Source organism: Undibacterium sp. Xuan67W, assembly GCF_049340165.1.
Lineage (GTDB): Bacteria > Pseudomonadota > Gammaproteobacteria > Burkholderiales > Burkholderiaceae_D > Undibacterium.
Genome location: NZ_JBMPPN010000004.1, coordinates 1 through 115,343 on the forward strand (window position 1 = coordinate 1; position 115,343 = coordinate 115,343).

The following is a 115,343-nucleotide window of genomic DNA, read 5'->3' on the forward strand; positions in this document are numbered from 1 at the left end:
GGCCACGTTCAGTGACTTGTTTAATCGCTTCTGCTTTGAATTCTTCAGTGAATCGACTCTTTCTCATGATGTACTTCCTTCTCAGTTTTTGACATTATTAAATGTCTACTGAATTAGGGGAAGTCCATACCGTTTATTTTTGAGAGTGTAGAAAATCAAGCAATACAAAAATATCAGGAAACCGGTTGGTTAATCCATAAGGATGGCTTGCGTAGAACGCGTTTGAAGAACGCCAAAACACTTCAATGTCTTCTAGAAGATCAAGTATGGTGTCTATTTTTCCGACTTGGCTATGAAACATTGAGCAGTGAAAATTTCAAAATTGGGATTGAAGATCTTAGCCACAATCAGATTGAAAAGGAAATTTCTGTTCTAGCCAAGGACGATGAAACAGTAGTAGTTGCAATTTGTCGTTCAAAGGAATCAAGAGGAAGAAAATCCTTAAGTAAAGAATTGAATGAATTTGCCAATCATCAAAAGGCAATAGCAAATTCAATCAAGAAATCATTCGAAGCAAATTTTCGTCCAAAAATTATTTGGATGATTGTTACTCAAAATATCATATGGTCAGAAGCGGATGTCCAAACGGCGAACGAAAAACACATCCGTATCGTTACTGAAAATGAACTGCAATACTTCGATGCATTTGCCAAACATTTAGGTCCTGCAGGGCGCTTTCAATTTCTCGCCGAGTTTCTAGAAGGACAGGAAATTCCGGAGCTTAAAGGCATAAAAGTACCTGCAACAAGAGGTACTCTTGGCAATCACGCATTTTATAGCTTTGTAACAACCCCTCGAGACCTCTTAAAGATTTCTTTTGTTAATCATCAGGCGCTCAATCATCCCGCTGGTCGCCCGACCTACCAGAGAATGATTAGTCAGTCACGCATAAAAGAAATCGGTGAGTTCATTAAAAAGGGAGGATATTTCCCGACCAATTTATTAATAAATTTCGTAGATAAGTGTAAGTTTGACTATCTGTCAAACAAGGAAAATGCCAATTCCGATATTAAATTTGGATGGCTACATCTGCCAAGTAAATATAAATCTGCATGGATCATAGATGGTCAACATAGACTTTATGGATACTCCCATTTAGAAGATCGTTTTCTTGATCAAAGTTTAGTGGTTATAGCCTTTGAACGAATGGATACGAAAACAGAAGCTGATCTATTCGTCACGATTAATCAAAAACAGAAAAGTGTTCAGAAAAGCGTAATCGTGTCACTTCAATCGGACCTTAAATGGGGCTCTACAGATGCAAAGGAAAGAGGCGCAGCACTTGCCTCCAGATTAGCAAAAACTATTTCTGCAGATCCGACGAGTCCCTTTTTTCAAAGATTCACAATCCAAGGGGTTGTGGGAAAAGAAAATCAAAGCCTCACAATTCCTGAGTTTGTCAACGGAATCAGTCGTTCTGGATTGTTAGGTAAAAACGTTCAAAAAACATGGATTCCTGGGCCATTAGCCGCTAGCACAGACGATAAAACTATTGATCGAGCAAGAAAATTTTTAAATTTGTATTTCTCTAGAATTCAAGAAGCAAATACGGAAAGATGGGAGCAAGCAAAAAGTGGATTTATTGCGACAAACCCGGGCGTACGTGGCCATATGTTAATGTTGGCAGACCTAATCAAACATATTGAGACTATGGACGACATTGAATCTCAAACTTTGGATGTTGCGTCACTTTTCGAGAAAATTTCAGAATTTTTACAACCAGTTGAAAACTTTATTACCCATGGAAAACAAACTGAGATCCAAGAGAAGTTCGGTCGTAAATTTGGAGAAGGTGGTGTTAAAGAATACGCAGATAATTTGTGTGAATTAATTCATTTAAAGTTTTCCAATTTCGGTTCTGCTGAGTTCTTAATCAGATTAGAAGAGAAGTCTGAAGAAAGAGTTCGTGATGCGAACCAAGACACTGTTGAGATTAGTCAGAAAATTTCAGACGTTGTAATTTCAAAACTCAAAGAAAGATTTGGTACAAAAGATACTAAATCAGGGGAAAAAGCATATTGGGACCTTGGTATTCAAAAACCGAAAATTAAGACAGATGCATATGACCGTCAACAACAAGACAGTTTGGAAAAACGAGGGCCAAAAGAAAATTACCTTAACATTCTAGATTTTAAAGAAATTGTAAAGTCAAATTGGGACATATTTAGCTCTATTTTCAATATCAAGATGGCTTCTGAACAAAAGGGAAAAACATATTATTTAGATTGGATGGACCGCTTCAATGAATTAAGAAGAATTGCTGCTCATCCAAGCTCTACTCGTGGCTATGCCGATGAGGATTTAGAGTTCTTGGATTTTATTAAAGAAGAATTCTATTCTCGACTTAAAACAATAAATATGGCCGCATGATTTATTTGAAGAGTTAAACGGAAATCTAAAAATTAAAATATAAGAATCTAATGGCCGATCAAACAATAAGTAAAATGAAGGAAATAAAGCCGTTCCTGAAATGGGCTGGAGGGAAGCGATGGCTAGCATCCAAGTTTCCAGAATTTTTCCCCGATACATTTAATAAATATTTGGAACCGTTCCTTGGAAGTGGGTCAATATATTTCCATTTGAAGCCGGAAATAGCAATATTGTCGGATCTTAACTCTGAACTAATTGAAACATACTCCGCAATCAAAAATGATTGGCAAAAAGTATTCGATCATTTAGTCATTCACCAACGTAACCACTGCAAAGATTATTATTACGAAGTGAGGGGGAAAAATTACGAATCAGAATTTACACGAGCAGCAAAACTAATTTATCTAAATAGAACCTGTTGGAATGGCTTATATCGAGTGAACCTGAAAGGTGAGTTCAATGTTCCAATTGGTACAAAAAATAAAGTTATTAATGCTGAGGAGAGTTTCTTTGAGATCGCGAATTTGCTACAAAACGCTGAGCTAATTAATGAGGACTTTGAAAGTATCGTTGACCGAGCTATAACAGGTGATTTTCTATTTGTAGACCCACCTTATACTGTCAAACATAACTATAATGGATTCGTCAAATACAATGAAAATCTTTTTGCTTGGGACGATCAAATTAGGCTAAGAGATGCCCTAATTCGTGCGGCAAGTCGAAACGTTAAAATTCTACTGACAAACGCTTGTCATGAATCCGTTATTCAATTGTATGAGGATTTTTTTCAAATTAACATTGTTGAACGAGCTAGTGTCATTTCTGGATCAAATGTTGGTCGTGGTAGCTATGAAGAAATTATTGTCCAAAATTTATAGGTTAATTCTGCCATTTTTAGAATTAATCTCGTAATCATTTTAGCATCAACAAATATATAGATATAAAAAATACAACTTAAAACATTAAGTATTAAATTTGAGAGATAAAAGAGCCGCTTCGGTTCTTTTTAGGTTAAACGTTGCCAAATGTTAAACCAACTTGTAATTCCTGTGTGGCCTGCGGACCAACATTACACATGAGCCACGCAAGGATTGCCCCTTCAATTTCAGTTACTTCAAAACCTCAATCCCACAACCAATCACATAAGCAAAAGTCCTATCCAAACACTTCGGTAGGCGCATCGCGTCTGATACATTACCATTCGGCACAAAAATCACCATACCTTGTCAGTAATACGAGTAAGCATTTTCCAAGGAGCGTAGTTCTCATTTTCACCACAAGCCATAACAATCTGGCATCTACAGCAAGCATTATTGATGTACATTTACATACGACTTTTTCGTTTGCACAATCCCATCTGAAAGGATTCTGGTATGCGTTATGTTCTTGGTAGCTGTTTTTTTCTGCTGGCTCTGGCGGGTGGTGAGGCCGGTGCAATTACTCAGTCGCTTGGGATTGCTGCACCTAAGCAGGGTGGGTCGATCGCGAATGATATGAACGCGGCTGGTCAGGTTGCGGTGGTGATCGAGGATGAAAAAGGTGTGCCGCATGCGGCTTTTTTTGATAAGGGCAAGCTGATCGTGCTGGATTCGCTGGGCGGCACAGAGAGCGAAGCGAAGCGCATCAATGACAAGGGCGAGCTTGTCGGTTCGTCGAACAAGAAGGACGGTAGCTGGACAGCGTTCCTCTACAACCGCGCAAATGGTATGCAAGAGCTGGGCACGCTGGGTGGTATCAATAGTCATGGCATGGCGCTGAATAACGCCGGTGCTGCGGTGGGCTTTGCTGATACGGCGAATGGCGACTGGCATGCGTTCTTGTATCAACCCGGGCAACCGCTTAAAGACCTGGGCACCTTCGGTGGCAAAATCAGCTACGCCAGTGGCATCAATAATATGGGACAAGTGGTTGGTACTGCGACGACGCCAGACGGCTCGCGTCATGCTTTCTTTTATGATGCTGAGCGCGGCATGATTGATCTTGGTACGTTGGGTGGCCGCTTCAGTACGGCGACCGCGATCAATGACCTGGGGATCGTCGTCGGTGCATCGGAGATGAAAGACCGTACCTGGCATGCCTTTGTCTACGACGGTACACGTATGACCGATCTGGGCGCGATCATTGGCCGCGGCGACAGCTTCGCTACCGGCATCAACAATGCGGGCCATGTCGTGGGGACGGTACAACTGACTAACGAGCGTTTTGGCGACCGTCGTCTTTCCTTCGTCTGGCGGGATAATAAAATGCTGCTCCACCCAAGCGGTAAGGGGCTGTACCTGACGAATGCCATCAACAACGCAGGCCACGTGATTGGTGCGACCTATGACCGCGGTCTGAATGCTGCCACCATGCAGTCCAACGCCGTGCCTTTTGTTGACCTTGGCGGGACTAAAATTCTCGGTTTTAATTTGGTGATGTTGTTACTGGCGGGGACCGTCGTGATTTTTCGTAAGCGCTTCCGAGGATTGTTTTTCGGGAATTATGCGCACTGAAAAGTATACAAGGAAATTCCTCATAAATGCCCCTGTTTTGATATCCCAGCAGCCCCTGCGCTGCTGGACACAGAAACTACCTCAGACATAGTCTGTTCAGCCCTAAATCATTCAACGATCGTATTAGCAAGTGGCTTGGCTTTTTTGAAGGGATTGCGTTCCGGTGCGTCTTCATGCTCGATACCAAGCAATAGACGTTTCATCAGTTTATTCAATACTGGTTGGCGATGACGTACAAAAATGCCGAATGTCTGCGGCTTGGCACCAAGCGAGGCCTTTGGCTCAAGCGCCGTGCGTCCGTAAGAAATCTGCTTGCATCCCATCGCGATAGCATCAGTAATACCAGCATGCAGCAGACGTAAATAGATCGGCAAATCGCCTGCGGCAAGGCGGTCAAACCCAATATGATAAGCAATCGCTGTATCACCGTCCGCAACAGAAATCAAAAAACCAAGCATGACATGATCGCGCTTGATCACACTACAGCGAAAGCGTTCGCCGGCTACTTTTTGTAGTGCAGAAAAGTATTCCGGCAAGAGCTCAAACGGTCTGAAATCGGCATTTATTTGTACCGCCTTATAGAGGGCAAAAATCTGTTCTTGCACCGTCGATAAATCCTTCAAAAGCTCTACGGTGCAGCCAGCTTCTTCCATCGGTTTCAACACGCCATTTTTGATATTGGCACGATATTTTGACGCCAGGCTTGCTAGGTAATCATCATAATTTTTCCAGCCGGCATCCAGTGTCAGGACCATATTGGGCTCGGTCTCGACATAGCGATAACTGAGATTGTCCAAGTGTGCCGCCTGTTCAATATAAGGCTCGTGTAAATCCTTGATCATGACAAAATGTGTTTTACCGGCCAGTTTTTCGGCTTGTCGGACCCGATACAAAACCTCTACCACGCCATGCCAGGCGAGTTTGGTATCAACATCGTGAGCGAAGGCGATGCCGTGCTGTCCGTAAGTGAGCAGATTGCCGCAAACCAGCACACGTTGCCTTGCGCGCTGCGCCAGTTGATCAATGGAGTTAACCCATTTTCTGTCGGTGGCGGTTTCTTTTTCTGGTCTGACCTGCGCCAGACTAATGTCGGCAATCTGCATGTACACCGCGGCGACCAGCTCTCTATCTTCACCGCGACCATGAAAGATCAGGGCATAGCGTGCCGAAAGATTGACCGGCAAAACTTGTTCTAGTGCGGCCAGATAGTTGATCGACATAAAAAACCCCGATTGTGCCGTCAGGTCTTGCCATGCACCGGCATCTAGCATATCGATGGAATCTGCGATTGCATAGTACAACTCTGCCGGACCTCGTAAACGCTTACGCTCTTTTTTGCGCTCAGCGAGAGAGGTTTTGATCGAAAGCAATGTGGCGGGTATCTTCATAAAATTAATTTTTTTAAAACCGGAATGGGGGAACAACATCATTCTTCCGAGTGTAACTTGTCAGTACAGCAAAGTCATGTTGTTGAAAAAGTGCAAGTGTCCGCCGCTGAAAACCAGCGCCTCTATACACACTCACATTTACCTGCAATGATCATTCATAGGCATGCCGACTTGATTGCTCTAGAATGCTGGACTTTGGATGTCACAATTATTTTTTCTGGAGGGTGCCCGGCATCCCATCTGTTATCGTATCCAACATCGCAGGCATTGAACTGCACCAGATCCCTGCCTTGATGTACGTATTTTTATGAACAAAAGCCACTTACCCCACGCTGTATCACGTCTTCGCTCTGCCCGTCTGGAAAAGAGTACGCGGCCTTTTCTTGCGCGTGGCGGACCACATGGCGAGCGTTGCGGGGGCTGTCGTCTGATCCTGAGCCATTGTCTGTGCGCCTTGCGTCCGGTGGTGCCTATGCGAGCTGGAGTGTGTCTGCTGATGGCCGAGCATGAGACGCTAAAACCCAGCAACACGGGCTGGCTGATTGCGGACGTGGTGCCGGATACGATGGCATTTGGCTGGGCGCGGACTGAGGTAGATCCCGCGCTGCTGGCGGTGCTGGCCGATCCGCAGTGGCAGCCGTATGTGGTGTTCCCCGGGGAATTCGTCGCGCCGGAGCGGGTGGTCACGGAATTGCTGACGGTACAGGAAGAAGACCACGCTGGCAGCAAGCGTCCTCTGTTTATTTTGCTAGATGCGACCTGGCCCGAGGCGCGCAAAATTTTTAAGAAAAGCCCTTACCTCGCTCACCTGCCCGTGCTGAGCCTGATGCCGGAGCAATTGTCACGCTACCGCCTGCGCCGCTCCAAGCGCGAAGAAAATCTGTGCACCTCCGAAGTTACGGCGTTGTGCTTGCAACTAGCTGGTGACACTCTGGCCGCGCAAACCTTAGAGGCTTATCTGGATGTCTTCACCGAACACTATATGCGCGCTAAGTTACAGAAAAAGCTTGACTGGGACGATGCCTTACACCAGCGCCTGCGCGACTTGCGCTTACTTACGTCTCCAAGCGCCGGCCTGACAAAACCCTAAGCAAATGAAAGCAAACTAAAGCAAACGGGTCAGCATCGATAATCGATACTGACCCGTTTTTTTATTCTATTTTGTACTGTATTTTGTCTTGATGAAAATCGTAATATGGCGAGTCTACACGCTACTGGTGGCGCAAAAGACTAGCGATAAAACGCTTCGACCTTGCCTTTGACTTTAATCATTAGCGGCTTGCCTTTACGATCCAGGGCTTTGCCAGCGGCGACTTTGATCCAGCCTTCGCTGATGCAATACTCTTCGACGTCGAGACGTTCTTTGTCGTTGAATTTGATACCGACTTCGTGTTCAAACACGGCGGCAATGTGATAAGGGCTGCGAGGATCTATAGAGAGGCGATCGGGCAGGCTTGGAGGTTTCGTAGTATCGTTCATGGATCAGAATTATCCACTAGAAAGCCGATCAGTACAATTGCCTGTTTTTGGTCTACTGTCTTGCTTGTCGATGAATTCGCTTACCCAGATTACGCATTGATGACGTATTTTGAGGTACGCACAACTAGAAAGTCCAATGAATATGCGGTTTCTGGCGGCTTTTATGCTGCAAACCCGCATGGATAGTGCGGGATCGTGTCTGAAAACTTACAAAAAACTCCACATCGAGAAATCGCATAGGCACGAGTAGGCCATTCCATGGAATAGTGACTAACGCTTTTTAGAAGTTCCCATCCTAAGCTGCTCACTCGCCAAACTTAGGCTCGCTGACTTTGCCGGATAAGGAAATATCGGCATGCTCGCGGCTCGAAGGTGTTTGCAAATCAATAGCGAAGCGGCCGCTGAGTCCAGCGTTGGCATCAACCCAAGTGTAGCCAGTAGCAGTAACGAGTCCGGCGCTCATGCGGATGTCTCGTACCTGAATGCGGTTGGCTGAATAGGTGAAGTTACCGCTCATATCGTTGAAGTTGGAACGGCCACCCATCTGCGCGTTTTTAAATGCGTTCATGATGTCGACGCCGATAACTTCGCCGCTACCGAGATTGAAGCTGCCATCGATACGTGATCCGGCAAAAAGTTTATTGCTGGTTTTGGCCTGCATGTTGTAACGGCCTTTAGCGCGTAATTTGCCGCTACCAAACAGGCGCGGAGCGATGCCCGGGAGGTTGACTTCGATGGCGTTGAAACTACCGGTAAAACTCCAGCGCGTGTCCCATTTCACCGTACCGCTACCGCTGATGACGCCGTCGTACAGGCCTCCACCAAACTCTTTAATATCGAGACGGTCTTCGTACATCATACCGATGCTGTGAAACTGCTTCATTGTGACACCTGCGCCAAACGGTACGGCAAACGCATCTGCGTTGATGTCGAACTTGACACCAGTGCCGGCGGGGATCAAGGCTGCATGAAATTGGTGTTCACTCGAATCGAGAACCATCTTGGTCCAGTGTCCGTTGTGATCAAATTCGGCATGTCCGTCTAATGGCGCCATCGAAAAATTTGATGACACCAGTTTAAGATTTTCTACATAGACGGGACCGAATTGCTCGTGCGCCTGCGTACGCGACTGAAATAGGAGCCAGCCTGCCGCCTGTTCGGTCACTTGCGGATCACTGATATCGATGCGCCCCAATGCGATCTTGTCGTCGAAAAGTGTAGTGAGGTCGATCGCGACAGATATTTCTTGTACCTGAATTTGCTGTTTATCTCCGATGGTGACACCTTCGGCACGCCAATGCGGACGCGGCAAGAGCGAGAAATAGACGCCATTCATCGTTACGGGTTGTCCGGTCGCACTGGTGATCGCCCGTTGAAATATGAGCGCCTGACGATCGAACGAGGTGAAATGCATCATGACCATCACGACGACGAAGCTGGCCACTACAATGACGCTGAGTTTCTTAATCAGTGTGTCAACGATGCTGTTGACAATCGTATCTCTGGCACGGGCAAATCTGACTGACCATTTTCTGGCAGCTTCGGCTTTTTTCTCCGCGCGAGCCTCTGCCCGCATTTGCTTGGCGAGCCTGCGCGCTTCGACCTGCGCGTGCATTTCTTCCAGCTCACTGGCTTTGCGGATCGCGGCCTCTTCTGCCTCGACTTTCAGGCGCGCTTCTTCGGCTTCCCGCGCAATGCGGTCTTGCTCTTGCAGCTCGCGCTCCAGCTCTTCTTGTTTTGCCAGTGCAGCAATACCGCTGAGCACATCCTGGTCTTTTTCTTTACGGGCACGCTCGGCCTCGGCTTCTTTGGCCAAGGTCAATTGATGTGCCTGTTCGCGATGTCTTTCCTGCTCGGCTTGTTCTAAACACTGGCGCTCGCTGGCCTCATTGATGGCGCGTTCTTCCGCCGATTGACGTAACAATGCTTCTTGCCTCTGGTGCTCTTCTGCCGCGATCCGCGCCTGCTCTTGTTCCAGCTTAACGAGTCGTGCATGCTCTGCTGCTTCGCGCTCTTGTTGTTCTCTGGCGTCAGCGTCAAGACGAGCTTGCTGTTCACGTGCCAGACGTTCTGCTTCTGCTTTGGCCTCAGCATCTATGCGGGCTTTCAGTTCTTTTGCCCGGCGCTCTTCCTCAGCTTTGGCCTGCTCAGACTCTAGAGCCTCTTGTCGCGCTCTGGCTTCTGCTTCCTGCCGCACCTGTTCTTCTTGCACGCGTCTGGCTTGATCGGCTGCCTGGCGTTGTAATTCCTGCTGTTCTTGTGCGTATCTTTCTTTTTCCTCGGCCTCAAGACGGATCTGCTCCTCGCGCGCGAGACGAGCTTCTTCTGCCATGGCACGCTCTAAAGCTTCTTGCTCGGCGTTGGCTGCTGCTGCGAGGCGTTCCTGTTCTTTTTGTTGTTCTTGCTGTGCTTGCCATTGTTGCTGAAGCCGCTCTTGCTCTGCTTTTTCTCTGTCGAGCGCTTCTTGTTGTGCTCTTGCTTTAGCTTCTGCCTCAGCGTCAATGCGAGCTTGCTCCTGTGCGATTCTTGCCTGTTCAGCGGCTTCTTTTTCTCGCTGTTCTCTGGCCTCGTTCTCCAGCCGGATCTGTGCTTCGCGTACCTGACGTTCTTCTTCTGCTTTGGCTTCTGCAGCTATTTTTGCCGCCATTTCGGCTTCAATACGGGCTTGCTCTTTTCTGGCCTGGCGTTCCTCCTCTGCTTTGGCTTGTTCTAATGCTTTTTGTTTTGCTTTAGCGTCTGCTTCCTGACGGAGTTTTTCTGCACGTGCTAAACGCTCCTCTTCGGCCTTCGCTTGTTTCAATTCTTCTTGTCGGGCTTTGGCTTCTTCCTCCTGACGCTGCATCTCTTCGAGCGCCAGTCGTTCTTGTTCTGCCTTTGCTAGCGCCTGGGCCTCTTGCCTGGCTTTAGCTTCTGCTTTGATACGGGCTTGTTGCTCTCTGAACTGTCGCTCTTCTGCGGCCTTGGTACGTTGCAGCGCTTCTTTTTTCGCTTTCGCTTCGGCGGCGATACGTGCCTGCTGTTCTTCTGCAAGCTTGGCTCGCTCGGCGGCTTCTGCGGCTAAGCGAGTCTGCTCTTGCTCGCGGGCGATCTGTTCTGCTTTGGCGATCCCGGCAATACGCAAGGCCTCTGACTCGCGCTGCTGTTGCTCCTCGGCCTGACGTGCGGTCTCGGCTGCGACCTTGGATGCGACCTCAGTTGCGACTTTAGCTGCAAGCTCGGCTTCTTGTCGGGCTACGAGCTCGCGTTGAGTTTGCTGCTCTTTTTCCAGGGCGAGACGTGCTGATTCTGCAGCTGCCTGCTCAGTCGCTCGCTGAGCATGTTCTCCGGCGAGCTGCCGGGCTTCTTTATCGGCATGTTCGCGGGCTTTTCTTGTTTCTTCTTCGCGCAGAATTTTCTTTTCTGCTTCCATACGGGCACGTGCCTGTGCGACCTTGCGCTGTAGTTCTTCGGCGACGTGCCGGGCCAGTTGTTCTGCCTCTTTTGGCGAATGCTCTTCTGCCTTGGAACGAGCGTCTTTATGGATTTGCTCGAGTGCTTTGATTTGTTCTTGCGTCTGTTGTATCTGTTTCAGTGCCAGCTCTTCGGCCTCACGCTGCTTTTTTTTCTGGGCGGCTTTTTCTGCTTGTTGCAGCGCCTGAGCCTGAGCGTCTTTTTTAGCTTTGTATTCTGCTTCTTTTTGAATTTGTTGTTGCGCTAGTTTTTGCGCGGACTCTTTTGCTTCTTTTTCCTCAGCGGCCTTTTTTTTCGCTAAAGTTTCGGCCTGTAATTTTGCTTGTGCCTGCGCTTCCAGATCGGCACGGATTTTGGCTTTTTTTACCTCAAGTTCTTGTGCTGCACGGGCTGCTTGCGCCTGTTCTTCTTGTAGTGCTTGTAGCTTGGCAAGACGCGCCTCTTCAGCTTTTTTGCGGGCTTTTTCTTTGGCGTCTTGCTTGGCGCGTGCCTCGATCTCCATGCGTCCGACGAACTCAGCAAGCTCTTGAATATTCGGATCAATATCGGCGATCGCTTTTGGCAAGCGACTTAGCACAGCAGGATCCAATTTGGCGGGTGGTGCTTCTTTCGCAACAGGTGCGGCCGCCGGGATATCCGCAGCGGCACTGGGGTTACCCTTGCTGTCGATCGCATCGGCAGCGTTCTGCGCCTCCACGGCATTGTAAAATGCGCTCATCGTGAGCTGGAGTAGCGACTCTTGGAAGGTGCCTATCGTCGAAAAATCAATGTCGTCTGGTGTTGGCACCTTGCTGGCAATTTTCGCGGGCACATCCGTCAGCGGACGGCGCGGCGTGTCGAAAATGCGGATGTAATTGTCTTTGAGAAGTTGCGCCAGCGCCTTCTCTAGTTTTTTGTCAGACAAATGATCGAGATTGACCTGAATCGCGCCTACCGACGCGTTACCATCAATCTCCCTCAGCAACATACGTAGGCCGCGGGACAGCAGCTTGGTTTTACCAATGGCTTCTGTTAGTCCTTTTGCGGTCTTTGTGTAAACGATGTGCTTATCCATACCAGTCAGTCCAAACGCTCCCTGTATTTACAACAAATTTCGTTTCAAATTTACACAACACGACCAGACATATCGTTGTCTGCCTAAAATATAAGCGTCAATATTGCATTTAATGCAAAGGATAACGCAAACTACAGCAGGTAATCGACTGTTAATTTGTAAAACTGTTTTACCAAACCGCAACGCTGATGCGGGCTACTGAGTCAATTTGGCTGCAAACCCGCATGGAGATTGCGGTTGTTGTTTTTTACCCATGACAATACCGTTATACAATCTAAGCAATCTGAGCGACGTTAGTCATCTGAACGGTGCAAGGAAAAATCCGGTCTCTGTCCGATGTTTATTCGCTACCTAGCCAGCAAACATCATAATCCAGGAATAAGTTTTTCTACGATGAAAACACACGCTACTGATGATTCGTCCATGCAATCAAGAACTGCGACCGCACTTACGATACGCTTCATCTGGATCATGCTGACTTCGCTGGTCTATGCTTTGCCGGTCGGGCTGGCACAAGCGAATGGTCAGACAGATCAGACATTTCCGGTCAAGCTCCCCCTGAATGAGCGACTCTTGCTGGAGCAGGTGGTCTGTGTCAAAAAATATCAGGTCGGTGTGGCAGACATTGACGCACGATCATTTGAGCCACGCGCAGCGAATGCGAATTTTGCCGATGTGAAATGTCTACCGCATGCCCAGCTTAAAGGACAGTCCTTGTACTACGTTGCCCAATGCGTGCGCGATCAGGGGCAGTGGAGTTGTAGCCGTGCCGAACTGGAAACCACGGTGCCACTGCAAGAGAGAGCGCTGATGATGCGACCCGGTACGGTAGAGCCCGGACTCGCCTACGAGACCATACAAAAAATAAGTCGCTATGGCTATTTTCAGGGGAACTTGCTGGATGCTGCGCTGGAATCAACCTGCAATATGGGAATGGGCGACGCGCCGGATCTGATAGAAATTTCTTGCCGCCGCTGGTCGATCACGGTGTCATTTTGGTGCCCTCAGAAAAACGATAAAGCGCCATGCCCGCGCGTGATTTATATGACCAAGCGATCTGGATGATACAAAACCTGAGATAACCCGACAATCACCAACGTAAAAAAACTAAAGCTCCCGAGGGAGCTTTAGTTTTTTTTCCGGGCTTTGTCGAGAACGGATCTGGATTGTATGATTTATTACCCTTTAGTTACCCTTTACGACGACGTGCTGCAAGGATTGCCAACGCGCTTCCTACTAATAAAATACTGGCCGGTTCCGGAATAGGATTGCCGCCGTTTTGCTGTAAAAAACTAAATGTATTCAATGCATAGATACCGTTGTTATTGAGCGGAGCGTAGCTGGCGCCGCAGAGTGGCTGACCGCATAAATTGGTCGTCGCAATCATGTCAATGTCGGCAATGATAAACAGGGATCCGGAGCCCGGTGCATATTCACCTGCATGCCAGAACGCTGATGTCACCTGGTTCTCAACGTTGCGACCGCCTACATGACCATTGTGCGCCAATATGGCGGACTCGTCTAATTGACCGACTGCATAAAACTGCTGGACATTGGTCGCATTACCGAATGGGCCGTTAAACAACGGTGCGCCGCCATTAGAGACGGAGCCGGTACTGCCAGTCGTGCTCATCCCTAAAGTGGTCCCCAAAATGTCATGATTGGAATCATCCTGCAACAGGAACAGATCGCCGCCGCCGAGGAAATAATTCATGATCGCTGCAGAAAAACTGGAGCCTTCGCTATCGGCAATCCAGGTTCCGACAAACATATCGACGCCCGCCAGCGTGCTGCTATTGATTGCAGTGAGGTCGGTTGTGGTAATCGTACGATTGACGATACCGGCAGGACCAAAGTTGGCAGCGTTCTCTAATGCACCACGAAAGCCAGTCATGTAGGACCCGTTCCAGGCCCAGTTACCGCTACTGGGAATAAGGGAGCTGGCAGCACCACCGACGACGTAGGCGTTGGCCGAAAGACAGGTGATCGCCAGCGCCAGGCCGGCAAATAATTTTGATATTGCGTTGGACATAGTATCTCCATTGGGAATTAAAAGGATCTACGCCTGTCAAAACGGCGGGCGCTCAACACGCATTGCATAATTTATACCAGTTTTACTAAGTGCTTGATTTTGCTAAGATATTTTAATTCCTATTTGCTAACAACATAGTACCTTGTAAGAATGTTCGACGTTACAAGTTGCCGGTAGAACTCAGTTCTCTCACAGCAAGCTGATTTATTTTTATTTTTTTCAGCTCGGCTGAGGTACGCGGTTTGATGTGAACGGTTTCATCCGGACGGAGGTTCGCTTGTCAATACTCCAATAGAAAACCAAGGTTAAATCCATGTCCTGCTTCTTGTGATTTTTAGGGCTTTATGACAATGTGCACTACCTCAAATTGTTGCCCCTTTCTGCCGTTCTTTTTTGTTGCTGCTTGTTTTTTGAAATCAATTAATGCCTGTTGTTAATCTATGCCGGTAATTTTTTATTTATTCTGCTCTACTGCGATGGCGTGGTTTTGCTTACCTGGCCCACGCGTATGGATGGGCATGTTTGTGCTGACAATAGCGTGGGCGGTTGTTGCATCATATATCACGCTGTTCGGTTTGTTGTTCATCATGGTGATGAGCGCCGTTGGATGTGCCGCACTGCAAACCACTGGAGCAAGACGTCAGCTCCTGATGATGCTAACTGGTTTGATCGGATTATTGCTGGCAATGCATAAACTGCCAGGTTTTACTGATATCGCTTTACCCGAATTGAGTGTATTCACAGGCACTGAATCCAAGCCATTTTATTTGCATCTGGATAAAGCAATCGCGGGCTTAGTCATGCTAGCAGTATTTTGTCGAGACGATGCGAGCCGGCGCGGTGCGATCTGGCGCAATCCCGGCCTGTGGCGCCTGATATTAACAAGCTTGACCGGGGTATTTATCATTGCTGTGGGAATTGGCCTGACGCTGCCGCAGTGGAAGTGGTCAGCGAGCGCGTGGGCTTTTTTAGGCGTGAATTTGTTCTTCACCTGCCTGGCGGAGGAGGCGTTTTTTCGCGGCGGCGTGCAACAGGGATTGCTCTCACTGCTGCCAAAACATCGCTGGTTCTGCATCGGCATCGCCGCGTTGCTCTTTGGTCTGGCGCATGCGTGGGGGGGCTGGCGACTGATCGTGGTCGCGACGTTGGCAGGTGTCGGATATGGCCGGATATATGAACGCTCAGGTGCCATAGCGATGGCAATCATTTTGCATTTTCTGGTCAACGCTATTCATTTTGTGGGCTTTGTGTATCCGGCGATTTCTTATTAAAAATTTCCGAGGGCAATGACACCGGCGGCGATACACAAGGCACCGATAATACGTTGCACACGATCTCCTTCACCGAGCAAATGTCCGCCGATCAGAGCGGCGAATAGCATCGATACCTCACGCGCCGGTGCCACGTGACTGAGTGGCGCATTCTGCATCGCATACAGCACTAGCATGTACGACACCGGACTGATCACACCGACGATCAGTGCGTATTTCCATTCGCGATTCCATGATGCCTGGGGCGCCTGACGATCGCGTAGCAAAGCAGGTGTAAGTAAAGCAACGCGGATAAAATTGCCCACATAATCGATCAGAATTGGCGATATCAGGATAACCTTGACGGCATATCCGTCGAGTACGGTATAAGCCGCAATGAACAAACCCGTCAGCAGGCCGTAGACAATGCCTTTTTGCACTCGGGCATGCTGGGCGTGATCGCTGACTGAGCGAAACAGTTTAGGTCCCCCCGCAATCAGAAATACGCCGCCAACCACGGCCATGATTCCAAGACCACCGGTCAGGGATACTTTTTCTCCCAGGAGCAGAATCGCTGCTGTCGACGACAGCAGCGGACCAAATCCGCGTGCCAGCGGATAAACCACGGTCAGCTCCGCTTTGCGATAACCGCGTAGTAGTGTGATGAAATACAGCACATGAAGGATACCACTGGCAGTCACAAAGCCCCATTCAAGCCAACCCCAGGTGGGCACGACATTCCAGCCCGCATAGATGCCGACAGGTGCCCACACCAGCATCATGATGAGACTGGTGAATCCGGCAAAGCGCACATCACCGCCCGCTTTTTTGGCGGCGATATTCCAGAGTGCATGTATGAGTCCAGCGAGAATGACGAGAAAAAATGCGGTATAGGACACGTAGATAGAGAAGTGATAAACAGGTGAATCGGCATCACAGTGTAACAAACGACATCAGGAAATGAACTGCACAGAACGATAAAAAATCAGGGAGTACAGTGCAGGATGTGACGGTGCAGAAATGCTCTTGGCATCTGCATTATCCTGCATCGTCCTCCATATCGTGAATCAAACCTGCTGTTTTTTTTCAGCACGTCTTTTTCGTCAATTTATGTGAAGTTAACGTCAATTTGCATGATGTACTCGTATTTTCAAATGATTTTTCCTGCTATGTTTGGACAAAACTTCGCTATATACTTATTTCACGTTGTTTGATTTATAAGGGCACGTCTGCAACTCTGTCCCGGCATGCAGCACCAGAAGCAAGATCCTGCAATAGCTCAGTATTGCAGTCCTTTGCAACGAAGTGATGCACTCAGATACAGGCTTGAAGATGTTCTCGTAAGGTCCGGCGGGACTACCACATGAGGCGCCGTCCGGCGTCCGTTATTAAAATCTCAGGGAGAGTAATAGCATGCGGCATCATTCACGTTCTACTTTAGCGTCACTCATTTTCCTCGCCTATTCTGGCATCGCAGTTGCTGGCAGCAGCGCAGTCACTGATAATCTCACCGTCTTCTCAGGTACCAAAGCCAGCTCGGCACAGGATGTATTACGTCAGGTCGCAACGCAATATGGTTTGCCAGCGACACTCGACAATCTGGTGCTGACCAAGGTGCAGGATTCTCTAGTTGGCAAGCATTATTACTATCAGCAAATGCTGCGTGGCCTGCCGGTTGATCGCGCCGAAATTATTGTGTCCATTGGTCGTAATGGCGAACTGCTGAAAATTTTCAATGAGACTAAACACATCACCGATAAGATGGATGCCAATGCCGTCAATCAGATGTATGTGCAGGCCAGACTGACAACCGATCAGGCAATGGATAAAGCGTGGACGAATATGAAAGTCCAGCATCCGCTGGTCGCCACACCAAGTAGTAATCTGGTCTGGGTTCCGACAAAAGACGGTGTACAGCTCGCCCATAAAGTAGAAATCGCCGCGCAAATGCCCACCGGTGGTTTTATCCAGTACATCCATGCGCAAAACGGTGTACTGCTGGATTCCCGCTCCACATCTTTACCGCGTATCGGTAAAAACGGAGATCGCTCAATAGCGGCACGTGCAGAGCTGGCAGGACCAACGCTGGATCGTCAATCAGCGATGCAAGCGATGAACGCAAAAGGTGGCGCAACACTGACCGCTGTTTCTGCAACGACTGCAACACTGGCAACAGCCGCCTCTGGCATTAACGGCAGCGGTCTGGTATTCGACCCTGATCCGCGCACGGTTTTGAATACAGATTCTCTGACGGATACGTCACCGGCATCGGCATTTGATGCCGCCTATTCGACTAAGACTTTGCGTGATCTGACCGTGACTGGCGGTGTGTATAAATTATCCGGCCCTTACGTCAACATCACCAATATCGAAGCGCCAAATACCGCACCAAGCACGACCAGCAATGGCGTATGGACAGCTAAGCGAGGTAACAACGCATTTGATGACACGAATGTGTATTTCCATCTCGATCAAAATCAACGTTATATCCAGTCACTCGGTTTTACCGGTACCAAATCGATCATCAATCGTCCGCTGAATGTTGATACCGACGGAGTAAATGGTGACGATAATTCTCACTACAGCGGTGGTTCCAGCGACTATCTGGCATTTGGTCATGGCTGCGTGAATGACACGGAAGATGCCGACGTTATTTTGCATGAATACGGTCACGGCATTCAGGCCAATATCAACTCAGGCTGGAGTGGCGGCGATACTGGCGGAATGGGCGAAGGCTTTGGTGATTACTGGGCAGCCTCGTATTCGTACAGCACTCCGAATGGCAAAATCTATCATCCTGAATGGGCGTTTAGCTGGGATGGCCATGGCGCATGCTGGGCTGGCCGCATGCTCAATCGTACCGATGCCAAGTACAACAGCGCAAAAAGCTATGACGCCCACGTCTCGGTCACTGAAGACGGTGTGACTTTCCAGTCAGATGAATTGTGGTCCACACCTTTATTCCAGGCGATGGTGTCACTGATCGCTGCCGGCAAGCCACGTGCGAATATCGACCAGATTATTCTGGAAGCACATTTTGGTCTTGGGTCGAATATCAAGATGCCAGCGATGGCGACAGCGATTGTGAATGCTGCACATAATCTGTTCCCGACTGATGCAACTTACGAGAACACCTTCAAGGCAAAATTCCAGGCACAAAATATTTTATCAACCACCACCACGGGTCCTACCATCAACGAAACAGAAAGCAATAACACGACTGCCACGGCGAATGTGATTAGTACAGCGAACACAACCGTCAATGGCACCATGAGCGCAAGTACCGATGTGGATTACTATCAAGTCAGCTTGCCTGCAGGGAAAACTCTCACCGTAAAACTGACGCCAAACGCGACGTCTGACTATGATCTTGAGCTATACAGCAGTACGGGAACTAAGCTGACATCAAGTACTGCAGGAACTGGTGCTGTCGATACCGTCACCAACAGCAATACTGGCACCACTACCAAAGTACTGTATGCGAAAGTGATTTACTACGCTGGCGGTACTGGAGCAACTAGCGGCAAATACACCTTAGTCGCTGGCTGGTAATAGTTTGTAAGGGTTCGTAATGGCGGACAATGCCTGCTGAATTACTTTAGAAGTATCTTTACAGGTAAATAAAAAAACGCCGCATATCGTTTGATATGCGGCGTTTTTTACTTACAGCAAGATAAATTATTTAGCTGGTACGGCTTTTACTGCGTCTGCTTTTGCTTCAACTTTCGGTTCACCTTTTGGCTCTGCTTTAGCTACTTTTTTTGCCTTGGCATGCTTTGCATGTTTCGCTTTTTTTTCAGTAACAGGTGTCACTGTCGTAGCGGGCTTTGTTTCTGTTTTAGCTTCCGCTTTAGTTTCTGCTTTAGCCTCTGGCTTAGCGTCAGCAATCGGAGCAATCGCCGTTGGCATCGATGATTTTGTGCCCGCAACTGCCGTCGTTGCAGATGTTTTTACCGCACTGGCTGCCGATGCGGCCTGCGCTGCTACAGATGCAGCCGCTGGCACAACGGGTTTAGCCGGTGTAGCTGGAGTTTGTGCGAACGCTGTACCCATGGCGAAGGTAGCAGCAACGAGGGAGGCGGCGATCAGCTTGTTCATGATTAATCCTGTTCTATATTTAGTTTGTGTTACGTAGTTAATCTACGTATGCCAAGAACGCGCCCCGATGACGATGTGTTGACAAACAATGTGTTGCGAATTGTTACGTCGCATTGATACCGAATACCTCGCTGCATCTACGTGACATACCAAACTGCGAGTATCAACCTACAATATCAATATAAAACGACATTCCAAATTCTCACTAACGAACATAGTTATACGATCATGAACTCTGAAAAAAAACTGGCGATACTTTTTGTCTGCATGGGAAACATCTGCCGTTCGCCAACGGCTGAGGGTGTATTTCGCGCTCGCTCCGATGCCGCAGGTTTAGGTCATCAATTACAGCTAGATTCCGCCGGCACGCATGCGTATCACATTGGTGAACAACCGGATCTGCGATCTCAGGAATTCGCAATGAAGCGCGGAATCGATTTATCCAGTCAACGAGCGCGTAAAGTCGTTGCAGATGACTTCGACAAATTCGATTTAATCATCGCAATGGATAAACATAATCTCGCCGTGCTAGAAAAAATCTGCCCGGTAGCATATCAACACAAACTTAGTTTGATGATGAGCTATGCCACTCGTAGTGATGCAGACGAAGTACCTGACCCCTACTACGGCGGCGCTCGCGGTTTTGATCAGGTACTGGATTACATCGAGGATGCGTCTGATGGTTTGATTGAGGTGCTGAAGATCAGGGGCCATGTTCAATAATGACCGCTTAAGACAAAAATCCCTCTTGCGTTGCCCCTAAGAGTCACAGACCGCCAATATGTTCTGTGTCCCCTTTTAACGCTATACATTATTTTTAAGATCACGAATCCGTCGGGCTAACGACATTCCGGCATACGCATAAAAGAGAAAAATAATTACTGTGAACACAGCAAAAAAGATTTGACTTATCGACGACGTCCTGTGTATCACATCATGAATACCGGGATTTAGCATTAATGCAAATAATGGCAATATGGCGAAGCCAAGTACGTATAAAGCTCGCTTATATTTTTGAATCTTCGACGCTGCATCCGTAAATATCTCTGGGATGCGACTACTGGTAATAGGCTTTCTCCAGTACTGCCAGCCAGTGATTTCTAACACATGCTCCCAACCTGCATCACGAAACAAATCGAAGTAGGCTTCATCCCTTTTGATGCCAGTAACGAAATCCAGTTTATAACTAACTTCCTCGGGTGAACCAAGCACAAAGGTGTAGATACAAAAGATATTCACGCTTTGTAAATGCAGCCCTTGACTGGCCATTTCCTGCAACCATTGTTCTAGCTTGTCGTCCTGCCATAGCCAGTGAAATTTGAATTTTTTGACGATCGCCTTATGCATCTGAAACTCCCCGTTGAAGATAGCTTAAAACTGCTTGTCCGTTTTTCACCATGATTTCCATGCGACGGATATGTTCTGCCAGAACTTGTTGCCCTGTGTCAGTGAGCGCGTAGGATTTGCGGCGGTCTTCTTCTTTAACTTTGATGATGAGGCCCTGTTTTTCCAGGGTTGAAAACGCACCATATAAAGTCCCCGGTCCAATGACGACATTACCTTCGCTGATCGCTTCCACTTTTTGCATAATGGCGTAACCGTGGAGAGGCTCGCTTAGTGCGACCATGACGTAAAAAGTGGCCTCCGATAGTGGGAGATACCTGGAATAGTTAAGATCAGACATATTTCCTTTATATCGATGTTCGTTATATCGATAATTGCTATATCGAATATCGATATAATAGCACTGCAAATTTGCCTGTCAACTTTTTGTTGTTATTTTTGAAGTGACGACTTGGGGAGAATGGAATAGGGTAAGCGGCCGTAGCAGCTGAGGAAAAAGTAGCTGATCAATTAAAAATTCAAACCGCTGTATTTATGCGGCTTCTGGCACGATATTGGCTCGAGAGGCTTATATTACTTAGGCATTACAAAATGAAATCTCTTCTGTTCTTTTCTTTACAGCACAGGCGCGCAGCTTAGAGTAGCATCGCCTGTTAATCGTCAATGATGAAAGCGTTGCCAGTATATGGAAGAAGCACAATTACACTCGTTGTTAGAAGCGCTCATGCCAACACCAGCTTATATCGCCGGTGCGATCTTATTCGGCATTATTGGTTTTGCTGCCTATCGGTATGGGAAAAAGACTGAGCGCAGCAAAGCCAAATGGACAGGTATCGCTCTGATGTTTTATCCCTACCTGACCGGTAGCGATACTCGGTTACTCTATGCAGTTGGCGCCGCTTTATGCGCCGTGCTGTATTTTTATCGCGACTGATCTGGTCTGCGGCTTTAGCTCGTTTTGCCTGCTGTTCAGGTCAGGATTTTTTCCATTTCTTCGAATTGCAGATTTTCAACCAGCATCATTTCTTTGCCGTTATCAGAGGGAAAAGGCTTGAAACGACCGGTACGGGCGTAGCCTCTGCGCTCATAGTAGGCAATCAACTCTTGCCGGACGCTGATCACGGTCATCCAGATTTTGTCTATACCCCAGCGTTGCTGTGCACTAGCCTCAGCAATCTGCATGAACTGCTTGCCAATGCCATTGCCTTGCAAAGTCGGCTGCACGACAAACATTCCCAGATAAGCGGCACCATCGGTTTTTTGTAAATGGACACAACCGATCGTGATCCCGCTCTGCACACAAAGCAAGATAAAAGACGCCTCGGCCAGAATAAGCTCACGGACCTCCGCTGCATGTATTCTAGCGCCCTGTAACAGATCCGCTTCGGTCGTCCAGCCCTGGCGACTGCTATCACCGCGATAAGCACTGTTGACCAGCACTGCAATCTGCTCGGCATCGCTGATCACCGCATCACGGAACTGGATGTCACCCTGGGAAAACGAAATATCTAGGCTCATAGCTACTCGATTATTTTTTGTAAAAACACAGGATAGTACAAGAGCGGGCATCTCACCAAGAGCTGATCCGATCCAGGATTTCACAGGAAGCATCGCGGGTCTGAGGCCGGAACGCATCTTTTCAAGAGCCTGGCTTTGCATTTCATGTCGTCAAAACCGCATTTCATCCCACAAAAACTGCAATTCGAAACTTATGCGGTTGAAGCTAGTCTGATACAGGCCGATACTGCGCCATCTGGTTAAGCTAGCCAATTTCCCCTCATTCACCTGCACAGGGATTCATCATGTTACGTAAAACACTACTCGTCCTCGCCATTGCGTCTGCCCTGGCCGCCTGCAGTAAAGAAAATAAAGATGCCGATAAAGCGAGTGCCAGCGCCGCTGCAAGCGGAACTGCCAGCGCCAGCGCAACGGGAGACAAAAAATCCGCGGCACCTGTCCCCAAACTGACCATCGCACCAGAAGACGTCATGACCGTGCAAAGCAATGCGCTGGCGTCGGGGCCGGTCATTACCGGATCAGTCCAGCCAGAGCGCAAAGCTGATCTGCGCGCGGAAGTTTCTGCGGTCGTATTACAGGTCCTGAAAGAAAATGGCGACGTAGTAAAACGTGGCGATATTCTGGTCAAGATCGATGAAACATCGATCCGCGACAATCTCAGCTCCGCCGAAGACAATGCCCGCAATGCTGCCTCCGCACTGGATCAGGCAGATCGCGCCCTGCAAAGGCTCAAGACCTTACGTGCGTCCGGCATGACTTCAATGCAGGCGCTCGATGATGCCGAGGTTCGCCGTAACAGTGCACAGAGCGAGCTATCCGCGTCTAAAGCCCGCGCCGTTGTGGCACGTCAGCAATTGCAACGCACAGTGGTACGCGCTCCGTTTGACGGCGTCGTCAGCGAACGCAAGGTATCTGCCGGTGATACCGCCTCTATCGGCAAAGAATTGGTGAAAGTGATTGATCCGACCAGCATGCGTTTTGCAGGCCGGGTTTCGACAGACAAAATTGCGATGGTCAAGGTCGGTCAGCCTGTCAGCTTCCGCATCAATGGCTATGCAGGACAAGAATTCCGCGGCAAGGTCACTCGCGTTGATCCAGCGGCGAATGACGTGACACGTCAGGTCGAGGTGCTGGTCAGTTTTGCTGACACCAACCAGCCGCGCGTCTCTGGCCTGTATGCCGAAGGGAATATCGAAGCCGCAACCGTCAGCGCTCTGATGGTGCCAGAAGCCGCCTTAGTCAAGGCAGGTGACAAATCCTATGCATGGAAGGTCAATGGCAAAACCCTGAGCCGTGTCGATCTGCAAATCGGCAAACGCGATCAGCGCACCGGCAATTATGAAATCCGTAGCGGTCTGAGCGCTGGCGACATCATCATGCGCAGCCCTAGCTCCAGCTTTAAGGATGGACAGACCATAGAAATGGCTGCCGCTAAAGTCACACTCGCCGCCGCCACTTCAGCGCAAGGGAAATAATCATGTTCTTATCCGATTTCAGTATTAAAAGGCCGACCGCGACCATCGTCCTGATCGTCGCCCTGATGGCGCTGGGACTGCTGGCACTGACCAAATTGCGCGTCAACCAGAATCCTGATGTGGAAGTACCAGGCTTGTCCGTCATCATCGCTTATCCCGGCGCGTCGCCAGACACCGTCGAACGCGAAATCATCAACCGTATCGAAAAATCTCTGCAAAGCGTCTCCGGCGCAACCGAAGTCTATGCCAGCGCCAGTGAAGGTACGGCACAATTTGACGTGATGTTTTCGTTCAAGAAAAACATGATCGAAGCAACGGATGAAGTACGCAATGTCATCTCCAGCGTGCGCTACAAGTTGCCGAGCGAGATGCGTGAACCCATCATCCAGCGCTGGGATCCGTCCGCGCAGCCAATCATTAATATGGCACTGTCATCGGGCAAGCAAACGCATGCCGAGATTTCGCGTCTGGCAGAGGACAAACTCGCCGACCGCTTGCGCGGCATCAGCGGTGTTGCCACGGTCATCGTCAACGGCTCATTGAAACGCGAATTATCCGTCTTGTTACGTGCAGAAAAATTACGCGAGTTCAATGTCTCCGTCAGCGACGTAGTCGGCGCATTGCGCGCACAAAATACCAATGCACCGGTCGGTAAAGTACGCGGCACGCTGGATGAAGAAAGCATACGTCTGGTGGGTCGGATCGAGTCGCCGGAAGAATTTCAGGGTATCGTCGTCAAACGCAATGGCGATCAGATTGTGCGCCTGGCACAAGTAGCAACCATTGAAGATGGCTTTGCCGATGTGAACGGCTTAAGTATCCGTAGCGGTAAACCGAATGTCGGGATTCAGATTACACGTTCCCGCGATGCCAGCACAGTCAGCGTCGCCAAGTCAGTACGCGAGGCGGTGAAAGAGATCAACAAGGATCTGGAAAAAGAACAACTTGGTACGAAGCTCGAAATTACCCGTGACGGCGGTAAGGACGCGCAGAATAGCCTGAACAACGTCATCGAATCCCTGATTCTCGGCGCAGGTTTAACGATTTTTGTGGTGTATGCGTTCCTGAATTCCTGGCGCTCTACTTTGATTACGGCACTGAGTTTGCCGACTTCCGTGATCGCTGCCTTCATCGCCGTCTGGCTATGCGGTTTTACGCTGAACTTTATGACCTTGCTGGGCTTGTCACTCGCAATTGGCGTACTGATCGATGACGCGATTGTCGTCAGGGAAAACATCGTACGTCATATGCAACGTGGCTCTGACCGTCGAACGGCAGCGCTTGAAGGGACAGCAGAAATAGGTCTGGCGGTAGCAGCAACCACCTTTTCTATCATTGCTGTCTTTATTCCGGTCGCGTTTATGCCAGGTATGCCCGGTGAATGGTTCCGCCCTTTCGCACTGACGGTGACTTGCTCTGTGCTGGTCAGTCTGGGAATTTCATTCACGCTCGATCCTATGTTATCCGCTTACTGGGGTGATCCTGCCGATCATCACACCGCGCCGAAAAAAGGTATCAGTAAAATTCTCGCCCGCTTCAATGACTGGTTTGATCATCAGTCAGACCGCTACGGTCATGTGATTGCATGGGCCTTACATCATCGCCGCTGGATGGGCGCGATTGCCCTGATCAGTCTGATCGGTGCGCTGGGATTGCAAGTGAAGTGGGGCGGTACCAGCTTCTTGCCAACGGCAGACTCGGGCAACATGATGATCGAGGTACGCACTCCGGCGTCGTCTTCACTGGAATATGCTCGCCTGAAAATGGAACGTGCTGCTGCGATTGCCCGCACACTGCCAGAGACCAAGGATACCAATAGCAACATCAATCCTGCCGGTGGCCGTATCTATGTCGATATCGGCAAGCGGACCGAGCGCAAACGTACCGCCAAAGAAATTGCCGTCGAATTACGCGAAAAAGTAAGAACGCTGGTCGGTGCAGAATATGTCGTTCTTGACGATTTGAATAACGGTGCACGCAAGCCGGTCCAGATTGATTTCACCGGTCCTGATTCGCGCAAGTTATTAGAAATCACCAGTGCCTACATGGACAAATTAAGGCAAGTACCGGGAGCTGTGGACATCGGTTTGTCTGAACAAGATCCGAAAAAAGAACTGAAGATCGAACTCAACCGCGGCCTCGCCAATTCCATGGGTATTTCGTCCAATGATGCAGCACAGGCTTTGCGGGTTGCTTTCGCCGGTATTGAAGTCGGTGACTGGGTCGACCCTACCGGTGAAACCCGTGACGTTGCTGTACGTCTGCATCCGGATGACCGGGTCAGTAAAGAAAACATCGAACGCTTACCGATCGCTGCGACAGGTACCAACCAAATGATCCCGCTCGACCAGATTGCCACCATCAGTATGGGCAAGGGACCATCCGGTATTGAGCATGCCAACGGCAAGCGTACGATTACTGTCTCCGCAAACGCACAGGGGCGCTCCAACGGCGAAGTCATTGAAGACGCAATGAAGCTAGCTAAATCCTTTAACTACCCGCCAGGTTATGGCTTGTCACTGGGTGGTTCGGGTCAGGATCAGGAAGAAGTATTCGGCGCCATGCTGATTGCACTGTTGTCTGGTATCGGCTTGATGTACCTGATTCTGGTCATTCAGTTCGGCTCTTTTACTGCACCTCTGGGCGTCATGCTATCCCTGCCTTTGTCATTAATCGGCGTGGTACTGGCGCTGCTGGTAACAGGCAGTACACTGAACCTGATGAGCTTCATCGGCATCATCATGCTGATGGGGCTGGTTGCGAAAAATGCGATTCTGTTACTCGATGCAGCACGTAAGAATGAGTCTGAAGGGATGAACCGTGAAGATGCGTTAATGCAGGCAGGCCGTGTACGTTTGCGCCCTATCTTGATGACAACCTTTGCGCTGATTGCCGGGATGATGCCTGTTGCTTTAGGCCTCGGCGAAGGCGGCGAATTCTACCGTCCGCTAGCTATCGCGATTATCGGTGGCACGATCACCTCAACAATTCTGACGCTGCTGATCGTACCCACTTTTTATGACAGCATCGAGATCGCCCGCGACCGTATGATGATCAAGATGCGTGCACGGATGGAACGCTACAACGCTGTATTAGGGTTCACAATGACCATGCTGGAAGCGCTGTTTACACTGACATTCTTGCGCCTGATCTACCGTAGCCTGAAAAAATTAGTATCGCTGCTGAAGGGTCGTCGTCGCAAACCAACACAGCCGATCACAGATACGATGAGGGCTGATCACGTATAGATTTTCCTCCCTGTGCTGGGGTTGGATCATGTGACCAAAATCAGCATTTTTTAGCCTGCGTAGTGCTGACTATGCAGGCTTTTTTATTACCAGAATTAATTGAGTAATTGAATTCAGGACTTTTATTAAAAACAGTCCTCAGGGCAACCAAAACATCGAAACAAAAAAGTGCCAAATCAGAACAACTGACTCAGCACTTTTTCACAATCAACGGGCTGCCACAACATTGGCACAGAAGGTATATTAAACAGCATACAAACAGCTGGTCTCAACTCTTACAAATCCACTTGGGTTAGGTAGTAACAGCACAAATTAAAACAAACAAATCAACTACCAGACCCGCACACGGTCTTTCGGTGCCAGATACTGTTTTTGTCCCGGCTGCACATTGAATGCCGGATACCAAGCATCGAGATTTCTGACCGTTAACAAGCGGAATTGTTCGGGTGCATGTTCGTTAGTGACGATAATACTGCGTAGCGTTTCATCACGCATTTTGCCGCGGTAGGTCCTGGCGAAGGACAGAAAAAATTCCTGGTCTGTTTCTTTAGTAACGACTTGTCCTTTTTGTTTCATCGCACTGCGATAGGCGTCAAAAGCAGCCATCAGACCGGCAAGATCAGCAATATTTTCACCCAAGGTTTGCTGCCCGTTGACCGCCAGGTCAGGAAAAGGTTTGTATGCGGAGAATTGCGCTACCAGTGCCTTGGAGGATTGATTAAAGTGCGCTAGATCAGACTTGCTCCACCAGTTACGCAGCTCCCCTTTTGAATCGAACATCGCACCGGAATTGTCAAAACTATGGCTAATTTCGTGACCGATTGTTGCACCGATGGCGCCATAATTCGCAGCATCACTGGCTCGTAAATCAAAGTTCGGCGACTGCAAAAATGCCGCAGGGAAGTTGATGGCATTTTGTAGCGGCATATTCACTGCATTGACCAATTGCGGGTTCATGCACCACTCAGTGACATCAACCGGTTTGCCGAGTTTTGCTAATGCCTCCTGATAAAAAAACGCACTGGTTCTTTCCATGTTGCCAAAGGCATCAGCTGCACTGACTTGTAAGCCGCTGTAGTCACGCCATTTATCCGGATATCCGACGCCGACGTAGGTATGTTTAATTTTTTCCAGCGCCTCCGCTTTGGTCTTTGGCGACATCCAGGTCAATGCGGTTACACGCGCACTAAACGCATCCAGTAAGTTGGTGACCATGGACCGAATCCGTTGCTTTGCCTCGGCAGAAAAATTTTGTTCAACATAAAGTTTGCCCACATCTTCGCCTAATGCATAATTCGTCGCATCAACCGCATCACGCCAGCGCGGCAAAGGTTTTTTCGCTCCGGTGAATGCACTGCGCAGAGCAAACTGCTGGTCCGCAAATGCTTGTGGTAACACACCAGTCCGCTGATTAATAGCGTGAAAACGCAGATACTCTTTCCAGGTATCCAGCGGCGTGCTAGCGACCAGCGCTGCACTGCCTTTCAGTGCGCCCGGATGCCAGACGATGAAAGATGATTGCGCTTGCAATCCGGCGGCAGAAAAATAGGCGCTCCAGTCAAGTCCGCGTGCTTTCTTCACAAAATCAGCCTGACTCCAGGTGTTATCCGCCTTCAGCACATCTGAGGTTGCTTCACGTGTTGCATGACTTTGAGCGATTCTGGTTTCCAGAGCAAAAATACGCTTCGCCGCATTGTCAGGATCGGGAGTATTCGCGAGTTTCAGGATAGAGGCAATATGAGCGAGATACTTGCTTCGTAACTCCACCATTTTGGGATTTTTAGAGACATAGTATTCACGATCCGACAGACCCAGACCGCCTTGCAACAGGTAAGCGGTATACGTCGTGTGATCATGAAATCCCTGCGATACCCAGAGACCAAATAAATTCTCAGTATGCACATGTGTTGCATTGATCGGATCGACATCGGCTCGCAGGTGTTGTCCCAGATACGTTGCGAGTGCTGTCTTATCAGTCAAAGCCGCAATATGATCAAGCTGACTTTGTAATGGTGATAAACCGAGCTGATTGATGTGCTCGATATTTAGATAGGCCTGATAAAAGTCACCGATCTTGCGTGCAGCAGTGCCGGGTGCAGCCTTGGTGGTTGCTTCGATCAATTTAGCAACCGTGATATCCGTGTCTTCGATCAAGGTATCAAACACACCAACGCTCATTTTATCGACGGGAATTGTCGCTGTTTTTTCCCAGTTACCGTTCGCGTAGCGGTTGAAATCGTCACCCGGCAATACCGATTTATCCATCCCGGCGTCAATCGTCGCACTCGGACTGGCTGTACTATTTAACGCGATAGACTTGGCATCATCTGTATGCGCTTGCGCTGTCATCGATGTGTAGAGAGGCAATGCCAGGACCATGTGTAAGCAGGCGAGAGCCAGTGGCTTGAGGCGTAATTGAGTTTTGCTGAATGTCATCGTATTTTTCCGTTCATGTAAATATGTTCTCGTGGATTACTCGCTATCGCTATTGCCGGAACTTAGCAAACGGGTCGTCTTTTTTCCAGAGCGGCATCGTCGCAGCGTTGGCAATTTCTCGTCCTAGATTTAAGGTAAATTGCGCCTGCTGCACCATACCGGATAAGTCCCAGGTTGGATCATATTCATCACTCACCTGGTGATAACGTTTGCTGTAAGCACGGGCTTTTTCGGCAGACGCTTGCGGGTCATGTAAATAATCACGACCACTCCCGACCGAAAAAGCAGGGACACCCGCTTTGGCAAAATTAAAATGATCACTGCGGAAATAACCGCCAGCCGTATCAATTCTGGTCGGCGCGATCTGTAGCGACATCTCTTTGGCGACTTTCGTCGCGATTGCCACCAGCTCCGTGCGCTCGCTACCCTGAGCGCCGATGTCTCTGGTGGGACCTACAAAATTCAATGTATCGAGATTCAGGTTCGCCGCAGTTTTTGCCAACGGCCAGAGGGGATTCGCTGCATATGCGGCACTGCCCAGCAAGCCCTGCTCTTCGGCAGCGACCCACAAAAACATCTGGCTACGACTGGCAGGTTTTGTGACACTCGCTTTTGCCATTGCCAATAACGCCGCAGTGCCAGAACCATTATCAATCGCGCCGTTATAAATCACATCGCCGCTGCCCTCTTGTTTGCCGAGATGATCCCAATGTGCGCTGTAAATTACGAGTTCATTTTTTAACACCGGGTCAGTGCCAGGGATGATGCCTGCCACGTTAAATTGTACTAACTGGCGTACGGTCGATTTTGCTTCTCCCCTGACGAAAGCGGGTAAAACGACAGGGACGAAATCAGGACGCTCAGCCGCTGCACGCAGGCTGTCCAGATCCTTGCCAGTTACCGCAAATAAGGTACGCGCCGATGTCTCGGTGATCCAGCCTTGCAGACCGGTGCCACCTTCGCTCGATGCTAGTTGAAAGTGTTCGCTCACGCCTCCGTTTTTTACGACGGACCAGCCGTAGCCTGCCGAGGCATCTGTGTGTATCAGTAAGACACCAGCAGCACCGCGCCGCTTGGCTTCTTCATATTTGTAAGTCCAGCGTCCGTAATAAGTCAGCGCCTTACCACCAAAGCGCTCCGGCTGTTCGGCGGTGGGTTGCGGATCATTGACCATCATCACGAGGATTTTGTCTTTGACATCTACCCCTTTGTAATCGTCCCATTGTTCTTCCGGTGCCGTGATGCCATAACCGACAAAAACCAGTGGATGATCGAATTGCCGCTGCGCCTTGCCATCTCCCGCGTTCCAGATCCAGTCATCACCAAATGTCAGATTGAGTGATCGGCCATTGACGTTGATATGTAATGTGCTCAGCAGTGGCTGTGCCTTGACCCCGGCGATCTTGACTGCCTGCTTAAAATCCTTGCCATTCGCGGCTTGCAGCCCCAGCGCTTTTGCCTGAGTCTCAAGGTATGCGACCGTCAGATCGCCACCGCGCTGCCCTGTGCCACGACCTTCAAACAGATCAGAAGATAACATGGCCAGATGCGCCCGCAATGGCGCCTCTTCGACCAGTGGATTGGCAGTATCAGCATGTGCAGGCAAACACGCGGCGAGCAAGCAACTGAAAGCGAGAGTGTTAAGGAGAGGAAAAGTGCGTTTTTTCATGGATGTATGATGGATCTATAAGGAACGGTTAAGGCAACGCTTTGCTGAGATCTGATGGGATGACATTCATCAGATGCAGATAGTTGATTAAGATGACGTATTTAATCAAAGTCAGTCTTGGCAATACCATCCACAATGTGAATATGATCAAGTCGTACCGTCGTTACGCCGTCCAGCGACAGCCAATCGGCACCGGATTTCGCGAAAACATCGGTGATTACCGATTCCGCGCTGTGCAGGCTGCCGTCATCTGTTCGGTACTGGACAACGATGCGTTTTCGTCTGGTCGCGAGAGATTCTAATACGTCATGGAATTCACAATTGACTGGCTGGTAATCGCTCATCGATTTCGTCCTTTCAAAAATGAACCAAGTCCTGTCGTGCAATACGCTTTGACAGGACTTGCGCCTTAGTTACTAAGATTACTTGCTAAACTTCATTGCTAAACCGGCTTTATCTAATCACTGCACCGACTTACTCAAGATTGCGCCGACTATGATTTAGCGGCCTCTTTCACGACTTCTTTGCCTGATTCTTTAGCGGTGTCTTTCGCGACCTCTTTAGGAGGATCTTGCGGCATAGGCTTGCGTGGCAATAAGTCATTGCGGTTTGCTGTATGCGCGACGAAGCTTGCCATAATCAGAGATGCTTGCATCAGATCACCCTTCTGGACTTTATCGTAGACATCCATATTTGTATGATGCGTCCGTGTCATATAGTCCATTTCATCTTGGATAAACTGAAAACCCGGCACACCCACCGTATCGAAACTCACGTGATCCGTGCTGCCCGTTTTACGCAAGGTCGTGGTAGTCGCACCCAAGTCATGAAACGGCGCTAGCCAGGCATCAAAAATCGGTTTGACCGCAGCATTATTTTCGCCATACACACCGCGTATCTTGCCACCGCCATTATCAAGATTGAAGTAGGCTGAAATTTTTCCGTGCATCGGTTTAATGTTCAATGGTCCGGTTGGTTTGCGTAAAAAAGAAGGCATCTCTTTCTCTTTGGGATCCGTCGGTTCAGGACGTGCCGCGATCCACTGACTGACATAGGCTCGCGACCCCAGCAGCCCTTGTTCTTCACCACCCCATAAAGCGATACGGATCGTCCGGCGCGGCTTGAAACCGATCGCCTTCAACATCCGTACGGCCTCCATTGCCACCGCAACGCCGGCGGCATTGTCTGTTGCACCGGTTGCGCCATGCCATGAATCAAGATGCCCGCCTAGCATCACAATTTCATCTTTCTTGTCGGTGCCAGGGATTTCAGCCAATACGCTAATGGCTGCGGCCGGATCTTCCTCGGTGAAACTGACCTTGACATCAACCTCCAGCTCGACATCTTTTTTCTTCTCTACCAGACGATATAGCCGGTTATAACTCTCCGCCATCACCACCAGATTGGCAGGGCCGGTGACTTCATCCTTTTTGTACGAACCGCCGCCCTGAACAAAGATCGTACCGTCCTCGCCACGCGACCAGTTCAGGGTCGCCAGCACTTTTTCTTCCATCAGGAAAGGCATGAGTTTTTTTCGAAATTCCAACTGCTTGACGATCATCGCGATGTCGCCACGTCGTGACGGCTCCGCATTCAAATCAATTTTAACCAATTCATCCAATTGTTCATCTGTATAACGAGTCGCATCGCCCTTGATATGCGGCTTGCTCGCCTGCGGCTCGTCCAACATGACGATTGCGCCTGCCAGCTTACCCTTCCATTTGACCAGATCTTCTTCTGCCGCAAGTTTGGCGTATACCAGTTTGCCCTTATGCGTGCCTTCGGTACCGGGCGTCCAAGCTTTGGGAATCGCCACGATATCGAGCTTATCCGGTGCCACCATACGCAAAGTTGCATGTTCTAAAGTCCAGCTGCGGCCAAACGGTGCAAAGCTCTCGGTATGCACATTCTGCAATCCCCAGTCCGACAGCCGGGTCTTCGCCCAGTCGCCTGCTTTTTTTAACCCTGGCGATCCGGTCAGGCGCGACCCAAGTTCATCGGTCAGCACGCCCAGCGTCTCCATGACCTTAGATCGGCTCATCTCTTCATCGCGTAATTTTGTGACCAGATCGAGGTCGGCACGCTCCTCCGCAGCCTGAGCTGCGTGGGCTACATGAGCTGGCAAGGTGGAGGCAATCAATAGTGAACCCATTACTACGCATAGCAATCGCATCGGAAAATTCCTTTAAACAGGATAAATAAGATGGTGGGATAAGGCTGTTGAATTTTTATGTTGGTGTTTTATGTTGGATTCTGAATTTTGATTCTTGCTTTGACTTCTTCAGAACGTATCTTCCGCCAGTGCGATTTGTGATGATTATTCGCTCGCATCTTGGCGTAACGCGGTTAGACGCGCCTTATCTGATTTTGTTCCTTGCTTATGAGAAATTTGTTGGAGACGTCAAGCCATATCAAGGTGATCGCTCAGTTTTTTTAAAAACTACCTCCGCCAACACACACTGTTTATGCGCCTCTCCAGCCGCTATGCTCTAAGAGCCGCGGAATGAATGGGCGCTGGGCCTGCCTGTTTTACAGTTTGAACCACAACGTGGAGGTCGCGGTATCCCCGGTTGTTCAGCCTGATCGCCTCCCGCTGGTCTATTGCCACACGGAAGGCGTGTTGACGATGCCTATTTCGCCGGTGGGGCGGCAGGGCTTGCCAGCGGCTGACCTTTTTCAACGACGTACACACCAGTCAGCTTGGCTGTTACCGTGCCAGCATTTCTGGCGTTGTGAGGGACACCGGCGGGTATCACAAAGCCTTCACCCGCTTTGACGACGCGGGTAGCCTGACCGGCGACCATCAGTTCGGTCTCGCCCTCATTGACGTAGCTGATCTCGTCGCCGGGGTGGGTATGCCAACCAGAAACGCCACCCGGTGCAACCTCAACCCTGGCGATCACCGCTTCTCGCCCGGGAACAGAGATGTCGGCCTTAGTGACCAAAGTGCGGGTCAGACCAGTGCTTTGCGCTGAGACGGCAGTAGCGAAACACAAACCCAATGCGGCAAACGCGCTTAGCAAAACCTGTTTTTTTACTTGATTCATCTTGTCTCCTTGGTTGAAAAAATTCTGTATTGAACGCCGGCTTATCAGCACGTCTGCCTCTGCGTTTTTTATTCAACGATTTACTGAGTTTTTACTCATCTGCTTGTTGTTGACATTATTGTTGATATTGCTCAAACAAACCTCAATAACTTCATGATCTGACTCTCAATCCTAATCTGTGTCAAGCCGCATCGACTGATCATGGCAGCCTACACAACAAAGCTAAGAGGCATACCGCACAGACCAGCATGAGACGCAAGCGCAGGATGAATTTTCCTTCATTCTTACATGGAAGCTGATCATGAAATCGGATACGCAATTGCAACAAGACATCCTCGCAGAGCTCGACTGGGAACCCTCCGTTGATGCCGCGCAAATCGGTGTAGAGGTCAATGACGGCGTAGTAACGCTGGCAGGCCATGTCAGCAGCTTTGCAGAAAAGTGGGATGCAGAACGAGCAGCGCAGCGTGTCAACGGGGTCAAAGCTCTTGCGGTAGAAATCGATGTAAAGTTACCCGGCGACAGCAAGCGTAATGATAGCGACATCGCCCGTACTGCGGAAAACGCCCTCGACTGGATGACCTACATCCCCAGTGAATCCGTCAAAGTCATGGTGGAAGGTGGCTACATCACACTCAGCGGAGAAGTTGATTGGGAATACCAGCGTGAAGCGGTGACTGGCCGGGTACGGCATCTGATGGGCGTCACGGGTGTCAGCGATCACATTGTGGTTAAACCTAAAGTTTCATTACGCGCTGTGAAGTCCGATATCGAAGCCGCACTGCGACGTCGCGCCCATGCCGACGCAGGACAAATTGCCGTTGGCGTCAATGGGAGTGAAGTCACCCTCACTGGCACTGTACACACTTGGGCGGAGCGAGATCTAGCCAAACATGCGGCTTGGGGAACACCGGGAGTAAATAAGGTCGTCGACAACATCGCCATCTCTTTCTAAATTTTTCACCGTTCGTCCATGCGCCGAAACATACGTGGCACATGGTGAATGGCACATCGCCTGTCCCCCAGCAAAGGAATAGTTATGTCAAACGATCACGCACCCCTTTATATTTTCAATACCCATGTCGAAGCCGAAGAGGCTATCGAACAGCTCGCCCGTTCGGGATTTGATGTCAAAAAACTGTCCTTGGTGGGCAAGGGCTACCACAGCGAAGAACATCCCCTTGGGTTTTATACCATGGGTGACCGGGTCAAGGCCTGGGGCGGAACGGGGGCATTTTGGGGTGGTATCTGGGGACTATTGATGGCACCAGCGGTGTTCTTCTTACCGGGACTGGGCGTGGTTGCCATGGCGGGTCCCTTCGTCGCTGCACTGGTTGGTGCGCTTGAAGGTGCTGTGGTGGTAGGCGGCATTTCTGCGCTTGGAGCAGCACTCATGGAAGTGGGTGCAAATAAGGATCAGGTCATAAAATATGAAACGGCATTGAAGGTGGACAAGTATGTTTTGATTGTTCATGGCAATACCGAAGATGCCGCGAAAGCGCATGAAGTGCTTTTGAATTCAAAAGCATGGAAGGACGAATAAATTACGACAGGTGTTGAATCCGGCAAAGACAGGCGGGTGATAACTACGACCCGTCATTTCTCTGTCTCGGTCTGAATCTGATTAAATCTGAAATTAGAAAGTCTTATATGCAAATCGGAATGATCGGCCTTGGGAGAATGGGGAGCAACATGGCTTTACGCCTGATGCAACATCGCCATACCTGCGTGGTCTATGACATCCATGCAGAGCTAGTAGATGACCTCGTGCAACAGGGTGCAAGTGGAGCGCACTCACTGACGGCTCTGATTGATCAATTAGCCCAGCCAAGAATTATCTGGCTCATGCTGCCGTCAGGCATTGTCGAAAACGAATTAACAGAACTCATGCTCTTGCTCGACATCGGCGACATTATCATCGATGGCGGCAACTCCTATTACAGGGACGACATCCGCCGCAGCATTGCGCTGAAATCACGAGGCATTCATTATGTGGATGTAGGTACCAGCGGTGGCGTATTTGGACTGGAACGAGGTTATTGCCTGATGATCGGTGGTGAGCTTGGTATCGTGCAGCAACTTGATCCCATTTTTCTTGCACTGGCACCTGGAGATCAGGCTGCGTCAATTTCTCAACAGCGGGCACAGCGGGATGCGGCTGGCAATTCTGCTGAACAGGGTTATCTGCATTGCGGTGTCAACGGTGCCGGACACTTTGTCAAAATGGTTCACAACGGCATCGAATACGGCTTGATGGCGGCATATGCCGAGGGTTTTAATATTCTGCGACATGCCAATATTGGCGGCAGAAACCCTGGAGAGAGTCACGATATCATCAACCATACCTTGAGTGATCCCAAAAGCGCTGAGGTTACACCACTACGTAACCCTGAGTTCTACCAATACGATTTCAATTTGCCCGACATTGCTGAGGTCTGGCGGCGAGGTAGTGTCATCGGATCCTGGCTACTCGACCTGACCGCTGAAGCACTGCACACAGATCCGGCGTTGTCCAGTTATGGCGGTATCGTGTCAGATTCAGGCGAGGGGCGCTGGGCGGTCATGGCCGCTATTGAGGAAGCAATTCCTACTCCGGTACTAAGTGCTGCACTATACGAACGGTTTAGTTCACGTGGCGAGGCAGACTTTGCGAACCGCGTACTGTCGGCTATGCGACATCAGTTTGGCGGTCATCAGGAAGCGCCAAAAAATCCATCGAGCGAGGGCGCTCATGGCACTTCCTCCTAAGTTGGTTTTCTTATTAGATGTGGATAATACCTTGCTCGATAATGACCGCCTGCGCTCTGACCTGATGTGCCATCTCGCACAAGAGTTTGGCATAGAAAATCAAGATCGCTATCGCACAATACTGGAAGACTTGCGTGAAGAATTGGGCTATGTCGACTATTTGGGAGCAATGCAACGATATCGACTGACAGATCAAACAAATCCTCACCTATATCAGATGGCAGATTTTTTACTGGATTATCCATTGATGGACTTAGTCTACCCGGGTGCGTTTGCGCTGATCGAACATCTTGGACAATGGGGTACCACCGTCATACTGACAGACGGCGATGTGATTTTTCAACCGCATAAAATCAAGCACTCAGGTTTATGGCAAGCCGTTGATGGTCGTGTTCTGATCTATATCCACAAAGAGCAGATGCTGGAGGCGATCAGCACACAATATCCCGCTGATCATTACGTGATGGTCGACGACAAGTTACGCATATTAACGGCTATGAAGGCGGGCTGGCAGGAACGGGTAACAACAGTTTTTCCCAAGCAAGGACATTACGCTCTGGATCCCGCAAACCTAGGGAAATACGATATGCCCGATATCACGATAGATCATATTGCCGACCTGATCAGGCATGATTTTTCTTCCGTGGCAGTCACATGACTGACGCAAAAAAACACCGCACACTTATTCTCCAACATTTCATCGATTTAAAACACTCTCACATGTAATCCGGCTCGATCTTATTCAGCAAAACTACCAAAAGGACTACCATGCAAGATGCACCTGACCTCGATCAACTTTGCATCAATACGCTAAGAACCTTATCGATGGATGCAGTTCAAAAAGCCCAATCGGGTCATCCGGGTACGCCAATGGGGTCGGCACCGACCGTATATTGTTTGTGGCAAGAATTTTTACGGTTTGATCCAGTCGACGCAAGTTGGCCCAACCGGGATAGGTTTGTGTTGTCTGCGGGTCATGCCTGTGCCTTGTTGTACAGTCTGATTTATCTTAGCGGAATCAAGGCGCAAGGCTATGCCTATCCCGTAGGCGATCATCTGGCGGTGACTATGGATGATTTAATGAATTTTCGTCAGGCCGGTAGTCATTGTACGGGCCATCCTGAGCATGGCTGGACTACCGGTGTGGAGACAACAACTGGCCCGTTAGGGCAGGGACTTGCAACCAGCGTTGGTATGGCGATGGCAGAACGATGGCTGGCAGCGACCTATAACCGTCCTGAACTGCCCTTATTTGATCACAACACTTATGCGCTCTGTGGCGATGGTGACATGATGGAAGGTGTCAGCAGCGAAGCAGCCTCTTTGGCCGGGCATTTGCAGCTATCCCATCTGTGCTGGATCTATGACAGTAACCATATCAGTATCGAAGGCTCAACTGAGTTGAGCTTTACCGAAAATGTGGCTGCGCGTTTTATCGCTTATGGCTGGCACGTAATTTGTGTCGATGACGTCAACGATACGATGTCGTTACGCGCCGCGTATCAAGAGTTCCTGGATACTGACCATAAGCCGACACTCATGATTACGCATAGTCACATTGGTTATGGCGCGCCGCATAAGCAGGATACCCGAGAGGCGCATGGTGAACCACTTGGTGAGGAAGAGCTACGCCTGGCGAAGCAATTTTTTGGATGCGATCCGGATAAAAATTTCGATGTGCCCAGAGGCGTGGTTGCTCACTTTGCTGCGCAATTCGGCAAGCGGGGCAAACAAGCGCATACGGTTTGGATCAATCTGTTCAACAGCTATCAGCAACAATATCCGGACTTAGCAATTCAGATTCACGAAATGCTGGAACGATCCCTGCCAAACGGGTGGGATGATGATCTGAGTGTTTTCCCAGCGGATGCAAAGGGTTTATCCACCCGAGACGCGTCGGGTAAAGTATTAAATCAGATTGCCCAGCACGTACCATGGTTGCTGGGTGGAGCGGCCGATTTAGCGCCATCCACAAAGACAGAGTTGCAATTCGAGTTCGCTGGTGAGTTTCAGGCACCATCCTCCGAATCCATTGAACCGTCTGAAACGTCATCCAGTTATCTGGGGCGCAATATTCACTTCGGTGTACGGGAACATGCGATGGTGGCGATCGGGAACGGCTTGAGTCTATCCGGGCCGCGTCCATATGTTGCTAGTTTCTTGGTATTCTCTGACTATTGCCGTGCAGCGCTCTGGTTGAGCGCAATGATGGAATTACCGCTGATTGCAATTTTTACCCATGACTCGATCAGCATGGGTGAAGACGGCCCAACCCACCAACCAGTGGAACATCTGGCGTCGTTGCGTGCCATGCCTGGTATGCTGGTACTACGTCCCGCTGACGCGAATGAAGTCACTGAAGCTTGGCGTGTCATCATGCAATCCAAAAACAAGGCGGTCTGCCTGATCCTAAGTAGACAGGCACTCCCCGTACTTGATCGCACGATCTATGCGAGTGCCGCGGGTATTGCACGCGGCGCATACATACTCGCTGGCTCAGAAGATATACCCGACGTGATTTTGCTCGCGACAGGCAGTGAAATCGCTCTGTGCGTTACGGCTTATGAGCAATTATGTGCGGAAGGGATCAAAGCCCGTGTAGTCAGTATGCCGAGCTGGGAATTATTTGAGTCGCAGGATGCTGCATACCGTGATCAAATTTTGCCGCCACACGTTTTGGCGCGTGTCTCGGTCGAACAAGCGTCCATGTTCGGCTGGGAGCGCTATACGGGCTCTTTTGGCAGCATGCTTGGTATGCATAGCTTCGGCCTATCTGCTCCCGGTACAGTGGTAAGCCATTTCTTCGGGTTCGAAGCTAGCCATATTGTTAACGCTGCAAAAACGCAAATAGCAAAGCACCTGGCTTCAAAAGCGACATCGGAATCGACAACAGTTCAGACAACACAAACGAACACACCATGACAGCCATCAGCCCACTCGCAGGCAAACTGGCTCCGCCGGAAATGCTACTGGACATTGCCAGTCTGATGGCGGCTTATTACAGCGAGACGCCTGACCCCTTAAACCCAGCACAAAGCGTTCAGTTTGGTACCTCGGGGCACCGCGGTACATCGTTTGATAAAAGTTTTAACGAATCGCATGTCCTGGCGATTACTCAGGCGATATGCCAGTATCGGCAACGACGTTGGATTGATGGCCCCCTCTATCTCGGAATAGATACACACGCTTTATCGCAAGCTGCGTACACCAGTGTTTTGGAGGTACTTGCGGCAAACGGCGTCGACGTTATGGTCGCAGGAAATGGAGCGTTTACCCCAACACCTGCGGTGTCGCTGGCAATTCTTAACTACAATCGTGGCAAAGAACGGGGACTAGCGGACGGCATCATCATAACGCCTTCACATAATCCGCCTGAATATGGGGGGATCAAGTACAACACACCAAACGGCGGGCCAGCAGATACCGAGGTGACACAATGGATAGAACAACGCGCGAACGCCTACCTGCAATCGAATCTAAGTGGCGTGCAGCGCGTTCCGTTTGAAACCGCTTTGCGCGCAACGACAACGCATTGTTTTGACTTTATGTCAGCCTATGTGAATGACCTGATTACCGTCATTGACATGGAGAGTATCCGTAGCGCCCACCTGCATATTGGCGTCGACCCGTTAGGTGGCGCGGGAGTCGAATACTGGACAGCAATTGCGGAGCGCTACAAGCTCAATATTACCGTTGTCAACAAGACCGTAGACGCAAGTTTTCGTTTTGTTCCGGTCGATAGTGGCGGTAAAATCCGCATGGACCCATCCTCGCCCTTTGCCATGCAAGTACTGGCGAGTCGTCGTAATGATTTCGATATCGCCGTCGCCTGCGACCCTTATCATGACCGGCATGGGATCGTCACACGTTCAGTAGGCCTGATGCCACCGAACCACTATCTGTGTGCGATGATCGACTATCTGTTTCAACACCGTCCCTATTGGGAAAAATCGGCCGGCATTGGTAAAACCATCGTTTCCAGCGATATGATCAGCCGTATCGCCGTAGAGTTAGGGCAGCCCGTGCTGGACATGCCGGCTGGATTCAAATGGTTCACACCCGGACTGCTGCAAGGAGCGCTCAATTTTGCGGGAGAAGAAAGTGCCGGCGCCTGTTTTGCTCGACGCGATGGTTCAGTATGGACCACAGATAAGGATGGCATCACAGCGGCACTGCTAGCAGCGGAAATCACTGCGCAAACTGGGCATGATCCTGGGTTTCATTACCGCAACCTGAGCCATCGCTATGGCGACCCTGTGGAAACACGTCTTCAGGTGAACGCGACTAGTGCTGAGAAAGCCAAAATCAGCCGGATTACTTCCTCGCAAATTACATCAGCGCAACTGGCAGGTGAGCCTATCATCAGCATATTGGCTCGGGCACCAGGCAATGAGGCCGCAATCGGCGGTGTCAAGGTGATCACCGAGCATGGCTGGTTCGCGGCAAGGCCATCAGGAACAGAAGATCTCTATAAAATTTATGCAGAGAGTTTTCGCGGTGAAGAACATCTGGAACGCATTCTGGAGGATGCGCAACAGATAGTCGATCAGGCACTAAAAAGTTCCTGATTTCTGGCGCTACTTGCTATTTACAAGGTCCATGTCCAGTCCCGGATCTCAGGCATGTCTTCCCCATGTTCGCAGATATATCTTTCGTGCTCCGCCAGTTTTTCCTGAATAAAGCGATGCGTCGCAGACAAATCGCGGTTCATTGGAGATATGCGCTCAAGCGCAGCACCCATCAGATGAAAACGGTCTAAGTCGTTGAGTACCACCATATCAAACGGCGTCGTCGTCGTGCCCTCTTCCTTAAATCCGCGAACATGCAGATTCTGATGATTGGTGCGACGATAGGTCAGTCTGTGTATCAGGGTGGGGTAGCCATGGTAAGCAAAGATGATGGGCTTGTCTTTCGTAAACAAGGCATCAAATTCGACGTCACTTAATCCATGCGGATGTTCACTTTCCGGCTGTAGTTTCATCAGATCGACGACATTCACTACTCGTATTTTTAACTCTGGATGATGTTCACGCAGTAACTGCACTGCGGCCAAAGTCTCTAAGGTTGGCACATCACCGGCACAAGCCATCACCAGATCTGGCTCTGCACCGGCATCATTACTCGCCCAATCCCAGACGCCAATACCCGCATTGCAGTGAGTAATCGCCGCATCCATTGTGAGCCATTGCGCTTCAGGCTGTTTGCCCGCGACGATCACGTTCACGTAGTTGCGGCTACGCAGGCAATGATCCGTAACTGACAACAAGGTATTCGCATCCGGAGGTAAATACACCCGAATCACCTCGGCTTTTTTATTGATGACATGGTCAATAAAACCGGGATCCTGGTGACTGGCACCGTTATGATCCTGACGCCAGACATGGGAAGAAAGAAGATAATTCAGAGAAGCGACGGGCGCACGCCAGGGAATGCGATTTGCTGCCTTGAGCCATTTAGCGTGCTGGTTAAACATCGAATCGATAATATGGATGAATGCTTCGTAACACGAAAAAAATCCATGGCGTCCGGTCAGCAGGTAGCCTTCCAGCCAGCCTTCACATTGATGTTCACTGAGTACTTCCATCACCCTGCCATCAGGTGCTATATGGTCATCAATGGCAATATGCTCTGCCGTTGAGCATCGATTCGTCACTTCAAACACGGCTCCCCAGCGGTTCGATGAAGTTTCGTCAGGGCTGAATACACGAAAGTTGTGCGGGTTTCGCGCGATGATGTCACGGATAAACTGAGCCTGTACACCGGTTGATTCGAGACTCACCGCTCCCGGATGCGGTACCGTCACAGCATAATCACGATAGTCCGGCATAATCAAGTCCTGCAATAACAAGCCTCCATTTGCGTGAGGATTGGCGCCCATACGACGCGACCCGCTCGGTGCCAGCGCAGCCAGATCAGCACGTAATTTGCCGTGCTGGTCAAATAGTTCCTGAGGACGGTAACTTTGCATCCATGCCTCTAAGATGCCTACATGTCCGGGATGGGTCATGTCACCCATCGGCACCTGATGCGAGCGAAATGTACCTTCTACAGGTTTGCCGTCAACAAATTTTGGTCCTGTCCAGCCTTTAGGTGAACGCAGAATAATCATAGGCCAGGAAGGTCGTTGCCTGAATCCATGTTGGCGGGCGTCGGTCTGGATAGACTTGATCTCGTCGACGATATGATCGAGGGTCGCAGCCATCCTTTGATGCATGTCGGCAGGATCATCTCCCTCAACATAATACGGCGTATAGCCATAGCCACGGAATAAGGCGTCGAGCTCGTCGTGTGGAATCCGCGCCAAAATTGTGGGGCCGGCAATTTTATAACCGTTCAAATGCAGAATCGGAAGTACCGCGCCGTCACAGACAGGATTTAGAAATTTATTCGAATGCCAGCTCGTCGCCAGCGGTCCTGTCTCCGCTTCGCCATCACCCACCACACAAGTCACTAATAAATCAGGGTTATCAAATACGGCACCGAAGGCATGGGACAAAGAGTAGCCCAGCTCTCCTCCCTCATGGACTGACCCAGGCGTCTCAGGGGCGACGTGACTGGGTATGCCGCCCGGGAAAGAAAATTGTTTGAAGAGGCGCTTCATCCCCTCTTCATTTTGCGTAATTTCCGGATAGACCTCGCTATAGGTTCCCTCCAGGTAGGTATTTGCTACCAGACCAGGGCCTCCATGCCCGGGACCGGTTACATACAGGATATTCAGATCACGCTCTTTGATCAGGCGATTCAGGTGAACATAAATAAAGTTCAATCCCGGTGTTGTTCCCCAGTGACCAAGCAATCTTGGCTTAATGTGTTCCAGAGTTAGCGGCTGCTTCAGAAGGGGATTATCGTAGAGATAAATCTGGCCAACTGACAAGTAATTTGCGGCTTGCCAGTAGGCGTGCATTTTAGCCAGCAGATCCGAGGACAGACTGATCTCGGTGAGCGTGCTCGTATGATGTTTCATCAGAATAATTCCCTCAATGAATAATGACGCCGTTGATCAAAAATGACTCGCGTCTGATCAAGGATAATCAATAGTGTGTATCCACTCTGTTCGATGCCGTACGCTTTTTGTAAGTGTATTTTGTAGATCGTACGGCGGTGATCAAGGCTTTCACTGATCTCGCTCATGCTGCAGGCATGACGCATATCAAAGTACAGCTAAATACCATTGAACGCTGCGACAAAATCGTTTGGATGACGACATTTAGGTAACATTTAGTAGGAATGAAACGAAGGACATGCTCATTCACTTGTGCATATCCCCGATTACTATAACTAAGCAATGCAGCTAAGAATCCCCACCAAAGAAGTATTTTCAGGCATGGCGAATTAATTGCTTTTATTTTAACATTCTGGTAATTTATCATTTTGCATTTATCTGGGTAGACGTATATGTCCACTACCACCGTAGTACTGACTCCCCCATTATTTTCCTCAAGTGTTTTGTGCTCGTCAGAATAAAAAATGACCAGGCATCAGCCATAAAACCTTAACTTGTTCCAAGAAGTAATATCCGCCTAAATTGAATCAAGTACACATCAGGAGACTTTGATGAAACGTAAGTGTTTATCCAGATTATTGCTGGCATCTTCCATTGCCCTCACCCTCCCTGCTCAGTTCAGCTTTGCGGCGGATGTCGTCGCAAGCGCCAGCGGCAAAGCCGCGCCCAGTCAGGTACATATCGGTAAGCTTGAACAGGATCTGGGGCTGGTCACACAAATTGGTACGCAAGTCACCGGACCGCGTGATTGGAGCGTGCGGCGCGACAGCAATATGCTGGTACTCGATGCACCTGAAGCCGATACCCACGTAGCGCTGATTGATCTGGAGGCGGAGAATGCTGCGGCCGCCGTCAAGGCGGCTTGGCTGCAATACAAACCTGGCGAGAAACATCCGGTTAACCTAGTCACCAACCGGGCCGCCAAAGATGGCTGGGAAGAACGCAAAGTCAGTGACTACGAAACATCACCTAATGAGCGTATCGTGATCGAGGCAATCGCGCATCGTCGCGGCAAACAATGGAGCGTCGTGCTGCTGGACGGGTCAGAGCAGACTTTTGAAAAACGCGGCGCAGCAATTTCGCTGATTGTCCAGAGCGTACGTCCTGCTGGTTATACCCGAGAGTCGTTTGCCGGTCGCACGCCACATCATATGGATGCATCACGAGTTGCCTTGTTACGCAGTTTTCTCAGTGATTCCATGAAACTGCTAGGTGTACCAGGCGCCTCGTTCGCCGTACTCGATGGCGGCAAAGTGGTCTATGAGGGTGGCGTCGGGGTGCGCGAATTAGGTAAGCCCGCACCGGTGGATGCCAATACCTTGTTTATGGCTGCATCGAATACTAAGGGCATGAGTACCCTGATGTTGTCGAGTCTGGCGGATGAAGGTAAATTGAAATGGGATCAGCCCGTTACGCAGTTGTATCCCGGTTTTAAACTCGGAGATGCAGAGACTACACAAAAAGTCTTATTCAAACATCTGATCTGCGCCTGTACCGGATTGCCTCGGCAAGATCTCGAATGGATATTTGAATACAAAAATGCGACGCCAGAAAGCTCACTGGCACTGCTTGCCACGAATAAACCGACCAGCGGGTTTGGCGATATTTTTCAATACAATAATCTGATGGCATCAGCCGCTGGCTACATCGGCGGCCATCTCGCTTATCCGGAGATGTCGCTGGGTGCGGCCTATGATCTGGCCATGCAAAAACGGATTTTTGATCCGCTAGGCATGTCATCCACAACCTTTGACATGGCAAAAGCGCTCAAAGGCAATCACGCCAGTCCGCACGGCATGGACGTCAATGGCAAGACCACACTGGCTGGCATGGAGATGAATTATTCCATCATGCCGCATCGTCCGGCTGGCGGCGTCTGGACCACAGCGCATGACTTTATCCGCTACGTCAAATTTGAAGCGGACACGGGGAAAGTCGAGAACGGTAAACAATATATTTCTGCTGACAATGTGCTGGCGCGCCGTCAACCGCAAGTCAGTGTCGGTGAAAACGCGACCTACGGCATGGGACTAGAGACGGAAGTCGCCTGGGGCGTACCGGTGGTTTTTCATGGCGGCAGTATGTTTGGCTTCAAGAGTAACTTTTACTTATTGCCTGACAGCGGCATTGGCGTGGCTCTTCTGACGAACTCGGATGAGGGAGGTCGCTTGTTACGTCCGTTCATGCGCCGTTTTATGGAAATCGTTTTTGATGGCAAACCCGAAGCTGTCGAAGATATCAAGGCAGCGGTCGCAACGACCAAAGCTGGAATGACTCAGTTCCGCGACCGTCTCGTGATGCCAGCTGCCACACAAGCTGCCAGCAAACTGGCGAAACGCTACCAAAGCCCTGAACTCGGCGAACTCATCGTGAGTAAAAAAGGACGTGATACCGTCTTTGATTTTGGCGAGTGGAAAAGCGTCGTTGCCTCCCGCAAAAACGATGATGGCAGCATCTCCTTCATCACGACAGAACCGACCCGGCTTGGCTTTGAAATGGTGGTCGGTGAACGTCACGGTAAGCGTGTCCTGATCACGCGTGATGGTCAGCACGAATATGTGTTTACCGAGGGCAGTTAATCCGGATTAGTGGATAGGAGACGTCAATTTGTTAGCTAAATTTGCTCATTGCTATCGGAACTTATTCAAATGAAAAAAGCAGCCCGGGACTCAAATTCCCGGGCTTTTTTATTGTTCAAACTGAACTGGCAAAAAGGCCTTATTGCTGCTGAATAGGCTATTTCAGACCGATTTAAGGGTGTTTTCCGCGTAGAAAGCCATCTTCTCAGGCATATTCTCAGCCCTTTAGCAGCGCAAGAGAGTAAACTAGACGCCATATTGTTTCGCATTTGCGATACGAGCCCTAACGTGAAATGCTGAGAACGCCATGTCTGATACCCCCATCCCCTTATTTTCCGATTTACACCTGAGCGAGCCCCTGTTGCGCGCCCTCAAGGAAGTTGGCTACGAGGCACCGTCACCGATCCAGGCGGCGACCATCCCGCCTTTGCTCGCGAATCGCGATGTACTAGGGCAAGCGCAGACCGGTACCGGAAAAACTGCGGCCTTTGCTTTGCCGATTTTGTCGCGTATCGATATCAAGCAAACCTCGCCACAAGCGCTGGTATTGGCACCGACCCGCGAACTCGCGATTCAGGTTGCAGAAGCCTTTCAGCGTTATGCGACACATATCCCCGGCTTTCATGTCTTGCCTATCTACGGCGGTCAGAGCTACGGTCCGCAATTATCCGCATTGCGTCGCGGTGTCCACGTCGTGGTAGGTACGCCAGGCCGTGTTATTGACCATCTGGATAAAGGTTCGCTCGACTTATCCAAGCTCAAGACACTGGTACTGGACGAAGCCGACGAAATGCTGCGAATGGGTTTCATCGACGACGTCGAACGGATTTTGCAAGAAACACCTGAAACGCGCCAGACTGCCCTGTTCTCGGCAACCATGCCATCCGTGATCAAACGCATTGCCCAGACCTATCTGAACAAGCCTGCTGAAATTACCGTCGCTGCCAAAACCGGCACTGCGGATAATATCCGGCAGCGCTATTGGCTGGTCAGCGGCATGCATAAGCTTGATGCACTGACGCGGATTCTGGAAGCGGAAACCTTCGACGGGATGATTATTTTTTCGCGGACCAAACTCGGTACCGAAGAACTCGCCAGCAAACTCGAAGCAAGAGGCTTTTCTGTCGCTGCAATCAACGGCGACGTCCAGCAACAGCAACGTGAACGCACGATACAACAACTCAAAGACGGCAAGATCGATATTCTGGTAGCGACCGACGTTGCTGCACGTGGTCTGGACGTAGAGCGTATCAGTCATGTGGTCAACTACGATGTGCCGCATGATCCGGAAAGCTATACCCACCGCATCGGTCGTACTGGCCGCGCCGGTCGTAGTGGTGAGGCGATTTTATTTATCACGCCGCGTGAAAAGAATTTGCTTAAGGCGATTGAACGCTCTACACGCCAGCCTATTTCGCCATTGGAATTACCAACGATTCAGGCAGTCAATGACGTCAGGATTGCACGCTTCAAAGAGCAGATTACCGCCACGATCGCTCTTGGCGAACTCGAATTATTCCAGTCAGTCATCGAAGACTACGAACAGGAAAACAATATTCCGGCAATAGAAATCGCGGCTGCCTTAGCAAAAATGGCACGCGGTAACGAACCTCTGCTGCTCGACAAAAATAAAAAAGTAGCCAGCGACGATAGCTGGGACAAAGAACGCGCAGCACGGACCAAATTCGACCGCCCTGAACGCGGTGACCGTAATGACAGGGGCGACCGATTTGAACGCAGCGAGCGTGCTCCGCGTCCCGGCTATGAGCCAAAAGAACGCATCATCCGCGAAGCCGATCCAGGCATGCGTACCTTCCGTATCGAGGTCGGCTATGCCCACGGTGTGAAGCCGGGCAACATCGTTGGGGCGATTGCGAACGAGGCAAATCTGGATTCTAAAAATATCGGTCGTATCGAAATCTATGACGACTATAGCGTCCTCGATTTGCCGCAGGACTTGCCGCAGTCCACGCTGGATCAGTTGCAGTCTGTACGTGTTGCAGGTCAGCAGTTGCGTATTCATGCAGACGGTGCCGCCGGTAAATCGCCTGCAACCAGAAGTGCACCAGCCGTAGCACCTGAACGAGCCGTCAAACCACGTGCCAGCAAACTAGATAGCACGGTAGAACGCGCTGTAAATACGGATCCACGTGACGACGGCTTTGCTGACAAACATAGCGATGCCGCAGAGCGTCCGGCCAAATCAAAAAAAGACCGCCCTGCGAAAGCGATTGCACCGACCCAAAGTTATCGTATTGAGGTCGGTCGCACCCACGCCGTGACACCGTCCAATATTGTCGGCGCAATTGCCAACGAAGCTGGTCTAGAAGCGAAACACATTGGCCGTATCGAGATTTTTGATCACTATAGTTTGCTCGATCTGCCACAAGGTATGCCGAAAGAATTGTTGAAACAATTGAAAACAGTCTGGGTCGCAGGCAAGCAGCTTGATATCAGCGAATCTGCTGAAAAACCATCGGAGTTCACCAACTCAGCGCCGAAAAAACCGGCATTCGCAACAGAAAAACCACGTAGCAAACCGGCCGCAAAGTATAAGACGGACCGCAAACCCGATGCAGCAAAACCGCACCGGAAAAGCGCTAAGTAAACACGGAAGTATTGAGGCGAAATAGTTCCAGCAAGCCGGTGATCAATCACAAATGACAGTGCGAGCTATCGTACTGTCATATAGTCATACGGTTATGCGGTCACGTGAGTAAGGCAACCAAGGCAGTTTGATTGTAGTTGTACAGGAAAATAGTAAGATGACGCTGCCGACGACGGCGTCATACTTCCAGCGGCAAATCCAGATAAAAACTGGTGCCTTCACCGAGTACACTTTTGACCGTGATTTGTCCGTGCAGGATCGATGTGACAATGTTGTAGCAAATGTTCAGACCGAGTCCGCTGCCGCCTTGCCCGAGTTTGGTTGTAAAAAACGGGTCAAAGATGCGTTTCAGATTTTCTCCAGGAATGCCGACGCCGTTATCCGCAAACTGAATCAGCACACGATGAGGTTCAGGACGGGTTGCGCTGATCCTGAGTTTGCCGGGACCGCGTAAGTCGAATGCATGAAGAATCGCATTCTCAATCAAATTGGTAATCACCTGTCCCAGCGAGCCGGGATAACTGTCCATGCGGATGCCCATAGGAATGTCCTGCATCACCATATGTCCGGCATGCGCAATCCGTATATTCAAAGTCGCAATAATGTCGTGTACCACCTGATGCAATTCAAATGGACGGCGATGTTCTGAAGTGCGGTCAACCGCAACCTGTTTAAAGCTGCTGACCAGCGTCGCGGCACTGCTCAGGCCACGCATCATGATATCGGCAGAGAGCTTGGCTTCTTCACAAAACTGACTTAAATCCGAGCGACGCAGGCTTTGCTGGGCGAGTTTTTGTACCAGCGTGTTGGTACTATCCTGCAAGGTAGAAGCGACCAGCAGACAGTTACCGATCGGCGTATTCAGCTCATGCGCAACACCGGCAACCAGTGAGCCTAAGGCCGCGAGTTTTTCCTGGGCGACCAGATGCTCCTGCGTCTGTGTCAGGCGCTGATAGGCATCGGCATTGGCGAGAGCAATCGCTCCGTAAGCACACAGCGTACGAAAAATCATGCGCTCTCTTTCACCATACGCATGCTCGCGTGAGGATTGAATGGTCATCACGCCGAGCACCGTATCGGCACTCATCAGTGGAGCAAACAAGGTGCTCAATACAGGTTCCGTACCGGGAATCAGTTCAGGAATTTCATTTTCCGGAGATATTTCGACCAAAATATCACTTCGTTGCTTAATGCAGCGCACCGAGTACGAGACCATACTGGACATATACACCGTATCCGGTGCAATCGGCGTACCATTTTCTACCCCGTAAGCAGAGGTCATACTTTGCTGGTCAGCATCCATGAGATAAATTACGAATGCCGTAACATGCAATAATCCGTGGACATGGCGGTTGAGTGCCTGGAATACCGCATTCGCGTCCAGACTTCCGGTAATCTCCTGACCGACCTGACCAAGACGTTCCAGAATGCTACTCGTTTGCTGTAAGACTTCTGCCCTTTGTGCTTCTGCGTTCGCCAGTTCACGTAAATGTTCGCCTTCGGCACGCATACGCTCAGTCTGATGACTGATCTGCATCGCAGTGGCACGGTTGGTCGCCTCCTGCGTATGAATTTTTTCGCGTGAACTGATCGCCAGCCGACTGAGGTTAAATGCCTCTTCAAAATGTCCAATCGCGGCCTGCGCATCGGCGACTTCATCAAGCAAATCGCCAGTGACGTTGTAACCACTAATATTGGCCGCAATGTCCAGAGCCTGCTGCAAATAATGCAGCGGGGCACTTGGCGCAGTCATATCCATCGACGGAGGTAAACTATCCCTCATGTGAATCGCGGCCAACACGCGCAGGACATCAATACGGCGATAATTATCTTTGCTATATTTAGCCAGCATTAGCGCGTGTTCAGCGATACTGAGCGCTTCTTCAGGTTGCCCGAGCAAGGATAAGGCGCGAGCCTGTCCACGCCGTGAGCCAATTCTGACATCAAGCTGATCGCGCGCGTCTGCCTTTTCCTGCAAAAGCCGAAACGAAGCCAAGGCCTGTTCGTTATCACCTAGATCAAGCGATAAATCTCCTTGATAACGCAGGGCCATCAGATAAATCCGCGCATCAGACATCGAAGCGAGCGCATTAAGTGCGTCCGTTAATAACTCTTTAGCAGCATCCAGACGCCCAAGCCGCCGCATCGTCTCAGCCATTTGAACCAACGTAGCGCCAATGCTTGCGGGCCATCCTTTTGGTTTTGCTAAACCATGTGCGGTTTCTAGCCAGCCCAAGGCAGCTTGATGATCATTCAAGCTATTAAAGCCATCACCAATATTACTCAATACTGTTGTGGCTCTTCTTATCTCCCCGTAATTTAAACAAAATTCGTAGGTGGGAATTGCATGAGAGATTGCATTCCCAAAATCACTGGAAAGAGAATCTACGTAAAAAAAATACTCATGCGCACAAGCGACCACAATGGGGTGATCATCATTAAGATCACATTTATACTGGTCGTTCCACCGCTCAATTGTTTTAGGCAAATCACGCAATAAAAGCTGCGTTGCGAGAAATGCCCTTGCCATGGCTTCTCGATTGACGTCATGACAAGCAAGTGCGTCCGCGATTGCCAGTTCCAATTGCTCGGTTAAACGCAAATTTTGGCCACGATTGTGCGCTACCGCTGCCAAGAGATATCTAGCATCACTAGCGCCCCTCAGACCCTCATGATTATCCAGTGTCAAAAAAAGGTCTAATGCGTTTTGTGCAGATTCTTCGGCGGCATCAAAATTAACGAACAACCAGCAGGCTTCTGCCCTGACCAATAGTATGCGCGCAGTCGCACTCACATCCGCTCCGACGGGGCGATGTTCACTTGATTCAGAGCCTAAATCTCCATTGAGAGCATCTGCTTCATTGGCTAAGGATACCGCTCTATGTGTATCGCGCTGACGTAAGTGCCAAGCGAGTTCGACCAGCTTGTTAAAGCGGAGTCTGCCCTTCAATTGAGGAAGTTCGTCCTCAAACTGGGCAATATCTTCGTTCGTAACAAGTAAATCCATGGTCATCAAATTTGAAATAGGCAAAAAAAATCCTGGTAATCAATGTGACCACCGTGATTGCAATACTACGTAGATATAGTTGCTTCGTTAAGTATGCCAAATGTTGATTATATGGCTTACATTGATCTGATATGTTATGTTATCCGCATGGCTGGAAACACGCTCCGGTGCAACAGGACCAAATATTAGTTGCTTTCCGACTTGCGTCCACCGAATTTATTGAGATACATGTTTCGATCTGCGGCTTTCAATAGAGTGATGGCGTCATCACCATCTGTAGGAAAATACGCGTCACCGATAGCACCGCCCAATAGCTGAGCCGTCTTTCCATGCATAGTTGCCTCACCCAACCATGGGGCATGCAATGCTTCTTGAATATGTTGACGGATCGGTTCCAGGGCGACGCGATCAGCAACGCCGTTAAGCATCACTACAAACTCATCGCCGGCGTATCTGGCAACCAGGTCACCTGCACGGATATTGGCTTTCAAGCGTTCACTGATCTCAATTAGCGCACGGTCGCCAATATCGTGGCCATACTGATCGTTTATCTGTTTAAAGCCATTCAAATCAATAAACAAAATCGCAAAAGGTTCGGCGCGTTTGTCGTTCCTGGCGTTTGCAATCTTATTTTCCAGACGACGCACAAAATTCTCACGATTAGACAACCCAGTCAGTCTGTCTGTTTGCAGCCGATGCTGCATATGTTCAAAACTCTTGGCAAGTTCGCCAATTTCGTCACGCCGGTGGATGCCAACTGGCGCATCAAGCTGACCATCACCCACCATCCCGGCAGCGACTGACAGGCGCTTCAGATCGTTGGCGACCCAATTTAGAATCCTGAAACCAACGGCAACTGCGATCAGTGCGGCAATCACACTGATCAGCACGTTCATCATCACGTTCTCGATCACGCCACCCATAAAATCCTTGCGCGGCATCGCGACGACGTTAACCCATTCGAGTCCGGCGCTGTCTACAATGCGGTCAAATGCCACGTGGATTTTTTGTCCGTCCTCGGTATAGAAACTAAGCGTCTTGGCGCCGGAAGGTCCTTCTGCCGTGCTCAGCGCATGTTGTACTTCAGTATAAATCGCTGATTGCAGGGCATTTCCACTATCGGCGGCGCTGATGCGGACATAGATCCCGTCGGGCAAAGGCTTTACATTCTGGGTAACCGACGAAGCAATCAGATTGCCGTTCGGTTCGATGATAAAAGCCAAGCCATTTGGCGAGACTTTCAGCTTACGCACAAAATCATTCAGCGAGCGCAAGGACATGTCGGTTGCGACGACGCCTGCGGTTTCGCCACGGCTATCCAGCACGCGGCGGGCGCGGGTGGCGACCAGATCCTGGGTGCCGAAATCGATATAGACCGAAGTCCAAGTGTCTTTCAGATTGGCTTTGGCGGCCTTATACCAGGGGCGTTCACGCGGGTCGAATAATTTGGTCTCACGGGATTCAAATTTCAGTTCGCCATCGATGCCGCTAAACCTGTATTTGGTACGCATTTCTTCCGGCTTGACCTTGACACGTAATTCACCGTCTTGCATCGAATGACGAAACAAGCCGATTGCCTGACCGGCCTTGTTACCATAGTAGACATAATTGTTCGGATCAATATGCAATGAGGTCGCTATCCAGAAGCGCATGCGCAAATTATGCATGTCATACTCAATCGATTCCGGTGCGACCATTCCGTTTGGGAACGCTGCCTCCAGCGTCGCGCCAGAGCCGACGACATGACGATCAATCGCCTGCCCGATACGTCCCACAGTCTCTAGCAACAAATGCTCGGATACCGTCAGCACAGCCTTGCTGCCGGCGCGATAAGAGAGCAGGCCGATCACGATCGCCAAACCCAGCACGATCGCCACATATGGAACAATCAGGACAGTGCGTAAAGAAAAAGACGTGCTAGATTGGGATGCTTCGGTCATTCAAAACCCCTCAAAAAAAGAGCGCCTAAGCCGAACGCGCAAACACTCTAACTCGCGTGTTCGGGTAAACATTCGCAAAAGGCATCTCTCTCAGAAATCCTTCTTGAGAAAAAACAGAAGGTGCCCGTAAGCTTATTTGGCCGCTGGTAATACTGTGATGGTAATCGTTTTGCTCATGCCAGGACCATAAGACTGATGCGCGCCATTGCCGAATTGTAGAGTGAGCGTGTGCTTTCCTGGCGGCAGGGATAACTCCACCTCGGTCTGCCCTTTGCCAAAATGCATATGCTTTTCGTCGAAAGGCAAAGGTGTCCCAGGTGTCACTGTGACACCGTCGATGATGAGATGATGATGACCGGTCTTATCCGTCATATCCCCAAGCGGTGCGATCTTCATACCCTCCAGACCAAATTTCACTTTGAAGGGAGAAGTCACTTCTGCATTGTCAGCTGGCGCCTCAAAAAAAGTACGCTCTGCAGCAACGGCGGACATGATGGACAAACCACTCATCAGCAATGCCGCGGTGGATTGACGTAACAGACGACGTAACTGTGACGATTGTGATGTTAGGGACGCAGTCATGATGATTGTTCTCCTTGGTTAGTGTAACGAGCCCGGTGCTGGCAACAGAAATGAGCAAACTCGGGTCTCTAATGAGGCCTAAATTTTACTTGCGAGCTATTTTGCGCTATTTTTTTATAAATTTCTTTACAAAGCGATAAATCTTGCCAAGTTTTGCAATTACGCACTGTATCCTTGACGACTACCGTCTATGTTGGCTATATCGCCATACTCGCATCAAATGAAAAACTCTATGAATAAATCCGAAGCCATCCAGATTGCCAACGATTCATTGCAATTAAATCTACTCAACGACAGCAATACGCAATTTTCCAAGGTGGTGCGCTACGCCAGCGATGAGGGATGGTGGCTAAATATTCCGCTAGCGAATTTTCGCAAGGAATGTCACTTTTTGATCTGTAATGAAAAAGCCAAGACCATTCGCCATTTGTGTATTAAAGCAAACAATATCCTGAGTCCGGCAACTAAGTTCCGCGTCAAAGACAGTATCGCTGATATTTTTATTTCGGCCGCGAATCCCAAGAAGATGGTGGATGTTTTACAGGGCGGTACTAAGTACAGTTTTACCAAGCATCTGGTGGATGAGCACCGCTATTAAAACGTAAGGTTCAGACGGATTCCGGCGGCGTCGCTACGGTCGCTGCCAGCCGGTTTTTTTCGGCAATCCATTGCGACATATACTGCGTGCTCTTGTGCTGATGGTGCCGCAACATCAATCCGACAAAATTTGCTTGTCGCCGTTCTGTGCAATGCAGCCCGGCATCTTCCAGCGCCATGAGTAATTCAGCCGCAATGCGCGGACGATCAAAGCGCTGCTGCACAATCTGGTCGCCGCGCTTCTGTGCCTGTTGCCATACAGCGCGATCCTGATACAAATCGACCGCCGCCTGCACAAAATATTCCGCATCATCGGCAATCGCTCCGCCCCAGCGCAGGTCAGCACTGTTACCCGTCATGCCTTCACACCCGATCGTGGTCGTCACACTCGGCGTACCACATGCCATGGCATCAGCTAATTTGCCTTTGATCCCCGCACCGAAACGCAGAGGCGCAAGACAAACCCGCGCTTGCCGCATGGCAGCGTGGGCATCAGGCACCCAACCAATTACATGAAATCCCTGTGCCGGATTGTGCAAGGCGCTGGCCTTGGGTGGCGGATACGAACCGGCAACATGCAGTTGCGCCTGTGGCAGGCGCTGCCGCAATTTGGGCCAGAGCGCATGCTTTAACCATAAGACCGAATCCCAGTTCGGCGCATGCCGGAAATTACCGATCGTCAGAAAATGCGCGCGCTCGTCAAACTCCGGGCGCGGCATGTCATCAGCCGGAGAGATCAACATCAGGGCACAGTGATGCAACAGATAGGCGGGAACGCCAAATTCGGTTTGCAAAAAAGCCTGCTCCACATCCGAAATCATCAAGCTGAGATCGCACCGGTAAATTGCGGCAATCTCGCGCTGGCTGTGATCTTCACTTACCATCACATGACGTAATTCAGCAAGACTGGCAGTCACTGGCGGGACACTCTGACGCGTAATCTCATTATGGCAATACTGCTGCGACTGCTTCAGCAATAACTGGCGGGCGTGGCGCAGGCTGTGCAAATCCTGGGTATCCAATACGCGCAAGGCCTGCGGACAAGTCCGCGCTACCCGCCAGCCAAACTGCTCTTCGGTAAAGAAACGGTCAAACACGACAATATCCGGCTGATACTCTGCCAGCATCACATCGAAGCTGTCGCAATTGAGCTGGATACTTTTCTCCTCCACACCCAGCGCCGACAACTCCGCACGGTGCTCCGACAGGGCCGCCGCCGACGCAAACACCACCTGCCAGCCCTGCGCACGAAACAGTGTCATGAATTCCAGAGTACGGCTACCCGCCGCCGATGACGCCGGCTCGGCCCAGACAAAACCGAGGATCAGGACTTTTTTACTCTTTTGCATGGATGCCGATGATGAATGAGGGTGAATATTGGTGAATTTCAGAATTCGTTTTACGGGTGATTAGTGATTGAGTTTAATAACAATAAGGGGAGTATTTTTTAATCTCTAAGTAAAACCTGCGCAATCAGGGTTATTTTAGTCTATACACCTACCCAGTATATTAACTAGCTCATAATAATTGCCTTACAAAAGTAATTCCTGAATACAGAACTGATACGAGGTACGCTTGCTATCCCGCCTCCCCAGCAGTGAATGGGGAATCTCCCTTAATATCATTGGCAAACTTCCCCATGAGCCGCACTAAATCCTTTACGTCCTGCTCGTCCCACTTAGCGAAAATAGCCTGTCCGATCCGGGCACGCGCTTCATCAATACGATCCGTCATCGCTTTGCCGCTCGCCGTGACAACGGCCACGCGTACACGACGGTCAGCCATACTTTCCTGGCGGTCGATCAAGCTAAGGCTTTCCAGTTTCGCGACTTGCCGGCTCACCGTGGTGTAGTCGCGGCCGACACGATCAGCCAACTCAACCACACCGATGGGGCCCAGTCGCTGCACCAATACAAGCAACGGGAATAGGGCGCGATCCAGAGATATTCCCGCCTCCCGGACCATAGCCTCGTCTCGCTGAGGACGATTCATCACGCTGACGATCTCAAGCAAGGCCCCATGAAGTTCGCGTAGCTGAGTATTAATATGTGTATTTTGCACCTTTTTTCTTGACGCCATTTTTTCTCCCGATTAATATGTGCATATTACACATATTGAGGTGATGATGAAAGAAAAATTTGCAATCAACGTACTGATTTGTGGTGCAGGTGCGGCCGGATTGACACTGGCGATTGATTTGGCGCGAAGAGGCATTTCCTTCCGTCTTATCGACAAGATAGATCATCCGTTTCACGGTTCGCGTGGTAAGGGTATCCAGCCGCGTACTCAGGAAATTTTTGAAGATCTTGGCTTCCTCAACCGGATAAGTGCGGTCGGTGGGCCCTATCCGCTTGAACGTCGATATCGCAGCGACGGCAGCTATATCGATTCGCATATCATGGAGTACGAGGTTCCGACACCTGCCGAGCCTTATCATTTTCCTCTGATGCTGCCGCAATTCATGACTGAGGCAGTGATGCGTGAGCGCCTGGTGGAACTCGGTCACCGCCCTGAGTTTGGCTGTGAACTACTTGGCTTTGAGCAGGACACAGACGGTGTAACAGCACGGATTGCAGGTAAATCCGGTGAAGAGGTGGTTCGGGTGCGCTGGCTGGTTGGTACCGATGGTGGTCGCAGCTTCGTGCGCCATGCGCTCGGTATCGACTTTCCGGGCAAGACTCTCGGCGTTCGTGCGGTCGTGGCCGATGTGACGCTGACTGGCCTGACACGCGATGTCTGGCATCGCTTTGGCGATGGTGATATGGCAAAGCAGATCTTGTTCTGCCCGCTTGCGGGAACCGGACTGTTCCAGATACAAGGCCCGATCCCGCTCGACGGCGATATCGATCTTTCCGCCACTGGGCTAACGGCCATCGTGGCAGAGCGCACTGGAAGGGATGATATTCATATCCAATCCGTGTCCTGGTCATCAGCGTACAACATGAATGCACGGCTGGCTGATCGCTACCGCACAGGCCACGTCTTCCTCGCCGGAGATGCCGCTCACATTCACCCACCCTCCGGTGGTCAGGGTCTCAATACCAGCGTACAGGATGCCTATAATCTGGGCTGGAAGCTGGCAGCAGTCGTCAATGGAGCGCCCGAGAGCCTAATCGACAGCTACGAAGAAGAACGCCGGCCAGTTGCCGCCGCGATGCTCGGTCTGGCGACAAAGCTGCTCAATGAGACGAAAAGTGGCGAAATGCAGCGTGGTCGCGAAGTGCGTCAACTCGACATCGGCTATCCCGAAACCTCACTCACGCTCGAACCAGCAGGACACGTTGGCAGTCTGTTCGCAGGCGACCGGGCGCCGGATGCGCCGGTGCGAGGCGCGTCCGGTCAGCCGGTACGGCTGTTCGACTTGTTCCGCGGAACGCACTGGACATTGCTTGGTTACGAGGCCAAGCGCGAATCGGTACCGTCACGTCCGGATCTGCATATCCATATCATCGGTTCACACGGCGACATCATCGACGATGAAAACCACTTTCGCGACGCCTACACTCTCACTCCCGGCGATTGGGTATTAGTGCGCCCAGATGCTTATGTTGGCGCCATTGTCACGACCAGTGACATCCCAGAGTTAGAGGTCTATCTCGCACAGGTGGGTCTTAGTCTATGACAGATATTCCAAGGCTACAGCGGTTTCAAGGAGCACCTAGCGACGCGACTGCACTAAGTATTAACGCATCATCAATCCCTAAAGGAACATTCAACTTATGAACATCCAGAATCAACTGCCGCATTGGGCGGACTTCCAAGCCGCGAATCGCTTTCGCCGGGCAATTCGCGAATTTAACTCTACCCCGATTCCTGAGGAGGACATTGAGGCTTTGCTGGGTGAAGCGTTATATGCCCCCTCCAGTGGGAATCTGCAACCTTACGAGTTGCACTGGGTTCGCACGCCTGCCCTGAAAAAGCTTATTGCAGAGGCTTGTAACGGTCAGAAAGCGGCTGCATCAGCCGCAGAATTGATTGTCGTCGTCGCGAGTCCTGCAATAGCTAGGAAAACCGCTGCAACACAACTCGCCCATATAGATTCGTCCTCTACGCTGGCAGAAAAATCAAAAGATTACCACCGCAGGCATATCGCCAAGTTTCTGAAGATTCTCGGCATCGGAGGCTTGCCAATCTGGGCCCAGGTTCTCTCTATCGCCGCAATGATTCGCCCAACTTTGTCCTTGCTTCCGATTGGTCATATTGGCAGCCGCCATTGGGCCGCACGCAATGCCGTTTTTGCTAGTCAAACGGTCATGTTGGCGGCGGCAGCGAAAGAAATAGACTCATGCCCGATGGAAGGCTTTTCTGCAACGAAGGTCGCCAAGCTTTTAGGATTACCACGCGGATCGGTAATTCTGCTGGTTATCGCACTCGGATATCGCAACGGTGACGCAAGGATTGAAGAGCGCTGGCGCCGTCCAATGAACGATGTTGTGATATCACACTAGGACTGATTGGCATTCAAAAGATGCGCTTCGTGCACCACATGGGATAGCAAAGCAAGCCCGCGGTTCATCACTCAAAGCCACGGGCGCCTTGCAAACCGCCGGTATGGACCATCAGCACCCGTTTCCCGCCTTGCCACTGGCCGCTCTGGCACAAATGCATCAGCGCGTATAAGACTTTACCGGTATAAACTGGCTCTATTGCGATCCCCGTCTCGGTAGAAAATACTTGGCAGAACTCACGCAATACGGGTGGTGCTTTACCGTAGCCGCCGTGATGATGCTCGGTGAGTAAGGCATAATTATCATAGGCCGGATATCCTGCCTGCCTAAGCAGACCGTCAATATCCTCGTGCAAATACGCTGCGTTTTTTAAAGCGACAATGCCGGCGACCTGAGAACGACCGCGCAAACCTGCTAGCACGCCCGCCAATGTCGCGCCGGTTCCACACGCGAGCACAATGCTATCCGGAACAAAGCCGGTTTGCAAAATCGCCTCATCAACCAGCTCCGCCACTCCGTGCAGGGCATCGGCAGTGCTGCCACCTTCGGGCAACCACACATAATCTGCCTCTGCAGTCTCTGCTGCACCTGGCATATCTGCCGCCATGTGCGGCGCAAGCTGCGAACGCCATGCCTCTGCTTGCTCACGCAGTACACGGTAAGTATCCCGGGTCACCGGTATGATCTGCATTCCTAGGGCACGGCAATCATCAAGCGTCGCCGTCTGCATTTCGGGTGCTGCACGCACTAGGCCAATAGACGGCCAGCCAGCCAGCGCCGCCGCATGCGCAGTAGCATGCAGATGGTTCGACCAGGCACCGCCCATGGTGACCAGCGTCGGCGAACGGCCTGCGAGTTGTTGTAAGGGGTATTTGAGTTTGCGGAATTTATTGCCCGACACCTGAGAATGCAGCAAGTCATCGCGCTTCACCCAAAGCTCAATCCCCGGAAAAAACCGGGAGACCACCTGCTGGCAGGGTGAGACAGAAAAAGTAAAAAGCGACTGGGATTGCATGGAAAATTGCTGACAGCAAACATCAAAATGGTAGAGTAGCCGTATTATCGCCTGACACGCGCTTGATGCCATGTTTAAATCCGACTAGGCGTCTGACAATGAAGGTATCTGGAGAACCCGATGTCGAATGACAAAACCCCACCAAACCGGAAAGCCGAGCTGCAATTATCACAAGCCATTCATCAGCTCAAAAACGGCGGTGAAAAAGAAGCCGTGCTGCCTTTACTAGAAACGGTGATGGCACATCTGGAACGCATGACCAGACACGATCCGCTGACCGGTGCACTAAACCGTAATGCACTGATCGACAGTCTGAATGCTGAACTAAACCGCTCACACCGTACCGGACACACCTTTTCGGTAGCAATTATCCGTATCGATGGTTTTCAAGAAATGATGGACCGCTATGGCCGCCCTGTAGCGGTGCAGATTCTGCGCCGGCTCACGCAGGAAACCCAGCTACTGTTGCGCACCCTCGACTCCTTCGGTCGCAATAATGCCGACGAGTTCGTGATCGTCATGCCGACGACTTGGATCGATCAAAGTATCAAAGCAATCAATCGCCTCAAGCAAACCTATCGAGCAATTGACTGGACCGGTATCGCCGAGCATGTACAGATTTCTTTTTGTACCGGCCTCACTACGAATGCGCAAGGCGACAGCGCCGAAGCCATGCTGGATCGGGCCCGCCAAGCGCTGCTGGCAGCACAAGCCAAGGGACCGGACAGTGTCAGCCAGATCGAGCCGGGCTTGCCGGATTTTGACCCGGATAAACTCTGAGCAAGATCCGCTAAATTTTTTGGTGCGCGGAACTTGTGCGCAGCGAGAAGACCTAAGGCCTGCTGGCAACGAAATCGAGCGGCGATTTTGTTACCAACAGGCCTTAAACCAATATAAATACCATAGCAAACACCACAGGGAGAAGTGCATGAACAAAGCGTCACGCTTGTCATGGATCATTGCGGGCGTCGTCATAAGCGCTACCTCGCCGCTGATCCAGGCTGGCACTATCGTAGGGAAAAGCGATCAGAGTAGTGAACAGGCACTTGATGAACGCAGCGAACAGATCAAACTGCGGAGCGACTATGTACGCAAAAATTACAGCAAGTTTGAATTCCGTATCCCTATGCGTGACGGCAAGCACCTATTCACTGCCGTGTATATTCCGAATGACGCCAGCGCCAGCAAACGCTATCCGATGCTGATGCAGCGCACGCCGTATTCTGTCGGCCCGTACGGCAGCTCACAGTACAAACGCTTTTTAGGATCTACTGCGGACTATGAGAAAGAAGGGTTTATTTTCGTCTTTCAGGATGTGCGTGGCACCACGATGTCCGAAGGCGAGTATGTCAATATGCGTCCTCAGGTTGAGAAAAAATCAAAGACTGATTTTGACGAAAGCACCGACACCTACGACACCATCGACTGGCTGATCAAAAATATCCCGAATAACAACGGAAAAATCGGCCAGTGGGGTATTTCTTATCCCGGATTTTATACATCAGCTGGTGCAATCGATTCGCATCCGGCATTAAAAGCTGTCTCTCCGCAGGCGCCGATTGCCGACTGGTTCCGTGGTGATGACATGCATCGCAACGGCGCCTTTAATTTACAGATGGCCTTCGGTTTTTTTAGCGGCTTTGCCAAACCAAGGCCGGTGCCGACCGATGCCGACAAGGACAAGCCGTTTGACTACGGGACGCCAGACGGCTACCAGTTTTTTATCGACCTCGGCGCTCTGTCGAATGCCAATCCCAAGTATTTTAAAAACGCGATCCCGTATTGGAATGAAATTGCACAGCATCCGAATTACGACAGCTACTGGCAAAGCCATAATCTGCTGCCGCATTTAAAAAACATTAAAGCCGCTGTGCTAACTGTTGGCGGCTGGTACGACACTGAAGATTTGTACGGTCCGTTGCAAACCTACAAAGCCATAGAGAAGCTGAACCCCGGCATCAGCAATACTCTGGTGATCGGTCCTTGGACGCACGGGGGCTGGACCCGTAGCGATGGAGATAAAGTGGGTGACGCGAATTTCGGTTTTAAGACCGCAATGAGTTATCAGCCTGTCGAATTCGCGTTCTTCAAACATCATCTCAAAGGCGGCGATAAACCGAACCTGCCTGAGGCATGGATGTTTGAGACGGGTGCCAATCGCTGGCGTGGCTTTGATGCCTGGCCGCCAAAAAATGTGGCACCGAAATCGCTATATTTCCATGCAAACGGCAAACTCGATTTTAGCGCGCCAGACGACAAGTCAGACAATGCAGCATTTGACGAATACATCAGCGATCCGGAAAAACCTGTGCCTTATACCACGGAGATTTCGACCCGATGGAGTAGTCAATATGTGGCAGCAGATCAGCGTTTTGCTTCACGTCGTCCTGATGTCGTGAGCTACCAAACCGAGATACTCGAACGCGATGTCACCCTCGCTGGCCCGCTAACTGCGGATCTTTTTGTCAGCACGACGGGCACTGATGCAGATTTCGTCGTGAAACTCATCGATGTGAATCCGGCTGAAATGACCACTACCGAAGGGGAAATCAATCGCGGTGCGCAACAAACACTGGTCAGGGGAGAGCCTTTCCGGGCGCGCTTCCGCGAGAGTTTTTCTAGCCCTAAACCTTTTGTGCCTGATCAGGTGACGAAGGTGAATTTCAGCATCAACGATGTGCTGCATACCTTCCAGCGTGGTCACCGGATTATGGTGCAGATACAATCGAGCTGGTTCCCGTTCATCGACCGCAATCCGCAAACTTATGTACCAAATATTTTTGACGCCAAAGACAGCGATTTTATTAAGGCAACACACAAGATTTATCACACCAAAGGACAGGCCAGCGCCTTGCAGGTACAGGTGTTGCCAGCACTCGATGAATAATCTAGCATAGAAATTTTGCGCTCTAAAAACAAATCAGGGATGCGACACTGTTTTATCAAACAGCATCACATCCCTGATTTTCTTGACACGGAAACACAGCGAAAGACCGGCGTAAGCAATTCCATCGAAGGTTGATAGCAGAGTGACTTCTGCAATCCTCAAAACGAATCCGCAGGCGGAGTGCGCCTGCTGGCACGAAAAACCTTTGGAAGCCGCACCCAGTCTGTGGGTTCGCATTGACTTTTCTTTTATTCCTTATCGCCTAACAATAAACGCTTGAGTTTATTATCTGCGACGTTTTCACCTAACCAGATTTTCAAAATCGCTTGCATGGTCAGATCGTCTTTCAGGACTTCACCGATTTGCTTATTGTTGGAACGAAAAACCGTACCCTTGCCGCGGGTCCAGTCTATCGTCATGACGTCGCCGACTTTCCAGTCGCCGATTGTTGCAAAACCCTCACCCAGCGCCAGCAACTGATTCACCAGCTGGTTGCGCTCCTCCTTGGTGGTACTGGAGCGGATGTCAGCCAAAAAGCGACGGCTCATTAATTCACTTTCAACTTCTTTCAACATCACCAGCTTGATACGGATAGGACCGGTTGACGCTAACAATTCCTGACTTGTCGTTTTAAGCTTCGGTGTGTAAATACCGATATTAAAAATCTTTACACGCTTGATCACATGCGGGCCGCTGCCATTCAATAACAGGGTTTGTCCGTCAAGCTGTTGTGTCTCTTCCAGCGTCGCTGGTACAGGATCCTTGGCGGCATGCGCTGCAGGCAAAGCTGTCAGGGATAAAAATATGGCGATGCATGCAGTACGCATTGTCTGCATGAGGTAATTTGAAGTGGTCATGATGTGTCCTTACTGTCCCGCTGCAACTGATCCCAGTTGCAGCGGGCGCTGGCTAATTAAAACAAACGACTCAAGGTCAGCAGGGCGAAGCCGCCTGCTGGACGTGCGCGTGCGGAAAATTCTTTCAGATATTTGAATTCCACCTGTGTTTTCAAATCATCGGTCTGATAGCTGACGATAGGGCCAAGCGATGCAACGCGGGCGCGATTGCCGTTCACGATCGTTAGGGCGCTGGTTCCGTTAGGATCCTGATCGTCCGTCACTTGTTGCAGGTAATATCCTTGCAGACCTGCTTTGACATTGTTCGAGAACTGATAGCTGCCGATATATTCGAGATGGACGTACTGACCCGACTTGTAATCCGTTTCGCGGTTCGCTGTGCTGTAGTTATAAGCCAGCGATGCTGCCAGATCAAATCCAGAGTCAGTAGACCACGCCGCTGATACCAGAGGACGGAAAGAATAAGAATTCAAACCCAGATTGACCTGACTGTTTTTATCGAAAGAACCAGTAGGCACATCGATGTTCATCGCAGCGACCAGAGACAAGCTTTCAAACTTCCAGCTGATGAAACCTGCGAGTTCAACGTCACCCACGCCACTGCGGCTACCGCTGGCGGCGGCGGATGCATCAGTGCTGATTTTTTGTTGTAAAGCGACTGGCAACGGCGTATTGATATTGATGGTGATGTCGCGCTTCTTGTTCAGTAAAGGTACGGCGACGTAGCCACCGTAACGACCGCCCAAGATGGCGTCTTCGCTGACATAGACGAGTTTTGGAATAATCGCATCAACCTTGATACTCGCTTTGACAGAGCCGTTCAGCACAACGGGAATGCCAGGTACCGATTTACGGAATACCAGATCATCGCCATTGCTATCTTTGACGGTATCAGAACGATAGCTCGGTGCAACGATCTGGCCATACACGCCGGACAGCGGCAGGATAGCGGAATCGAGACCCCAGATGCCCATCGGCACGGCGACTTCGTTATTTTCAGCGGCAAATGCAGCGGGCGCGAATGCGCTCATACCGACAATCATGGAGCCGGTAGCTAGGCCTGCGATTGAAAAGCGAGATTTCATATTTTCTCCAGAACGTTGATGCCATCGACACATCAGCAACGAAGCAAGCCAAAGCTGACGCCATTGCCTGCGGCCGACCGCAAGTAAATTAAAAAGGAATAGCAAAGACACGAAACGCAGAGGAACTATCTAAAATGACAGAAGACCATTCAACGCATGTCTGTCTGATTGCGCGATTGGGAAGTCGATAAGCATCGACCATATTGCAGAGTAAGCGGATACCACCTGATCAAAACAGTGGTCAACATTCCGGTTTTCGGGAAGAACTGACTAATGCAATAACGAATGCAAGTAACGTCTTTAAAATAATTCAAACAAACTTAGTGTGTTGCTTGGGCGTAATGATAGCGTGATCTTCGTCAATACCGAAGCTGGCAAGCTCGGCTGTAGACCAGAATCAAGCCCAAATAAATAGAATGAAATTAAGTTCAAAGCAACATTCATGATTTTTTGAACATGATTGAATTAACCTCCCCATAGGTAAAATTTTTACCGAATCTCGAAATAGCTTGTTGCACCAACAAAATTTGGTTAACCCTACTAATCGCCCCAAAAGAATGCAAAATATTGTGATAAATCGCAAAAATGCGCTAAATCATGGCATTTTTTACAGTTGTTTTGAAAACCCCTGTTTTAGGAAATCCTGACAATCGGGAAAAAATACGCCTTTTTTAACCCTGCATTAACCGGTATAACGAAAAAATTCCCCCCCCCAAAAAAAACTAAAAACACCCAAAAATCAACTGTTTATCCGATGTTTGTACATCGCTTTTTGTTGACGTTTGGCAACGATAGTCTTTTTAAGCAACTACAGCTATCATTGCCTCAGCTTCAGGCAAGGCTCGCCTAGAGAATTTCTGAATTTCACCAACTAACTAATATGGCTTCGTGATTCAACAGCAAAGAAAATTATGTCAGTCGTTGCGGGTCAGCATTGAAGATTTGCGCTTGGGCATGTTTATCTCGGAGCTCGACCGGCCCTGGGTGAATTCGCCATTCATGATGCAAGGTTTTTTACTCACCGAAACGCTGGACTGGCAGACCCTGCAATCACTGGTGCGCGAAGTCGTGATCGATCCACGGCGCAGCGATCCTGCGTCTTTGCTGCATCTGCCTTGGGATGTGGTGCATGAAGTATCTGGTGCACCAGAACCAATCAAGCCAGCGCCGCCGAAAGCACCGCTAAAAGAAGCCCTTGCAGTGCGCAAGCGGTCCGTTGCAGAGCCTGTTTCGAAAAAACGTTCGAATGAGCCTGCGACGAATGCCTTAATTGCCTGGGTCAGCAATCTATTCAGCGGCACCGAAAAACCGGCTAAAAGCCCTAGTCAGCGCCCTAAGCAGCCAAAACCCTATTACCTGCGATATGCCAGTTCTGAACGTCACAACAATACAAAGTCCAGCAGCAAACATGGCAAAAATATGCGGGCTGACCGGGCGAGTAAGCTAACGCCAGGATCAAGTCCGCAGTTCAGCGCCCTAATCGCCAGCTTATATCCGCGCGATGCGATTTTCGCGCCTTTGAGCTGGATGGAACGCTGGCAAAACTGGCGCCAGCAACGTAGTCACGGCAAGGTAACTCAGCGTGGTAATAATTTCCGTAAATTGCCCGCCCGCAAACGCAAGCACGATTATTTGCCGAGTTCGATTCCTCTGGTCAAGTACCAAGACAGTATGCCGATTGAGGAAGAACTAAAGTATGCGCGCAGCGGCATCACGCAAGCCGATGCGATGTTGAAAAAGCTCTCAAGGGATATCAACAATGACCGCAGTATTGTCCTTGAAGAGGTGCAGCCTGCAGTCCAGTTATTAACCGAAAGTGTCATCTCAAATCCATCTGCGTTAATGTGGCTGGTGCGTATGCAATCCGAAAATGCGAACGCCTATGCGCATAGCCTGAAAGTCGCGATTTATATGATGGCCTTGGGTCGTCATCTCGGCTTTTCGCGTCAGCAATTAACCGAGCTTGGCTTCATTGGTTTGCTACTCGATATTGGCAAACTCGAATTACCTGATGCTCTACTCGAAAAACCGGAAAAACTCTCCGAAGATGAAAACTCACTGATGCAAACCCATGTCAGTGCAAGTATCGATATTCTAGAGAGCAAAGAGCCACTGGCAAAAAACGTCATGCTCGGTATTAGCGAACATCACGAGCGCCTGGACGGTAGCGGTTATCCGAATGGTCTGACAGGTAATGCGATCAGTATTTTTGGCCGTATGGCGGCGATTGCCGACAGTTTTGCAGCGATGACCTCGGCACGTCCTTATGACATCACACGCTCCGCATTTGATGCGATGAAAGAATTGTTCAAACTGGCGGGTACACAATTACATGCACCGCTGGTCGAAGAGTTTGTTCAGGCTATAGGAATTTTTCCTGTAGGTAGCATGATAGAACTATCCACCGGCGAAGTAGGTATTGTTATTCAACACAATAAAATACGCAGGCTAGAACCGAAAATACTCTTGCTCACTGCGGCAGATAAAAGTTTATTGGCAAAACCTGGTCTGATGGACTTAATGTTGCAGGAAAATGTCTCAGAAAATGAGAGAATGAAGATATTGCGCGGTTTGCCTGACGGTGCGTATGGACTGGCTTGCCGCGATTATTATCAGACTTAATCCCTCTGACAAACCCTCAGGACCAACAAATCCGATCAACTTCACCTAAGCGCAATCAGGCTAAACCGATCTCATCAGGCACTCTGCATGTCTAACTCAGCAACTACGCCGGCCGTATCCCTGACTGAACTCGCATCCGTCAGCGTGTTTTTTTCAGAATTGCAAAAAGAAATGACGGCCGCGCATGAAACCTCGTCAGTGGCCGTGCTGGTCATGTCGCTGCAACGCTCCGACCGGATTGCTGCACTTCTGCTTGATGAATATGCGGAGGAAGTGAAGCAGCAGTTTTTACTGCGCGTCCATCCGGTCTTACGCAGCAAAGATAAGTTTGTCTTTGTCAATGAAAACGAATGCTGGTTCATTCTGCCGCAACTGTCGTCCGAAGCCTTGTCTGTACTGGCTGTTCACAGATTACTCAGCGAATTGAATGTGCCGATCAAGGTCAATGAACACACCGTTTTTTTAACCCCAAGCATCGGCATTGCCTGTGCACCTATGCATACGCATTCTGCATTTGCCTTATTACGTGCCGCAGACACAGCGCAAAAACATGCGCATGCTGCGAATCTCAAATTCCTGATGGCAGCGACGGAAGAAAGTAATCAGGTCATCGCTGCCGATCTGCCGAAAATGCTGGGTGAAGTCTTAGATGCCAATAGCTTGATGGTGGTGTATCAGCCGAAAGTCGATCTGGTCTCACGTCGCATGATTTCTGTCGAAGCACTGGTACGCTGGCCTGGCGATCATCCACAAACGGTGCCGACAAATATTTTGATCGATGTCGCAGAACGCACTGGCATGATTGAATCGCTGACACTCAGAGTGCTGAACAATGTCATGCGCGACTACTGCACCTGGAAGGCCGCAGGGCTTGAGGTACTGGTCTGGGTCAATTTATCGACCCGTCTGCTGGAGCTGGAACAGCTCCCCAAAATCCTGCAGCGCGTGTTGAACATCTGGGACGTGCCGGCATCGGCAATTGGTTTGGAAATTACCGAAAGTGCGTTTATCCACGACATAGAACATAGTACCGACCTGCTGTTTGAATTAAAAAAACTCGGTTTCCATTTATCGATTGATGATTTCGGTACAGGATATTCGTCACTCGCCTATCTGCGTCGCTTCCCGATTGATGAGCTGAAGATTGACCGTATGTTCGTGCATGGAATGGCGGGCTCGGTGCAGGACAAACAGATCGTGCAGAGCATTATCGATCTAGGGCATAACTTCGGCTTACCGGTCGTTGCTGAAGGAGTAGAAACGGCTGAGACTCTGGCAGAGCTAGACGCTCTGGGCTGCGATCAGGTGCAAGGTTATTTTTTCGCCAAACCCATGCCCGCCGAACACATACTTGGCTGGCGTGAGCGCTTTCATGCTCAGGCCACTGACGATTAATTGATCTGTTCAGTTCACTCTCTTTCTCCCGCTTCTTCAGCGTTGCCTTATGACTCAAGATCTCACACGTTCTACACGCAAACTCCGCATCGGGCTGATCGCCAATCGTGGTCATCAAGATGCACCCGACTCCGCTTTAGTGCAGTTATTGCGCGGTGCAAAAGCCGCATTGCAAATACTGCAACCGGAAATGATCATCGTCGGCCGCACTTTAGATGCGATTATTTCGCATGGCTTACTCGAATGCTGTCCTGTCCATGAGCGCTTCCCTTATGGCCGGGAAGGCGGTTTGATGAAGCTGGTCTCACGCGTCGTCGACAATGACCCGGCACGTACCGTCGATGCGGTAATTTATCTGATCGATCCGGTCGATCCTTCCTCGATTTTCCCGGAAGCGCTGGCTCTCAAGCGCCAATGCGTCATTCATGGCAAACCCTTTTTATCAACGCTGGCAGCCGCGCGTGAATGGCTGGACCTTGAAGCCTATGCGCTGCAGGCACCGGTCGATACAAGCTTAGATTCCAGCCTGGATTCCAGCTTCGCATTTGCCAGCGAAGGTATTGCGCTGATCGCCCACGACGCCATGAAAAACCGCATGCTGGCGCTCGCCGAAAAACACTTTGCGCTACTCGATCAATTTGCCCATCGTTATGCCACTGGTACTACGGGTGGATTATTGAATCAGCTCGCACAAAAAATCAAAGGGCAGGAAGCCGGCAAGCACTGGGTCCAGCCTTTCCTCTCCGGCCCTCTGGGTGGTGATGCACAGATTGCCGAGCTGGTACTGGACAAGCAAATACGCCGCATCCTGTTTCTCGAAGATCCCCACGTCGCCCGCCAGCATGAAGCGGATATTCAATTGCTAGAACGCGCAGCACGCACGGTAACTGCCTACGCCACCGTGATCAGCGATGCCGACGGCAGTGATCGCTGGCTCAGCTTACTGACCCAACGCGCCGCTCACCCTCGAAGCTGACCACTCATCCCAAAGCACTGGAAAACTCGGTGCTCAAAAAGTAGGATGACGTCACAGGAGGAAACACCCATGAAAACCACTTTGACGACGACTGCTAAGAAGTTCACGACGACACTTGCTACACTTGCTGGCGTATTAGCGATTACACTCACCACGCTAATCACAGCCGGTTATGCATCTGCCGCAAATATTGCAGAGAGCAGCGCAAGCACTAAAGCCTTCCAGGTAAAAATTACCGGTCAGGGCAAACCGATGATCCTTATTCCGGGGCTCGCCTCTTCGGGAGATGTATGGAATGACACAGTTGCTCATTACGCTAGCCGCTACCGCTGCATCGTTCTTACACTGGCTGGTTTTGCCGGCACACCAGCGATCAGCGGCCCGTTCCTGAAACAGGTCGAGGACGAACTCGCACGCTATATCGGTGATAACAAACTCGATCATCCGGTAGTCGTCGGTCATAGTCTTGGCGGTTTTCTCGCATTAAAACTCGCCAGCGATTACCCGGACAAAGTCGGCAAAATCGTAATCGTCGACTCGTTACCGGCAATGGGTGCGCAGCAAATGCCAAGCATCACTGTGGCGCAGTTAGAAGAAATGGCGCGTACGATGCGGGATCGTATGCTGCAAGGTGATAAGACGAAACAAAACGCGAATCGTCGCGTCACCATTGCTACCATGGTTAGCAAGCCTGAGGACATTGAACGTATCGCGATCTGGGGTGACCAATCCGACTCAAACGCCGTTGCAAATGCCATGTATGAATTGCTCGCACAGGATCTACGTCAGGACATCAGCAATATCACGACGCCGACCTTGGTCATGGGTACTTGGATCGCCTATAAAGACTATGTATCACGCAATGTGATAGAAACAGTATTTAAAACTCAGTTTGCCAAACTGCCCGACGTAAACATTGTGCTTGCCGATCATGCCCGTCATTTCATCATGATTGATGATCCCAAATGGTTGTTTGAACAGATGGATACTTTCTTAAAATAATGTTTACCTCGTTTTCTTTGCTGGAATCTGTTTCCGGCATTTCTCGTTCAAGTTCAAAAAAGACGGCTTTGCTATATTGGCTATGCCAGCTCAGTGGTTGGGGATTGCTCTTTCTGATTAACTGGAACTTTACTAGGCAGAGTGGCAACAAAGACTCATCTAGTCTAATGGCCATCTGGTTGTTTGGCTCGCTGACCGGATTAGCCTTGTCACATACCTGGCGACGGTACCTAAAAAATCATTTGCAACTGGGACAACGAAGTAAATTACCTTTACTCCACCTAGCATCCGGAGTTGCAATCCTTGGCAGTATTGAAGTCTTGCTGGTATTTTCAGGATTCATGGTGTTGAATCCGATAGGTACTAGCCGGGACTGGCGACAAGTACCCAATTATTTGCCAGTATGGATCACGGTCTTTTTAATCTGGACCGCGCTATATGTAGCGGCGCAATCAGGTCGTCGCGCACGCCATTTTGAATTGGAAAAATTACGCCTGGAAGTCACTGTCAAAGAAGCCGAATTACGCGCCTTGCAAGCGCAGATCAATCCACATTTTTTCTTCAACAGCCTGAACAGTTTACGAGGGCTTATCTATGAAGACCAGAATGCCGCAGCACAAATGCTGGACAAACTCGCAGGCATGATGCGCTACAGTCTGGGTGCTGGGCAAAGAGAAACTGTTGCACTGCTTCACGAACTGGAGGCTGTACACAACTACCTAGCTATTGAAAAAATTCGTTTCGAGGGACGCCTTGTCTATCGCGAAGAAATTCCAGCAAATCTTTATAATATCGCCGTTCCCGTGATGCTGCTACAAACCTTAATTGAAAACGCAATCAAGTACGGTGTCGAAACAAGTACCGTACCGTGTCCCATTTCACTGACAGTACAGACGCATCCGACTAATCAGGACATCGTGTTGATCAATGTCGCCAACCAAGGTAGCCTGGTGAATCAACCGTCAGTTGCGGTCAAGGCTTTTAAATCGACCAAAGTGGGTTTGCAAAATACAGCGCAACGTTTGCAGCTTTTATTTGGTGAACAGGCTAGCGTCGTCCTGAGCGAAAAGCAGGAAGATCAGAAAAACTGGGTCTATGCCACAGTCACGTTACCTCGACATAAAAGGTCAAATAGCAGATGAAAGCAATGATTGTTGACGATGAGCGACTGGCGCGTGCAGAGCTAAAACGCCTTTTAAACGCTCACCCTCATATTACGTTGATCGGGGAGGCCAGCAATATCATCGAGGCTGAACGGGCGATTATTGATCTGACGCCGGATCTTGTATTTTTGGATGTACAAATGCCCGGTGGTAGCGGCTTTGACCTGTTGAGCCAACTTGACCGCGTTCCAAGCATCATTTTCACAACCGCATTTGACATATATGCGCTACGTGCGTTTGAAGTCAATGCTCTCGACTATTTGTTAAAACCAATAGAATCTGAGCGATTATCCATGGCTCTGGAGAGAGTACAAGCAGCAGCATCCGTGACTACAACATCAACTACGAGCATGGAGAACGATAAAAAATTGTTTATCAAAGATGGGGAACGATGCTGGCTTGTAGATCTGGCGACTGTGGCCTTATTCGAATCCGAAGGTAATTACACTCGCGTGTACTTCGACAATCAGCGTCCTTTGATGCTGCGGTCTCTTAATCAGTTAGAACAAAAATTAGATACAAAAAAATTTATCCGAAGTAGCCGTCAATATATTGTAAATCTCGATTTTGTGACGAGTATGACGAATAATAATGCTGGTGGTTTAAACCTGATTTTGAAGGACGGTAAAAATATTGAAATGTCGCGTCGTCGTGCCGCTGATTTTAGGCAGATGCATCGTTTTTGATTTCACTTTTTCTCTACTACGTAATGGCAAACATCATTTCCCTTATCAAAAATGATGCGCCAAACACCAGGTTGCTCCTGCCGCCAGATCGACGTAAAACTGCCAATTAACTGCCTTTGCACGTCTTTCACCGATCCCGTGAATAAAGCCAGCTGACCGGATTCCAGAACCTCAATCTGCTATGGTTCCCAGGAAAACAGAGCCTCCGTTTTTGAAAAAACCGTACCCACCAATCTGCGACTTGTTGCTTACCATGGAGTGGTGTCGGCCCCGAAAAGAACATTGCCTCGTCAGAAACGAATGTGGAAAATTCCTTCTGGTTTCTGTCGGCCATCGATTTAGCAAATGCGCGCTCGGTATCGGCAACCGGTTGCTAAAGTGTACTTTGTCTATCTTGGGAAGCATGAGCTGATACAACACCATCGCAGGTCATTGCGAGCATGATCACCAAATAGTTTTTCATTTGCATTGTCTATAGTATTGCTTCAGGGCTGGTTGATTCACGTTATTGCCCAGCATAGACGGTGATGATGCAAAACTCAATTGCGATGTAAAAAAGATGCAATCCGTTTTTACGAATTGCATCCTCATTCAACCAATCTCAAACCACCTCAGACAATGACTCAACTAGGCATGCCGTCTGAGACAACTAGGCTGCTGCACTGACCTCAGCAGACTTGCCCGACAGGCGCTGTAAGCGTTGCAAGGTAGTTTCGCCAGTGGTATCGGCCTGACTCACCGATTTACGGATAGCCTCAATCTCTGCTGCCTGATCAAGTGGCTTCTGACCGATGTCGGCCACGATGCGCATTCCTGCGGCCTCGTTGCTGACGGTTTGTGCACGACGGGTCAGGGCGTTCAGCGCGCTTGATTGTCCTTGCATTCCAGACAAATTCGCGAGTTGACCTTGACGCTCTACACGCAATTCCTGCAAATCTTTTTGCGCTTTGGCGCTGGCCAGGTTTTGTAAGGCTTTCTTTGCTGCCGCATCGAAATCCGCTAATTGTTTAGACAAGGCATCAACGATTTTTTGTAATTCGTTCATATACTCTTGTGCGTCGATTTCTTCTTGCAACTCTAACGGTAAACGCGATTTGTTGGCTTCAAGCTCATCGCAAAACAAGCTGACGGTTGCTTCCGAAATCTGACCAGATGCCAGCCGTTCGGCCAAAGTGCCGGAGGCTTTTTCATCATTGGCGATCAGCTCGCGCAGTTTGACAACGTCGGTATGTTCTTTGTCAAAAGCGGCGCGTGCTGTAGCGAGTTTTTGGGCGCTTTCTCTGAGTGTGTCAGCCAGCCGATCACGGTCTGCTTCTGTTGCGGTCTCCGGGTCGAAATTGGCAATCGCTTCGGAGACTTTGTCGCCTAATACGCCAAAGTGTTTGGAGATCAAGCGTGCTGTCAGGCCCCAACCATTCAAATTGCTCATTTTGTATCCTCTCAAGGAATTAAAGGTACTGCGTTGTATTGTAAAAATTGACCGCTCTGCTGCTGTGTTGCCTTGCTACGTAACGATTGCTGATATGCCGCTTATTGGATCAGCAACCGATCCAGTTCTACTGGAATCCCTATCATGAAATCGACGTGGATCTGACGGCGACTGCTGTCACCATCCTGACTTCTGACGATCTCGGTACTAATTAATAAACTCTCGCGCTGTCCTTCCAGTGCACGGCTATACGGCATAAAGATCAGGTCCTGTATCAGTCCATGCTGACCGCCAGCGTCGTCGATCCGGCTTTCCTGAGCCTGAAACGGTGCGACGAAATCACTCAGCGGATCACCGGCGTCACGGCTATAGTCGAGATGACCGGCGTCACCGAAAATGCTGTCCAGACTGGCCTCATCCCAGGCCAAGCCAGTGAGCTGCTCACGCCATAAGGTGTAACTACGGTCACCCAGGCCGTAACCCGCTGATCCCGAATAGGCTTCCTGATCTTCACTACTTTCGGGGATCAGACGAGTTAGGCGGCTGTAGTACATGAGCTCAGAAATATCGCCTGCATCGTTCTGATACAACTGGATAAAACACTCTTTATCATCCTGATCACCGGTCAGCAGGTAATAGCGATAAAGGCTACCGGCAATGTCCAGACGTACCCGGCTGATGGCCCGGATCAATGAGTCTTTCTCTTCCGGCATGCTGATCAGCGACCCCTGGCTTACTGCACGGATGAACGGTGTTTTTTGCAAGTTCACAACGCCGCCGATGCGGGCGCGTAAAGGCAGGTTCACATCTTCACGTGCTGCCTGCTGATGCTGACTTTCAGCACTGGCAACTGCGGTATTGCTATGTTTGCCGAATAATTTTCCGGCATATTGATAGGCGTCTTTCCAGGCCATGATGCGGTTTATACCTTTCCTAAAGTGTAGTTACTGCGAACTTCCTGACGACGCTTGCTGACTTGCCTCCATTGGTAGATCATCCAGCCGAGCCCGCCTAGCAAGGCTGTCCAGAGCGTGATGCGTAACAACGCCCATCCTAAGGATTCGGATTCCTCTGGTTTAGCTTTGGCAACTGTGGCTTGATCTGCGCTTCCCTTATTCGTCGCATCAGCGGTCTGACTGTTGCTATTGGTGTTGTTGCTGTCCATGGGTAGCGTGTCACGGGGACGGTTATCTACATTCACGGTGGTATGCGGACGGCTCATGGCCTGACCCAGCATAAAGCCCATGAACATACCGCCCATCGAACTGTGTTCACGCTGGACAATGATGGTCTGCGGCGCTGCTGATATGGCTGGTGTTGTCGGCGCGCCAGCATTTGCATTACCGGTCCAGTTGGCATTCGCGCCTGCACCTGATTGCGCTGCCGGTGGCGTGTTGCCAAACCCGGTTCGTACCGGCTCTAAAGGCTTGCCCGTCACGCTGAGGTTGCGCTCCGCATCGCTATTTTGGCCATTGCGTGCATCAAAGTTTTTCATCGCCGTCGCTTGCGAGCGGCTATTGTCCATATCGCGGTTCAGGGCTGAAGTCGATTTGGCCGGTGCTGCCGGTGTTGCCGTAGATGACGAGCCAAAACTGCCGAAACTGCTGTTGCCCACTTTGCGGTCGGCAGCGACATTGCCGTTACTGCCACTGATCGTGCCGCTATTACTGCTGCGGCTCATCGCACTTTTTTGCGAAGAGAATCCACCTTTAAAACTATGTGAGGAACCACTCGAACGACTCGCCGTATCGGCATACGCGACATGGCTGATCGAGATCACCGGCATCAGGAGGATCAGGCTGGTGATCATCGCTTTGCTGAGCTGAGTTTTCAGTAAGTTCATTGCGTGCGTCCGTGGTTAAGTTATCTGCAACTCTGTACAATCTGGTCACTCAAAACATTGTGTGAAGATTTGTTAAAACGAAGCATAGTGAGCAAAAAGACAAATCGCATCGGTAATAAAAAGGGAAAATCACCATGACGCGTAAGTACTCGGATATGAATCAGCATGACGCTCTGTATAAAGTAGCGCGTGCCTATCCCGGCGGGCTAGAAGCGCTGGCTGCGCGCCTGGAAGTGTCGGTGAATGTGTTGCGAAATAAACTCGCGCCGGGCATCGAATCGCATTACCCATCGTTTGAAGAGTTATCGCAAATCGTCGAACTATGTCGTCAGGCAGGGGTCAAAGATGCGCTGCTACCCTTGCATGCCTTGTTAGGGCGGCACGGAATGGCCGCTTTTGTGGTGCCGGAACCGGATCAGATCAGCGACGACGATTTATCACAAACAGTCTGTCGCGTGATGAGCCAGGTCGGCAGTGTCGCCGAGGTTGTGTCCGATGCCTTGATGGATGGGGTCATTACCTTAGCAGAAGCCGACCTGATCGAACGCGAATTCCAGGGCGCGCTGACGGCGCTGGGAGAGTGGCGTGCCAGAATCCGTGCGCACCACAAGCGGGAAGACCAAAAAAAGTAAAGCTGTTTTTATCTTGCGTGCATTGTCCTGGTCCGCATACTGGCATGCGGGACCAAACGATTTGCAAAAGAAATACGCGTCTGACGAGCCGGTCAACGCTGCTTTACAATGAGGGGTTATCGTTGTTTCTTACTCCTACATAAAAATATACTCCATATCAGTATATTTTTAAACCCTAGGTAAAACTTGCGGATTGGCTTTGTTTTATATAGTCATAAGGGGGAGTATAGTAAAAATCCGACCTTGCCACCTTCATTACCGTCGTGGTTTGCGCTTTTCTTAACCGGAATCGTGCATGAGAATTTGAGAAAATGATGGATGCATTTGTCGAGATAGTTTTGGCGTGAATTTGGCGTAAATGGGGCGCTCATGGCTAGTTATAAGCAAGCAAGAACCTCAACAAAAGCACCAATGCGCAGTTAGCACTCAAATCTTATTGGGGCGCGCCTAATGAAAAAATGGAAAATTTCGGTTTAAGTCTTATCTTCAGCGTCAACGCTTAGTTTATGAATCCAGATCCCGTCGTACCCCGCCCGCAACCAGCTTCTGTCCGCGATTTATTTATTTCTTTCACCTTACTCGCGCTGCAAGGCTTTGGCGGAGTGCAGGCGATCGTGCAGATGGAATTGGTCGAACGAAAACGCTGGCTGAGCCGCGAAGAGTTCCTCGAAGACTGGGCCGTCGCGCAGATCATGCCGGGACCAAATGTGGTGAATCTGTCGATGATGATTGGTAACCGGTATTTTGGTCTGGCCGGTGCCATGGCGGCGCTAGCAGGTATGCTCACCATTCCTTTACTGATCATCTTATTGCTAGCGTTGGTATATGCGCAGTTTGCCGATCATCCGGGTGTTGCCGGCGCACTGCGCGGCATGGGCGCTGTTACCGCCGGGTTGATTCTCGCGTCCGGCCTGCGTCTGTTTCCGGCGCTCAAATCCAATCCCATCGGACTGACGATTTGCGTGCTGTTATGTGCGCTGTGCTTCGTCGGGGTCGCCTTGCTGCATCTGCCGCTGGCCTACGTTCTGCTGGGTCTGGGCAGCATTGCCTGCACACTGGCATATCAACGCCTGGGGAAATAAATGAGTAGTCCTGCAATCACCGGTCTAGTAAGCGGTCTGGCAAACAGCGCAACCGCTCCCGCCTTGCATTTCAGTATGCAAGCAGGTGACTGGTTCAATCTCCTGCTGCATTACATGATGCTATCGATGCTGTCGGTAGGAGGAGCGATTTCTACCTTACCCGACATGCACCGGTATCTGGTCACGCAACAGCATTGGCTGACCGATGCGCAATTCAATTCCTCCATTGCACTGGCTCAGGCCGCACCCGGCCCCAACGTATTGTTCATCGCCTTGATAGGCTGGAATGTCGGGATGAACACCGGCAATAGCTGGAACGCGTTGCTCGGCATGCTCGTGACCATGAGCGGCATCATGATACCGAGCACAACGCTGACCTACATGGCGGCAAACTGGGGTCACAAAAACCGTGATTTACGCGGTGTTCGGGCATTTAAATTAGGTATGGCACCGATTGTGGTCGGACTCTTACTGGCAACTGGCTGGATCATGGCAGCCGCGCACAATATCCCGTCTAAGGATTGGCCATTGTGGCTGCTGACAGCGGTCTGTTGCCTAGTGGTCTGGCGCACCCGTTTGCATCTGCTATGGCTGCTTGCCCTGGGTGCGATTCTTGGCTGGTTTGGACTAGTGTGAAAGGACTGACTGATTGTAGTTAAGGCGTATGAACATCGGTATCCCTGATTTAGTTATCGACTGGCTTCTTATTTTGTCGGTCTTATGTCGATAAATTTTGTTACATGTGTTTAGGCAGCAATCGGTTATCCTTGGCCCTTCTGAATAAGCTTTATCTTAGGTCTGGCATTATCACTACATGAAGTTTTACGTCGAGAGCAATCAACAGGAATTAGCTGAACCGGGCGAAATCCATCTGCATATCCGCTTCCGCCCAGCCAATGGTCTGGCGGTTTTGCTTGCGTTGCTGATCCATGCACTGCTGCTCTACTTCATCCTGACCCACAAGCCGCTAAAAAAAGAAGGCGACAAGGAACAGCCTGAAAGCGCTATCGTACTGATGCTGGATAAAGATACGATGACCAAAATGGCAAACATCGAAAAGCAAAAAGAACAGCCCAAGCCACGTCCGGCAGTTAAACCAAAACCGATCACCAAACCACAGCCGCCGCAAGAAGCCGTAGCCGACGCACCGCCGACACCTACGCCGCCGCCGGATGCCATTCAACAGCCGGACATGATGAGCATGCTGACCGCCGCCCGCGAACGTCGCCGCGCCGCAGAAGAAGCTGCGACCCAAGAGAATGAAGCTGCACGCCAGGGACCACGCGGCATGAGTCCGCAAGAAGTTGCCGAAGCCAATGTCCGCCGCAGTATGCAGCAAGCGAATAACCGCGAGGGTACCAGCGGAGTATTCCAGATCCTGAGCAAGAGCACACGCATGGCAACTTTCTCTTTCCGGGGCTGGAAACCAAGCCGTCAGAACAGCTTCAAAAAAGTTATCGAAGTCGATGCCGGTCTGGGCGGCAATATCGAACTCGCGATCATCCGTCGCATGATTCTACTGATCCGCGAAGAATATCAGGGCGACTTCAGCTGGGATTCACGCCGCCTTGGTCGCGTCATCAACCTGTCCGCCCGTCCACAAGACACAGCAGAGCTAGAGAACTTCATGATGAAAGAGTTTTTCGGTAATCCGAACGAGCGCTGAGGTAGTATGGCCGGAGCAAAAGTATCCCGGTTGCGCCATACAAATAATTCGACAGTTACTCCTGCCGCTGATCCGGCGTGATATGACCAAACGTAGCGTCGCCGTAAGACCGTATCACTTCAGAAATTACTATGTGGAAGCCCGCATACCAGCGGGCGTACTGGCGCTTGGCCTCCATATGCCGGGGATGCTCTGAAAATGCTTTAAGCGCACCCAGATCTTTCCAGTAATAAATCGCATTATTCCTCTTGCCATCCGACGAGTGCCAGACTACAGCACCGAGAAAACCCGGTAAGGCATGGGCGACTTCTTCAATCAGTTGGTCCAGACGATGATATTCATCGTCCAGACCTTTTACATCGTAGACAAATGATGCGGAGTACATCGTTTTCCTTACGGATAGACGGTGAATTGCGTGGTGATCACACACAAGATCATGCAACCAAACTTATGCAGCATCATTGCTTAATTACTCGAGTTCAGTCAGGCAACTACACCAGACGAAGACGACGCGTGACGTTCGCAATAGCCTTGAGTGCGATCTGTTTCACCCGCTCCAGTAGCAACACCGTCATGCCTGGCTCAGGTAATTCAATCAAAACTTCACAGCGTTTTTGCGCACAGATTTGCAGCCAGCCGCTACGCTGTATTACATAAGTTGCCCCCTCGGCCAGAACAATCTGCGGAACATAAGCACAAGCATCCACACTGAGAGGTGCTTCTTTGATGACGATGCTACCGACGTTCAGATGGAGTTGTGACCCTTGGAATAAGTAGGTCTGATAGGACTGTGCGGACTGCAAGGTAGTGATGTGCATGAGGTACTCCTGTTCTGGAAATCATGTGAATAATCATGTAAATGAGTCTGTCAGCGTGACGGAGACAGATGATGATCAGAATAGGGAAAGCCGTGTGAACATAACAGGCACAAGAAAGTGCTAACTGCATCGGTGCAAACAGAGATTTTTACATCTGTTATTGTATGCATTTAGATCAACTGTATCTGTTCAGTCCGTATCACCGGGCGCATGATCACTGCATGAACAAACACCACACATTTCAGACACAGGCACAGGAGTTGCCTCTGTACCGGCGTCTGGCAGCACATTATCTGTCAGCCATCAAGGCCGGTACGCTGGCTACCGGTGAACGTATGCCGTCGGTGCGCAAGCTCATGCAATTACACGATGTCAGCCTGTCGACCGCGTTGCAAATGTGTCGCCAGTTGGAAACCGAAGGCTGGCTGGAGGCTCGTCCGCGCTCTGGTTATTTTGTCCGTCAACCTCGCCGCGTGAGTCTGGTGCCTGTGGCGGAGCCTGTTGTCAATGCGCCGATCGATCCGGCACAGTTTGTCGGGATACACGAGCGGGTGTCAGCCATCATTGCACAGGGACAGAGGCCGATAAAAGTGAATCTGGCCAGAGCGACTGGTGCACCGGATATGTACCCGCAAGAAGAACTCAAAAACCTGGCAATACGTACGCTGCGTCAGCGGCCGCAATTGCTGACCAAGGCGATCTCTCCCGGTGGCAATAAAGAACTCAAAACCGCGCTCGCCAAACGTGCGCTCGGTATGGGGGTCAGCATTGCGCCCGACGATGTGGTGGTGACGCTCGGTTGTATTGAAGCACTGAATCTGGCGCTACGCGCCGTCGCCCAGGCCGGTGACATTATTGCGGTCGAATCGCCGACCTTCTACGGTTTGTTGCAAGTGCTGGAAAGCCTCGGCATGAAGGCATTGGAAATCCCGACCAGTCCGCAGACCGGTATTTCGATAGAAGCGCTGGAACTGGCGATGCAGACTTACGACAACATCAAAGCCGTGGTGGTGGTACCGCATTTACAAAATCCGCTAGGCAGCATCATGCCGGACAGCCATAAACAGAGACTGGTTGAACTCTGCGAAGCGCAACATATCCCGCTGATCGAAGATGATTCCTACAGCGCACTGGCAAACGTCGATAACGCTCTGACCAGCGCCAAGCACTGGGATAAAACCGGCAACGTCATTTATTGCGCATCGTTGCATAAAATTCTTGCTCCCGGCCTGCGCATAGGCTGGATGGTCGCCGGACGCTGGCATGCGCGGGTCAGCATGCTGAAATATGCACAAACCCGCTACAACGAAGAGTGGTCGCAAATTGTCCTGGCAGAATTCATCAACTCCAGCGCCTACGACCGACATCTGCGCCGCCTGCGTCATATCCTGACCCAGCAACGAGAACGGATAGCTGAAGGGATTGCCGCCTATTTTCCGGAGGGAACCCGACTCACCGTGCCAGACGGCGGCATTTCGGTGTGGGTAGAAATGCCGCACAAACTCTCGTCCAAAGCGGTATTCGACGCCGCGCTGGAACAGGGGATACTGGTATCACCGGGTCTGTTGTATTCCAATTCAAATCGTTTTAACCATTTTTTACGCTTGAACTGTGGCATGCATTACTCCGACGAACTCGACAGCGCTTTACGTAGCTTAGGCCAGATCATCACAAGGCTGGCACAGCAGAGTCTGCATATCGCCGCCTGAGCCAGCTAACGACCTGCTCGATCTGTTTGCACAATCACTTGTGGTCTGATACGAAGTTTCCGCAGTAACACGTGTGGAAACCCACAATAGGCATGATGTCACGAAGTTTTCATAATGGCGGCAGTTCAGGGATCCGTTCCCGGCCACACTGTCGCGACAAGCTTGTAACAAACCCCTGTCAGCGGCAACCGATAACAACACTGGAGACACCAGATGAAAAAACCGCCGCTGTACCGTTCCCTCTATTTTCAGGTCATCACTGCCATCATCATCGGCGTGCTGCTGGGTCACTATTATCCAGAATCTGGCGCTGCCATGAAGCCGATCGGTGATGGCTTCATCAAGCTGATCAAGATGATGATTGCACCGATCATTTTCTGTACAGTCGTCGTCGGCATCGCCGGCATGGAAGACATGAAAAAAGTCGGCAAAACCGGTGGCATGGCTTTACTGTATTTTGAAGTCGTCAGCACACTTGCCCTGATCGTCGGTCTGATCGTGGTCAACCTCTGGCAGCCTGGCGCTGGTATGCATATTGATGCGTCAGCCCTGAGCACCAAAGAAATCGCCAGCTATACGGCGCCTGGCAAGATGCAGACAATGACAGACTTCCTGATGGCGATTATTCCGGCGACACTCGTTGATGCCTTTGCCAAAGGGGAGATTTTGCAAGTCCTGCTGATCGCGGTCTTATTCGGTTTTGCCTTGCATCGCTTTGGCGGTCGCGGCACACTGGTGTTTGATGTGATCGAAAAATTCTCTCATGTGCTGTTCGTGATCGTCGGCTACATCATGAAAGTCGCGCCTATCGGTGCCTTCGGCGCGATGGCCTATACGATAGGTAAATTCGGTATCGCCTCACTGCTACCGCTGGCGCAACTGATGGCGGCTTTCTATACGACATGCCTGATATTTGTGTTTGTTGTACTCGGTACGATTGCAAAAGTACATGGCTTCAGCATCTGGAAATTCGTTAAATACATCAAGGAAGAATTACTGATCGTACTCGGTACCTCGTCCTCAGAATCCGCCTTGCCAGGCATGATCGCCAAGCTGGAAAATCTTGGTGTAAAAAAATCCGTAGTCGGTCTGGTGATTCCAACAGGGTATTCATTTAATCTTGACGGTACATCTATTTATCTGACCATGGCTGCCGTATTTATTGCGCAAGCTACTGATACGCCGATGAGCCTCATGCAACAGGTGACCTTGCTGGCAGTCTTGTTGCTGACGTCAAAAGGTGCTGCGGGAATTACCGGTAGTGGTTTTATCGTACTGGCAGCAACCTTATCAGCCGTCGGCGGTATTCCGGTTGCGGGTCTGGCCTTGATCCTCGGTATTGACCGCTTCATGTCAGAGGCACGTGCACTGACGAATCTGGTTGGTAACGGTGTTGCAACGATCGTCGTCGGCAAATGGGGGAATGATGTCGATGAGCTGAAACTTCATCAGCGTCTGAACGGTGAAGTCGAGAATATCGCTGAACAGTCCGAACATAACTTGCATGCGACGACAGGGCGCTAAAATGTGTAAAAAATAACTTCAAGATTGTATTGATACGAAAAGAGCAGGTGAATATTCATCTGCTCTTTTGCTGTTTACTTTATTTATTCGTGGTACTGAATTAAATCGCTTTTTTTGGCTTATATAAATGTCGTAAAGCCAAAGTCAGGGCGAGCAGCTGCACTACAGCGGCCATGAAAAAGGGGGCTCCCAATAACAAACTACCTCTCGGCTCGTGACTCACCTGACCCAGCAACGACGTCCCCGCCAGCGTAGCTGCCACACTCATGATACTCGCCAGTGCCGTCAGCGATCCCATTGCGACACCTTGCGAACGTGCATCCACCGCGCGGGAGAACATCGCCTGTAACGCCGGTCCCGTCGCAAACGCCAGTACATTACACAAGATGAGGCCGTACATCATCCAGCCCTGATTCGCCAGTCCATACAAAGTTAATGCCGTTGCTGAGGACGCCAGACCAATCAGAATCGCATTCGCGTCACCAACGCGTTTGATGTAGCGGCCTAAAAATACCCCTTGCATCACGACACTCGATATCCCAACACAAAATAAAGAAAATCCGTTTTGCATCGGGGTCCAGCCAAAGCGCAATTCGGTCGACAGTACCCAGGTCGTCTGTAAAGTAAATTGGGCAAACATCGTGAACGCATAGACCCAGACCAGAGCGCCGACACCGCGCAGATGACCCAGCCCCGATAGACCGGCAAACGGGTTCGCCGATGTCAGAGAAAAAATCTTGCGATTCTGCATCGACAGGGATTCTGGTAAAGAAAAATATCCATAGATCACATTCGCCATGGAGATGGCTGCGGCCAGATAGAACGGGTAGCGGATATTCGCCTCTCCCAATACTCCGCCCAACACCGGACCGCAAATAAATCCCAGTCCAAACATCGCACCAATTTTCCCCAGCGATTTGCTGCGCTCACTTGGCGCGGACACATCGGCGATATATGCACTGGCAACCGAGATATTGCCTGCGGTGACACCACCGATCGCGCGGACCAGCAGCAGCCAGTAAATCGAGGTAACCGCGGTCATCATGAGAAAATTCATTCCCAGACCGAACACACAAACCAGCAACACCGGACGCCGGCCAAACCGATCACTCAGGGCGCCAATCACCGGTGCGCAAAAAAACTGCATCACACCATAGATCGCTACGATTGCGCCGTACCAGTAGGCCTGCATGTCGGCTTGCGGCAAGTACGCCCCAACCAGTCGCGGCAATACCGGAATTATTAGTCCGATGCCGAGAATATCCAGAAACACGGTAATCAGTACGAAACGGATATTGGTGGGTAAAGCCGGTGGTGCCGGGGGTGTTGCAGCACTTGTTGGCGGGGAATTCGCAGTCATGCAATCAGACTTTCAGGCAATTGGGGGAAGCTCAATAGTATATGATTCAAACAATGTATTTTGTAACGGAGTATGTATGGCTTTGTTCGACCACTTCTTAATTATCGCCCTTCTGGTCGCGATCAGCGCCTTTTTTTCTATGTCAGAAATTTCTCTGGCGGCGGCACGCAAAGTTAAACTGCAAGTGCTTGAATCCGAAGGAGAGGCCCGCGCAGCAAGGGTCTTAGAGCTTCAAACCCAGCCCGGTCACTTTTTTACGGTTGTCCAGATCGGTCTGAATGGCGTCGCGATTCTTGGCGGTATTTTGGGTGAGCAGGCATTGACTCCGTATTTTTCCAGTGTGTTCCATTCGGTGTTTGGGAATGCAAGCTGGGTAGACACGGCGAGTTTTATGACCTCGTTTGTGTTTGTGACCTCGCTATTCATCCTGTTCGCCGATCTGATGCCGAAAAAACTCGCGATGACCGCGCCAGAAACCGTCGCAATGACCGTCGTCGGACCGATGTTGTGGTGCGTGCGCCTGTTCAAGCCGCTGGTCTGGATATTTAACGGTTTATCGAACCTAATTTTCAAATTGTTTAATGTATCGACCACGCGAGACGAACAAATTACGTCTGATGAGATTTATGCGATGTTCGATGCCGGGGCCGAAGCCGGGATACTGCAGGAGCGCGAGCATCATATGATCGGTAATGTATTTGAGCTGGAGAGCCGCACGGTTCCGTCAGCAATGACGCAGCGCGACAGCATTGTGTATTTTAGTTTGCAAGACAGCGACATCGTCATCCGTCAAAAAATCGCCGAACATCCGCATACTAAGTTTCTGGTGTGCGACGGACAAATCGATAATGTGGTCGGCTATGTCGAATCCAAAGATATCTTAAAGCGGGTTCTGACCAATCAGGCTTTCTCTAAAGTCCAGGAACTGTCTTTGCGTACCGCGCTGGTGGTGCCGGACTCTCTAACGCTGTCCGATATGCTGGAGCAGTTTAAAGGTACCCGGGAGGATTTCGCCGTCATCCTAAACGAGTATGCTCTGGTTGTCGGCGTCATTACCCTGAATGACGTACTCAGTACCCTGATGGGGAATCTGGTTCATCCGTTCATGGAGGACCAAATCGTCCAGCGGGATGCAAACTCCTGGCTGATCGACGGCGCGACGACCATTGAAGATGTCTGCCGGGCGCTGGAAATCGATGCTTTACCGGAACAGGGTAGCTATGAGACTATTGCTGGCTTCATGATGACCATGCTCAAGAAGATCCCCAAACGCACGGATTGCGTCATGCTTGGCCATTACAAGTTTGAAGTGGTGGATATTGATCACTATCGCATCGATCAGTTGCTGGTAGTCAGAATCGATGATGCAGGCAAGGCATCAGAATAATTCCCTCTGGGTTTAAATACACTATAATCGCTCCCCGCGTTTTTCATCAGGAAGTTTCATGTCGCATGCTTGTGGAGTAGATTTCGGTACCTCAAATTCAACCGTGGCCTGGCATAAGCCAGGTCAGCCTGAGCACACCCCAAGCTTGCTGGCACTCGAAGATGAAAAACTCACTTTGCCATCTGTCGTATTTTTTAACGCCGATGAAGACGAAGTCAGCTATGGGCGTGCGGCATTAACGACTTATCTGGCTGGTTACGAAGGACGCCTGATGCGCTCGATGAAGAGCTTGCTCGGCACTAGCCTGATGGAAGGTCAGACCGAGGTGCTGGGTCGTTCGCTGCCGTTTCGGCAGTTGTTAAGTCAATTCATCACTGAATTAAAACACCGGGCTGAGCGCTCGGCAGGCCAGCACTTTGAGCGCGCCGTGATGGGTCGTCCTGTACACTTCATTGATGATAATCAGGTCGCCGATCAGCTCGCCCAAGACACGCTGGAAGAAATTGCCCTCGCTGCGGGTTTCAAAGAAATCCAGTTTCAGTACGAACCTATCGCCGCCGCATTTGACTATGAATCACGTATCAGTAAAGAAGAACTAGTCTTAATCGCCGATATCGGCGGTGGTACGTCAGACTTTTCTCTGGTCAGACTAGCACCGGAACGGGCGCACCGCATTGACCGTTATGACGATATTCTAGGGAATGGCGGTGTACATATCGGCGGTACAGATTTTGATAAATACCTGAGCCTGGCTCACATCATGCCGTTGCTGGGGTTGGGCGGTCGACTCGCGAGCAGTAGTGATATTCCGTCGAGTTATTACTTCAACCTTGCCACCTGGCACACGATCAACCTGACTTATACCCAAAAAGTCTGGCGCGAATTGCAAGATGTTTACCGCGATATCGGCGAAGCAGAAACCCGGCTACGGTTTGAACGCTTATTGCATCTGATCGAGCAACGTGACGGTCACTGGCTGGCAATCCAGGCCGAAGAAGCCAAAATACAATTGTCCAGCAATGCCACGATAGAGCTGGTACTGGAGCGCCTGCGTGGCAAAGTGCGACCCACAGAGCCTTGCATCCTGAGCCTTGATCAGGCAGGTTTTCAACAATCGATCCAACATCTGACCGCGCAAATCGGCAGCACCGTCAGTCAGGTACTGTCTCTGGCGGATGTCAGTCCTGATGAAGTCGATACCGTGTTTTTTACTGGGGGATCGAGTGGCGTACGTGGTCTGCGTGATCGCATCAGCGCAATCGTACCGGATGCAAAAAAAGTCGAAGGAGACTTGTTTGGCAGTATTGGCGCGGGACTCGGTCTGGATGCATATCGCCGCTATGCCTGAGAACCGACTTTTGTGATGGCTACTCACGGCTTATCGGATATACTAGGAAATACTATTTGCATGTTATTTAAATAATTTTTTCAAGCATCATTTCCTAATCCTTTCAACGGGGGAAACATGGCAACGATTCCAGGTGATCCGGATGATGAGCTGTTCATTCTGGAAGATTATCAAGAGGTTCCCCCACCGAATTTGCGTACCTGGAAAATCGCCATCGTTGACGATGATGAGGATGTGCATCACACCACTAAGTTCGCTCTGCTCGATACCAAAATTCTGAATCGCCCGCTGGAATTTATCCATACCTATTCCAAAAAACAAACCCGCGAAGTCTTCGCCCAGCATAGTGATATCGCCGTCGTGCTGCTCGACGTCGTGATGGAAACCGAACATGCCGGTCTGGAGCTTGTCAGCTTCATCCGGGATGAATTGAAATGGCGCGATACCCGCATCATCTTACGCACTGGTCAGCCCGGCTATGCGCCCGAAGAAGAGGCCATCCGCGATTACGATATCAACGACTACAAAACCAAAAGCGAGCTGACGCGCAAAAAGTTACTCACGGCACTGACCGCTGCGATCCGTTCGTATGAACAGATACGCACCATCGATGCAAGCCGCCGTGGACTGCATCAGATTATTACGTCCAGTGCCTCATTCACGGTAGAACACGGGATACAGGCATTCGCAGCAGGGGTGATTACGCAGATCGCCGCTCTGTGCGGTGTGCCGCCCGAGGGGCTGTTATGTGCGCAAGCCGATGAACTTGATCACACAGGCAATAATCCGCGCTTTAGTGTGATCGCTTCGGCGGGTCACTACAGCGGCTTGATGAATTGCTCTATCGATGCGATTGGCGATAAAAAAATCCGGGAATCCCTGCAATATGTGCTGACACATCGTGTACCTCTGTTTGGTGAACACGATATGACCTTGTTTTTTTCCGGTCAGGGTAATCGCCCCCTGGCAGCGTATATCGATTTACCTTATGCACTGTCCGAAATCGATCAGCAATTGCTAGAAGTGTTTTGCTCGAATCTCGGGGTCTGCCTGGATAATCTGAGCCTGGTCAGCCAGCTCAAAGTACATGCCTATCGCGATCAGTTGCTGATGCTGCCGAACCGGCTAAAATTCATCGAACAGATTGACTTGGCACTGCATCAGGCGCAATCGAATCGCGCCCTGGTCGCGCTGATTGATATTGACGATTTTGCTGAAATCAATGATGTACTCGGTCATCATTATGGTGACCTGTTATTGAAAGCCGTTGCCGATCGCCTGCGCACGGATCTCGGTGATACAAACTTTCTGGCGCGGATCTCCGGCGATGTATTTGGTCTGCTGGGGCTGGAAAGCGTATTGCATCCGGATAAGCTGAAACAGGTATTTGCCGAACCCTTCATCATCGAAGACACCGCGCATGCGGTATCCATGTCGATCGGCATGGTCGCTCTGCAAGGTTATGAGAGTGACGGCGCTGACGTCTTAAAAGACGCAAGTATTGCGCTCAAGCGTACCAAGGGCCATCAACGCGGTAGCTACACTATTTTCACCCGTGAAATGGGGGTAGAAATCCGGGAGCGCGCGCGCCTGATGCAGCACTTACACAAAGCCTTTGATGCCGAGCGTTTATTCCTGATGTATCAGCCACAAGTCGATCTGCACACCCGCAAAATAACGGGGCTGGAAGCGCTGATACGCTGGCGCACCGATGAAGGACACATGATTCCGCCTGGCGACTTTATCCCGCTGGCAGAGCATTCCGGCCTGATCATCAGCCTGGGTGCCTGGGTATTGCGGACGGCCTGTTTTACTATGGTACGCCTGCAACGCGCCGGTGCTGCGCCGGACAAAATTGGTGTAAATGTCTCGGTGATTCAGTTTCGTCAGCCGGATTTTATTTCCGTCGTAGAAAGCGCCTTACGTGACAGCGGCCTTAGTCCTCACAGCCTGGAACTGGAAATCACCGAATCCGTCACGATGGCGGGCGTCAATGTGTTTGAAGAGTCACTCACCAAACTCAAAAAAATCGGCATACAAATTGCAATTGATGATTTTGGCACCGGTTTTTCTTCGCTGAGTTATCTCGATAAGTTACCAGTCGATCGCCTCAAAATCGACCGAGCGTTTGTCAATCAGATCGATACGCCGGAAGGACCAAGAATCGCCGAGCTCATCACGCAATTAGGAAAAAAACTGAACCTGCATGTCATCGCCGAGGGCATAGAAACCGAACACCACTGGGATGTCTTGCGCACCATGGGTTGCCATGAGGGGCAGGGATTTTTCATTGCACGACCAATGGTCGAGGATCAGTTAACAGACTGGCTCAGCAACTGGCGGTAAGCCCGGCACTCACGTCAGCAAGCCTGTTTCGCTTTATCTGCATCAGATGAAACAAATAAGACTATGCTGCATGACATCAACGCCTAAGATGGCTCCGGTTTGACAATAACTTTCTTGAATCACAAGAGTCATAGCAAATACCAATTGACTTCATAATTTAAATTGAATTGATCTATCGTCAATCGCCCCCTAGAATCAGTTTGGTAATAAATTTTTAATCAATTTAAGGAGATACGCATGTCAAACGAAGCAAAATGCCCGTTCTCAGGTGGTGCCGCTAAAAATACCGTTGCCAGAGGTGCGCCAGCCAATGCGGATTGGTGGCCGAATCAACTCAAACTTAATATCCTGCACCAGCACTCCGCCAAATCCGATCCTATGGGCGAAGAGTTTAATTACACTGAAGCCTTTAAAAACCTTGATCTGCACGCCGTTGTTAAAGACCTGACCGCGCTGATGACAGATTCACAGGACTGGTGGCCAGCCGACTACGGTCACTATGGTCCTTTCTTCATCCGCATGGCGTGGCATGCCGCGGGTACTTACCGTATCGCCGATGGCCGCGGTGGCGCAGGCTCCGGCTCACAGCGCTTCGCACCGTTGAACAGCTGGCCTGACAACGGCAATCTGGACAAGGCGCGTCGCTTACTCTGGCCGATTAAGCAAAAATACGGTCGCAATCTGTCATGGGCAGATCTGTTCGTCCTGACGGGTAATGTGGCACTGGAATCGATGGGCTTCAAGACTTTTGGTTTTGCCGGTGGCCGCCCGGATATCTGGGAACCGGAAGAAGATATCTACTGGGGACCTGAAGGTAAATGGCTGGGCGACCAGCGCTATACCGGCGACCGCGATCTGGAAAACCCACTTGCCGCCGTGCAGATGGGGTTGATTTACGTGAACCCTGAAGGTCCGAACGGCAACCCAGACCCGCTCGGTTCAGCCCGCGACATCCGTGATACCTTCGCCGGCATGGCGATGAACGACGAAGAAACTGTCGCGCTCACCGCAGGTGGTCATACTTTTGGTAAAACCCACGGCGCGGCTGACCCGGGTAAATATGTCGGCGCAGAACCAGAAGGTGCGGACATTGAAGAACAAGGCCTGGGCTGGAAAAACAGTTTTGGCAGTGGCAAAGGTGTACACACCATCACCAGCGGCCTAGAAGGTGCCTGGACACCAAATCCGATCAAGTGGGACAACGGCTATTTTGAAACGCTGTTCGGCTATGAATGGGAGTTGACCAAGAGCCCTGCCGGCGCACATCAATGGAAGCCCAAAGGTGACACTGGTGCTGGCACCGTGCCCGATGCCCATGATCCGGCCATCCGTCATGCACCGATGATGTCCACGGCGGATATGGCGATGCGCATGGATCCGGCTTACGAAAAAATCTCACGCCGTTTCATGCAAAACCCGGCCGAATTCGCGGATGCATTTGCCCGTGCCTGGTTCAAACTGACACATCGCGACATGGGACCGATTACCCGTTATCTCGGCCCGCTGGTACCAAAAGAAGAACTGATCTGGCAAGATCCGGTTCCGGCAGTGGATCATAAACTGGTCGATGAACAGGATGTAAGCGCGCTGAAAGCGAAGCTACTAGGCTCAGGTCTGTCGATCTCCCAATTGGTGAATACCGCCTGGGCATCAGCCTCTACTTTCCGCGGCAGCGATAAACGTGGCGGTGCGAACGGTGCACGTATTCGCCTGGCACCGCAAAAGGATTGGGAGGCCAACCAACCGGCAGAACTGGCAACGGTACTGGCGAAACTCGAAGTAATCCAAAACGACTTCAATGCAGCACAATCTGGCGGCAAGAAAATCTCTCTCGCCGATCTTATCGTGCTGGGCGGATCTGCTGCGGTAGAAGCTGCGGCTAAAAAGGCGGGGTATGATGTAAAAGTATCGTTCACCCCAGGTCGTATGGACGCTTCACAGGATCAGACCGATGTCGAGGCGTTCGCGGTGCTGGAACCTATTGCAGACGGTTTCCGTAATTACATCCGTAAAGGTCTTGAAGCACATGCGGCTGAGCTGCTGGTGGACAAAGCGCAATTGATGCGACTGACTGCCCCCGAGCTGACCGTGCTGATCGGTGGCTTGCGCGTTCTGGATGCGAATGTTGGGCATGCAAAACACGGCGTATTCACCAAGCGACCTGAGACTCTGACGAATGACTTCTTCGTGAATCTGCTCGACATGGGTACGAAGTGGCAAAAGTCCGCCACATCGGCAGGCGTACTGGAAGGACGCGACCGGACAGGTGCTGGTACGGCTGACATCAAGTGGACTGGCACCGTGGTAGATCTGGTTTTTGGTTCTAACTCACAGCTAAGGTCTTTGGCAGAAGTGTATGCATCAAACGATTCGCAGCAGAAGTTCGTCAATGACTTTGCAGCCGCCTGGACCAAGGTAATGAATCTGGATCGTTTCGATCTGGCTTAAAACTGCATCAGCTTTTCTCTGGCATTCGTTGGCATGATATTGTGGTGTGCCATAGAGAAGCTGGACAGCTCGCCCATCCGGTCAGGCAAAGTTCTTCCGGCCAAATAAAAACTCCACCAAAACACCGCATGCGGCAGTCTGGTGGAGTTTTTTTTCAGCGGCTAGTAGCGAGCTTATGGGTAGAGTTGATGACTACCGTTGATGAATGACGATAATGAGTGACATTCAACACTAGCACTGACAATCTTTGCTGACAAGGTTTGCTGGCATGCTTGCCAGCGATTCTTGCTTATTTTTTGTCCATCATCGGCTGATCCGGTTTACCGTCATGTCCCATGGGACGACGCATACCATGCTCCATCTCGCCGCCCATGGGGTGACGCATGTGACGATGGCTTTCGTCGAAAGTTTTTTTCTGTTCCGGAGTCAGTGCGCCGTAAAAAGTTTTCAATGCCGCCAGATGCGCTTCGGCTTTGGTCTGACGATCCTTCATCATGCCCAGCATTTTTTCCATACGCTCCGGTGTGCTTAGCTTGTCCATCTCTTTAGGATCTGGACGCATTGGCGGCGTGCCTGCCGGTGGTTTGACCGCGTCAATAAACGTTTTCCAGGCAGGTTCTTGCGCTGCGCTGAGTTTCAGCTTGTCATGCAGTTCTGCCTGATGCTTGGCCATACGCTCTTGCATTTTTTCGCCCCACTTGGCGTGATCCATGCCGCCTTTATCATGCATAGGTGGTGGCGGCGGGGCAGATGGGGCAGACTGTGCAAATACAGCGCTGGTCATACTCAGGGAGATCGCCGTCAAAGCGAGCATCAGTGGTTTTTTCATTGTTTTCATTATTTCCTCACGTGGTAATTGGATGCATGGGTATCGATGCATTGGTGTCAAAGTTTGCCATTGAATAGGGTGAGCTTTTTTAGCAATAACGCGCTCTGGTGTTCATCGCAAACTTTATGTGCCCTGCACATGAAACGTATGTTGGATCAATGATGTAACCGGCAAGTGTCGGTACCTACTTGCTTTGTATCGCACTGTAACAACTCCGGTGAATATGCGACCCGCGTGTTTCGCATTGTTTCCACAAGGGTTTATCATAACAAGTCGATACAAAATCCATTTCTACGCTAACTTCAGACGGTCATAATAAGAACCATGGATACTTCAAGCAAAATTTTGATCGTTGATGACGATCGTGACATCCGCAGCCTGCTAGCGGATTATCTGGACGGACATGGTTACAGCACCATGATGGCAGCCGATGGCAACGCCATGTGGGCTGCGCTGGATAGCAATCAGATCGATCTGGTAGTACTCGACCTGAACCTGCCTGGCGACGACGGACTGACTCTGTGCCGCAACCTGCGTGCCAAGTCGAGTATGCCGGTGATCATGCTGACCGCCCGCAGCGAGCCGCTGGACCGGATTCTGGGTCTGGAAATGGGGGCCGACGACTATCTGCCAAAACCTTTTGAGCCACGAGAATTACTGGCACGCATACGCAGCGTATTGCGCCGGACCCAATCTGCGACGCTAGGCAGTAATGGTGAACAGATTCAGCGACTGAAATTTGCCGACTGGACACTCGACCTGACCGCACGCCATCTGATTAGTCCCGATGATATGGTGATCGCTTTGTCGGGTGCGGAATTCCGTATGCTGACTATTTTCCTTGATCATCCGAACCGGATTCTGAACCGCGATCAGTTGCTGAACATGACGCATGGCCGCGATGCGGATCCGTTTGACCGCTCGATCGATATTCAGATCAGCCGTCTGCGCCAGAAGCTGCGAGAGGATGCACGTTCGCCACAGATCATTAAAACCGTGCGTAACGGCGGCTATGTCTTATCCGTCACTGTAACGGCGGAACACGGCGCATGAAGATCATGAAATCGATGTCTAGCCGCATTTTCGGCATACTTCTGCTCGGTGTCGTCAGTTCCACGGTATTGACCTGGTGGCTGGCGTTCGGCGAACGGCAAAAGACGATCGAGCAGTTTCGCGATTCACGTGCGGTAGAACGTGCCGAACAACTGGTGCTAGCGATGGATGCCTTGCCCGAAGCCAGCCGTGAAGCATTCCTGACGACGGCACCGCGGCTGGGTTTGCGCGTGACAAATTTACCGATAACGAGCTCGACCGAAGCCCCGCGTTCGGCCTATGCAGCGGCACTGAGCGAACGGCTGGGCAAAACTTTTCGCGTGTTGTCTTTGCCGCCAAATTCAGAAGGATGCACCAATCTGCCAGCGGAAGCGCGCACCACCCGCGGGCCCTGTGAAGAACTCGGCATTACTCTGCATGATGGCACCGCTCTGCGCCTGACAGTATTGCCGCCACGCGGTCCTTTGCCGCCGTTACGGCCAGATTTCGTGTTGTACTTGCTGCTGTTCCTGCTGAGTATTGCCGTGCTGGCCTATCTGGTATCGCGGATGACGATACGGCCTTTAAAACAGCTGGCGCAGGCCGCCACCGATCTGGGTAACGACATCAACCGTCCTGCTTTGCCTGAAGATGGCACGACTGAAATTTTGCAGGCGACCAGAGCTTTTAATTCGATGCAATCGCGGATACGCCAGCACATTCAGCAGCGCACGCATATGCTGGCGGCGATCACGCACGATTTACAAACCCCGCTGACCCGCTTGCGTCTGCGTCTGGAAAAAGTCGGCGACACCGAATTGCGCGATAAGCTGATCGGCGATTTATCGGCCATGCAAACCATGGTCAAAGAAGGACTGGATCTGGCGCGCAGCATGGACAGCAATGAAGCGCTGCGTCCGATGGATCTTGACTCACTGCTCGACAGCGTCTGTAGCGACGCCGCAGATGCGGGACAGGACGTGAGCTTTTTCGGCAAATCCGGCATTACCGTCATGGCGCGACCACAAGCTCTTCGCCGCTGTCTGACCAACCTGATCGACAATGCCGTGAAATACGGTCAATTCGCCAAAGTGAGTTTAGAGACCAGCAATGAGGCCGGTAAAAAACTCATGCACGTACTGATACGCGACGGTGGCAACGGCATTCCCGAGGATCAGTTAGAAAAAGTGTTTGAGCCGTTTTATCGCACCGAGACATCGCGCTCACGTGATACCGGCGGTACCGGTCTTGGTCTGACGATTGCACAAAATATCGCCCAGCAACATGGCGGCAGCGTGCAACTAAAAAATCTGCGCGAAGGCGGACTGGAAGTACAACTGATACTACCGGCGAAGCCAGCGCTATAACAATTACGCAATTTAGCCATTCTACATACGCAGCTTAAAACATAATGTGACAGGTAAAAATACTAAAATACTGAATACTCCCATCTAGTATTTATAGTATCAGCTTATAAACAGTGCGGATTAAGGCATGTTTTACCATACAAAAAGGGGAGTATCCGGTTTTTACTAATACATCTCCCGACTCAGGACACCAGAACCGACATCATGCTAATCGCGCCAAGCTCCATCCCCTCGGTTGCGATCTCAAGTTTGTCATCAGCAGATTTAGCACCCAGCACATACAGCAGCGGTAAAAAATGTTCCGATGTAGGCACCGACAAACTCGCATCCTGACCCAGTGTCTGATAATTCACGACCTGATCAAAATCCCCGTCCAGCATCGCCTGACGCATCGCGTCGTTAAACCGTATTGCCCAGTCATATCCGCTTGAACGCGGATCCATGCGACGCAGATTGTGCACGACATTGCCGCTGCCGATCAGCATGACGCCTTGTTCGCGTAAAGCCGCGAGTTTTTTACCCAGTTCAAAATGAAAGGCCCCAGGCTGATTCATATCCAGACTCAGCTGCAGCACAGGAATATCGGCAGCCGGATACGCCTTGACCAGCACCGACCAGGTGCCATGATCAAGTCCCCATTGCTGATCAAGCTGCACGGGCAGAGGCGCCAAATGATCCGCAATTTTAGCTGCCAGCGCAGGATCTCCGGGTGCCGGATACTGCATGTCAAACAAAGCTTGCGGGAACCCGCCAAAATCATGGATCGTCGTCGGCGCCGCCATCGCCGTCACGCCGATGCCATAAGTGGTCCAGTGCGCCGAAATCACCAGAATCGCTTGCGGTCGCGGGAAGCGCTCGGCAAAGCCAAGCCAAGCCTTGGTGTAGCGATTATCTTCCAGCGCATTCATTGGACTGCCGTGACCAAAGAAGATGGCGGGCATGCGGATGGTTTCAGCCATGATGTATTTCCCCTGAGAGAGTGCAGATAGTCAGGAGTATGTCGGATTTTGCGCAAATGTGTGCATCACAGCCCAAAGATACGACAAGCGCTTCGCGGTTAGTTGAGCTTGCGCAAATCAGCACTCATTTCGCCGCGATGCAATGATGTGGCGAAATGAGTTTGCAGATCTTGTTAAGTTCCCAGACGTACTTGCATTCCGGTGTCGGTATAGACCGGTGTTGCCGTAAAACCGTCCACGACGACGCTGGTGAATTTGCCTTTAAAACTTGCGGCATTAATGATCGTTAACGTATCGCCCGCCGCTGGCTTATACCCGCTTTGGAATTTGATATGCAACGTGCCACCGGCAATCGTGACCAGGCCGCTAGCCGTCAGTCTGCCTTGCTGGGCACTACCTACATTCAGCTCCAGACTTGAACCGCTCAGTTGCGTGTATTTGCCGGTAATGGTTACCGCAGCCGCCGCGTTACTGATCAGCGTACCGCCGCTGACATACACATCGCCCTTACCTAAGGCCGACGTCGCATCGGCCTGCAGCACGCCAGCCGTCAGTTCTGTTCCACCGGACCAGCTATTATTACCTGTCAGTTTTAAGACGCCGCTACCTTGCTTGATCAATTTGCCCGTGCCGGAGATATCGTTGCGCCAGCTATCCGCTGCATTAAAGCCACCCTGGCTTGCATCCATCAGCACCACCACATTGCCGGTGAACGTGCCGTAGCCATCAGCCGCCGCAAATAAATTCAGTCGCCCCCAGCCCTCGGCATCGTCCATCACCGGATAGCCCGATGTAATCGCGGTTGTTTTCAACACCACACGACGCTGCGCATCGCTCAGATAAGGCAGTCGGGTTTCCAGCAAGACCTCCGCACCTTTCGGTACAACAGCAGGTGCCGTAGTGGCTCCAACCGGTGCAAAACCATAGGTCATGCGACGCAGATAATTTGCCTTATTAGTCGCATAATCGGCAAAGCGATCATTGGCCAAGCTAGCGGAATGCGCAAAAGCATTAAACGTATCGGCGCTAGTGCCGGTCTGTGCGATCAGGGTGCTATGTGCCTGCGCGACTGCCGCACCTTTTTTTGCCGCATTAGCAGAATCAAACAGATTGGCGGCAACAACGGCCTGTCCCTGTATGCGGCCACTAATAACATCCAGCGGTGAGTGCATGCCAGCCAGAATGCGGTTTTCACCCAACTCCAGACCACGGGTCAGAATTTCCTGAAAACGCTCTGGAACGGCGTAGGCCATTGCGACGGTATCGCGTGTGGCTTCCGCCGCATGACCACTGGTAAAACCGCCATCAGTGGCTGGGGTAGCGCTTTTTGCTGGCACCAGAGCGGGGATAACGACAACGTTGTTACTCCAGCGATAAGGGCGGGCGTATTTATAAAAACGCTTGGCTGGTTCGGTTGAGCCATTGGTGCTCATCAAATTGACGAAGTCGACTACGTTACCAAATGTCGCATTGACACTGCCGCCAACACCAGTGTTGTTGCCGCTGTCGTTATACAACACGCTGGTGGCATCTGCCGCAATTGCGGTAATACTGGTGGTCTGCTGTGCGGCTGCGCGCCAGGCGCTTGTCAGCGGTCCCATGCCATCGGTCACGCTATATCCCTTGCCACGACGGTCATCCAGATAGGCCGCTGTCTCTTGCGCCGGAGTGCGCGCAAGCGTTGCTGCGACAACGTATTGGATATTCGCATTATGGACGGACGTATTGAGTATCGTGCCGCCCGCGGTGCCATCATTTGGCAAACCTGTCCAGACTGAAGGCACGACAGCAGGAAAACTTCCGACCGCTGGAGCCGTGACACCAGCATCGACAATCTCGGTCAGGGGTTGCCAGATATCTTTAAAACCGGCCAATACACGCACCCCGGCATTGGTGCTGAGTGTCGCATAACGCGCATCGCCACGCTGATTGCTCGCAACATTGTCAACAAAAGCCGGTACCGATGCAGCGACGGGTGCCGTATCCACAAAACCCTGATCAAGCGGCGCGGCTGGAATCGTCAGCGAAACTTCCGCCTGATTTGCACTGCCACCGCAGCCAGCCAGCGCCAGCGCAGTGCTGATCGCCAATACCAGAGAAGTCAGAGATCCTGGCGGGAGTTGTCGGGGAGTGAATCTGTCTTGCATAAGAATACCTCTTTGGTTGCTATTAGTTGCCATTAGTTGCAATTGGCCAACAGGTCTTAGGGAAGAGGTATCTTAGTTGTACGATGTTACAGACTCATGACGGGCTTACTGGTCATTCGATGAATGACGTTAGCTATTAGTGGTATCAATGCTGTCCTACGGTTTATGTTGTTTATGCTGTTTGTGCCATTTGTAGCTGCGCGAGTTAGACACCTTATTCACGCAATGTCAGCATTTTTTGCCTTCTGGCTCAGCAAAAGCACGATGCAAACTCAAGGCTGCTAAAATTACGCATCGTCTTCAACCGCCTTTACCTCTACACGGAATCACTGTGATCAACTTACAACTAGGCGATGTCAGCCATATTATTCAGCTCGCGATTGCGCCGGTATTTTTACTTACTGGTGTCGGTACCAATCTCACTGTATTGACGAATCGTCTGGCACGGATTATCGACCGCTCGCGCCGGCTGGAAGATGTCTTTCAAGCCGATGCTAGCGCCATCGACAAACCGGGCCTACGTGAAGAACTGAATGAACTCTATGAACGTTCTCACCTGATCAACCGTGCGATCACGCTGAGTACCGCGTGCGGTCTGCTGATCTGTCTGGTCATTGCGACCTTGTTTATGGGAGATGCGACGGATCTGCGTCTGGATAAGCTGATTGCCGCTCTGTTTGTCGGCGGCATTCTCGCGTTGATCGGCAGCTTTGTCTATTTTCTGCGCGAAATTTTTGTGGCCACCAGAACATTGTCCAGACAACGCGAACTGGGATTAAGAAACCACCCCGATTCGCTGAGAAAAAACTAGAGTCCGCTCAGAGTTAAAAATAATCAAAACAGCATTCAGATGATGCGTAGCTGCATTACGGCGTCACCTGCACCAACACATCCGTAGACACTGAGCCAGGGTTTGCCGTCGTAATTGGCTGATAACTCGCACTGACACGAAATACCAACAAGGTCTTCGAGGTCACCGTCGGGGCAATAAAACCTGCATTGCTGGAACTTGCACTCGCCAGCACGACGCTAGGTCCTGAGATCTGGGTCCAGCTGTAATACACCGTATGTCCCGTCGCAGCGGATGGTGTAGCCGCCGTCAGCGTGACATTGTTCCCGGAAGCCACGGTCTGCGTTGGTACATACGAAGTAATCGACAATGGCGGCAGACTGTCGACAAAATACACAACATCCACCTGTTGTACCGGCTCAGTCGAGTTGCCGCTGGCGTCGATAGGAGCGTTCGATACGTTCAAGGTGAACAGGAAGGTAGTCTTGGTCACGATATCACTAGGTAAGGCAACCGTAGCAATCGCACTGTTCGCGTTGACAATGCTGACAGCAGGCCCTGATTTTTGCGTCCATAAGTAATAAATCGCGCCAGTCGTGACTTGATTGCCATTCACATCAAACCGCATGGTTTTGCTGCCATCCAGTGATACGGCAGCACCTGCTTGCGCTACGCCGCCGCTATACGAAATCGGCACGATGGTCGGCTTGATGACGGGATTAATCGTAAGCGTCTGAATGGCGGTACCGGTTCTCGGCTTATCATCAGTAACGCGGCACTCAAACTTGACCACCGTTGGCGTCGTCACGATAGGTGCTGTAAAGTCGGTTACGGCGCTGCTTGCAGACGTGATTTTCAGAGTCAGATTCGCCGCATCGCTGATTACCCATTGATACGCGTAGACACCGGTATTTGTTGTGCCACCACTGCCGCTGCAGCTGAGTGTTGCCTTACTGCCCGAGGTTACTTCTGAATTCGCCGCGACCTTGACAGCCGGATTGAGCGTGATTGAGGCTTCTTTCAGTACGACCAGGTTCGTGCTGCTGGACGTTGAATTATTTTTTGCATCTACCACCGTGACGGTGAGTTTGTAGGTGTAATCTGCGGTCAGTTTAGCGGGCGGGGTCAGGCTGACGACGCAGCTCCAGTCGCTGCCAGTGGTGCTTTTGGTCGCGACTTTGCAATCGGTATTGGATGAGGCGGCTAAGGCTGCGGCATCCAGTGTCAGGGCTTCTATACGCCAGGTCACCGAGCTGATCGCTGCCGCACTGCTGCTGACGCTGGCGGTAAAAGTCAGAGGATCGCCGGTACTCACAGAAGCAGGGCCGGCAAATGCAATCGCAATCGGCGAACTGCTCGCGCCGCCGCCAGAACCTGAGGAGCCGCCACCACATGCAGCGACACTGGTCAATAAAACGAGCGCGAAAATTCGGAAAAAAACTGACACCACATAGACTCCGTCTGAAAAGGTTGCTGCTTGTTAGCTATTTCATTGTAACTTTAATCGACACGTAGTTAAACCCGGCGTCCGCCTGGCCAAGATTTTTTACATTCCGGCCAGCCATCCGGAGCGATATCAATACGTCGTTGTAATTTACGAACGCTCGTGCCAAAATGGGACTTAGGGGCAGCACTCTAAAAGCAACATCCCAACGGAGACAAGACATGAACACCAAGCACTATGCGCACTGGCCACCTGGTCTGCCATATCATCTGATCGCACCGGAAACCAGCGTCTATACCAATCTGCACATTGCTGCCCTGCGCTATCCAGACAAACCTGCGATTATTTTTTATGACAGTGTACTGACGTATGCCCAGTTACATGCAGAAGTGCTGGCTCTGGCAGGCTATCTGCAAAAAACCTGTGGCGTGCAACGCGGCGACCGCGTCTTGCTTGATATGCAGAACTCACCTCAGTTCATCATCGCGTATTACGCGATCATGCGCGCCGATGCAATGGTGGTGCCAGTCAATCCTATGCTGATGACCGATGAACTCGCTCATTACATCGACGATAGCGGTGCGAAAGTCGCGATTGCGTCACAAGAAATTTTCTCCCGCCTGCAACCATTGGTTGGCAGCACGGAGTTAAAACATGCGATCGTCGCCACTTACTCCGACCACCTGACCACAGACACCACACTGACGGTACCGGACTTTGTCCGCGCGCCGCGTGATGTAGCGGTGCAAACAGGTGTCACCACATGGAAAGACGCGATTGCGCAAGGCAGCCAGGCAGAGCATCAAGTTGGCCCGCATCTGGCGACACCCGATGATCTGGCGTGTATGCCATACACCTCAGGCACGACCGGCAAGCCAAAAGGTTGCATCCACACGCATCGCTCGGTGATGTTTAATATTGCGGCCAGTCCGGTCTGGTCTGGCTCTATCGTACCGACCCATGTTGCCCTCGCCGTGCTGCCGTTCTTTCATGTCACCGGTATGCAATCGGTAATGAACAGCATGATCTTTTGCGGTGGTGCGCTGGTCATACTGCCGCGCTGGGATCGCGATATTGCGGGCCAACTCATCACGCGCTACAAGGTAACCAACTGGACGCTGGTACCGTCGATGATGATCGACTTCCTGTCGAATCCGAGACTCGCCGAATACGATATTTCCGGTCTGAACCGGGTCTCAGGCGGCGGTGCAGCAATGCCAGCGGCTATCGCACAAAAGCTGCTGGAGCTATCGGGTCAAACCTATATGGAAGGTTATGGTTTGTCAGAGACGATGGCACCATCCCACCTGAATCCGCCGCAACGCATGAAACAACAGTGCCTGGGAATTCCACACTTCAACACAGACTCACGGATCGTCGATCCGACGACGCTGCAAGAAGTAAAACAGGGTGAGACCGGCGAAATCTGGATCAACGGCCCGCATGTCTTTCAGGGCTATTGGAATGACCCGCAAAAAACCAAAGAATCGTTTGCCGACCTCGATGGCAAGCGCTTCTTCCGCAGCGGTGATTTAGGTTATATGGATGAAGAAGGTTTCTTCTTTTTTACCGACCGGCTTAAACGCATGATCAATGCCAGCGGCTTTAAAGTCTGGCCAGCCGAAGTTGAATCCATGATGTATCAGCACACGGCGATACAAGAGTGCTGCATCATCGCCGCCCGAGACGCCTATCGCGGTGAAACCGTCAAAGCAGTCGTCGTCAAAAAACCCGGTGTCGACGTCAGCGCTGAGGACATCATGACTTGGGCGCATGAAAAAATGGCCGCATATAAAGTGCCGAAGTTTGTAGAATTCGTCGACAGTCTGCCTAAGTCAGGTACCGGCAAAGTCATGTGGCGCTCGCTGCAAGAAAAAGAAGCCGCAAAATAGTCTTGGCAATTCACAACTTGGTTTTTGCTTTGCTTCTTGCATCCCTTTTTAATTCACTTGCCGCGTCGTTACGCTTCAATTGTATTCAGTCTAAAAACGCAAAAAGCCCGCAAAAAGCGGGCTTACCATTCATTGCAACGACTCACCAGCAACCCATGCTATCTGCGTGGTGCCACTGGCCAGGTCAACAACCCGTGCTATCTGCGCGGTGCCATTAACGGATTGAGTCGCTTTTTACTGCTTATCCATATCCTTGCGAATATCTTGACGGTAGAACGAATGTTTTTATTTCACAAATCAACTAAACCATTTTCCGGAGCCACTGATAGTTCACTGGCACGGCCGGTTAGAATTGATGCACGTTTGAAAATCAGCGCTGACATCATGCCAGCACGAATTTTCGCTGCGGTGACAACTCACTGAAGAACTAAACCATTTCCCAATAACCCATGCTATCTGCGTGGTGCTACTGGCCGGTAAGAATTCCTCTGCGCATTAGAAATCAAGCTTACGATCTTGTTCTAACTCGTGAAATCTTTGTCTTGCTGTGACCATTTTTTTTCACCGCCAGCCCATGCTATCTGCATAGTGCCAGCGGCCGGTATTACTGATTAAAAATGACCACGGCAAGACGACTACTTAATCTGCTGCCCGGCGACCAGTGATCGCCGCTGCCATTAATTAAGAAAGAATTTGAATATTGCCAGCTTTGTCGCCTTTAGGACCAACAGCAGCTTCGTAGGAAACGCGTTGATTTTCGGACAGACTCTTAAAGCCGGAAGACTGGATGTCTTGAAAGTGGGCGAATAAATCCGGACCACCTGCATCTGGTGTGATAAAGCCGAAGCCCTTAGCATCATTGAACCATTTGACTATGCCTGTTTGCGTGCTCATGTTATTTCCTTTTATTTTAAATATAGGCTAGCTTGCCTGAGAGGCACTTGAAACCAAGAGATGAAACCGGAGGAAGTAAAACAGAACGACTAGAAGAACAGCCATGCAGAATTGGGACCAACAATATGACAACTTGATGCAAGTACGAGACGGAATATACACGTTTACTTCTTAATCACCTAATTATATTTTCAGACATCATTTTATTTATCCGGCGACAAAATATCAGGCACAGACAAATAAGCGAAGCAGGTAACCACACCCAGCACAATTCTGAATAGATCACCTCAACACCGCGACCGCTCATGATACGGCGGAGCCCGATTGGAGATACCTCGATCACGCGCCAGGCTGAAAATAATCGGTCATTCAAAAACGGCGACCACAAAGCGACACCCAGTCCCCCATTCGTGAGCATATCGAGCAAGCCATGTGACAGTGTGCAAATACCGACAAAACACAATGTGCTCAGGCGTCCGCTGTGCAGGGTCCGAGCAAAGGTCGTCGCAATTAAAGCGATGCAAAAGGCACATAACATGGAATGCGTGAAACCGCGATGCCCGAACAGGTCTCCATACGCAATATGCAAGCGAAAACCCACAACGTCGAAATCGGGCAAAATCGCAGCGGCTATCCCGGCAACTAACAGGCACCGGCTAATTTTTTTGCTCCCTAAGCCGATACCCAATGCCAGCGGCACTGCGGTATGCGTCAAGATGGTTGGCATGATTTTAGTTCTCCCGGTCAGACCGAATGCCTGTTTCACCGTAGATAAAAAAGGACAAGGCAACGACAAGCAGGCAAGCACCGGACAAACCAAAAAAGAGATCTGACAACGTATCTGCAACACCAAGATTCATCATCGTACCGAACGCAATATCCGACAGATATTCTAAAAACTCCCAGAGAATCGCGGTTACCGCCGTCAAACCAACAGACAGCAATCCTTGAATCACAAGCGGTATCGCACCAGTCAGCATCTGGGCATGGCGAATCACAATCAGATAAAGATACGCCATCGCAATACCGCCAGCAAAATGCGTCGGCATATCCAGCCAGGGGAAACGTATATAAACATTAAATATCTTGGCGGCGACAGCGTAAAAAACGAAGACGGTGAACGGTGCCCACGCAGCGCGCCGGAATGAGGAAATAAGCCAGGTTTTCATAAGATTTTTAAAAAATTCTAGATGGGTACCGCAGCATCTATGGGCCTGCTGGCGTGAAAACAGGCTGCGAGGCGCATAGACGCTACGAGTTAAGTAATTAAGTCAATATTTCATCGACATTCCATCGCTATACCGTTGATATACGGTATACGGCGAGGTAAATCAGACCGCCGCGCTTTTCCCCAATTGATACCAATCTACTTTGCGCGTAATAACCATGATGGCGGACAACAAAGCGAATAGCAAAATACTGCCCATCACAAGTGCATTACTTTCAGAGCTCAGCAAACCAAACAAAGCGCCGTATAACAGGGTCAGTGCACAACCGAATCCCATGCCACGTTTCCAGCTTTGTAAAACATAGCTGAGGTAAAAACCCACCAGAAAAATACACGCACCACTTGCCATCAGATAGGCAAAGATAAAACGAATATGCTCGGACAAACTGACCAGTAACAAGAAGAACAAAGACAGCGCCAGACCCACCAGCAGATATTGAATCGGATGTATGGGTAATTGCTTCAGAACCTCGAACAGGAAAAATGCGGCGAAGGTTAAGGCGACAAACAACATGCCATATTTAATCGCCCGGTCCGCTTGAGAATACACATTGATCGGCTCAATAAAAGCGACACTAAAACTATCTAACCCTGGCACTGCTTGCACAGCAGCCATAGTCTCATCAGTCGCCGGTGTTGTTGTCGCACCTGATTCACGACGTGTCATCTGCTGCTGCGCTCCGCTCGACAAAGCAGAAATAGCCCAGGTTGCAGAGAAACCGTTCTGATCAATCTTACGATCCTTGGGTGAGGGCAAAAAACGTCCGCCGAATTGCGGATGCGGCCATTTGGACGCCAGAGTAATTTGATTGTTTTTAGCAATTGGTACGAAGTGCAAGCGCTCTATCCCGTCAACCGATAAATCCAAGCTAAATTTGACTGTATTGGCAGCTTTTAAATCCATCGGTTCGAGTGGTGCGTGCAGACCTGTTTGTAAAGAACGTAACTTACTCTCTTGTTTAAATTCATAAGATTTTCCACCCCATTGAATACGCGGAAAATTTCGTAATCCACGCGTATCACTGAGTCCCATCGCAATGAATGGCGTTCCTACATTCAGCTGCGAAGCTGGCTTGTCTTTGATCAGCTGGTCGATTACAGGCAAGACAAAATCGCCGTGAATACTGTGCTGGCCGCTGTAAGTCAATACCTTATGAATACCGCGATAACGATGATCGGTATCGATCGTGCCATTCACGCTGAGTTGGTTCGGATACACATAATGCCGGTGCTGCAAGGTGTATTTACGCGTGACGGTTTTCTTAGTCAGCTGATCAACCAGCTCCTCTTCTTCATAGGTCTCGGAATAAGGCAACACTAGTACCGGTCCCAGCAGAGTCTGCTCACTAACGGAATCCGCCGCAATACTACGCACAGCATCATCACGAAACCGCATGCGCTCGGAGATAGTCGATTGAATCATCATCAACGGCACACCAATCAGCAACATAAGAATGCCAATCATCATCGTCTTAAAAAATAAAGTTTTTTGCATATGCAACTCCAGATTGTAGGAATCGCCACTGTAAAAAACTTGTGTGCGGTGTTGATGCGTTTTGTGTGAAGTTTTTTGTACGAAGTGTTTTGTTATATAATTAACAATTAACTTAATTTTGATCGAATACGACCCCAACAGAGGCAAAATCAAACAAAAAAAATTACTGACAAGCGTTTTACTGTTTAGCCTGAGTTCTATTGTGTATGCACAGGCTGAGATAGCGCCACCCTTGGGTGAAGTCTTACAAGATGCACTAAAAAAAGGGGGAAAGATAACATTGGAATACTCCCTAAGTTCATCCACTGAAGCAAGTATGCGAGCGTTTGCCAACAGTTTGTCCGAACAAGGCTTCTTGGTTGAAACGCAATCCGTCAAGACAATAACGAACATACGATCGTCTACACCGTTGGGTGCAATCAGTCCGTCTGAAAAAGATAGGCAGACGTCCATAAGCTATTCTGTAAAAGCAAAAAAACTGGCGTCTTCAATACGAAGAAAGCTATGGCACTTTATGACGAATGCATGTAGATCTTTAGCCAACCAGATTCCACCTGCAGTTATTCTTTTACGCAAACCTCCGCCACTCATAAAAGCTCATTTAGTCGATGAGTTAAAAGTAAACCGAGTAATTTAATCCGGCAAACTGAACATAGCGCAAACCCCGCCGTCATCCCGGTTTGATACAGTCACACTCCCGCCATGCAATAACGCAACCTCGCGCACAAATGGCAAACCCAGGCCCGTGCTCTTCGCAGCATCCGGTCTTTCCAGCGAATAAAACCGGTCAAATATTCTCTCAATCGCGTAACCCGGTATACCCGCCCCATGATCTAGTACGGTGATTTGACCTGTCCTGTTTTGTCTGCTGACCATGAGGACAATCATGCTACCCGCGGGTGAAAATGCGATGGCATTATCAATCAGGTTGCCGACCGCCTGCCTCAATAGCAGGAGATCACCCTGCACCTGTATCGCTGGCTCGCTCAAACCCAGTTTTAATTGCAGTGATTTTTCTGTCAGACGGCTGATTGCGTCGGCCTTGACCTGTTCCAATAACTGGTTTAAATCAATGGTGACAATACTGTCTAACACTTGTTGTTTCTCGATTTTGATCAGGGCTAAAAGCTTATCGATCAATTGTTTCTGCCGCTGATTTTGTTCGATGATATTACTCAAAAAATGCTGGCGATCGGCGACGGACATATCCTCGGTTAACAGTTCTGCCGATCCCTGTATTGCGGCAATCGGGCTTTTTAGTTCGTGCGCCAGCGTATGCATCAACTGCTCGACATATTGCTTACCCTCTAACTTGTGCCGCATCGATTCGAGCGCGCGGCCAAGTGTGCCGATCTCGTTGTTGCCGAGCTTTGGTAGCGTCACTTTTTCGTCTTTCTCTACACTACTTGCATAACGTTGCAATTGACGTAAAGAATGGCTAAGCCAAAAAGAAAAACCCAGTCCGATCAACAAAGAACCGAGCAGTAGCCAGCCACTGCGACGCAGAATTTTTCGCTGGCTACGTTCAATAAAAGGAGTGATGGTAGAGATCGGTTTTGCGACGGTCAACGCTCCGATAATCTGGCCGCCATCAAGGATAGGGGCAGCAACATGCATGACTGTGGAGCTGTCGTCGAGAGGATCGCTACGTGTACTACGTGCTCCGTATTTGCCTTGCAGCGTCAGGTAGACGTCGTTCCAGCGAGAATAATCTTTGCCGACATCTTTGTTTTCCGAATCAAAAACGACAATACCGTGTATGTCAGTGATGTAGATACGATAGTCCAGAATCGCTTTTTGTACTCCGCTGATTTTGACATCAACGCTACGATGCACATAGTTTTGTAGTCTGCCGATCAGAGCCGCATGCTGCAAATCGCCAGCCTTGACATCTTCGGCCACCAGTTGCGCCAATAACTGAGCGGTATCAACCAGGGTGTCCTCAAGTGTGGCGCGGACACCGGGCTTCACTTCTTCGACAAAGACATTTAGCACAAACCAGGCAGCCAGGCCAACAACCAGGAAATAACCTAGCAGTATACGTAGTCCGATTTTCATGAGAGTGACAAACTATATCCCATGCCACGATGGGTCTGAATAGGGTCGTCCTGCTCATTAATCAGACGCAATTTGGCACGTAGCGATTTGATGTGCGCATCGACGGTACGCTCCAGCGTATCACTAGCGTCAGTCCAGACCAGATCCATCAATTGCGCGCGCGAGAATAATTGCTGTGGCCGGTCTATGAAGGTTTTTAGCAGCAAATATTCGTAACGTGTCAGCGCCAATATCTGGCCGTAATACGCAATACGCGCTTCGTCGGCACGCAGTTCGAAGCTTGATTTTTTCTCATTCGCTACATTTGCTGCAGCACTCTGGACCGGCTCTAGCCTGCGTAACACGGCACGGATGCGCGCTACCAGTTCTCGGGGTGAAAATGGCTTACTTACATAATCATCAGCACCGATTTCCAGACCAACGATGCGGTCAATTTCGTCATTGCGCGCTGTCAAAAAAATCACCGGTGTATACGAAAACTGACGCAGACGGCGACATAACTCAAAACCATTCATATCCGGCAACCCGACGTCGAGCACGATTAATGCTGGTGCCTGCACATCGGGTGAACGCAAAAAATCCAGTGCAGCCTGAGCCAGCGTCACATGATGCGGTGTAAAGCCATCGGTAGCTAAGGCATAGGCGAGAGTATCGGCAATCGCTTTTTCGTCTTCGACAATAAGAATAGTTCTGGACATGGCTCTTCAGTTCAGTAAAACGCGAAAATAAACTATCGCGGATGTAGCAAAATCATCGGGCATGCAAGTTTGCCTGTTGCACTCAGCTAGCTCTTTAGGTACAGAGGGCATAAACGCATGCCCGGTGATTAGGCTGTACGCCATCCACAACATGACTGCGCCGTAGAATATTTTCGGTAACCAGTCGGCTAGTTGCTGTTGAAACGCCGACAGTGCGGCTGTTTCGCTGTTCGCATGGCGTAACATCATCTCGGACAAAGTGCCGCTGCTTTCACCGGTCTGTATCAATCCTGTCGCCTGGTTATTTCCCAAGTAGTCGCAAGCAGCCAGGGCGTCTGCGAGCGTCATGCCTTGTTGCAGGCGGGGTAGGACTTGAGAAAAATCAGCGCGTATAAGCTGATTGCTGATGGTATTGCAGGCTTGGGGCAATGCATCGAATACGGGTAGGCCGGCTTCAAGCATCAAGCCAAGACTTTCAAAGAAATCTCTCGCATTACGCCGGACATGCATCGCACCAAGCACTGGCAAGGTGATCAGACTTTTTTCTACGCTATGACGCAATGCAGAGCCGGAGTTGCCATCTGACCACTTGAGAAAAAAACGATAACCTGCGAGGCCGAGGGCAAGCAGTAGAAACGGGCGCACTACGCTCCATAGGTAGGACGTCTTGCTGATCGTACCTGCGACGAGGGCCGGTAAAGGCTGTACCAGTAAGGCCAGGCCGAGTACCAGCAGCGGCATCCTCATGCGGGCTTTCACGGCTTTTTGCAGCCGGTCTTTTTCGGTGTAGGTTTCTGCCAGCCGTCGGTACATTATCGCAGGACTACCGGCGCTGATGGCGGCGCGTAGCAATTGCGCCTCCATATCGTTGAACAAACCTGACTGTTGACCCGCAGTTGCTATGTCTTTACCCCGCACCAGCAACTTGCGAGTCGCCTCCACACGGGCTTGCGCACTCGACGGCAACCTGATCAAAGTAAAAGCCCGGGCAGCGGGCAAACCAGCCTTTTCCAGCGCCGCGAGATGCGTGAATAATCCGGCACGGATGCTGTAGCTGAGAGGAGAAAAGTGATGGGATGGCATGGGCAACTATTTTAGTTGAATGCTGCTCTGCTCTGACAGATTTTTAGAATCAATGCACTGCAAAAATTGAGAACAGACGGGCCATGCGCGAAAATCAAGACCTCTCAATACAGAGACACCGAAGCACCGAGAAAGAACAAAAGTAAGCGACTCGTTGGAATATCGATTACAGGTTTTTTAGAAGTTCTCCATATTGAATCCGCAGACTGGATGCGGCTTCCGAAGGTTTTTCGTGCCGACAGGCACATTCTGCTTGCGGATTCGTTTTTTGAAGTGTTCTTGATATTGATATTCTATGAAACCGCTTGTTCCCGCTTTTCCTCTGTATCTCGATGTATCGATGTTTCGGTACCTCTGTGGTGAGCGGTCTTAGTTTGTGCATCAATCCCAACTGAACATCTTCACCAATCAGTTTTTATGCTAGCTGTATTTCATGCAGCATAAATAACTTGTCGTTGCTGCGTGTACGCGTGCGTGCAGCAACCTCGTCATACCAGTAGACAGCAGCATGCTGGATCTCAGTGTTAGGTTCAGCATGGTCAGCATAGTCATGCTGATTCAGTTCATTCCAGGTCTGTTCGCAGGCCTGCACCAGCCGATCTGCGCCGCCGTATTGCATCCAGTCCTGCGCCAGTCCGCTTAAATTCTTTTTGTGTAAAGACCCCAGCCACAGTTGCCGGTCAACGTCATGCGTCAATGGCAGCACCGCGCCGTCCGCTTGGACAATCAGGATAGGTGCTGCGTCGGTGATGTTCACCAGCGGATAAGCGGGGACCAGATGACGATGATAAGCGCTGAGTTGTTGCAGGCTGAGGGCATCGACATGGACTGTAACGCCGAGTTGTTGTCCTATTCTTTTTGACTCGGCAATGGCGACCAGTAATTCGAGTCCATCCGGTCTGGCATCGCTTAAGCTTGCTGCCGCACGTCCATACAAGGTCAGCGGATGCACCTGAACACTGCGGGCGCCTTGCTGTGCGGCGAGCTGTACCACGAACTCAAGACTGTCGACGTTGTGCTGCGTCAGCGTAAAGATCAGGCCAAACGGTACGCCGGACGCACGTATTATGGCCAGATGTGACAATGTTTTGGCGAAGGCACCTTTCTGCCCGCGCATCAGGTCATGTTCAGCCTCGGTGCCATCAATCGATATGGCAACTACGTCCAGATGATCGCTGATCTGCGACCAGCGTTGCGGTGTCGCCAGCATGCCGTTTGTGGTGATGCTGGTCAGCATGCCGAGTGCACGTGCCTGCTTCAGCAAATCTGGTAATCGCTTGTATAAAAGCGGCTCACCGCCGGACACAGCGAGCTGCCGGTAGCCCAGCAGCGCCGCGTCTTGCACACATGCCGACAACATATCCCAATCGAGTTGCTCACTCACCGTTGGCGCAGACAAGGTATAGCAATGCGCACATGCCAGATTACAGCGGCGGGTCGGATGCACCTGCAATACCGGCGCAATGCCAGTCGGACTTTCGAACAATTGGCCGCCGGATTGTGCATCGAAACGCGCATCGAGATGTGTGTCGGTCGCCGTCATGCCATCAGCCACCAAAGCTGCCGCCACGGCCAAGTTTTGCCCCGATATCCTGTATCTCTGGCAAACCCGGAGTGACATCGCCAAAGTTCAACTCCATCCTGACCAGGTCCGGGAAAGGTGTGCCGTCGATAATGATTTTTGGTGGATGAACCTCACCACCGTGCATGCGATGCCATTTCAGCCAGAACAAAATATCGTTACCGCAGCGTGGTGTATCGTCACCTGCATAGCTGAGCGACAATTGCACACCGGTTGCGCTGCTGCCACCGACGACGCGGGCACCCAACACATGGGCAGGCGATTCGTCGAGAGCACGGGCGATTTCGCGTACCGAGTCCTCAGTCAGTGTCCGGTTTTTCCAGGCACTTAATAGTTTTTCCGAACCGCGTAATTTTTGGTTCGATATGTCGTTTGTCATCACAATCTCCTCGTGAAAAAAATTTCTAGAACACCAGCGTGCACAAATGCCCGCTGACGTGCTTCACATTAGATGATAAAAATGACAATGCAAATTAATTAACTAAATGACACCGGAGGGTTGGATAGCTTTTTTTCAACTTTCCAGCCTTGAGATACCGATGCTCAGCGTAATTCTTTACGCAGAACAAGTTTGAGGCCAGACCAGACTTCATCAACGGCACAGACCTTGATATCGACAAAGCCAAGGGGCAAAGCGAACTCACGTATCGTGTCCTCGGTCACATTGCTCGGCACTTTAGACGCTTTTTTCGGCCAAGAGACCCAGATAACCGCATCCGCTTTCAGCGTGCCGCGAAAAGCCGCCAGAAGCGGTGCTAATACTTCTTTTTGCGTCACAAAAACATGCACGAGATCAACCTGTAAATCAGGCTGAGCGACAAACTCCACCAGAGCTGGGAGCGGCGCCAGAAGACTCAGGTAATGAGATGGCGCATCCATCACATACAAGCGATGCGACTCTTTGATACCGAGTTTTTTCGCCAGAGGCGTGCCAGAATAGCCGGAGGATAAAGGAGAGTTAGGAGAGCTCATGGGTCGCCTTTGCATTGATTGGCTGGAACTAATGAAGTCGGTTGGGAGAAATTAACGGACATAACCGGGGTTAGCCAATCGTTACTCAGCTAGTCGACTCCAGATACCTTGATTAATCAAGAGTATCAAAATTTTCTTTCGCTATTAGACCGACCTCTTGTTTGACTTCTTCTGGTGTCGGACTAAGAACTATCATCTCCAACTCAACGCGCAACGCGGACGCTAGGCTCCCAATATCGGCAAGTCATGCTTCATCAGGAATTAGCAATACCAAATCTGTCGCACCGACGTCTAGCCCTGCTTGAGTCAGCATCGTTGTTATCTGTCCGCGGTGATGAACTTGATGATTAAAAAAATGCATGATTAATCCGTAAAAGTCTTTTCTGCACTCGCCGCCTGACTTACGTTGATAAGTCAGGACATGCTCTAAATCGTGGTCGTTGATGCTGCTAATCCATCTCGAAATTACTACATCCAGCATCTGTCGTTGTGCCGACGATTCTGCGAAATCAACAAACAGAATTTGGTCAAGTGACTCGGGCTGCGCGAGGCCTAATACTGGATTCAATTCGTGATAGTTAGCCGGGTGAGTAGCGAAGCGTCTTAACCATAAGATGTCTCCTACCATAATGTGATTTAAGGTACCAAGGATAGACCGGAAAAATCCGCCATTGTCCTTTGCCAAATCCTCAGCCGACAAGGTTCCTGCCGCATCATACATTTTCGAATTCATCCATTCGTTGTAGGAAGCCATGAGGATTAAATGTTTCGTTATTTTTGACAAAATCGGCTTCCCTTTTTAATTGAATCGACATCCATTTAACTGCGACCTTTTATCAGCAGCTCGTGGCCGAAAGCGGCAGTTATTCGTGCACACTCTACACGAATATGGCAACTCACTTTAAAGCGTAAAGGAACTTCTAAAAACCTCCAAATTGAAAAATCGCATTGATGGGACTGATACAAAAACCAAGACATCTCAACGCGGAGACACAGAGAAACGCAGGAGTAAGTGGCTCCTTGAAATATCAATTAAAGGTTTTTAGAAGTCTCCCACAATTGAACCCGCGCTATCTATAAGCCTCCTGGCAGCATATTGGCTGCAGAGCCGCATAAAACCGGGGCATTCTGCTTATAAAGCTTATTTATACATACTTACTATCGTTAAATCGATGTTTACTTGCACTTTTAAAATACTTGATATACATTGAGATCAATAAATGACCATCTAAACGATAGCAAGTACCCAAAATGAAAACATCCAAATCCCAGCAAGAGCAAACCCGGCGCCTTGTGATTCGTACTGCGGTCGATCTGATGACGGAGCATGGTTATGAGGCGACGACCATGAAGCAGATTGCGCGGGCGGCGGGGATTGGTGATGCGACGATTTATAAGTATTTTCCGACCAAGGAAAAACTTCTGCTCGCCTATTACGAGTTATGCATCGACATCGTGCTGGAAGTCACGCTGGAGACGCCGGGTCTGGCGCAATTTAGTTTGCAAGAACGCTTACAAAGACTGGTTGATGCCTTGCTTGAACTCTTGCTGGCGGACCGTGAATTTGTCGAGATCACGCGCACGGTTGTCGGCAAATCGCCGCTCCTGATGATGCGGGATCAGATGCCGGGACAGCAAGCCTTGAAGACGCAGATAGTAGCTTTTATCGATGCGGCGGAGCAGAGCGGTGAGATCGCTGCGTGCGATTTTAAAAACTTGTTAGGTGGTTTG

General features: G+C 50.4%; 90 protein-coding genes (1 of these 90 running past the window's edge). 45 read left to right on the plus strand and 45 right to left on the minus strand.

What is annotated here, in order from left to right:
* Positions 1–222 precede the first annotated feature (222 nt).
* The 3 genes from ACO0LE_RS04510 (at position 223) to ACO0LE_RS04520 (ending at position 4,862) form a co-directional block, all read left to right on the plus strand.
* Positions 223–2,370, plus strand: a complete 2,148-nt coding sequence (locus ACO0LE_RS04510; RefSeq protein WP_422959228.1) for a DGQHR domain-containing protein — start codon at positions 223–225, stop codon at positions 2,368–2,370.
* A gap of 50 nt (positions 2,371–2,420) precedes the next feature.
* Positions 2,421–3,248 (plus strand): DNA adenine methylase, encoded by an 828-nt coding sequence (locus tag ACO0LE_RS04515; protein WP_422959229.1) that lies wholly within the window; start codon positions 2,421–2,423, stop codon positions 3,246–3,248.
* A gap of 495 nt (positions 3,249–3,743) precedes the next feature.
* Positions 3,744–4,862, plus strand: coding sequence for an HAF repeat-containing protein (locus tag ACO0LE_RS04520; RefSeq protein WP_422959230.1), 1,119 nt, complete (start codon positions 3,744–3,746; stop codon positions 4,860–4,862).
* A 107-nt stretch (positions 4,863–4,969) separates the two neighbouring features.
* On the opposite strand, the gene ACO0LE_RS04525 is transcribed toward ACO0LE_RS04520, so the two are convergent.
* Positions 4,970–6,250: a GNAT family N-acetyltransferase gene (locus ACO0LE_RS04525; protein ID WP_422959231.1), complete on the minus strand. Its 1,281-nt coding sequence runs from the start codon at positions 6,248–6,250 to the stop codon at positions 4,970–4,972.
* Positions 6,251–6,557: 307 nt separating this feature from the next.
* Between ACO0LE_RS04525 and ACO0LE_RS04530 the strand changes: the two genes are divergently transcribed.
* Positions 6,558–7,340 carry a tRNA-uridine aminocarboxypropyltransferase gene (locus tag ACO0LE_RS04530; RefSeq protein WP_422959232.1) on the plus strand — a complete coding sequence of 261 codons (783 nt, stop codon included), beginning with the start codon at positions 6,558–6,560 and terminating at the stop codon, positions 7,338–7,340.
* 140 nt (positions 7,341–7,480) lie between these two features.
* On the opposite strand, the gene ACO0LE_RS04535 is transcribed toward ACO0LE_RS04530, so the two are convergent.
* Positions 7,481–7,729, minus strand: a complete 249-nt coding sequence (locus tag ACO0LE_RS04535) for a DUF3297 family protein (RefSeq protein WP_422959233.1) — start codon at positions 7,727–7,729, stop codon at positions 7,481–7,483.
* A gap of 304 nt (positions 7,730–8,033) precedes the next feature.
* Complete coding sequence (locus ACO0LE_RS04540; protein ID WP_422959234.1) at positions 8,034–12,233, minus strand: hypothetical protein; 4,200 nt, start codon at positions 12,231–12,233, stop codon at positions 8,034–8,036.
* Positions 12,234–12,656: 423 nt separating this feature from the next.
* Here ACO0LE_RS04540 and ACO0LE_RS04545 point away from each other — a divergent pair, with 423 nt between their 5' ends.
* Entirely contained in the window at positions 12,657–13,298 is a 642-nt protein-coding gene (locus tag ACO0LE_RS04545; protein WP_422959235.1) for a hypothetical protein, read from the plus strand.
* Between the two features lie 124 nt (positions 13,299–13,422).
* Here the strand turns inward: ACO0LE_RS04545 and ACO0LE_RS04550 are convergent, their stop codons facing one another.
* On the minus strand, positions 13,423–14,265 hold the full coding sequence (locus ACO0LE_RS04550) for a PEP-CTERM sorting domain-containing protein (RefSeq protein ID WP_422959236.1): 843 nt from the start codon (positions 14,263–14,265) through the stop codon (positions 13,423–13,425).
* Positions 14,266–14,705: 440 nt separating this feature from the next.
* Between ACO0LE_RS04550 and ACO0LE_RS04555 the strand changes: the two genes are divergently transcribed.
* A complete protein-coding gene (locus tag ACO0LE_RS04555) occupies positions 14,706–15,536 on the plus strand; it encodes a lysostaphin resistance A-like protein (protein WP_422959237.1) in 831 nt (276 codons plus the stop codon).
* On the opposite strand, the gene ACO0LE_RS04560 is transcribed toward ACO0LE_RS04555, so the two are convergent.
* Positions 15,533–16,414 (minus strand): DMT family transporter, encoded by an 882-nt coding sequence (locus ACO0LE_RS04560; protein ID WP_422959496.1) that lies wholly within the window; start codon positions 16,412–16,414, stop codon positions 15,533–15,535. The genes ACO0LE_RS04555 and ACO0LE_RS04560 overlap by 4 nt on opposite strands.
* A gap of 514 nt (positions 16,415–16,928) precedes the next feature.
* Between ACO0LE_RS04560 and ACO0LE_RS04565 the strand changes: the two genes are divergently transcribed.
* The gene (locus ACO0LE_RS04565; protein WP_422959238.1) at positions 16,929–19,067 is read left to right on the plus strand and encodes a hypothetical protein; all 2,139 of its coding nucleotides are present in this window, start codon (positions 16,929–16,931) and stop codon (positions 19,065–19,067) included.
* 126 nt (positions 19,068–19,193) lie between these two features.
* Here ACO0LE_RS04565 and ACO0LE_RS04570 read toward each other — a convergent pair whose 3' ends face one another.
* Complete coding sequence (locus ACO0LE_RS04570) at positions 19,194–19,613, minus strand: hypothetical protein (protein ID WP_422959239.1); 420 nt, start codon at positions 19,611–19,613, stop codon at positions 19,194–19,196.
* A 228-nt stretch (positions 19,614–19,841) separates the two neighbouring features.
* Between ACO0LE_RS04570 and ACO0LE_RS04575 the strand changes: the two genes are divergently transcribed.
* Complete coding sequence (locus ACO0LE_RS04575; protein WP_422959240.1) at positions 19,842–20,336, plus strand: low molecular weight protein-tyrosine-phosphatase; 495 nt, start codon at positions 19,842–19,844, stop codon at positions 20,334–20,336.
* Between the two features lie 81 nt (positions 20,337–20,417).
* Here the strand turns inward: ACO0LE_RS04575 and ACO0LE_RS04580 are convergent, their stop codons facing one another.
* Both ACO0LE_RS04580 and ACO0LE_RS04585 read right to left on the minus strand, forming a co-directional pair.
* Positions 20,418–20,960 carry a DUF2812 domain-containing protein gene (locus tag ACO0LE_RS04580; RefSeq protein WP_422959241.1) on the minus strand — a complete coding sequence of 181 codons (543 nt, stop codon included), beginning with the start codon at positions 20,958–20,960 and terminating at the stop codon, positions 20,418–20,420.
* Positions 20,953–21,297, minus strand: a complete 345-nt coding sequence (locus ACO0LE_RS04585; RefSeq protein ID WP_422959242.1) for a PadR family transcriptional regulator — start codon at positions 21,295–21,297, stop codon at positions 20,953–20,955. The genes ACO0LE_RS04580 and ACO0LE_RS04585 overlap by 8 nt, the downstream gene beginning before the upstream one ends.
* Positions 21,298–21,681: 384 nt before the next feature.
* Here ACO0LE_RS04585 and ACO0LE_RS04590 point away from each other — a divergent pair, with 384 nt between their 5' ends.
* Positions 21,682–21,891 carry a hypothetical protein gene (locus ACO0LE_RS04590; protein ID WP_422959243.1) on the plus strand — a complete coding sequence of 70 codons (210 nt, stop codon included), beginning with the start codon at positions 21,682–21,684 and terminating at the stop codon, positions 21,889–21,891.
* A gap of 35 nt (positions 21,892–21,926) precedes the next feature.
* Here ACO0LE_RS04590 and ACO0LE_RS04595 read toward each other — a convergent pair whose 3' ends face one another.
* Entirely contained in the window at positions 21,927–22,475 is a 549-nt protein-coding gene (locus ACO0LE_RS04595) for a GNAT family N-acetyltransferase (RefSeq protein ID WP_422959244.1), read from the minus strand.
* Positions 22,476–22,759: 284 nt separating this feature from the next.
* On the opposite strand from ACO0LE_RS04595, the gene ACO0LE_RS04600 reads away from it, so the two are divergent.
* Together ACO0LE_RS04600 and ACO0LE_RS04605 are read left to right on the plus strand one after the other, a co-directional pair.
* Positions 22,760–23,950 carry an efflux RND transporter periplasmic adaptor subunit gene (locus ACO0LE_RS04600; RefSeq protein WP_422959245.1) on the plus strand — a complete coding sequence of 397 codons (1,191 nt, stop codon included), beginning with the start codon at positions 22,760–22,762 and terminating at the stop codon, positions 23,948–23,950.
* A gap of 2 nt (positions 23,951–23,952) precedes the next feature.
* Positions 23,953–27,198 (plus strand): efflux RND transporter permease subunit, encoded by a 3,246-nt coding sequence (locus ACO0LE_RS04605; RefSeq protein WP_422959246.1) that lies wholly within the window; start codon positions 23,953–23,955, stop codon positions 27,196–27,198.
* 330 nt (positions 27,199–27,528) lie between these two features.
* Here ACO0LE_RS04605 and ACO0LE_RS04610 read toward each other — a convergent pair whose 3' ends face one another.
* From ACO0LE_RS04610 to ACO0LE_RS04630, 5 genes are all read right to left on the minus strand, one after another.
* Positions 27,529–29,634, minus strand: a complete 2,106-nt coding sequence (locus ACO0LE_RS04610; RefSeq protein ID WP_422959247.1) for a M13 family metallopeptidase — start codon at positions 29,632–29,634, stop codon at positions 27,529–27,531.
* Positions 29,635–29,683: 49 nt separating this feature from the next.
* Positions 29,684–31,303: a M28 family peptidase gene (locus ACO0LE_RS04615; RefSeq protein ID WP_422959248.1), complete on the minus strand. Its 1,620-nt coding sequence runs from the start codon at positions 31,301–31,303 to the stop codon at positions 29,684–29,686.
* 101 nt (positions 31,304–31,404) lie between these two features.
* On the minus strand, positions 31,405–31,647 hold the full coding sequence (locus ACO0LE_RS04620; RefSeq protein ID WP_422959249.1) for a hypothetical protein: 243 nt from the start codon (positions 31,645–31,647) through the stop codon (positions 31,405–31,407).
* A 149-nt stretch (positions 31,648–31,796) separates the two neighbouring features.
* Positions 31,797–33,455, minus strand: coding sequence for a M20/M25/M40 family metallo-hydrolase (locus ACO0LE_RS04625; RefSeq protein WP_422959250.1), 1,659 nt, complete (start codon positions 33,453–33,455; stop codon positions 31,797–31,799).
* 478 nt (positions 33,456–33,933) lie between these two features.
* On the minus strand, positions 33,934–34,350 hold the full coding sequence (locus ACO0LE_RS04630) for a cupin domain-containing protein (RefSeq protein WP_422959251.1): 417 nt from the start codon (positions 34,348–34,350) through the stop codon (positions 33,934–33,936).
* Positions 34,351–34,651: 301 nt separating this feature from the next.
* Here ACO0LE_RS04630 and ACO0LE_RS04635 point away from each other — a divergent pair, with 301 nt between their 5' ends.
* The 6 genes from ACO0LE_RS04635 (at position 34,652) to pgm (ending at position 41,666) form a co-directional block, all read left to right on the plus strand.
* Complete coding sequence (locus ACO0LE_RS04635) at positions 34,652–35,305, plus strand: BON domain-containing protein (RefSeq protein WP_422959252.1); 654 nt, start codon at positions 34,652–34,654, stop codon at positions 35,303–35,305.
* Between the two features lie 84 nt (positions 35,306–35,389).
* A complete protein-coding gene (locus ACO0LE_RS04640) occupies positions 35,390–35,893 on the plus strand; it encodes a DUF1269 domain-containing protein (RefSeq protein ID WP_422959253.1) in 504 nt (167 codons plus the stop codon).
* Between the two features lie 107 nt (positions 35,894–36,000).
* Positions 36,001–37,098 carry a phosphogluconate dehydrogenase (NAD(+)-dependent, decarboxylating) gene (gnd, locus tag ACO0LE_RS04645; RefSeq protein ID WP_422959254.1) on the plus strand — a complete coding sequence of 366 codons (1,098 nt, stop codon included), beginning with the start codon at positions 36,001–36,003 and terminating at the stop codon, positions 37,096–37,098.
* A complete protein-coding gene (locus ACO0LE_RS04650; protein WP_422959255.1) occupies positions 37,082–37,756 on the plus strand; it encodes an HAD family hydrolase in 675 nt (224 codons plus the stop codon). The genes gnd and ACO0LE_RS04650 overlap by 17 nt, the downstream gene beginning before the upstream one ends.
* A gap of 110 nt (positions 37,757–37,866) precedes the next feature.
* Positions 37,867–40,020 carry a transketolase gene (tkt, locus tag ACO0LE_RS04655; RefSeq protein ID WP_422959256.1) on the plus strand — a complete coding sequence of 718 codons (2,154 nt, stop codon included), beginning with the start codon at positions 37,867–37,869 and terminating at the stop codon, positions 40,018–40,020.
* On the plus strand, positions 40,017–41,666 hold the full coding sequence (pgm, locus tag ACO0LE_RS04660; protein WP_422959257.1) for a phosphoglucomutase (alpha-D-glucose-1,6-bisphosphate-dependent): 1,650 nt from the start codon (positions 40,017–40,019) through the stop codon (positions 41,664–41,666). The genes tkt and pgm overlap by 4 nt, the downstream gene beginning before the upstream one ends.
* Positions 41,667–41,686: 20 nt before the next feature.
* Here pgm and ACO0LE_RS04665 read toward each other — a convergent pair whose 3' ends face one another.
* On the minus strand, positions 41,687–44,062 hold the full coding sequence (locus ACO0LE_RS04665) for a phosphoketolase family protein (protein ID WP_422959258.1): 2,376 nt from the start codon (positions 44,060–44,062) through the stop codon (positions 41,687–41,689).
* 590 nt (positions 44,063–44,652) lie between these two features.
* On the opposite strand from ACO0LE_RS04665, the gene ACO0LE_RS04670 reads away from it, so the two are divergent.
* Complete coding sequence (locus tag ACO0LE_RS04670) at positions 44,653–46,680, plus strand: serine hydrolase domain-containing protein (protein WP_422959259.1); 2,028 nt, start codon at positions 44,653–44,655, stop codon at positions 46,678–46,680.
* 307 nt (positions 46,681–46,987) lie between these two features.
* Entirely contained in the window at positions 46,988–49,288 is a 2,301-nt protein-coding gene (locus ACO0LE_RS04675; protein WP_422959260.1) for a DEAD/DEAH box helicase, read from the plus strand.
* Positions 49,289–49,466: 178 nt separating this feature from the next.
* Here the strand turns inward: ACO0LE_RS04675 and ACO0LE_RS04680 are convergent, their stop codons facing one another.
* The 3 genes from ACO0LE_RS04680 to ACO0LE_RS04690 form a co-directional block, all read right to left on the minus strand.
* On the minus strand, positions 49,467–52,295 hold the full coding sequence (locus tag ACO0LE_RS04680; RefSeq protein WP_422959261.1) for an ATP-binding protein: 2,829 nt from the start codon (positions 52,293–52,295) through the stop codon (positions 49,467–49,469).
* 185 nt (positions 52,296–52,480) lie between these two features.
* Positions 52,481–54,235 carry a diguanylate cyclase domain-containing protein gene (locus tag ACO0LE_RS04685; RefSeq protein WP_422959262.1) on the minus strand — a complete coding sequence of 585 codons (1,755 nt, stop codon included), beginning with the start codon at positions 54,233–54,235 and terminating at the stop codon, positions 52,481–52,483.
* Between the two features lie 132 nt (positions 54,236–54,367).
* Positions 54,368–54,817, minus strand: coding sequence for a DUF4399 domain-containing protein (locus ACO0LE_RS04690; RefSeq protein ID WP_422959263.1), 450 nt, complete (start codon positions 54,815–54,817; stop codon positions 54,368–54,370).
* Between the two features lie 232 nt (positions 54,818–55,049).
* Here ACO0LE_RS04690 and ACO0LE_RS04695 point away from each other — a divergent pair, with 232 nt between their 5' ends.
* Positions 55,050–55,415 (plus strand): hypothetical protein, encoded by a 366-nt coding sequence (locus ACO0LE_RS04695; RefSeq protein ID WP_422959264.1) that lies wholly within the window; start codon positions 55,050–55,052, stop codon positions 55,413–55,415.
* A 10-nt stretch (positions 55,416–55,425) separates the two neighbouring features.
* Here the strand turns inward: ACO0LE_RS04695 and ACO0LE_RS04700 are convergent, their stop codons facing one another.
* On the minus strand, positions 55,426–56,763 hold the full coding sequence (locus ACO0LE_RS04700; protein ID WP_422959265.1) for a glycosyltransferase: 1,338 nt from the start codon (positions 56,761–56,763) through the stop codon (positions 55,426–55,428).
* Positions 56,764–56,992: 229 nt separating this feature from the next.
* Entirely contained in the window at positions 56,993–57,493 is a 501-nt protein-coding gene (locus ACO0LE_RS04705) for a MarR family winged helix-turn-helix transcriptional regulator (RefSeq protein WP_422959266.1), read from the minus strand.
* A 46-nt stretch (positions 57,494–57,539) separates the two neighbouring features.
* Here ACO0LE_RS04705 and ACO0LE_RS04710 point away from each other — a divergent pair, with 46 nt between their 5' ends.
* Positions 57,540–59,036: an FAD-dependent oxidoreductase gene (locus tag ACO0LE_RS04710; RefSeq protein WP_422959267.1), complete on the plus strand. Its 1,497-nt coding sequence runs from the start codon at positions 57,540–57,542 to the stop codon at positions 59,034–59,036.
* 97 nt (positions 59,037–59,133) lie between these two features.
* Complete coding sequence (locus tag ACO0LE_RS04715; RefSeq protein WP_422959268.1) at positions 59,134–59,862, plus strand: nitroreductase family protein; 729 nt, start codon at positions 59,134–59,136, stop codon at positions 59,860–59,862.
* A gap of 67 nt (positions 59,863–59,929) precedes the next feature.
* Here the strand turns inward: ACO0LE_RS04715 and ACO0LE_RS04720 are convergent, their stop codons facing one another.
* On the minus strand, positions 59,930–60,877 hold the full coding sequence (locus ACO0LE_RS04720; RefSeq protein ID WP_422959269.1) for a 1-aminocyclopropane-1-carboxylate deaminase/D-cysteine desulfhydrase: 948 nt from the start codon (positions 60,875–60,877) through the stop codon (positions 59,930–59,932).
* A 120-nt stretch (positions 60,878–60,997) separates the two neighbouring features.
* Between ACO0LE_RS04720 and ACO0LE_RS04725 the strand changes: the two genes are divergently transcribed.
* Together ACO0LE_RS04725 and ACO0LE_RS04730 are read left to right on the plus strand one after the other, a co-directional pair.
* The gene (locus tag ACO0LE_RS04725) at positions 60,998–61,657 is read left to right on the plus strand and encodes a GGDEF domain-containing protein (protein ID WP_422959270.1); all 660 of its coding nucleotides are present in this window, start codon (positions 60,998–61,000) and stop codon (positions 61,655–61,657) included.
* 148 nt (positions 61,658–61,805) lie between these two features.
* The gene (locus ACO0LE_RS04730) at positions 61,806–63,764 is read left to right on the plus strand and encodes a CocE/NonD family hydrolase (protein ID WP_422959271.1); all 1,959 of its coding nucleotides are present in this window, start codon (positions 61,806–61,808) and stop codon (positions 63,762–63,764) included.
* 33 nt (positions 63,765–63,797) lie between these two features.
* Here ACO0LE_RS04730 and ACO0LE_RS04735 read toward each other — a convergent pair whose 3' ends face one another.
* The 3 genes from ACO0LE_RS04735 to ACO0LE_RS04745 are packed head-to-tail and all read right to left on the minus strand — an operon-like array spanning position 63,798 to position 65,706.
* Positions 63,798–64,001: a hypothetical protein gene (locus ACO0LE_RS04735; RefSeq protein WP_422959272.1), complete on the minus strand. Its 204-nt coding sequence runs from the start codon at positions 63,999–64,001 to the stop codon at positions 63,798–63,800.
* 11 nt (positions 64,002–64,012) lie between these two features.
* On the minus strand, positions 64,013–64,621 hold the full coding sequence (locus ACO0LE_RS04740; RefSeq protein WP_422959273.1) for a chalcone isomerase family protein: 609 nt from the start codon (positions 64,619–64,621) through the stop codon (positions 64,013–64,015).
* 56 nt (positions 64,622–64,677) lie between these two features.
* Positions 64,678–65,706: a SphA family protein gene (locus ACO0LE_RS04745; RefSeq protein WP_422959274.1), complete on the minus strand. Its 1,029-nt coding sequence runs from the start codon at positions 65,704–65,706 to the stop codon at positions 64,678–64,680.
* Between the two features lie 888 nt (positions 65,707–66,594).
* Here ACO0LE_RS04745 and ACO0LE_RS04750 point away from each other — a divergent pair.
* From ACO0LE_RS04750 to ACO0LE_RS04775, 6 genes are all read left to right on the plus strand, one after another.
* The gene (locus ACO0LE_RS04750; protein WP_422959275.1) at positions 66,595–68,328 is read left to right on the plus strand and encodes an HD-GYP domain-containing protein; all 1,734 of its coding nucleotides are present in this window, start codon (positions 66,595–66,597) and stop codon (positions 68,326–68,328) included.
* 87 nt (positions 68,329–68,415) lie between these two features.
* Positions 68,416–69,723 carry a bifunctional diguanylate cyclase/phosphodiesterase gene (locus ACO0LE_RS04755; RefSeq protein ID WP_422959276.1) on the plus strand — a complete coding sequence of 436 codons (1,308 nt, stop codon included), beginning with the start codon at positions 68,416–68,418 and terminating at the stop codon, positions 69,721–69,723.
* 49 nt (positions 69,724–69,772) lie between these two features.
* Positions 69,773–70,699 carry a methylglyoxal synthase gene (locus ACO0LE_RS04760; RefSeq protein ID WP_422959277.1) on the plus strand — a complete coding sequence of 309 codons (927 nt, stop codon included), beginning with the start codon at positions 69,773–69,775 and terminating at the stop codon, positions 70,697–70,699.
* Between the two features lie 69 nt (positions 70,700–70,768).
* Entirely contained in the window at positions 70,769–71,701 is a 933-nt protein-coding gene (locus ACO0LE_RS04765) for an alpha/beta fold hydrolase (RefSeq protein WP_422959278.1), read from the plus strand.
* Positions 71,701–72,843 (plus strand): sensor histidine kinase, encoded by a 1,143-nt coding sequence (locus ACO0LE_RS04770; protein WP_422959279.1) that lies wholly within the window; start codon positions 71,701–71,703, stop codon positions 72,841–72,843. The genes ACO0LE_RS04765 and ACO0LE_RS04770 overlap by 1 nt, the downstream gene beginning before the upstream one ends.
* Positions 72,840–73,550, plus strand: coding sequence for a LytR/AlgR family response regulator transcription factor (locus tag ACO0LE_RS04775; protein ID WP_422959280.1), 711 nt, complete (start codon positions 72,840–72,842; stop codon positions 73,548–73,550). Before ACO0LE_RS04770 ends, ACO0LE_RS04775 begins: the two co-directional genes overlap by 4 nt.
* A 649-nt stretch (positions 73,551–74,199) precedes the next feature.
* On the opposite strand, the gene ACO0LE_RS04780 is transcribed toward ACO0LE_RS04775, so the two are convergent.
* The 3 genes from ACO0LE_RS04780 to ACO0LE_RS04790 form a co-directional block, all read right to left on the minus strand.
* Positions 74,200–74,979 (minus strand): hypothetical protein, encoded by a 780-nt coding sequence (locus ACO0LE_RS04780; protein ID WP_422959281.1) that lies wholly within the window; start codon positions 74,977–74,979, stop codon positions 74,200–74,202.
* Between the two features lie 101 nt (positions 74,980–75,080).
* Positions 75,081–75,893 (minus strand): DUF2491 family protein, encoded by an 813-nt coding sequence (locus ACO0LE_RS04785; RefSeq protein WP_422959282.1) that lies wholly within the window; start codon positions 75,891–75,893, stop codon positions 75,081–75,083.
* Positions 75,894–75,901: 8 nt separating this feature from the next.
* The gene (locus ACO0LE_RS04790) at positions 75,902–76,822 is read right to left on the minus strand and encodes a hypothetical protein (protein WP_422959283.1); all 921 of its coding nucleotides are present in this window, start codon (positions 76,820–76,822) and stop codon (positions 75,902–75,904) included.
* 134 nt (positions 76,823–76,956) lie between these two features.
* Here ACO0LE_RS04790 and ACO0LE_RS04795 point away from each other — a divergent pair, with 134 nt between their 5' ends.
* The 4 genes from ACO0LE_RS04795 to ACO0LE_RS04810 all read left to right on the plus strand — a co-directional run bounded on the left by ACO0LE_RS04795 (position 76,957) and on the right by ACO0LE_RS04810 (position 80,202).
* Entirely contained in the window at positions 76,957–77,454 is a 498-nt protein-coding gene (locus tag ACO0LE_RS04795; RefSeq protein ID WP_422959284.1) for a phage regulatory CII family protein, read from the plus strand.
* 506 nt (positions 77,455–77,960) lie between these two features.
* The gene (locus ACO0LE_RS04800) at positions 77,961–78,536 is read left to right on the plus strand and encodes a chromate transporter (protein ID WP_422959285.1); all 576 of its coding nucleotides are present in this window, start codon (positions 77,961–77,963) and stop codon (positions 78,534–78,536) included.
* A gap of 75 nt (positions 78,537–78,611) precedes the next feature.
* The gene (locus ACO0LE_RS04805; protein WP_422959497.1) at positions 78,612–79,172 is read left to right on the plus strand and encodes a chromate transporter; all 561 of its coding nucleotides are present in this window, start codon (positions 78,612–78,614) and stop codon (positions 79,170–79,172) included.
* Between the two features lie 178 nt (positions 79,173–79,350).
* Positions 79,351–80,202, plus strand: a complete 852-nt coding sequence (locus ACO0LE_RS04810) for a hypothetical protein (RefSeq protein ID WP_422959286.1) — start codon at positions 79,351–79,353, stop codon at positions 80,200–80,202.
* Positions 80,203–80,257: 55 nt separating this feature from the next.
* Here ACO0LE_RS04810 and ACO0LE_RS04815 read toward each other — a convergent pair whose 3' ends face one another.
* Entirely contained in the window at positions 80,258–80,587 is a 330-nt protein-coding gene (locus ACO0LE_RS04815; protein WP_422959287.1) for an antibiotic biosynthesis monooxygenase family protein, read from the minus strand.
* Positions 80,588–80,693: 106 nt separating this feature from the next.
* A complete protein-coding gene (locus tag ACO0LE_RS04820; protein ID WP_422959288.1) occupies positions 80,694–81,020 on the minus strand; it encodes a hypothetical protein in 327 nt (108 codons plus the stop codon).
* A gap of 221 nt (positions 81,021–81,241) precedes the next feature.
* Here ACO0LE_RS04820 and ACO0LE_RS04825 point away from each other — a divergent pair, with 221 nt between their 5' ends.
* Together ACO0LE_RS04825 and ACO0LE_RS04830 are read left to right on the plus strand one after the other, a co-directional pair.
* Positions 81,242–82,729: a PLP-dependent aminotransferase family protein gene (locus ACO0LE_RS04825; RefSeq protein ID WP_422959289.1), complete on the plus strand. Its 1,488-nt coding sequence runs from the start codon at positions 81,242–81,244 to the stop codon at positions 82,727–82,729.
* Between the two features lie 213 nt (positions 82,730–82,942).
* Positions 82,943–84,253, plus strand: a complete 1,311-nt coding sequence (locus ACO0LE_RS04830) for a dicarboxylate/amino acid:cation symporter (protein WP_422959290.1) — start codon at positions 82,943–82,945, stop codon at positions 84,251–84,253.
* Positions 84,254–84,353: 100 nt separating this feature from the next.
* Here the strand turns inward: ACO0LE_RS04830 and ACO0LE_RS04835 are convergent, their stop codons facing one another.
* Positions 84,354–85,613: a TCR/Tet family MFS transporter gene (locus ACO0LE_RS04835; protein ID WP_422959291.1), complete on the minus strand. Its 1,260-nt coding sequence runs from the start codon at positions 85,611–85,613 to the stop codon at positions 84,354–84,356.
* Between the two features lie 76 nt (positions 85,614–85,689).
* On the opposite strand from ACO0LE_RS04835, the gene ACO0LE_RS04840 reads away from it, so the two are divergent.
* The 4 genes from ACO0LE_RS04840 to katG all read left to right on the plus strand — a co-directional run bounded on the left by ACO0LE_RS04840 (position 85,690) and on the right by katG (position 93,142).
* Positions 85,690–87,000, plus strand: a complete 1,311-nt coding sequence (locus ACO0LE_RS04840; protein ID WP_422959292.1) for a hemolysin family protein — start codon at positions 85,690–85,692, stop codon at positions 86,998–87,000.
* A 58-nt stretch (positions 87,001–87,058) separates the two neighbouring features.
* Complete coding sequence (locus ACO0LE_RS04845; protein ID WP_422959293.1) at positions 87,059–88,348, plus strand: Hsp70 family protein; 1,290 nt, start codon at positions 87,059–87,061, stop codon at positions 88,346–88,348.
* A gap of 117 nt (positions 88,349–88,465) precedes the next feature.
* A complete protein-coding gene (locus ACO0LE_RS04850) occupies positions 88,466–90,694 on the plus strand; it encodes a bifunctional diguanylate cyclase/phosphodiesterase (RefSeq protein WP_422959294.1) in 2,229 nt (742 codons plus the stop codon).
* Between the two features lie 237 nt (positions 90,695–90,931).
* Complete coding sequence (gene katG / locus ACO0LE_RS04855; protein ID WP_422959295.1) at positions 90,932–93,142, plus strand: catalase/peroxidase HPI; 2,211 nt, start codon at positions 90,932–90,934, stop codon at positions 93,140–93,142.
* A 289-nt stretch (positions 93,143–93,431) separates the two neighbouring features.
* Here katG and ACO0LE_RS04860 read toward each other — a convergent pair whose 3' ends face one another.
* A complete protein-coding gene (locus ACO0LE_RS04860) occupies positions 93,432–93,980 on the minus strand; it encodes a Spy/CpxP family protein refolding chaperone (RefSeq protein ID WP_422959296.1) in 549 nt (182 codons plus the stop codon).
* Positions 93,981–94,295: 315 nt separating this feature from the next.
* On the opposite strand from ACO0LE_RS04860, the gene ACO0LE_RS04865 reads away from it, so the two are divergent.
* Entirely contained in the window at positions 94,296–95,024 is a 729-nt protein-coding gene (locus ACO0LE_RS04865; protein WP_422959297.1) for a response regulator, read from the plus strand.
* A 14-nt stretch (positions 95,025–95,038) separates the two neighbouring features.
* On the plus strand, positions 95,039–96,370 hold the full coding sequence (locus ACO0LE_RS04870) for an ATP-binding protein (RefSeq protein ID WP_422959298.1): 1,332 nt from the start codon (positions 95,039–95,041) through the stop codon (positions 96,368–96,370).
* Between the two features lie 182 nt (positions 96,371–96,552).
* On the opposite strand, the gene ygiD is transcribed toward ACO0LE_RS04870, so the two are convergent.
* Positions 96,553–97,329, minus strand: coding sequence for a 4,5-DOPA dioxygenase extradiol (gene ygiD / locus ACO0LE_RS04875; RefSeq protein ID WP_422959299.1), 777 nt, complete (start codon positions 97,327–97,329; stop codon positions 96,553–96,555).
* 173 nt (positions 97,330–97,502) lie between these two features.
* On the minus strand, positions 97,503–99,476 hold the full coding sequence (locus ACO0LE_RS04880) for a phosphatase PAP2 family protein (RefSeq protein ID WP_422959300.1): 1,974 nt from the start codon (positions 99,474–99,476) through the stop codon (positions 97,503–97,505).
* A 334-nt stretch (positions 99,477–99,810) separates the two neighbouring features.
* Here ACO0LE_RS04880 and ACO0LE_RS04885 point away from each other — a divergent pair, with 334 nt between their 5' ends.
* Positions 99,811–100,287: a DUF2721 domain-containing protein gene (locus ACO0LE_RS04885; RefSeq protein ID WP_422959498.1), complete on the plus strand. Its 477-nt coding sequence runs from the start codon at positions 99,811–99,813 to the stop codon at positions 100,285–100,287.
* Between the two features lie 55 nt (positions 100,288–100,342).
* Here ACO0LE_RS04885 and ACO0LE_RS04890 read toward each other — a convergent pair whose 3' ends face one another.
* Positions 100,343–101,716 (minus strand): PKD domain-containing protein, encoded by a 1,374-nt coding sequence (locus tag ACO0LE_RS04890; protein WP_422959301.1) that lies wholly within the window; start codon positions 101,714–101,716, stop codon positions 100,343–100,345.
* 215 nt (positions 101,717–101,931) lie between these two features.
* Between ACO0LE_RS04890 and ACO0LE_RS04895 the strand changes: the two genes are divergently transcribed.
* Positions 101,932–103,602, plus strand: a complete 1,671-nt coding sequence (locus tag ACO0LE_RS04895) for a long-chain fatty acid--CoA ligase (RefSeq protein WP_422959302.1) — start codon at positions 101,932–101,934, stop codon at positions 103,600–103,602.
* A gap of 681 nt (positions 103,603–104,283) precedes the next feature.
* Here the strand turns inward: ACO0LE_RS04895 and ACO0LE_RS04900 are convergent.
* The 11 genes from ACO0LE_RS04900 to ACO0LE_RS04950 form a co-directional block, all read right to left on the minus strand.
* Positions 104,284–104,496: a cold-shock protein gene (locus tag ACO0LE_RS04900; RefSeq protein ID WP_262837176.1), complete on the minus strand. Its 213-nt coding sequence runs from the start codon at positions 104,494–104,496 to the stop codon at positions 104,284–104,286.
* 175 nt (positions 104,497–104,671) lie between these two features.
* Positions 104,672–105,223, minus strand: coding sequence for a metal-dependent hydrolase (locus ACO0LE_RS04905; RefSeq protein ID WP_422959303.1), 552 nt, complete (start codon positions 105,221–105,223; stop codon positions 104,672–104,674).
* 4 nt (positions 105,224–105,227) lie between these two features.
* Entirely contained in the window at positions 105,228–105,665 is a 438-nt protein-coding gene (locus tag ACO0LE_RS04910) for a hypothetical protein (protein ID WP_422959304.1), read from the minus strand.
* A 162-nt stretch (positions 105,666–105,827) separates the two neighbouring features.
* The gene (gene creD / locus ACO0LE_RS04915) at positions 105,828–107,219 is read right to left on the minus strand and encodes a cell envelope integrity protein CreD (protein WP_422959305.1); all 1,392 of its coding nucleotides are present in this window, start codon (positions 107,217–107,219) and stop codon (positions 105,828–105,830) included.
* 633 nt (positions 107,220–107,852) lie between these two features.
* Positions 107,853–109,277, minus strand: coding sequence for a two-component system sensor histidine kinase CreC (gene creC, locus ACO0LE_RS04920; RefSeq protein ID WP_422959306.1), 1,425 nt, complete (start codon positions 109,275–109,277; stop codon positions 107,853–107,855).
* Positions 109,274–109,975: a two-component system response regulator CreB gene (gene creB, locus ACO0LE_RS04925; protein WP_422959307.1), complete on the minus strand. Its 702-nt coding sequence runs from the start codon at positions 109,973–109,975 to the stop codon at positions 109,274–109,276. The genes creC and creB overlap by 4 nt, the downstream gene beginning before the upstream one ends.
* Positions 109,976–109,981: 6 nt before the next feature.
* The gene (locus ACO0LE_RS04930) at positions 109,982–111,058 is read right to left on the minus strand and encodes a type II secretion system F family protein (RefSeq protein ID WP_422959308.1); all 1,077 of its coding nucleotides are present in this window, start codon (positions 111,056–111,058) and stop codon (positions 109,982–109,984) included.
* Positions 111,059–111,473: 415 nt separating this feature from the next.
* Positions 111,474–112,628, minus strand: a complete 1,155-nt coding sequence (locus ACO0LE_RS04935; RefSeq protein ID WP_422959309.1) for a radical SAM protein — start codon at positions 112,626–112,628, stop codon at positions 111,474–111,476.
* A complete protein-coding gene (locus ACO0LE_RS04940; protein WP_422959310.1) occupies positions 112,606–113,019 on the minus strand; it encodes a hypothetical protein in 414 nt (137 codons plus the stop codon). The genes ACO0LE_RS04935 and ACO0LE_RS04940 overlap by 23 nt, the downstream gene beginning before the upstream one ends.
* Before the next feature lie 164 nt (positions 113,020–113,183).
* Positions 113,184–113,612: a DUF3052 domain-containing protein gene (locus tag ACO0LE_RS04945; protein WP_422959311.1), complete on the minus strand. Its 429-nt coding sequence runs from the start codon at positions 113,610–113,612 to the stop codon at positions 113,184–113,186.
* Between the two features lie 244 nt (positions 113,613–113,856).
* Positions 113,857–114,396, minus strand: a complete 540-nt coding sequence (locus ACO0LE_RS04950; RefSeq protein ID WP_422959312.1) for a DinB family protein — start codon at positions 114,394–114,396, stop codon at positions 113,857–113,859.
* A 467-nt stretch (positions 114,397–114,863) separates the two neighbouring features.
* Between ACO0LE_RS04950 and ACO0LE_RS04955 the strand changes: the two genes are divergently transcribed.
* Positions 114,864–115,343 carry the 5' portion of a TetR family transcriptional regulator gene (locus ACO0LE_RS04955; RefSeq protein WP_422959313.1) on the plus strand. The gene runs 270 nt beyond the window's last position, so 480 of the gene's 750 nt are visible here — the first part of the coding sequence; the start codon lies at positions 114,864–114,866; the stop codon falls past the right edge of the window.

Coding starts and splice junctions, on each gene's coding strand:
- ACO0LE_RS04515 (WP_422959229.1), top strand. CDS start 2,421: ATGGCCGATCAAACAATAAGTAAAATGAAGGAAATAAAGCCGTTCCTG.
- ACO0LE_RS04520 (WP_422959230.1), top strand. CDS start 3,744: ATGCGTTATGTTCTTGGTAGCTGTTTTTTTCTGCTGGCTCTGGCGGGT.
- ACO0LE_RS04525 (WP_422959231.1), bottom strand. CDS start 6,250: ATGAAGATACCCGCCACATTGCTTTCGATCAAAACCTCTCTCGCTGAG.
- ACO0LE_RS04530 (WP_422959232.1), top strand. CDS start 6,558: ATGAACAAAAGCCACTTACCCCACGCTGTATCACGTCTTCGCTCTGCC.
- ACO0LE_RS04535 (WP_422959233.1), bottom strand. CDS start 7,729: ATGAACGATACTACGAAACCTCCAAGCCTGCCCGATCGCCTCTCTATA.
- ACO0LE_RS04540 (WP_422959234.1), bottom strand. CDS start 12,233: ATGGATAAGCACATCGTTTACACAAAGACCGCAAAAGGACTAACAGAA.
- ACO0LE_RS04545 (WP_422959235.1), top strand. CDS start 12,657: ATGCAATCAAGAACTGCGACCGCACTTACGATACGCTTCATCTGGATC.
- ACO0LE_RS04550 (WP_422959236.1), bottom strand. CDS start 14,265: ATGTCCAACGCAATATCAAAATTATTTGCCGGCCTGGCGCTGGCGATC.
- ACO0LE_RS04555 (WP_422959237.1), top strand. CDS start 14,706: ATGCCGGTAATTTTTTATTTATTCTGCTCTACTGCGATGGCGTGGTTT.
- ACO0LE_RS04565 (WP_422959238.1), top strand. CDS start 16,929: ATGCGGCATCATTCACGTTCTACTTTAGCGTCACTCATTTTCCTCGCC.
- ACO0LE_RS04570 (WP_422959239.1), bottom strand. CDS start 19,613: ATGAACAAGCTGATCGCCGCCTCCCTCGTTGCTGCTACCTTCGCCATG.
- ACO0LE_RS04575 (WP_422959240.1), top strand. CDS start 19,842: ATGAACTCTGAAAAAAAACTGGCGATACTTTTTGTCTGCATGGGAAAC.
- ACO0LE_RS04580 (WP_422959241.1), bottom strand. CDS start 20,960: ATGCATAAGGCGATCGTCAAAAAATTCAAATTTCACTGGCTATGGCAG.
- ACO0LE_RS04585 (WP_422959242.1), bottom strand. CDS start 21,297: ATGTCTGATCTTAACTATTCCAGGTATCTCCCACTATCGGAGGCCACT.
- ACO0LE_RS04590 (WP_422959243.1), top strand. CDS start 21,682: ATGCCAACACCAGCTTATATCGCCGGTGCGATCTTATTCGGCATTATT.
- ACO0LE_RS04595 (WP_422959244.1), bottom strand. CDS start 22,475: ATGAGCCTAGATATTTCGTTTTCCCAGGGTGACATCCAGTTCCGTGAT.
- ACO0LE_RS04600 (WP_422959245.1), top strand. CDS start 22,760: ATGTTACGTAAAACACTACTCGTCCTCGCCATTGCGTCTGCCCTGGCC.
- ACO0LE_RS04605 (WP_422959246.1), top strand. CDS start 23,953: ATGTTCTTATCCGATTTCAGTATTAAAAGGCCGACCGCGACCATCGTC.
- ACO0LE_RS04610 (WP_422959247.1), bottom strand. CDS start 29,634: ATGACATTCAGCAAAACTCAATTACGCCTCAAGCCACTGGCTCTCGCC.
- ACO0LE_RS04615 (WP_422959248.1), bottom strand. CDS start 31,303: ATGAAAAAACGCACTTTTCCTCTCCTTAACACTCTCGCTTTCAGTTGC.
- ACO0LE_RS04620 (WP_422959249.1), bottom strand. CDS start 31,647: ATGAGCGATTACCAGCCAGTCAATTGTGAATTCCATGACGTATTAGAA.
- ACO0LE_RS04625 (WP_422959250.1), bottom strand. CDS start 33,455: ATGGGTTCACTATTGATTGCCTCCACCTTGCCAGCTCATGTAGCCCAC.
- ACO0LE_RS04630 (WP_422959251.1), bottom strand. CDS start 34,350: ATGAATCAAGTAAAAAAACAGGTTTTGCTAAGCGCGTTTGCCGCATTG.
- ACO0LE_RS04635 (WP_422959252.1), top strand. CDS start 34,652: ATGAAATCGGATACGCAATTGCAACAAGACATCCTCGCAGAGCTCGAC.
- ACO0LE_RS04640 (WP_422959253.1), top strand. CDS start 35,390: ATGTCAAACGATCACGCACCCCTTTATATTTTCAATACCCATGTCGAA.
- gnd (WP_422959254.1), top strand. CDS start 36,001: ATGCAAATCGGAATGATCGGCCTTGGGAGAATGGGGAGCAACATGGCT.
- ACO0LE_RS04650 (WP_422959255.1), top strand. CDS start 37,082: ATGGCACTTCCTCCTAAGTTGGTTTTCTTATTAGATGTGGATAATACC.
- tkt (WP_422959256.1), top strand. CDS start 37,867: ATGCAAGATGCACCTGACCTCGATCAACTTTGCATCAATACGCTAAGA.
- pgm (WP_422959257.1), top strand. CDS start 40,017: ATGACAGCCATCAGCCCACTCGCAGGCAAACTGGCTCCGCCGGAAATG.
- ACO0LE_RS04665 (WP_422959258.1), bottom strand. CDS start 44,062: ATGAAACATCATACGAGCACGCTCACCGAGATCAGTCTGTCCTCGGAT.
- ACO0LE_RS04670 (WP_422959259.1), top strand. CDS start 44,653: ATGAAACGTAAGTGTTTATCCAGATTATTGCTGGCATCTTCCATTGCC.
- ACO0LE_RS04675 (WP_422959260.1), top strand. CDS start 46,988: ATGTCTGATACCCCCATCCCCTTATTTTCCGATTTACACCTGAGCGAG.
- ACO0LE_RS04680 (WP_422959261.1), bottom strand. CDS start 52,295: ATGGATTTACTTGTTACGAACGAAGATATTGCCCAGTTTGAGGACGAA.
- ACO0LE_RS04685 (WP_422959262.1), bottom strand. CDS start 54,235: ATGACCGAAGCATCCCAATCTAGCACGTCTTTTTCTTTACGCACTGTC.
- ACO0LE_RS04690 (WP_422959263.1), bottom strand. CDS start 54,817: ATGACTGCGTCCCTAACATCACAATCGTCACAGTTACGTCGTCTGTTA.
- ACO0LE_RS04695 (WP_422959264.1), top strand. CDS start 55,050: ATGAATAAATCCGAAGCCATCCAGATTGCCAACGATTCATTGCAATTA.
- ACO0LE_RS04700 (WP_422959265.1), bottom strand. CDS start 56,763: ATGCAAAAGAGTAAAAAAGTCCTGATCCTCGGTTTTGTCTGGGCCGAG.
- ACO0LE_RS04705 (WP_422959266.1), bottom strand. CDS start 57,493: ATGGCGTCAAGAAAAAAGGTGCAAAATACACATATTAATACTCAGCTA.
- ACO0LE_RS04710 (WP_422959267.1), top strand. CDS start 57,540: ATGAAAGAAAAATTTGCAATCAACGTACTGATTTGTGGTGCAGGTGCG.
- ACO0LE_RS04715 (WP_422959268.1), top strand. CDS start 59,134: ATGAACATCCAGAATCAACTGCCGCATTGGGCGGACTTCCAAGCCGCG.
- ACO0LE_RS04720 (WP_422959269.1), bottom strand. CDS start 60,877: ATGCAATCCCAGTCGCTTTTTACTTTTTCTGTCTCACCCTGCCAGCAG.
- ACO0LE_RS04725 (WP_422959270.1), top strand. CDS start 60,998: ATGTCGAATGACAAAACCCCACCAAACCGGAAAGCCGAGCTGCAATTA.
- ACO0LE_RS04730 (WP_422959271.1), top strand. CDS start 61,806: ATGAACAAAGCGTCACGCTTGTCATGGATCATTGCGGGCGTCGTCATA.
- ACO0LE_RS04735 (WP_422959272.1), bottom strand. CDS start 64,001: ATGCGAACCCACAGACTGGGTGCGGCTTCCAAAGGTTTTTCGTGCCAG.
- ACO0LE_RS04740 (WP_422959273.1), bottom strand. CDS start 64,621: ATGACCACTTCAAATTACCTCATGCAGACAATGCGTACTGCATGCATC.
- ACO0LE_RS04745 (WP_422959274.1), bottom strand. CDS start 65,706: ATGAAATCTCGCTTTTCAATCGCAGGCCTAGCTACCGGCTCCATGATT.
- ACO0LE_RS04755 (WP_422959276.1), top strand. CDS start 68,416: ATGTCTAACTCAGCAACTACGCCGGCCGTATCCCTGACTGAACTCGCA.
- ACO0LE_RS04760 (WP_422959277.1), top strand. CDS start 69,773: ATGACTCAAGATCTCACACGTTCTACACGCAAACTCCGCATCGGGCTG.
- ACO0LE_RS04765 (WP_422959278.1), top strand. CDS start 70,769: ATGAAAACCACTTTGACGACGACTGCTAAGAAGTTCACGACGACACTT.
- ACO0LE_RS04770 (WP_422959279.1), top strand. CDS start 71,701: ATGTTTACCTCGTTTTCTTTGCTGGAATCTGTTTCCGGCATTTCTCGT.
- ACO0LE_RS04775 (WP_422959280.1), top strand. CDS start 72,840: ATGAAAGCAATGATTGTTGACGATGAGCGACTGGCGCGTGCAGAGCTA.
- ACO0LE_RS04780 (WP_422959281.1), bottom strand. CDS start 74,979: ATGAGCAATTTGAATGGTTGGGGCCTGACAGCACGCTTGATCTCCAAA.
- ACO0LE_RS04785 (WP_422959282.1), bottom strand. CDS start 75,893: ATGGCCTGGAAAGACGCCTATCAATATGCCGGAAAATTATTCGGCAAA.
- ACO0LE_RS04790 (WP_422959283.1), bottom strand. CDS start 76,822: ATGAACTTACTGAAAACTCAGCTCAGCAAAGCGATGATCACCAGCCTG.
- ACO0LE_RS04795 (WP_422959284.1), top strand. CDS start 76,957: ATGACGCGTAAGTACTCGGATATGAATCAGCATGACGCTCTGTATAAA.
- ACO0LE_RS04800 (WP_422959285.1), top strand. CDS start 77,961: ATGAATCCAGATCCCGTCGTACCCCGCCCGCAACCAGCTTCTGTCCGC.
- ACO0LE_RS04805 (WP_422959497.1), top strand. CDS start 78,612: ATGCAAGCAGGTGACTGGTTCAATCTCCTGCTGCATTACATGATGCTA.
- ACO0LE_RS04810 (WP_422959286.1), top strand. CDS start 79,351: ATGAAGTTTTACGTCGAGAGCAATCAACAGGAATTAGCTGAACCGGGC.
- ACO0LE_RS04815 (WP_422959287.1), bottom strand. CDS start 80,587: ATGTACTCCGCATCATTTGTCTACGATGTAAAAGGTCTGGACGATGAA.
- ACO0LE_RS04820 (WP_422959288.1), bottom strand. CDS start 81,020: ATGCACATCACTACCTTGCAGTCCGCACAGTCCTATCAGACCTACTTA.
- ACO0LE_RS04825 (WP_422959289.1), top strand. CDS start 81,242: ATGAACAAACACCACACATTTCAGACACAGGCACAGGAGTTGCCTCTG.
- ACO0LE_RS04830 (WP_422959290.1), top strand. CDS start 82,943: ATGAAAAAACCGCCGCTGTACCGTTCCCTCTATTTTCAGGTCATCACT.
- ACO0LE_RS04835 (WP_422959291.1), bottom strand. CDS start 85,613: ATGACTGCGAATTCCCCGCCAACAAGTGCTGCAACACCCCCGGCACCA.
- ACO0LE_RS04840 (WP_422959292.1), top strand. CDS start 85,690: ATGGCTTTGTTCGACCACTTCTTAATTATCGCCCTTCTGGTCGCGATC.
- ACO0LE_RS04845 (WP_422959293.1), top strand. CDS start 87,059: ATGTCGCATGCTTGTGGAGTAGATTTCGGTACCTCAAATTCAACCGTG.
- ACO0LE_RS04850 (WP_422959294.1), top strand. CDS start 88,466: ATGGCAACGATTCCAGGTGATCCGGATGATGAGCTGTTCATTCTGGAA.
- katG (WP_422959295.1), top strand. CDS start 90,932: ATGTCAAACGAAGCAAAATGCCCGTTCTCAGGTGGTGCCGCTAAAAAT.
- ACO0LE_RS04860 (WP_422959296.1), bottom strand. CDS start 93,980: ATGAAAACAATGAAAAAACCACTGATGCTCGCTTTGACGGCGATCTCC.
- ACO0LE_RS04865 (WP_422959297.1), top strand. CDS start 94,296: ATGGATACTTCAAGCAAAATTTTGATCGTTGATGACGATCGTGACATC.
- ACO0LE_RS04870 (WP_422959298.1), top strand. CDS start 95,039: ATGTCTAGCCGCATTTTCGGCATACTTCTGCTCGGTGTCGTCAGTTCC.
- ygiD (WP_422959299.1), bottom strand. CDS start 97,329: ATGGCTGAAACCATCCGCATGCCCGCCATCTTCTTTGGTCACGGCAGT.
- ACO0LE_RS04880 (WP_422959300.1), bottom strand. CDS start 99,476: ATGCAAGACAGATTCACTCCCCGACAACTCCCGCCAGGATCTCTGACT.
- ACO0LE_RS04895 (WP_422959302.1), top strand. CDS start 101,932: ATGAACACCAAGCACTATGCGCACTGGCCACCTGGTCTGCCATATCAT.
- ACO0LE_RS04900 (WP_262837176.1), bottom strand. CDS start 104,496: ATGAGCACGCAAACAGGCATAGTCAAATGGTTCAATGATGCTAAGGGC.
- ACO0LE_RS04905 (WP_422959303.1), bottom strand. CDS start 105,223: ATGCCAACCATCTTGACGCATACCGCAGTGCCGCTGGCATTGGGTATC.
- ACO0LE_RS04910 (WP_422959304.1), bottom strand. CDS start 105,665: ATGAAAACCTGGCTTATTTCCTCATTCCGGCGCGCTGCGTGGGCACCG.
- creD (WP_422959305.1), bottom strand. CDS start 107,219: ATGCAAAAAACTTTATTTTTTAAGACGATGATGATTGGCATTCTTATG.
- creC (WP_422959306.1), bottom strand. CDS start 109,277: ATGAAAATCGGACTACGTATACTGCTAGGTTATTTCCTGGTTGTTGGC.
- creB (WP_422959307.1), bottom strand. CDS start 109,975: ATGTCCAGAACTATTCTTATTGTCGAAGACGAAAAAGCGATTGCCGAT.
- ACO0LE_RS04930 (WP_422959308.1), bottom strand. CDS start 111,058: ATGCCATCCCATCACTTTTCTCCTCTCAGCTACAGCATCCGTGCCGGA.
- ACO0LE_RS04940 (WP_422959310.1), bottom strand. CDS start 113,019: ATGACAAACGACATATCGAACCAAAAATTACGCGGTTCGGAAAAACTA.
- ACO0LE_RS04945 (WP_422959311.1), bottom strand. CDS start 113,612: ATGAGCTCTCCTAACTCTCCTTTATCCTCCGGCTATTCTGGCACGCCT.